Annotated in this window: 102 protein-coding genes (2 of these 102 only partly in view); 49 read left to right on the top strand and 53 right to left on the bottom strand. The window is 32.6% G+C overall.

Annotated features, from left to right (window positions below; genetic code table 11):
• From JJQ60_RS06645 to JJQ60_RS06600, 10 genes are all read left to right on the top strand, one after another.
• Positions 1 to 449, top strand: the 3' end of a protein-coding gene (locus tag JJQ60_RS06645; RefSeq protein ID WP_201917935.1) for a glycosyltransferase family 4 protein. Its footprint begins 664 nt before the window's first position; only the last 449 of its 1,113 coding nucleotides appear in the window; its start codon lies off the left edge, out of view; the stop codon is at positions 447 to 449.
• On the top strand, positions 446 to 1,042 hold the full coding sequence (locus JJQ60_RS22270; RefSeq protein WP_236669064.1) for a serine acetyltransferase: 597 nt from the start codon (positions 446 to 448) through the stop codon (positions 1,040 to 1,042). The genes JJQ60_RS06645 and JJQ60_RS22270 overlap by 4 nt, the downstream gene beginning before the upstream one ends.
• A gap of 109 nt (positions 1,043 to 1,151) precedes the next feature.
• Positions 1,152 to 2,522, top strand: a complete 1,371-nt coding sequence (locus JJQ60_RS06635) for an MBOAT family O-acyltransferase (protein ID WP_317193999.1) — start codon at positions 1,152 to 1,154, stop codon at positions 2,520 to 2,522.
• 6 nt (positions 2,523 to 2,528) lie between these two features.
• Positions 2,529 to 3,455: a hypothetical protein gene (locus JJQ60_RS06630; protein WP_201917930.1), complete on the top strand. Its 927-nt coding sequence runs from the start codon at positions 2,529 to 2,531 to the stop codon at positions 3,453 to 3,455.
• A gap of 22 nt (positions 3,456 to 3,477) precedes the next feature.
• Positions 3,478 to 5,208: an HAD-IIIC family phosphatase gene (locus JJQ60_RS06625; RefSeq protein ID WP_201917928.1), complete on the top strand. Its 1,731-nt coding sequence runs from the start codon at positions 3,478 to 3,480 to the stop codon at positions 5,206 to 5,208.
• Positions 5,205 to 5,441 carry an acyl carrier protein gene (locus JJQ60_RS06620; protein ID WP_201917926.1) on the top strand — a complete coding sequence of 79 codons (237 nt, stop codon included), beginning with the start codon at positions 5,205 to 5,207 and terminating at the stop codon, positions 5,439 to 5,441. Before JJQ60_RS06625 ends, JJQ60_RS06620 begins: the two co-directional genes overlap by 4 nt.
• Positions 5,442 to 5,577: 136 nt before the next feature.
• Positions 5,578 to 6,582 carry an EpsG family protein gene (locus JJQ60_RS06615; RefSeq protein WP_236669056.1) on the top strand — a complete coding sequence of 335 codons (1,005 nt, stop codon included), beginning with the start codon at positions 5,578 to 5,580 and terminating at the stop codon, positions 6,580 to 6,582.
• Positions 6,583 to 6,596: 14 nt separating this feature from the next.
• On the top strand, positions 6,597 to 7,484 hold the full coding sequence (locus JJQ60_RS06610) for a glycosyltransferase family 2 protein (RefSeq protein WP_201917921.1): 888 nt from the start codon (positions 6,597 to 6,599) through the stop codon (positions 7,482 to 7,484).
• A gap of 3 nt (positions 7,485 to 7,487) precedes the next feature.
• Positions 7,488 to 8,621, top strand: a complete 1,134-nt coding sequence (locus JJQ60_RS06605) for a glycosyltransferase family 1 protein (protein ID WP_201917919.1) — start codon at positions 7,488 to 7,490, stop codon at positions 8,619 to 8,621.
• A 2-nt stretch (positions 8,622 to 8,623) separates the two neighbouring features.
• Positions 8,624 to 10,003: a phenylacetate--CoA ligase family protein gene (locus JJQ60_RS06600; protein WP_236669055.1), complete on the top strand. Its 1,380-nt coding sequence runs from the start codon at positions 8,624 to 8,626 to the stop codon at positions 10,001 to 10,003.
• Between the two features lie 85 nt (positions 10,004 to 10,088).
• Here JJQ60_RS06600 and JJQ60_RS06595 read toward each other — a convergent pair whose 3' ends face one another.
• From JJQ60_RS06595 to JJQ60_RS06585, 3 genes are all read right to left on the bottom strand, one after another.
• Positions 10,089 to 11,018, bottom strand: coding sequence for a hypothetical protein (locus JJQ60_RS06595; RefSeq protein WP_201917917.1), 930 nt, complete (start codon positions 11,016 to 11,018; stop codon positions 10,089 to 10,091).
• 5 nt (positions 11,019 to 11,023) lie between these two features.
• Positions 11,024 to 12,460, bottom strand: a complete 1,437-nt coding sequence (locus tag JJQ60_RS06590; RefSeq protein ID WP_201917915.1) for an MBOAT family O-acyltransferase — start codon at positions 12,458 to 12,460, stop codon at positions 11,024 to 11,026.
• 243 nt (positions 12,461 to 12,703) lie between these two features.
• Positions 12,704 to 14,662: a right-handed parallel beta-helix repeat-containing protein gene (locus JJQ60_RS06585; RefSeq protein WP_201917913.1), complete on the bottom strand. Its 1,959-nt coding sequence runs from the start codon at positions 14,660 to 14,662 to the stop codon at positions 12,704 to 12,706.
• A gap of 313 nt (positions 14,663 to 14,975) precedes the next feature.
• Between JJQ60_RS06585 and JJQ60_RS06580 the strand changes: the two genes are divergently transcribed.
• Complete coding sequence (locus JJQ60_RS06580) at positions 14,976 to 16,127, top strand: glycosyltransferase family 4 protein (protein ID WP_201917911.1); 1,152 nt, start codon at positions 14,976 to 14,978, stop codon at positions 16,125 to 16,127.
• Positions 16,128 to 16,166: 39 nt separating this feature from the next.
• The gene (locus JJQ60_RS06575) at positions 16,167 to 16,790 is read left to right on the top strand and encodes a sugar transferase (RefSeq protein ID WP_201917909.1); all 624 of its coding nucleotides are present in this window, start codon (positions 16,167 to 16,169) and stop codon (positions 16,788 to 16,790) included.
• Positions 16,791 to 16,793: 3 nt separating this feature from the next.
• Here JJQ60_RS06575 and JJQ60_RS06570 read toward each other — a convergent pair whose 3' ends face one another.
• Entirely contained in the window at positions 16,794 to 18,485 is a 1,692-nt protein-coding gene (locus tag JJQ60_RS06570; protein WP_201917908.1) for a carbamoyltransferase family protein, read from the bottom strand.
• Between the two features lie 218 nt (positions 18,486 to 18,703).
• Here JJQ60_RS06570 and purN point away from each other — a divergent pair, with 218 nt between their 5' ends.
• The 5 genes from purN to JJQ60_RS06545 all read left to right on the top strand — a co-directional run bounded on the left by purN (position 18,704) and on the right by JJQ60_RS06545 (position 24,149).
• A complete protein-coding gene (gene purN / locus JJQ60_RS06565; RefSeq protein ID WP_201917906.1) occupies positions 18,704 to 19,297 on the top strand; it encodes a phosphoribosylglycinamide formyltransferase in 594 nt (197 codons plus the stop codon).
• 67 nt (positions 19,298 to 19,364) lie between these two features.
• The gene (locus tag JJQ60_RS06560) at positions 19,365 to 19,976 is read left to right on the top strand and encodes a sugar transferase (RefSeq protein WP_201917904.1); all 612 of its coding nucleotides are present in this window, start codon (positions 19,365 to 19,367) and stop codon (positions 19,974 to 19,976) included.
• A 70-nt stretch (positions 19,977 to 20,046) separates the two neighbouring features.
• Positions 20,047 to 21,279 carry a GNAT family N-acetyltransferase gene (locus JJQ60_RS06555; protein ID WP_201917902.1) on the top strand — a complete coding sequence of 411 codons (1,233 nt, stop codon included), beginning with the start codon at positions 20,047 to 20,049 and terminating at the stop codon, positions 21,277 to 21,279.
• 81 nt (positions 21,280 to 21,360) lie between these two features.
• A complete protein-coding gene (locus JJQ60_RS06550) occupies positions 21,361 to 23,109 on the top strand; it encodes a NeuD/PglB/VioB family sugar acetyltransferase (RefSeq protein WP_201917900.1) in 1,749 nt (582 codons plus the stop codon).
• Between the two features lie 2 nt (positions 23,110 to 23,111).
• The gene (locus tag JJQ60_RS06545) at positions 23,112 to 24,149 is read left to right on the top strand and encodes a GNAT family N-acetyltransferase (RefSeq protein ID WP_201917892.1); all 1,038 of its coding nucleotides are present in this window, start codon (positions 23,112 to 23,114) and stop codon (positions 24,147 to 24,149) included.
• Positions 24,150 to 24,154: 5 nt separating this feature from the next.
• On the opposite strand, the gene JJQ60_RS06540 is transcribed toward JJQ60_RS06545, so the two are convergent.
• Entirely contained in the window at positions 24,155 to 25,105 is a 951-nt protein-coding gene (locus JJQ60_RS06540) for a hypothetical protein (RefSeq protein WP_201917890.1), read from the bottom strand.
• 11 nt (positions 25,106 to 25,116) lie between these two features.
• Positions 25,117 to 26,568, bottom strand: a complete 1,452-nt coding sequence (locus tag JJQ60_RS06535) for an MBOAT family O-acyltransferase (RefSeq protein WP_201917888.1) — start codon at positions 26,566 to 26,568, stop codon at positions 25,117 to 25,119.
• Between the two features lie 702 nt (positions 26,569 to 27,270).
• Here JJQ60_RS06535 and JJQ60_RS06530 point away from each other — a divergent pair.
• From JJQ60_RS06530 to JJQ60_RS06515, 4 genes are all read left to right on the top strand, one after another.
• On the top strand, positions 27,271 to 28,404 hold the full coding sequence (locus JJQ60_RS06530) for a DegT/DnrJ/EryC1/StrS family aminotransferase (RefSeq protein WP_201917886.1): 1,134 nt from the start codon (positions 27,271 to 27,273) through the stop codon (positions 28,402 to 28,404).
• Positions 28,401 to 30,332, top strand: coding sequence for a polysaccharide biosynthesis protein (locus JJQ60_RS06525; protein WP_201917884.1), 1,932 nt, complete (start codon positions 28,401 to 28,403; stop codon positions 30,330 to 30,332). Before JJQ60_RS06530 ends, JJQ60_RS06525 begins: the two co-directional genes overlap by 4 nt.
• A gap of 246 nt (positions 30,333 to 30,578) precedes the next feature.
• Positions 30,579 to 31,370: a polysaccharide biosynthesis/export family protein gene (locus JJQ60_RS06520; RefSeq protein ID WP_201917883.1), complete on the top strand. Its 792-nt coding sequence runs from the start codon at positions 30,579 to 30,581 to the stop codon at positions 31,368 to 31,370.
• A gap of 5 nt (positions 31,371 to 31,375) precedes the next feature.
• A complete protein-coding gene (locus JJQ60_RS06515; protein WP_201917881.1) occupies positions 31,376 to 33,733 on the top strand; it encodes a GumC family protein in 2,358 nt (785 codons plus the stop codon).
• On the opposite strand, the gene JJQ60_RS06510 is transcribed toward JJQ60_RS06515, so the two are convergent.
• The 5 genes from JJQ60_RS06510 to JJQ60_RS06490 all read right to left on the bottom strand — a co-directional run bounded on the left by JJQ60_RS06510 (position 33,730) and on the right by JJQ60_RS06490 (position 37,568).
• Positions 33,730 to 34,467: a tyrosine-protein phosphatase gene (locus JJQ60_RS06510; protein WP_201917878.1), complete on the bottom strand. Its 738-nt coding sequence runs from the start codon at positions 34,465 to 34,467 to the stop codon at positions 33,730 to 33,732. The two genes, JJQ60_RS06515 and JJQ60_RS06510, sit on opposite strands and share 4 nt — an antisense overlap.
• A gap of 146 nt (positions 34,468 to 34,613) precedes the next feature.
• A complete protein-coding gene (locus tag JJQ60_RS06505) occupies positions 34,614 to 35,348 on the bottom strand; it encodes a head GIN domain-containing protein (protein ID WP_201917876.1) in 735 nt (244 codons plus the stop codon).
• Positions 35,349 to 35,387: 39 nt separating this feature from the next.
• Positions 35,388 to 36,482, bottom strand: coding sequence for a DUF4097 family beta strand repeat-containing protein (locus JJQ60_RS06500; RefSeq protein WP_201917874.1), 1,095 nt, complete (start codon positions 36,480 to 36,482; stop codon positions 35,388 to 35,390).
• Positions 36,463 to 37,023, bottom strand: coding sequence for a hypothetical protein (locus JJQ60_RS06495; protein ID WP_201917872.1), 561 nt, complete (start codon positions 37,021 to 37,023; stop codon positions 36,463 to 36,465). The genes JJQ60_RS06500 and JJQ60_RS06495 overlap by 20 nt, the downstream gene beginning before the upstream one ends.
• Positions 37,020 to 37,568 (bottom strand): RNA polymerase sigma factor, encoded by a 549-nt coding sequence (locus tag JJQ60_RS06490; RefSeq protein WP_201917870.1) that lies wholly within the window; start codon positions 37,566 to 37,568, stop codon positions 37,020 to 37,022. The genes JJQ60_RS06495 and JJQ60_RS06490 overlap by 4 nt, the downstream gene beginning before the upstream one ends.
• A gap of 221 nt (positions 37,569 to 37,789) precedes the next feature.
• On the opposite strand from JJQ60_RS06490, the gene lon reads away from it, so the two are divergent.
• On the top strand, positions 37,790 to 40,240 hold the full coding sequence (lon, locus tag JJQ60_RS06485; protein ID WP_201917868.1) for an endopeptidase La: 2,451 nt from the start codon (positions 37,790 to 37,792) through the stop codon (positions 40,238 to 40,240).
• Between the two features lie 54 nt (positions 40,241 to 40,294).
• Here lon and mreB read toward each other — a convergent pair whose 3' ends face one another.
• Positions 40,295 to 41,335, bottom strand: a complete 1,041-nt coding sequence (gene mreB, locus JJQ60_RS06480; RefSeq protein WP_201917866.1) for a rod shape-determining protein — start codon at positions 41,333 to 41,335, stop codon at positions 40,295 to 40,297.
• A 376-nt stretch (positions 41,336 to 41,711) separates the two neighbouring features.
• Here mreB and cmk point away from each other — a divergent pair, with 376 nt between their 5' ends.
• A complete protein-coding gene (cmk, locus tag JJQ60_RS06475) occupies positions 41,712 to 42,410 on the top strand; it encodes a (d)CMP kinase (protein ID WP_201917864.1) in 699 nt (232 codons plus the stop codon).
• Position 42,411: 1 nt separating this feature from the next.
• Here the strand turns inward: cmk and JJQ60_RS06470 are convergent, their stop codons facing one another.
• Together JJQ60_RS06470 and JJQ60_RS06465 are read right to left on the bottom strand one after the other, a co-directional pair.
• Entirely contained in the window at positions 42,412 to 42,777 is a 366-nt protein-coding gene (locus tag JJQ60_RS06470; RefSeq protein WP_201917862.1) for a hypothetical protein, read from the bottom strand.
• A 304-nt stretch (positions 42,778 to 43,081) separates the two neighbouring features.
• On the bottom strand, positions 43,082 to 43,459 hold the full coding sequence (locus tag JJQ60_RS06465) for a LysM peptidoglycan-binding domain-containing protein (RefSeq protein WP_201917860.1): 378 nt from the start codon (positions 43,457 to 43,459) through the stop codon (positions 43,082 to 43,084).
• Positions 43,460 to 43,608: 149 nt separating this feature from the next.
• Here JJQ60_RS06465 and JJQ60_RS06460 point away from each other — a divergent pair, with 149 nt between their 5' ends.
• Entirely contained in the window at positions 43,609 to 44,397 is a 789-nt protein-coding gene (locus tag JJQ60_RS06460) for a tRNA pseudouridine synthase A (RefSeq protein WP_201917858.1), read from the top strand.
• A gap of 5 nt (positions 44,398 to 44,402) precedes the next feature.
• Positions 44,403 to 45,041, top strand: a complete 639-nt coding sequence (locus JJQ60_RS06455) for an MOSC domain-containing protein (protein WP_201917856.1) — start codon at positions 44,403 to 44,405, stop codon at positions 45,039 to 45,041.
• 32 nt (positions 45,042 to 45,073) lie between these two features.
• Here the strand turns inward: JJQ60_RS06455 and JJQ60_RS06450 are convergent, their stop codons facing one another.
• From JJQ60_RS06450 to epsC, 8 genes are all read right to left on the bottom strand, one after another.
• Positions 45,074 to 46,105 carry a 2-dehydropantoate 2-reductase gene (locus JJQ60_RS06450; RefSeq protein ID WP_201917854.1) on the bottom strand — a complete coding sequence of 344 codons (1,032 nt, stop codon included), beginning with the start codon at positions 46,103 to 46,105 and terminating at the stop codon, positions 45,074 to 45,076.
• A gap of 6 nt (positions 46,106 to 46,111) precedes the next feature.
• Positions 46,112 to 48,229, bottom strand: a complete 2,118-nt coding sequence (gene recQ / locus JJQ60_RS06445) for a DNA helicase RecQ (protein ID WP_201917852.1) — start codon at positions 48,227 to 48,229, stop codon at positions 46,112 to 46,114.
• A gap of 158 nt (positions 48,230 to 48,387) precedes the next feature.
• Positions 48,388 to 49,140 carry an SGNH/GDSL hydrolase family protein gene (locus JJQ60_RS06440; protein ID WP_201917850.1) on the bottom strand — a complete coding sequence of 251 codons (753 nt, stop codon included), beginning with the start codon at positions 49,138 to 49,140 and terminating at the stop codon, positions 48,388 to 48,390.
• Positions 49,141 to 49,584: 444 nt separating this feature from the next.
• Positions 49,585 to 50,115, bottom strand: coding sequence for a hypothetical protein (locus tag JJQ60_RS06435; RefSeq protein ID WP_201917849.1), 531 nt, complete (start codon positions 50,113 to 50,115; stop codon positions 49,585 to 49,587).
• Between the two features lie 63 nt (positions 50,116 to 50,178).
• Entirely contained in the window at positions 50,179 to 50,556 is a 378-nt protein-coding gene (locus JJQ60_RS06430; protein ID WP_236669054.1) for an EthD family reductase, read from the bottom strand.
• A gap of 188 nt (positions 50,557 to 50,744) precedes the next feature.
• On the bottom strand, positions 50,745 to 51,104 hold the full coding sequence (locus tag JJQ60_RS06425; RefSeq protein ID WP_201917847.1) for a hypothetical protein: 360 nt from the start codon (positions 51,102 to 51,104) through the stop codon (positions 50,745 to 50,747).
• Between the two features lie 90 nt (positions 51,105 to 51,194).
• A complete protein-coding gene (gene cysM / locus JJQ60_RS06420; protein WP_201917845.1) occupies positions 51,195 to 52,079 on the bottom strand; it encodes a cysteine synthase CysM in 885 nt (294 codons plus the stop codon).
• Entirely contained in the window at positions 52,079 to 52,873 is a 795-nt protein-coding gene (gene epsC, locus JJQ60_RS06415) for a serine O-acetyltransferase EpsC (protein WP_394369535.1), read from the bottom strand. Before epsC ends, cysM begins: the two co-directional genes overlap by 1 nt.
• Positions 52,874 to 53,224: 351 nt before the next feature.
• On the opposite strand from epsC, the gene JJQ60_RS06410 reads away from it, so the two are divergent.
• The 3 genes from JJQ60_RS06410 (at position 53,225) to JJQ60_RS06400 (ending at position 55,606) form a co-directional block, all read left to right on the top strand.
• Positions 53,225 to 53,644, top strand: a complete 420-nt coding sequence (locus tag JJQ60_RS06410; RefSeq protein ID WP_201917843.1) for a CBS domain-containing protein — start codon at positions 53,225 to 53,227, stop codon at positions 53,642 to 53,644.
• Positions 53,645 to 53,822: 178 nt separating this feature from the next.
• Complete coding sequence (locus JJQ60_RS06405; protein WP_201917841.1) at positions 53,823 to 54,503, top strand: DUF2461 domain-containing protein; 681 nt, start codon at positions 53,823 to 53,825, stop codon at positions 54,501 to 54,503.
• 113 nt (positions 54,504 to 54,616) lie between these two features.
• Positions 54,617 to 55,606, top strand: coding sequence for a type I glyceraldehyde-3-phosphate dehydrogenase (locus tag JJQ60_RS06400; RefSeq protein ID WP_201917839.1), 990 nt, complete (start codon positions 54,617 to 54,619; stop codon positions 55,604 to 55,606).
• Positions 55,607 to 55,687: 81 nt separating this feature from the next.
• On the opposite strand, the gene JJQ60_RS06395 is transcribed toward JJQ60_RS06400, so the two are convergent.
• The 6 genes from JJQ60_RS06395 to JJQ60_RS06370 all read right to left on the bottom strand — a co-directional run bounded on the left by JJQ60_RS06395 (position 55,688) and on the right by JJQ60_RS06370 (position 60,416).
• Positions 55,688 to 56,437 (bottom strand): SDR family NAD(P)-dependent oxidoreductase, encoded by a 750-nt coding sequence (locus tag JJQ60_RS06395; RefSeq protein WP_201917837.1) that lies wholly within the window; start codon positions 56,435 to 56,437, stop codon positions 55,688 to 55,690.
• A 26-nt stretch (positions 56,438 to 56,463) separates the two neighbouring features.
• Positions 56,464 to 57,060 (bottom strand): FMN-dependent NADH-azoreductase, encoded by a 597-nt coding sequence (locus JJQ60_RS06390; protein ID WP_201917835.1) that lies wholly within the window; start codon positions 57,058 to 57,060, stop codon positions 56,464 to 56,466.
• A 50-nt stretch (positions 57,061 to 57,110) separates the two neighbouring features.
• Positions 57,111 to 57,692: a TetR/AcrR family transcriptional regulator gene (locus JJQ60_RS06385; RefSeq protein ID WP_201917833.1), complete on the bottom strand. Its 582-nt coding sequence runs from the start codon at positions 57,690 to 57,692 to the stop codon at positions 57,111 to 57,113.
• Positions 57,693 to 57,772: 80 nt separating this feature from the next.
• Positions 57,773 to 58,300, bottom strand: a complete 528-nt coding sequence (locus JJQ60_RS06380) for a GNAT family N-acetyltransferase (protein ID WP_201917831.1) — start codon at positions 58,298 to 58,300, stop codon at positions 57,773 to 57,775.
• Between the two features lie 15 nt (positions 58,301 to 58,315).
• Complete coding sequence (locus JJQ60_RS06375; RefSeq protein WP_201917829.1) at positions 58,316 to 59,065, bottom strand: C40 family peptidase; 750 nt, start codon at positions 59,063 to 59,065, stop codon at positions 58,316 to 58,318.
• A 172-nt stretch (positions 59,066 to 59,237) separates the two neighbouring features.
• Positions 59,238 to 60,416: an acetyl-CoA C-acyltransferase gene (locus JJQ60_RS06370; protein ID WP_201917827.1), complete on the bottom strand. Its 1,179-nt coding sequence runs from the start codon at positions 60,414 to 60,416 to the stop codon at positions 59,238 to 59,240.
• 143 nt (positions 60,417 to 60,559) lie between these two features.
• Between JJQ60_RS06370 and JJQ60_RS06365 the strand changes: the two genes are divergently transcribed.
• Positions 60,560 to 62,605 carry an HD family phosphohydrolase gene (locus JJQ60_RS06365; RefSeq protein ID WP_201917825.1) on the top strand — a complete coding sequence of 682 codons (2,046 nt, stop codon included), beginning with the start codon at positions 60,560 to 60,562 and terminating at the stop codon, positions 62,603 to 62,605.
• A gap of 93 nt (positions 62,606 to 62,698) precedes the next feature.
• Here the strand turns inward: JJQ60_RS06365 and JJQ60_RS06360 are convergent, their stop codons facing one another.
• From JJQ60_RS06360 to JJQ60_RS06345, 4 genes are all read right to left on the bottom strand, one after another.
• Complete coding sequence (locus JJQ60_RS06360) at positions 62,699 to 62,980, bottom strand: DUF3817 domain-containing protein (protein WP_201917823.1); 282 nt, start codon at positions 62,978 to 62,980, stop codon at positions 62,699 to 62,701.
• Positions 62,981 to 63,004: 24 nt separating this feature from the next.
• Positions 63,005 to 64,243 carry a mechanosensitive ion channel family protein gene (locus JJQ60_RS06355; RefSeq protein WP_201917821.1) on the bottom strand — a complete coding sequence of 413 codons (1,239 nt, stop codon included), beginning with the start codon at positions 64,241 to 64,243 and terminating at the stop codon, positions 63,005 to 63,007.
• Between the two features lie 161 nt (positions 64,244 to 64,404).
• The gene (locus tag JJQ60_RS06350; RefSeq protein WP_201917819.1) at positions 64,405 to 67,290 is read right to left on the bottom strand and encodes a TonB-dependent receptor; all 2,886 of its coding nucleotides are present in this window, start codon (positions 67,288 to 67,290) and stop codon (positions 64,405 to 64,407) included.
• Between the two features lie 161 nt (positions 67,291 to 67,451).
• On the bottom strand, positions 67,452 to 67,970 hold the full coding sequence (locus JJQ60_RS06345; protein WP_201917817.1) for a hypothetical protein: 519 nt from the start codon (positions 67,968 to 67,970) through the stop codon (positions 67,452 to 67,454).
• 221 nt (positions 67,971 to 68,191) lie between these two features.
• Here JJQ60_RS06345 and ychF point away from each other — a divergent pair, with 221 nt between their 5' ends.
• Both ychF and JJQ60_RS06335 read left to right on the top strand, forming a co-directional pair.
• A complete protein-coding gene (ychF, locus tag JJQ60_RS06340; protein ID WP_201917815.1) occupies positions 68,192 to 69,286 on the top strand; it encodes a redox-regulated ATPase YchF in 1,095 nt (364 codons plus the stop codon).
• A gap of 226 nt (positions 69,287 to 69,512) precedes the next feature.
• Positions 69,513 to 71,696: a tetratricopeptide repeat-containing hybrid sensor histidine kinase/response regulator gene (locus tag JJQ60_RS06335; protein ID WP_201917813.1), complete on the top strand. Its 2,184-nt coding sequence runs from the start codon at positions 69,513 to 69,515 to the stop codon at positions 71,694 to 71,696.
• Between the two features lie 11 nt (positions 71,697 to 71,707).
• On the opposite strand, the gene JJQ60_RS06330 is transcribed toward JJQ60_RS06335, so the two are convergent.
• Entirely contained in the window at positions 71,708 to 72,481 is a 774-nt protein-coding gene (locus tag JJQ60_RS06330; RefSeq protein ID WP_236669053.1) for an alpha/beta fold hydrolase, read from the bottom strand.
• A gap of 195 nt (positions 72,482 to 72,676) precedes the next feature.
• Here JJQ60_RS06330 and JJQ60_RS06325 point away from each other — a divergent pair, with 195 nt between their 5' ends.
• Positions 72,677 to 74,554 (top strand): M61 family metallopeptidase, encoded by a 1,878-nt coding sequence (locus JJQ60_RS06325; protein ID WP_201917811.1) that lies wholly within the window; start codon positions 72,677 to 72,679, stop codon positions 74,552 to 74,554.
• Positions 74,555 to 74,585: 31 nt separating this feature from the next.
• Here the strand turns inward: JJQ60_RS06325 and JJQ60_RS06320 are convergent, their stop codons facing one another.
• From JJQ60_RS06320 to JJQ60_RS06305, 4 genes are all read right to left on the bottom strand, one after another.
• The gene (locus JJQ60_RS06320) at positions 74,586 to 74,996 is read right to left on the bottom strand and encodes a Dabb family protein (RefSeq protein ID WP_201917809.1); all 411 of its coding nucleotides are present in this window, start codon (positions 74,994 to 74,996) and stop codon (positions 74,586 to 74,588) included.
• 46 nt (positions 74,997 to 75,042) lie between these two features.
• Positions 75,043 to 76,053 (bottom strand): NADPH-dependent aldehyde reductase Ahr, encoded by a 1,011-nt coding sequence (gene ahr / locus JJQ60_RS06315; RefSeq protein WP_201917807.1) that lies wholly within the window; start codon positions 76,051 to 76,053, stop codon positions 75,043 to 75,045.
• Between the two features lie 112 nt (positions 76,054 to 76,165).
• Positions 76,166 to 77,029, bottom strand: coding sequence for a hypothetical protein (locus JJQ60_RS06310; protein ID WP_201917805.1), 864 nt, complete (start codon positions 77,027 to 77,029; stop codon positions 76,166 to 76,168).
• Between the two features lie 169 nt (positions 77,030 to 77,198).
• A complete protein-coding gene (locus JJQ60_RS06305; protein ID WP_236669052.1) occupies positions 77,199 to 78,077 on the bottom strand; it encodes a hypothetical protein in 879 nt (292 codons plus the stop codon).
• Between the two features lie 207 nt (positions 78,078 to 78,284).
• Here JJQ60_RS06305 and JJQ60_RS06300 point away from each other — a divergent pair, with 207 nt between their 5' ends.
• Together JJQ60_RS06300 and JJQ60_RS06295 are read left to right on the top strand one after the other, a co-directional pair.
• Positions 78,285 to 80,144: a DNA topoisomerase IV subunit B gene (locus JJQ60_RS06300; RefSeq protein WP_201917803.1), complete on the top strand. Its 1,860-nt coding sequence runs from the start codon at positions 78,285 to 78,287 to the stop codon at positions 80,142 to 80,144.
• Between the two features lie 93 nt (positions 80,145 to 80,237).
• Positions 80,238 to 82,907 carry a DNA gyrase/topoisomerase IV subunit A gene (locus tag JJQ60_RS06295; protein WP_201917801.1) on the top strand — a complete coding sequence of 890 codons (2,670 nt, stop codon included), beginning with the start codon at positions 80,238 to 80,240 and terminating at the stop codon, positions 82,905 to 82,907.
• Positions 82,908 to 82,978: 71 nt separating this feature from the next.
• Here the strand turns inward: JJQ60_RS06295 and JJQ60_RS06290 are convergent, their stop codons facing one another.
• The 7 genes from JJQ60_RS06290 to JJQ60_RS06260 form a co-directional block, all read right to left on the bottom strand.
• Positions 82,979 to 83,557: a PhnA domain-containing protein gene (locus tag JJQ60_RS06290; RefSeq protein ID WP_201917799.1), complete on the bottom strand. Its 579-nt coding sequence runs from the start codon at positions 83,555 to 83,557 to the stop codon at positions 82,979 to 82,981.
• A 201-nt stretch (positions 83,558 to 83,758) separates the two neighbouring features.
• Positions 83,759 to 84,214, bottom strand: a complete 456-nt coding sequence (locus JJQ60_RS06285; protein ID WP_201917797.1) for a hypothetical protein — start codon at positions 84,212 to 84,214, stop codon at positions 83,759 to 83,761.
• Between the two features lie 282 nt (positions 84,215 to 84,496).
• Positions 84,497 to 85,918 carry an amidohydrolase family protein gene (locus JJQ60_RS06280; protein WP_201917795.1) on the bottom strand — a complete coding sequence of 474 codons (1,422 nt, stop codon included), beginning with the start codon at positions 85,916 to 85,918 and terminating at the stop codon, positions 84,497 to 84,499.
• Positions 85,919 to 85,989: 71 nt separating this feature from the next.
• Positions 85,990 to 87,114, bottom strand: coding sequence for a DmpA family aminopeptidase (locus JJQ60_RS06275; protein ID WP_201917793.1), 1,125 nt, complete (start codon positions 87,112 to 87,114; stop codon positions 85,990 to 85,992).
• Positions 87,115 to 87,164: 50 nt separating this feature from the next.
• Entirely contained in the window at positions 87,165 to 87,971 is an 807-nt protein-coding gene (locus tag JJQ60_RS06270; protein WP_201917791.1) for a TerC family protein, read from the bottom strand.
• A complete protein-coding gene (locus tag JJQ60_RS06265) occupies positions 87,971 to 88,345 on the bottom strand; it encodes a DNA topoisomerase IV (RefSeq protein ID WP_201917789.1) in 375 nt (124 codons plus the stop codon). Before JJQ60_RS06265 ends, JJQ60_RS06270 begins: the two co-directional genes overlap by 1 nt.
• Positions 88,346 to 88,415: 70 nt before the next feature.
• The gene (locus tag JJQ60_RS06260) at positions 88,416 to 88,904 is read right to left on the bottom strand and encodes a helix-turn-helix domain-containing protein (protein ID WP_201917787.1); all 489 of its coding nucleotides are present in this window, start codon (positions 88,902 to 88,904) and stop codon (positions 88,416 to 88,418) included.
• Positions 88,905 to 89,285: 381 nt separating this feature from the next.
• On the opposite strand from JJQ60_RS06260, the gene JJQ60_RS06255 reads away from it, so the two are divergent.
• The 5 genes from JJQ60_RS06255 to JJQ60_RS06235 all read left to right on the top strand — a co-directional run bounded on the left by JJQ60_RS06255 (position 89,286) and on the right by JJQ60_RS06235 (position 94,873).
• Positions 89,286 to 90,431, top strand: coding sequence for a M14 family zinc carboxypeptidase (locus JJQ60_RS06255; protein ID WP_201917785.1), 1,146 nt, complete (start codon positions 89,286 to 89,288; stop codon positions 90,429 to 90,431).
• An 86-nt stretch (positions 90,432 to 90,517) separates the two neighbouring features.
• Positions 90,518 to 90,997 (top strand): Lrp/AsnC family transcriptional regulator, encoded by a 480-nt coding sequence (locus JJQ60_RS06250; protein ID WP_201917783.1) that lies wholly within the window; start codon positions 90,518 to 90,520, stop codon positions 90,995 to 90,997.
• Between the two features lie 146 nt (positions 90,998 to 91,143).
• Positions 91,144 to 93,729 (top strand): phosphoenolpyruvate carboxylase, encoded by a 2,586-nt coding sequence (locus JJQ60_RS06245; protein ID WP_201917781.1) that lies wholly within the window; start codon positions 91,144 to 91,146, stop codon positions 93,727 to 93,729.
• A 153-nt stretch (positions 93,730 to 93,882) separates the two neighbouring features.
• A complete protein-coding gene (locus JJQ60_RS06240) occupies positions 93,883 to 94,395 on the top strand; it encodes a DinB family protein (protein ID WP_201917779.1) in 513 nt (170 codons plus the stop codon).
• 97 nt (positions 94,396 to 94,492) lie between these two features.
• Positions 94,493 to 94,873 carry a nuclear transport factor 2 family protein gene (locus tag JJQ60_RS06235; protein ID WP_201917777.1) on the top strand — a complete coding sequence of 127 codons (381 nt, stop codon included), beginning with the start codon at positions 94,493 to 94,495 and terminating at the stop codon, positions 94,871 to 94,873.
• Between the two features lie 29 nt (positions 94,874 to 94,902).
• Here JJQ60_RS06235 and JJQ60_RS06230 read toward each other — a convergent pair whose 3' ends face one another.
• The 5 genes from JJQ60_RS06230 to JJQ60_RS06210 form a co-directional block, all read right to left on the bottom strand.
• On the bottom strand, positions 94,903 to 95,784 hold the full coding sequence (locus JJQ60_RS06230; protein WP_201917775.1) for a hypothetical protein: 882 nt from the start codon (positions 95,782 to 95,784) through the stop codon (positions 94,903 to 94,905).
• Positions 95,785 to 95,862: 78 nt separating this feature from the next.
• Positions 95,863 to 96,501, bottom strand: coding sequence for an alpha/beta hydrolase (locus JJQ60_RS06225; protein ID WP_201917773.1), 639 nt, complete (start codon positions 96,499 to 96,501; stop codon positions 95,863 to 95,865).
• A 32-nt stretch (positions 96,502 to 96,533) separates the two neighbouring features.
• On the bottom strand, positions 96,534 to 97,385 hold the full coding sequence (locus JJQ60_RS06220; RefSeq protein ID WP_201917771.1) for an alpha/beta hydrolase family protein: 852 nt from the start codon (positions 97,383 to 97,385) through the stop codon (positions 96,534 to 96,536).
• 4 nt (positions 97,386 to 97,389) lie between these two features.
• Positions 97,390 to 98,187, bottom strand: a complete 798-nt coding sequence (locus JJQ60_RS06215; protein ID WP_201917769.1) for an alpha/beta hydrolase — start codon at positions 98,185 to 98,187, stop codon at positions 97,390 to 97,392.
• 17 nt (positions 98,188 to 98,204) lie between these two features.
• Positions 98,205 to 98,771, bottom strand: coding sequence for a TetR/AcrR family transcriptional regulator (locus JJQ60_RS06210; RefSeq protein WP_201917767.1), 567 nt, complete (start codon positions 98,769 to 98,771; stop codon positions 98,205 to 98,207).
• A gap of 88 nt (positions 98,772 to 98,859) precedes the next feature.
• On the opposite strand from JJQ60_RS06210, the gene JJQ60_RS06205 reads away from it, so the two are divergent.
• From JJQ60_RS06205 to JJQ60_RS06160, 10 genes are all read left to right on the top strand, one after another.
• Positions 98,860 to 99,285, top strand: a complete 426-nt coding sequence (locus JJQ60_RS06205) for a PaaI family thioesterase (protein ID WP_201917766.1) — start codon at positions 98,860 to 98,862, stop codon at positions 99,283 to 99,285.
• 1 nt (position 99,286) lies between these two features.
• A complete protein-coding gene (locus JJQ60_RS06200; protein ID WP_201917764.1) occupies positions 99,287 to 100,372 on the top strand; it encodes an isochorismate synthase in 1,086 nt (361 codons plus the stop codon).
• A gap of 55 nt (positions 100,373 to 100,427) precedes the next feature.
• Positions 100,428 to 102,152 (top strand): 2-succinyl-5-enolpyruvyl-6-hydroxy-3-cyclohexene-1-carboxylic-acid synthase, encoded by a 1,725-nt coding sequence (gene menD, locus JJQ60_RS06195; protein ID WP_201917762.1) that lies wholly within the window; start codon positions 100,428 to 100,430, stop codon positions 102,150 to 102,152.
• 102 nt (positions 102,153 to 102,254) lie between these two features.
• Positions 102,255 to 102,596 (top strand): DUF2853 family protein, encoded by a 342-nt coding sequence (locus tag JJQ60_RS06190; RefSeq protein WP_201917760.1) that lies wholly within the window; start codon positions 102,255 to 102,257, stop codon positions 102,594 to 102,596.
• A 198-nt stretch (positions 102,597 to 102,794) separates the two neighbouring features.
• A complete protein-coding gene (locus tag JJQ60_RS06185; protein WP_201918211.1) occupies positions 102,795 to 103,628 on the top strand; it encodes a CvfB family protein in 834 nt (277 codons plus the stop codon).
• 120 nt (positions 103,629 to 103,748) lie between these two features.
• Complete coding sequence (locus tag JJQ60_RS06180) at positions 103,749 to 104,708, top strand: ion transporter (protein ID WP_236669062.1); 960 nt, start codon at positions 103,749 to 103,751, stop codon at positions 104,706 to 104,708.
• 42 nt (positions 104,709 to 104,750) lie between these two features.
• Positions 104,751 to 105,200 (top strand): DMP19 family protein, encoded by a 450-nt coding sequence (locus tag JJQ60_RS06175; protein WP_201917756.1) that lies wholly within the window; start codon positions 104,751 to 104,753, stop codon positions 105,198 to 105,200.
• Between the two features lie 70 nt (positions 105,201 to 105,270).
• Positions 105,271 to 106,113, top strand: a complete 843-nt coding sequence (locus JJQ60_RS06170; RefSeq protein ID WP_201917754.1) for a 1,4-dihydroxy-2-naphthoyl-CoA synthase — start codon at positions 105,271 to 105,273, stop codon at positions 106,111 to 106,113.
• 56 nt (positions 106,114 to 106,169) lie between these two features.
• Complete coding sequence (locus JJQ60_RS06165; protein ID WP_201917752.1) at positions 106,170 to 106,931, top strand: hypothetical protein; 762 nt, start codon at positions 106,170 to 106,172, stop codon at positions 106,929 to 106,931.
• Positions 106,932 to 106,984: 53 nt separating this feature from the next.
• Positions 106,985 to 107,590, top strand: coding sequence for an SPOR domain-containing protein (locus JJQ60_RS06160; RefSeq protein WP_201917750.1), 606 nt, complete (start codon positions 106,985 to 106,987; stop codon positions 107,588 to 107,590).
• 3 nt (positions 107,591 to 107,593) lie between these two features.
• Here JJQ60_RS06160 and JJQ60_RS06155 read toward each other — a convergent pair whose 3' ends face one another.
• The 4 genes from JJQ60_RS06155 to uvrA all read right to left on the bottom strand — a co-directional run.
• Complete coding sequence (locus tag JJQ60_RS06155) at positions 107,594 to 110,008, bottom strand: alpha-ketoacid dehydrogenase subunit alpha/beta (protein WP_201917748.1); 2,415 nt, start codon at positions 110,006 to 110,008, stop codon at positions 107,594 to 107,596.
• 199 nt (positions 110,009 to 110,207) lie between these two features.
• Positions 110,208 to 113,036, bottom strand: a complete 2,829-nt coding sequence (locus tag JJQ60_RS06150; RefSeq protein ID WP_236669051.1) for a gluzincin family metallopeptidase — start codon at positions 113,034 to 113,036, stop codon at positions 110,208 to 110,210.
• A 153-nt stretch (positions 113,037 to 113,189) separates the two neighbouring features.
• Positions 113,190 to 113,879 carry an LOG family protein gene (locus JJQ60_RS06145; RefSeq protein ID WP_201917746.1) on the bottom strand — a complete coding sequence of 230 codons (690 nt, stop codon included), beginning with the start codon at positions 113,877 to 113,879 and terminating at the stop codon, positions 113,190 to 113,192.
• An 11-nt stretch (positions 113,880 to 113,890) separates the two neighbouring features.
• Positions 113,891 to 115,343, bottom strand: the 3' portion of a protein-coding gene (gene uvrA / locus JJQ60_RS06140) for an excinuclease ABC subunit UvrA (protein ID WP_201917744.1). Its footprint extends 1,388 nt past the window's final position; the window shows 1,453 of its 2,841 coding nt (coding positions 1,389–2,841); its start codon lies off the right edge, out of view; its stop codon occupies positions 113,891 to 113,893.

Raw genomic sequence — 115,343 nt, 5'->3', positions numbered from 1 at the left:
GGAAATTAGAAATTTATGGAGATGGAGAACAAGAAGATATTGATTTACTAAAACAAAAAATAGTGTCATTAAACCTGTCAGACTATGTAGAAATTAAAGGTTCTACGAATACGATAACAGAGAAAATGAGTTCTTATGGTCTCTATCTTATGACTTCGGCTGCAGAATGTTTTCCTATGGTACTTTTAGAAGCTCAATCTTGTGGTTTACCGATTGTTTCTTATGATTGCCCAACAGGACCAAGAAATATAGTAACACATAACCATGATGGGATTCTGGTAGAGATGGATAATCAAGATGCATTTGTAAAAGAATTGGTGGATATAACAGCAAATGAATCTCGTAGAATAGAGCTAGCAAAAAATGGTTTTGTGAACGCAAAAAAATATACCCTGGATGTAATAATGGACATTTGGGATAAAGAAATTATAAATAAAAAAGAAATATGATGAGGATATTTTATTTAATACATCAGTTACTATTTCTACCCCATATGCTTCTTTATATAAGTAGCAAAAATAAGAATCTTATAAGAGAAGATTTGTATTGCAAAGATGTGATACCAAATTCATCTTTTAAAGTTGCTTTTGATTTAACCAGGCGTTTGTCTCAAAGTAAATATTTTAGAACACTTTTCTACTTCAGAACGGCTGGTCTTTTTAGTAATATACTTAGAGTCTTTTATCCTCGCGATAATCGATTTACGATTGATATGCATACTAAAATTGATGGAGGAGTAATTCTTGCCCATCCCTATAGTTCAATAATTAATGCTAAACAAATTGGTAAAAATCTATATATTAATCAATTGGTTACTGTAGGAGAAAAAGAAGGGGACAAACCAACCATTGGCGATAATGTAAAATTATATACAAACTGCACAATAATAGGAGATATTACTATTGGTGATAATTGTATTATTGGTGCCGGTGCAGTAGTAACTAAAAGTATTCCTAAGAACTCTGTAGCGGTAGGTAATCCTGCCAAAGTGATTAAGACAATTGAAGTTGTCGAAAGGTCGCAAGAAAATGAAGTGCAATAGATTAGGTTTTAATAATTAATGAATATCAAATATGCTTTTTAATTCTATAGAGTTTTTCTTATTTCTTCCAATAGTATTTTGTCTGTATTGGTTTGTAATTAATAAAAATTTGAAGCTTCAAAATTTTTTATTGCTTACTGCAAGTTATGTGTTTTACGGATGGTGGGATTGGCGTTTTCTTTCATTAATTTTATTAAGTACCATAGTCGATTATTTTGTAGGGTTACAAATTCATAAAGAAGAAAACACAAAAAAAAGAAAAAGATGGTTATGGTTATCAATGGGCTTTAACCTTAGCTTATTAGGCTTTTTTAAATACTTTAATTTTTTCATTACCTCCTTTATTGACGCTTTTAATACCGTAGGGTATGAAATGGATTATTTTTCTTTAAGCATAATACTTCCGGTCGGAATATCATTTTATACATTTCAGACCATGTCGTATTCTTTAGATATTAGTAAGAGGCGATTAGAGCCTACTAAGGATTTTGTGGCTTTTGCTACATTTGTAGCCTTTTTTCCACAACTTGTTGCAGGACCTATAGAAAGAGCTTCAAACTTATTACCACAGTTTTTTAGTAAACGAAAATTTAACTACGAAACCGCCGTAGATGGTGGTCGACAGATGCTTTGGGGACTTTTTAAGAAAATTGTAATAGCCGATAACTGCGCTCCTTATGTGAATACCATTTTTGAAAACTATGGTGATCAGTCTAGCGGAACCTTAATTTTAGGAGTTGTCGTTTTCGCTTTTCAGATTTATGCAGATTTTAGTGGTTATACAGATATTGCAATCGGAGTGGCTAAACTATTTGGGTTTAATTTTAAACGTAACTTTAACTACCCTTACTTTTCAGTGAATATATCAGATTTCTGGAAAAGATGGCATATATCATTATCTAGTTGGCTTAATGATTATGTCTTTACGCCATTGGCTGTTGATTTAAGAAATTATAAGAAATATGGCATTTTTGCGGCCGTTTTTATTACTTTCTTACTCTCAGGGTTATGGCATGGTGCCGGATGGAATTTTATCGTTTGGGGTGGATTGCATGGGTTATTTTATATACCTGTGATTTTTTCTAAAAAGAGATTTACCGCAATCTCTACAAGTAAAGGAATAAAGAATACAAATTCGTTAAAAGATCTTCATAGAATGATTTTTACTTTTGGTATGGTATGTTTGACTTATATCTTTTTTAGAGCACAAAGTTTATCACATGCTATTGATTATATAACCACCATTTTTAAAGGCCTGTTTACTAGTAATGTGTTTGATATTGCGCTGCCTAATATTGTTCTTTTGGGGTTAATTCCTTTATTAATTTTATGCGAGTGGGTTCAGCGTAATGAAGAACATGGGTTATCGATCTCCAAAATCAATTTTCCGATAGCAAGAGGTTTAATATATACATTTCTATTTGCTTTAATTCTTTTGTTTGGGGCATCGCCAGCACCGTTTATTTATTTTCAATTTTAAGGAAGTATGAAAAAATTTCTTTTAAAAACCGCAATTTATTTTTCTACTTGTTTTATAATCACGAGTGTTATTCTTATTTATTTTGGTGGATATGTAGACTTTTTTTATACAAAATTTACAACTCCAAAAGCCAAATCCATGATTATTGGTGGATCAAGAAGTATGCAAGGGTTACAGCCTCAAATACTTGATAAGGAACTTGAAAACATAGGATTAGATCTGCCATTTTTTAATTATAGTTTTACCGTTTCTCAGGCTCCAATCGGATCGCATTACAATAAAAGCATCTTTAAGAAATTAGACCCTAATACAAAAAATGGAGTATTTATTATATCAATTACACCTTGGATGTTGGCGAACGAAATGCCAAAAGATGGAGGAGAAGAAATTTTTAGAGAAGCGGATCAGCCACCACATAATATGATCAATGTATCGATGAATCCTAATTATGAATATTTTCTTAAAAATCTCAGTTACTTTCATTTTAAAGGAATTTTCAGGCAAAATTCAAAAATGCATAAAGACGGTTGGTTAGAGCAACGATACTTTCCAGAAGATAACGCAACTTTTTTGAGCTGGAAAAAGACTCAAAAGGATATGCTTTTGCGATTTGTAGATGATTATCAAATATCTCAAAAACGCTTAAAAAGCTTAGAAGAGTTACTTATATCCCTTAAAAACCATGGGAAGGTTTTTATTGTAAGAACTCCAATTGATAATGACTTTTTAGAAATAGAAAACACATTTTTTACTGATTTTGATTTGTATATAGGGGATTTGTGTAAAAAATATGACGCAAACTATTTTAATTTTAATAACGGAACATCTAAAGAGAATTTTAAAACGTATGATGGTCATCATTTAGATAAAAACGGGAGTAAATATTTTAGTAAAATAGTATGCGATTCGATAAAATCGGTATTAAAATCATAAGCATTTAAGTGTAACAGTACATATGGAACCAATTTTAAGTTTTAGAGAACTACAGAAAGAGGCAAAAAAAGTAGATACGAATGCAAGAGAAATAAAAGTCGCGGTTTTAGGTAATCATACGACTACTTTTTTTTCTAAAGCGTTAAAAAATCAGCTTACGGTTGCGGGATTTGAAACGCAAATATATGAGTCAGATTATGATCAAATAGATATTACTATAATTGATGCACAATCTGGTCTTTATGAGTTTGATCCAGAGGTTATCGTTATTTTTGAATCAGCATTAAAACTTAAAGATAAGTTTTATGCCTTAGATGACAACCAAGGCAGAACTCAATTCTATAATGATGTTAATGATTCTGTTAAAAATAGAATATCGCTTATCAGAGCAAATAATTCTAAAGCAAAGATTATTTACTTTACGTATGAGTTATTAGATGACCATTTATATGGAAATTTATTCTCTAAAATACCACATAGTTTTTATAAGCAATTGTGGAAGATCAATAATAGCATATTAAATCTTTCCGAAGAAGAGCAGGGTTTCTATGTGTTTGAGATTAATAAATATCTTCAAGGTACATCTGGTTATAGAGATTGGCCGGCATATATTAATTCTGATCTGCATTATTCAATAGATACTTTTGCGGTATTAACCTATCATGTTACTCAGTTTGTAAAGGCACTAAAAGGTAATTTTAAAAAGTGCTTGATTTTGGATCTTGACAATACGACTTGGGGTGGTATTATTGGTGATGATGGTATCGAAAATATACAGGTGGGATCATTAGGCATTGGAAAAGCCTTTTCAAGGCTACAAAAATGGGCCAAAGAACTTAAAGAACGAGGTATAATTTTAGCCATTTGCTCTAAAAACACAGAAGAAGTAGCAAAAGAACCTTTTGAAAAGCATAGCGAAATGATTCTAAGGCTAAAAGATATATCTGTGTTTGTCGCGAACTGGAAGAATAAGGCTGATAATATACGATACATTCAGGAGGTTTTAAATATAGGTTTTGATTCTATGGTATTTATTGATGATAACCCCGCCGAACGGGATATTGTAAGACAGAGCCTTCCTGAAGTTACGGTTCCCGAATTACCAGAAGATCCAGCTTTGTATTTACCGTATTTAACAAGTTTAAATTTATTTGAAACGGCTTCATATTCTGATAATGATAAAGATCGAACAGTACAATATCAGCAAGAAGCAGAACGTAAAAAATTAATATCTTCTGTAACTAATATGGATGATTACCTAAAATCTTTAGAGATGGAGGGGGTGATAGAAAATTTTGAAGAAAAAGACGTTTCCAGAATAGCACAACTAACTCAAAGATCTAATCAGTTTAATCTTAGAACGCAGCGATATACAGAGAATGATATTAAAGAATTTATGACTTCAGAAAATCATTTAACGTACTCGGTAAAATTGAAAGATAAGTTTGGGGATTATGGATTAATTTCAGTAATCATCTTAGAAAAAAAAGAAGACAATTCATTTTTTGTAGATACCTGGATCATGAGTTGCAGAGTATTAAAACGCGGAGTAGAATATTATGCTATGAATAAAATTGTTGCTGATGTTGTTGATCGTGGAGCAGAAATCATTGTTGGTGAATATTTAGAAACGCCAAAAAATAAGTTAGTTTCTGATTTGCTTGAAAAATTATCTTTCGAATCAACCGGCGCAAAAAATATATATCAACTTAATCGTACAAATTATAAACCTTTTAATAATTACATATCATGAATGACGTTCATAACGAATTGACATCACTTTTTCGTGAAGTATTAGAAAATGATGACATTGTTCTCACCAACGAAACCACTGCAAATGATATAGATGAGTGGGATTCTATCAACCATATTTATTTAGTTGTAGAGATTGAAAAGCATTTTGGTATTAAATTTACCAGTGCTCAAATCCTTGAATGGAAAAATGTTGGAGAAATGTTAGACGCAATAAAAGAGAAAAAACAATAGAGTGCATTAAATTAGTAACCGCTAGTAATATCTAAAGTAATATATAGTGTTTGATTTCATACCCGTAATAAAGTATTTTGATGTGTATATTAATATATGCCTGGGTATAGTTGCGTTTACGTTATTACACACTTATATGTTATCATTACATGACCAGAAAAACGTTACATTCATCAACGGGATGGGTTATGTTCTCTTATTTTTTATTGTTGTTTATATGGGTTTCAGGCCGATTAGTTATCTATTTGGTGATATGGGGAACTATGACATACAATATAAGAATTATGCTAGCGGGGCACCTGCCAATACGGATAAGGATATAGCGTTCAATATCTTTATGAAATTTTGCTCCTCAGTGATGAGTGCAAAATTTTTCTTTGCTTCTTGTGCATTGATTTATATATATCCAATGTATAGAGTTTCTATTTCTTTTTTTAAAGAATATTGGTACTATAGTTTTTTACTACTTGTTATTTCATTTTCGTTTTGGACATATGGAGTTAATGGAATGAGAAACGGAATGGCAACCTCAATTTTTTTATTGGGACTATCATATCATAAAAGAGTACCAGTAATGGTCGCATTTATGGTATTAGCAACATTGGTGCACCAAACAGTAATGCTGCCTGCATTAGCCTATGCACTGGCGTATTTTTATAATAGACCTAAAACGTATATTATAGGATGGTTTATTGCGATTCCTTTGTCATTAGCACTTGGTGGATTTTGGGAATCACTGTTTGGTAGTCTTGGGTTTGCCGAGGAGCGTTTGGGCGGATATTTATCAGAGAATACCAGTGGTGAATCGTATGGGAAAACGGGGTTCCGATGGGATTTTTTAATCTATAGTGCAGGGGCAGTATATGCAGGGTGGTATTTTATTTTTAAGCGGAAGTATGAAGATGTTTTATACCATCAGTTATTTAATGTATATGTAATCTGTAATGCCTTTTGGATACTAGTAATTCGTGCTAATTTTTCTAATCGATTTGCATATTTATCTTGGTTTATGATGGCCCTTGTGATTATCTATCCATTTCTAAAGCAACAATTTTTTAAAAATCAACATGTAGCTATTGGTAGGGTAGTACTGGGGTATTTTGGATTTACCTACTTTATGTATTTGATTTATTATAGTTAACAAAATTATACAAAATGAAGACCTTAACTGTTTTTACACCAAGTTATAATCGGGCATATTGCTTAGGGAATTGTTATGATAGTCTGGTACGACAGACAAATAATGATTTTATATGGTTGATTATTGATGATGGCTCTTCTGATGATACTAAAAAAGTAGTTGAAGGATGGGTTGCAGAAGGTAAAATCCAGATACAGTATCATTATCAAAAAAATCAAGGGATGCATGGTGCACACAATACAGCCTATGATTTGATTGAAACCGAATTAAACGTTTGTATTGATTCTGATGATTATATGCCTGATGATGCAGTAGAAAAAATTATTTCTTTCTGGAAAACCAATGGATCAGATCAATATGCCGGAATGGTAGGACTTGATGCCGATGTGAACGGAAAGATAATAGGTACAAAAATTCCTGATACATTGAAAAAAACAACAATGTATGATTTATATAATATTCATCATGCTCAGGGTGATAAAAAGCTGGTTTATAGAACAGAAGTTGTGAAAAAATATCCCAAATATCCTCTTTTTGAAGGCGAAAGATTTGTACCCCTTGGGTACCTCTATCAATTAATTGATCAGGATTATCAACTTTTGACTTTAAACGAAGTATTATGTATTGTAGAGTATATGCCAGATGGTTCTAGTATGAATATGCTAAAACAATACAGAAGACATCCAAATGGATTCGCATTCTCGAGAAAAAATAGAATGCGTTTGGCAAAAACGTTTAAAGATAAATTTAAGAATGCAATTCATTATGTATCCAGCTCTATCTTTATTAAGAATGGGAAGTTTATTCAGGAATCTCCAAGGAAATTGATTACCATTATGGCTATTCCATTTGGGGTAGCATTGAATTTATACATACGATTAAAAACAAAAAATCAAGTCTAGTACATGATCAGAATTTTACAAGTTTTTACAATTATGGGACGTGGAGGGGCAGAATCAATGATCATGAACTACTATCGTAACCTTGATAGAGAAAAAGTTCAATTTGATTTTTTGGTACACCGCCAAGAAAAAGGCGCCTTTGATGAAGAAATCGAAAGTTTGGGAGGAGTGATCTATAGATTGTCTACAATTAATCCATTTTTTCCAGCAAACTATTATAAAGAATTAAGAGCCTTTTTTAAAGAGCATAACGAGTATACCGTTGTTCATTCTCACCTTAATACATTTACCAGTTTTGTACTCAAAATTGCTGAAGAATATAAAATTCCATATCGAATTGCCCATGCTCATACTGCAACAGAACAGATAAAACTTAAAGACTTATTACATCCTAAAAGTGCAAAAGAAGCCCTTAAAAAATCGGTTAAATTTAGACTTAAGAAACGCATTCATAATCATACTACACATTATTTTTCCTGTGGAGAAAAAGCAGGGAACTGGTTATTTGGAGCCGAGCAACCTTTTAAAATAATGAATAATGCCATTGACGCAGAAAAGTTTGCATACAATACAGAAATATCTGAAAAATATAAGAAAGAAAATAGTTTAGAGGATCAACTTGTTATTGGACATATCGGAAATTTTACAGATCCCAAAAACCATACATATTTACTTAAGGTTTTTCAAAAGACACTTCAGAAAAAAGAGGATTGTAGTTTAGTGCTTATTGGGGATGGACCATTACGTAAAACTATCGAAAATGAAGCTAAGCAGCTCGCTATCGATCATAAAGTACACTTTTTAGGTTTGAGAAGTGATATTCCTGGTCTTTGTCAAATGCTGGATATTTTTGTTTTTCCTTCATTATATGAAGGATTACCGGTTACCTTAATTGAAGCACAAGCCGCCGGACTTAAAATCTTTGCTTCAGATACCATAACAAATGAAGTACATATTACGGATGATATTTCTTTTCTTTCAATAGAAGATGCTCCTTCTGTATGGGCAGATAAAATTTTGGAAGCCCATAAGTATAAAAGAGCAAATAATTTTGATAAAATTAAAGAACATGGATACGATATTAAATCTGGTGTCAAGGCTTTTGAAGATTTTTATATATCACTAACTTCTAATTAAATATGGGAAATATTAAAGAACAAATTTATTCAAAGTCACCCCATTTTATCCAAAATTGGATAGTTTCTCTATATAACATCCTGGCCTACAGAAAAAGGTATTCTAAAAAGTATATTGGCTTTTTAAACCATTATAAAAAGAATAGTACATTATCTCTCGAGGAGTTAAAAAATGTTCAGAAAGAAAAGTATAAAAGATTTATTACTTATGTACAGGATAAATCATCATACTATAAAACCTCTCTTTCTGGTATAGAATCTCCAGATGATCTTACTAATATTACAAAACTACCTATAGTCGATAAGGAAGTTTTAAGACAAAATATAAAGGATGTATATACCATAAAAAAAAGCGAGGGAGGGGTTTCTAAAACTGGAGGGACTACCGGTAAGTCTCTTGAAGTAGTATTTACTTTCGATGATATTGAAGAACGATTTGCGATACTTGATAATTTTAGAAATAGCTTTGGATACAAATTAGGGAAAAAAACGGCCTGGTTTAGTGGTAAAAGCCTTCTGAGTAATCGTGATATTAAGAAAAACAGGTTTTGGAAAACGGACCACTTTTATAATGTACGATATTACTCAACATTTCATATTCATAATAAATACCTGGAGTATTACGTAAGGGATTTGATAAAGTATGCACCCGAGTATATGGTTGGTTTTCCTTCTACTATGTATGAAATTGCTAAGTATGGTATGGCGAATAATATTGATTTTCCTGCCGGAACCATAAAAGCTATATTTCCTACTGCCGAGACTATTACAGATGATATTCGTACTGTGCTTGAAGGCTATTTTAAGACCAACTTATATAATCAGTATGCTTCTTCGGAAGGGGCGCCTTTTATATTAGAATGTAAAAACAAGAAATTACACTTAGAACTACAAAGTGGTGTCTTTGAAGTTTTTGATGACAATTTTAACCCTTCTCAAAAAGGAAGATTGGTGATTACTTCTTTTAATACTCATGGCACACCACTTATACGATATGATATAGGGGATCAAATTGAATTAAGTGATGAAACCTGTACTTGTGGCAATAATAATCCATTAGTTAAAGAAATTTTAGGCCGAATATCTGATTACATTTATTCTGAAGAAATTGGTAAAATTAACTTAGGCAATATTTCTAATAGTCTTAAAGGTGTAAAGGGGATTGTAAAGTTCCAAATTCAACAAGATATCGTAGAGGAGATCGTTGTACTGATTGAAAAAGATGAAAAAGAATATACTGCTAAGTATGAAGAAATTTTTCTTAAGAATCTTAGGGATAGAGTTGGGCATAAAATGAAGATAATATTGAAATATGTTGATGAAATTCCTGTAGAGAAAAGTGGTAAGTTTAGAATCGTTAAGAACTCTTTAAAAGATGTTTAAGGGGAGTAATTGATAATAAAAATACTCCAAGTGACGTATTTTTAGAACAATACCGTTTATATCCTTAGATAATACTTCTTTTTAACTATTGCAATAACTTTTTGAGTTGCATATTCATTTTTTTAGAAAAGAATTCTGCACCTTTTTGATTGAGATGATCATTGTTATAAAAAAGAGATTTATCCTCACCGCCGTCAGAAAAATCCCAGTGTTGAATATTATGCTTTTCTGTTAAGTATTGGGCATCTTTCTTATTTTGATTTACATATTCTTTGATTAAATGCGGATAGATGTCAGTATACATTGGTAATGTAAATAGGATAGGAGTAATGTCCTTTTTTTTGAGTTGAGTTATAAAATCATCTAAATCTGCAAGGTTTTCTTCTCGTTCAATAGAGTTTTGTACTTCTCTATTAAAATAATTCGCTTTTTTCTTTATACCAGCGGGAGTAAAAGAATTTGCAACGCTTCCGTAATGCGGCATAAAACCTTTTATAACTTCTTCACTGTGGCTTCGTGTATCTTTAAACTGTTCAAGCAATTTATCTTTTACTATTGAGACCGCAATTCTAGGTGTATACCCTAACCAAAAATGTGATATATCATTCCAAAACTCGGTCTTGTCTTTATATTTAATATCATAATCATAATATAACCAAGTATCACGAATCCCCTGGCTCGAAAAATATAAAGAGTGCTGATCAAAGCTAATCAATACATATTTCAAGTTTTTTAAACTATCAATATGTTTCAATGTAATTCGTTTATCAAAATATAAGGATTGATTACCAGCGGCCATATTATAAGCCTCTAAATCAAACTGTCTTGGATCTACGCCATTATACGCATGAGAATTACCCAGAGCCAATATCTCTATAGTATTATAATTAGCCGATAAACCTGTGATTTTTTGTTTGTATTCAGTATTCATTGTTCTTAGGTATATCTCGAATACCAGTGTTACAACGGCTAACGGAATTATAAAAATCAGTAATGTTTTAAAAAATCGTTTCATTTTACTTAAAATTGAAAGTAAATAAATTCTTGTTGCTGTCCTCCAAACAAAAATATCACAGCAATAAGCAGGTAATAAAAAGCAAACCGAACCAATCGTGGCATTTTTGTATTTTCAAATTCTAAAGCATGTTCTTTATCTCGTTGCAACCATTCTATAATTACAAATACAATAATGAAAAATATAACTTGCACTGGAAAAAATTCGGGCATCTGAAATAGAGAAGCCGAAAAAATCTCAGATAAATACACAAAAGCATGTGTTATATTTTCTGCCCTAAAAAATACCCATGCTATTGTGGTAAGCGAAAATGTAATAAAGATCTGTAAGATCTCTTTTACATTGGCAAAAACTCTATTTTTTGCTACAATATCGGTGTTAACCCGGTTTTTATTTAATAACATCAGCGGCAGAAAATATAGGGCATTCAAAAATCCCCAAACAATAAATGTCCAGTTGGCACCATGCCAAAATCCACTTACAATAAATATAATAAATGTATTTCTGATTTTCATCCAGGTGCCTCCTCGACTACCTCCTAATGGGATATACAAGTAATCTCTAAACCATGTTGATAAAGAAATGTGCCATCTACGCCAAAACTCTGCAATATCTCTTGAGAAATATGGAAAAGCAAAATTTCGCATAAGGTTAAAACCAAATAATCTTGAGGTACCTATAGCGATATCTGAATATCCTGAAAAATCTCCATAAATCTGAAAAGCAAAGAATACGGCTCCTAATACCAGTGTGCTTCCCGAATAGTCAGCTGAACTATCAAATATGATATTTGCAAACTTAGCAGCATTATCTGCAATCACAATTTTTTTGAATAATCCCCATAATATTTGTCGAAGGCCATCAACAGCTTTATTGTATTCAAATTTTCTTTGGGTATAGAATTGTGGTAAGAGATTGGTAGCTCTCTCTATTGGTCCCGCAACTAACTGAGGGAAGAAACTCACAAAAGCAAAGAAAGCTACTACATCTTTGGTAGGTTCTAATTTCTTTTTATAAACATCAATCGTATAACTTAAAGTTTGAAACGTATAAAAACTTATCCCTACAGGTAAAATTATATGCAATCGTTCGGCAGATATACTTTGTCCAAAAAAGGTAAAGGCATCTATAAAACTTTCTAAGAAAAAATTGTAGTATTTAAAGAATCCCAAAAACCCAATATTTACCAAAATACTGCTGGTTAAGAGTAATTTTCTAGTACTTGTTTTTTCTGTTTTTGACAAGAAAACCCCAATCAAAAAATCTATTGTTGAACTAAAGATAATAAGGGATAGAAACCGCCAATCCCACCAGCCATAAAAAACATAACTAGCCAACAATATGAGAAAGTTTTGAGATCTTAGTTTTTTATGAACTACAAACCAGTATAGGATAAAAACTACCGGTAAGAATATTAAAAATTCTAAAGAATTAAATAACATTGTTAAGTGTTAAAATTTAAAGTAAAAAGAAGTGGGGGCTTTTAAATAAGTGCCAAATATACATTTTATTTATGTACAAAAATAAGTAGGAATGAAAATAGGGGTAAATTCCCCTAATATAATTAAGAGGAGGGGTTTCATGTAACTTTTGTTACCAGTATACAATAATGTGATCACAAAAAAAGGGATGCTTATGAGCATCCCTTTTTTAAATTATAATTAAATCGTTCGTACGATGATTTATTATCTCGATCCACAAGTGTTACCTGTATCAGCGCCGATTGCATTTGCATTTGTTGAATCATCTTTGATACATTCAAAAGATCCAGAAGGAACCGATATACTGTTTCCAGTTATCGATATTTCAGAATTTACTTCGCTTAAACGAACACCATGACTAGGAGATACAATATCGTTAGTTGCTAATGATATTTTAGAAGCATTGATTAATTGTAATCCTCCTTGAGAATCATTATTCTGGAAAGTAACACCATTAGTTTTTGAGAATACAGAACTTACAGGCGTACGGAACATATTATTATCTACCATTACATTAAAATTCTCTTCTCCAGCTCCTTGATTAAGCTCTACAAAGTATAGGTGATTACCTTGTACAGAGATATCATTCCCCATGATAGTTACATTATCAGCAGTAGTAAGCTGTGCAGAAACTCCTTTACTTGATGTTTTACTACTTGTGATTTTGTTTCCATTAATCGTCATATTCGTAGCATTCTTGATTTGGATACCACTAATACATTCGTTAATGATGTTATTGTTAATTTTTACATCATCGTTAAACGCTGCAATAGCTACACCATATCCAGAGAATGTATTACCCGATACCTCGTTATTAAATACCGTTGGACCTTCTCCTCCTGCTATCAATGCCGGTGACCCTGCAGATTGCTCTGATGCTGTAAAAGTATTGTTGATGATCTTGGTATTGTTTGTTGTCGAGTATACTACTTTACTCTCCATATTATTATTTTCAATCGTTACCGTTTCTCCAATCGAAACTGTAATCCCACCAATTCTACTACCACGCTCTGTATTATTTCTAATGATGATATCATATGCTCGTTCCCAATAAATAAGTTCATTAGTTACTTCATCTCTTCTTCTTAATGCTTCTATATTGATAGCATATCCTACCGTAGAACCGTCTGATAATTCTCTGTGACGTCCTGTATTAACAAATGTATTATTTTCTATAAGGATGTCATGTCCATCAGTGATCGATAAACTCATTCTTCTACTTTCTTCTACAAGACAGTTTTTAATTACAATATCACGAGATGCGATATAATGAGGTTCATATGTAAACCCAATTGAGTTGATATTCATAGATCCGGCAGACCCCATTCTCATGGTTACGCCATCAACAACCACATTACGTGCACCATGAAGCATTAATAAAAATTGCCCTTCTTCTGCGTCTGGTCTTGAATATACGTGCTGATCACGATCTCCCCATAGGTTACCTCCAATAATATTTACATTTTCTACATCTCTGGCAGCTAATAATACTCCAGACCCTCTATTGGTAGGAATTACTCTTAGGTTTGTATTTTCGGTCATTATTAATGTAAAATCTGAAGGTACATTAATAGCTTCAACACTTGGGTAAAAGTTTTGATTACTAGTTGTACTCGTTACTCTACTTACATCAAAAAAGGCATCTAATCTATTTATCTGAACCGTGTTTCCTTTTAATGTCTTAATAAATTCAAATGTATCTTCTAAGATTGCTACATTTTTTTGTGCTTGATCTTCGTTAGTTTGTCCTTCTACAAGATCCCAACGTACGGCATAAAATGTAAACTTAGGATCTTTAAGTTCTACTTCTCCTTCAATATCAAGTTTAGAACTTAATAATCTTCCATCGATTTTACCTCCGGCAAATATCAATTTACCATTAATGATATCACCACCAGCAAAATCAAATATTACATTAGCCGGTAAGGTTACTGTTTCACCATTAAGGTCTAAAAGACAGTCTATAACAACTGTTTCATTGGCGCTAACGCCAGCTAGGTCAAAACCACACGGTGTTGTAATTACATTTTCTGGAGTATCAGGTATAATAACTTCTGATCCATCTGTAATTTCTTGTGGAACTAAATCTCCAACGCTTTCGCTGCTACAGGAGAAAATAAAAACTGATAAAATAAAAAGTAAGGGAAAAATTAAATTTTTCATTTGGGGGAATTATTTTTTGGGTTATTTATGCATCATTTAACGTAGGGTTATCCGATAAATTGTGCAAAAAACACGTTGAAAGTGTTAAAAATGTGTTAAAAAAAAGTTAACTATCAGATATGTAGGGTTTTATACTTGTCAAAACAATCATTTTTCAAAACTTTCCTCTAAAAATACTATTTTATTTGTTCCCGATTAATAATAAATATTTAAACATAAAAAAGAAACTTAAAATTAAAGTTTTCAAACCTACACATATACCTATATTTGTACCCGTTTATAATTTGCGCTCAAATTTTACAATTCTGTTTACATGAAAAAGATCATACGGGTTACAACCGTACCCATATCACTAGGTGGATTATTACAGGGACAACTAAAATTTATGTCTCAACATTATGAGATTATTGGAGTTTCAAGCCGTGGAGGAGATATATTAGAATATGTTTCAGAAAAAGAAGAGGTGAAAGTTATCCCGGTTGAAATGACCCGTAAGATTACACCATTTCATGATTTGAGAGCATTGTACCAATTGTACAAAATCTTTAGAAAAGAAAAACCCGATATTGTACATAGTCATACACCTAAAGCCGGTACATTATCTATGATGGCGGCTAGATTGGCAGGTATTCCTCACAGATTACACACCATAGCGGGTTTACCACTTCTAGAGGCAAAGGGGATTAAGAGAGTGATTTTGGATACCGTAGAAAAAATTACGTACTCTTGCGCGACCATGATTTATCCTAATTCTTTTGTACTTAAGGATATTATTGTAGAAAATAAATATACCATAGAGAATAAACTGAAGGTAATTGCTAAAGGAAGCTCTAATGGTATAGATACGTCATATTTTGATCCAGCACTTTATTCGCCTGAAGATAATCTTGTTTTTAGAAAGCAATATGGTATTAAGGCATCCGATTTTGTTTTTACGTATGTAGGAAGATTGGTTACTGATAAAGGAGTTAATGAATTGATTAAAAGTTTTAAGCTAATCAATCAAGAGTATGATCATGTAAAATTATTGCTGGTAGGACCATATGAAAAAGATTTGGATCCCGTTTTACCCGAAACTGAAGCAGAAATCAATACGAATCCAAATATTATTGCAGCAGGATGGCAAAACGATGTTAGGCCTTTTTTTGCAATTTCTGATGCTTTAACTTTTCCCAGTTATAGAGAAGGGTTTCCTAATGTGGTTATGCAAGCAGGTTCAATGGGGTTACCTAGTATTGTAACCAATATTAATGGTTGTAATGAAATTGTAGAACATATGGTTAATGGTATCATTATTCCTGTAAAAGATCATATGGCATTGTATGAAAATATGAAGAGTTTCTTAGAGGATAAAGAATTATTTTCAAAGTTATCAGAGAAGACCAGAACTATGATCGTTGATAGATATGAACGGCGATATGTATGGAATTCTTTATTAGAAGAATACAAAACAATAACCAAATAAGTAACTTGAGACTGTTAAAATCAATCAAACTATAAAACCATGTATGCACTTTTTGTTAAACGAGTTCTTGATTTTAGTTTGGCATTGATTCTTTTGCTTATTTTATTTCCTATTTTCTTTATTATTACTATTTTCCTGGCTATTGCTAATAAAGGAAAACCATTTTTTGTTCAAAAACGTCCTGGTAAGCATGAAAAGATTTTTAGTATCGTTAAGTTTAAAACAATGAATGATCTTATCGATGAAAAGGGCGAATTATTACCGGACAAAGATAGACTAACCGCTGTTGGAAGTTTTGTTAGAAAAACATCTTTAGATGAGTTACCACAACTGTTTAATGTGATAAAAGGGGAGATGAGTTTTATTGGTCCAAGACCATTATTAATACGATACTTACCATATTATAAAGAAAATGAGAGAGCCAGACATTCAATACGCCCGGGAATTACTGGTTTAGCGCAGGTATCTGGTAGAAATCTTCTTAATTGGGATGACAGACTTGCTCTGGATGTAGAGTATGTAAACAACCTTTCTTTTGTATTGGATCTTAAAATTATTTTAAAAACAATTCAGAGTGTAATCACTTCAAAAGATGTTGTTGTTGACCCTCAATCAGTAATGATCAATTTGGATGATGCACGACCTCGTAGAGACCGTGCCTAAATCTTAATTTTTCATGATCACATAATTACCGATCACCAGTCCATCTAATCCTGTAGAAAAGAAACAGCGCACAGCATCTGTTGGTGATTCTACTACAGGTTCTCCTTGAATATTAAAACTTGTATTTAAAACAACAGGTACTCCTGTTTTATCCCCTAATTTTTTAATAACATTGTAGTATCTGGGATGAAGGTCTTTGCCTACAGTTTGTAATCGCGCACTTCCGTCTACATGAGTTACAGCAGGAATGATACTTTGTTTATCTTCAAGAACATTACACACTTTTAGCATAAAAGGAGCTTCGACTTCAAGATCAAAGAATTCATTTTTGGCTTCTACAATTGCTGAGGGAGCAAATGGCCTGTAGGCTTCTCTAAATTTTACTTCAGCATTGATTTTATCTTTCATATCTGGAAAAGCAGGATTTGCCAAAATGCTTCTGCTTCCAAGCGCCCTGGGGCCAATTTCCATGGTGCCTTGAAACCAACCTATGATATTGCCTTGTTCTAGTAATGTTGCAGCTTTTTCGCAAATATCTTCGTGATATTCATAGGATAATTTAGCACCTTTTAAAACTTTTTCAATTTCTTCGTTTGTATAGCTCGTTCCTACATAAGGATCCAGGTGGACAAAGTTTCTTGGTTTATTCAGAATCCCATTATAAAGATAATATGCAGCTCCTAAAGCGGTGCCATTATCTCCGGCCGCAGGCATCACATACACATCTTTAAATTTACTTTCTCTTACTATTCTTCCGTTCATTACACTATTAAGTGATACTCCACCAGAGATCACTAAATAATCAGCTTTAGTCTTATCGTGCAAAATATCGCAGATTTCAAGAACTTTGTCTTCTAAAACTCTTTGAAAAGCCGCGGCAACATCCATATGGTGTTTTTTGAAGTCTTCTCCATGTTTACGTGGCTCTCCAAAAATCTTAAAAAATTTAGGAGAACAACGTTTCCAGCTCATATTTTGGTAGTTAAAATAACTAAGATCAAAATGTAATTGTCCATTTTTATCGACTGTAATAATTTTTTCTACTTCATCTTTAAAAACACTTGGATCACCCATAGGAGCGAGTCCCATTGTTTTTCCCTCGTCATAGCTAGTCCTGAATCCACAAAATTGAGTGACTGCTTCATAAAAAGACCCTAATGAATGTGGGAAAAAGCTTTGGTTCAGGCATTTTACCTCATTTCCTTTTCCGTATCCTAACCAACTGGTGGCCCATTCTCCAGATCCATCAATTCCTAATAAAGCAGCTTCTTCATAAGGTGATACAAAAAATGATCCTGGGGCATGACTAAAGTGATGTGGAATCAAATGAACCTGAGGTCCTTCTTTTTTACTGTTCCAATGATATTTAAACCAATTCCAAAACCCTTTTTGTTTGTTATATGCATGTACAAACTCATGATTAATAAAGGGTTTGAAACTCTTTAAATTTTTAGCGCAATGAACTAATTTTTTACCTAAATTATGAGAAGGCTTAATAGAAATTGCAATATGATCAATATCATTATAGTTTAGTTTTGCAATTTTTAGACAGCGATCTATTGCCATTTGAGGAAAAACCCTTGTGTGTTTATCCCTGTTAAGACGTTCTTCTTCTATTGCTGCTATTAATTTACCATCAACAACTATACAAGCTGTAGAATCATGAAAGTAGTAGTTTAACCCTAATATTACCATTATTTGTTTATTTCCTGATCAATTATGTTATTGTTAAGTGTATTTTGATGTAATATAATACTGGGGGAGTGATTTTTACAATTCACTTTTTAAAGATGAATTTTAAAAGGCGTAAATATATACATAAAAGCCATAATTTTACGGTAATATTGCATTTTAATTTTTGATTAAAAAGGTAGTGTTAACTTTTGTATCTTAGTTTTAAAGCAGAAAAATAAATGGCTGATCTTAAAAAAATAAATTGGGCAATTTTGGTTTCAGGTTGGGGGAAAAGTGCACTTGATACATTAGAGGCTTATGAAAAAGGAACATTTAAAAAAAGTAATATTTCTGTTTTGATTTATGAGCAAGAACCATGCGGAGCGGCAGAAAAAGCACAAGAAATAGGTATAGAAACTATACGATTGATTAAAAAGGATTTTCCTAATTTAATTTCATACCAAAAAAAACTGATCGAAGAACTGAAAAAAAGAAATATTGATTATATCTTTATGCTCGCTTATAAGTACCTTATTAAAGATGAAATGTTAACTGCTTTCCCCAACAGAATACTTAATATTCATCCCTCGCTTTTCCCCAGTTTTTTAGGTACCCAAACGGCTATTCAGGATGCATTGGAGTATGGTGTTAAGATTACAGGAATTACAACTCATATTATTGATGATAAACTGGATGAAGGGATTATTCTTTGTCAAGAACCTATACGAATTAAAGAAGGTGATACTTTTGAAACATTGTATCCCAAATTTGGAAAGAAAGGGCAAAAAATAATTAGAAAAACAATTAAGAAAATAGAAAAAAATAATCTTTGAGTGATTTCGAAGATCAAGCACAATAAACCATATAAATTATAACCAAAATACCTGACCGGAATTTCTTATGTATAAACTGTTTTTAAAACGTTGCTTTGATTTTTTTGCAGCTTTGATCGGACTTATACTTTTATCCCCGATATTTATTATTGTCGTTATTGTTTTAGTATTTGCTAATCAAGGCAAGCCATTTTTCTTTCAGTCTCGACCAGGTAAAGGAGAGAAGTTGTTCAAGATTATTAAATTAAAAACAATGAATGACAAAAAAGATAAAGATGGAGAGTTGTTGCCCTATGAAGATAGAATTACAAGAACTGGAGCTTTTGTTAGAAAGTATTCTTTGGATGAAATCCCTCAATTATTTAATGTGCTAAAAGGCGATATGAGCGTTATTGGCCCTAGGCCTTTATTAGAGCAGTATTTACCTTTGTATAAAGATTGGCAAAGGCGTAGGCATGATGTTAAACCTGGTATTACGGGTTGGGCACAAGTAAATGGAAGAAATGCAATTAGTTGGAAACAGAAATTCGAATATGATACATGGTATGTAGATAATTTATCGTTTCTCTTAGATGTAAAAATAGTTTTTATGACTATAAAAAAGGTTGTTTTAAAAGAAGGAGTAAATAGTCAGGATAATCTTAATATGCCTGTATTTACTGGTGGAGATGATGAATAATTTAATATACAATAGTAACGCAATTAGTAACCCCAAAACATAGGTATATAGGAAAAAAATACTCAAGATTATGAATAATAATCCTTTTTGCTTACCGGTATTTACCGATAAGTGGATTAAACATTTTAATACATCGGGACAAGAAAAAAGATTTGACTTTATAGAAAATGTTTCTTTTGTAAAGAAATCCTTTTTGCCAGTCTATATTAATGTTGGTAAAAATCTTACTAAAGGGATATCGTATAAATTTTCTAATACAGGAAAAGATTTTAAGAAAAAAGTGTTCTTGCTTTATGACGTTCCAGATTATTTTGAGTTAGATACTACTCATAATTTTTCGTCATTAAAAACAATCGATATTCAACAATATCCTGGGTATTTGGTGGGTACATCTCAATATCCAGATATAACCGCCTTCAAGAAAAGTAGATTCGGAAAAAGTAGCCTTGCTAAGGTCAATAAGTATAAACGTAAGTTAGAATCTAGTTTTGATATTACATATACCCTATATTATGGAGATATATCAAGAGAAACCTATGATTTAGTCTTCGATAAATTCAAAGAGCTTCTAGAAAAAAGATTTTCAGAGATACATGTTCATAATAATAACCTCGATCCTGACGAATGGGAGTTTTATTATGATGTTATTTATGATATGATCCTGCAAAAAAAAGCTTCAATATATGTAATATATGATGGGGATAAACCTATTGCAGGTTCAATTAATTATCATTTTGATAAGGTTGCAATAGGAGCAATAATGGCGTATGATATAGATTATTCTAAGTTTTATTTAGGATTTACAATAATACATAAGCTTCTGGAATGGGCTATCGATAATGGACTTGAGATTTTTGATTTTTCGAAAGGTAAATTTGGGTATAAAACACAATGGAGTGATCAAGAATATTATTTCTCGTATCATATATTATATGATAGTAGTTCGTTGTTGGCTAATTTATTATCATCAATCATGTCGCTCTATTTTAGACTTAAAGTAAACTTAAGAGAAAGAAATATAGGCATGTTAAAAAACAAACTTTTGTTTTTCTTTAAAAAGAAGAAAAAGAGGGCAACTAAAGATTATAAAATAAGTGAGTTTGACGACACCATTGATAGTCAAAAATTTAGTAAAGTTTCTTTTGATGTAAAGACTCTGGAGTATTTGAAAAGAATAACATATGATTTCTTATATTCACGATCAGAGCATATACGGGATATTGAAATTTTTCAAGATTTGAATGATAAAAAAACATTTGTTATTCTTGGTAAATCAGCCAAACAGAAGGTTACTTTTGAATAAAATTATAAATAATGTAAAATTTGATGTTTTAAGAAATTATTTTATTTTACTTATTTCGAGTAGTAGTTATAAAAAAAATGAATGGATAAAATTCTAATTATTGGTGCGTCTGGTCATGCTAAAGTAGTAGCAGATACTATAGAGCTTAATGGCGTATATGAGATTTACGGTTTTGTCGATTCTTTTAAGACCAAAGGAGAAAAAGTTTTAGGTTATGAAGTTTTGGGTACGGAAGAAATAATACCAGATTTGTTTAAGAAGGGTATTACAAAATGTGTGATTGCCATTGGGGATAACTGGTTAAGAAGCTCGATGTATTATAAAATTAAAAAAATTGTTCCCGATTTTGAGTTTGTTTCTATCGTCCACCCTTCAGCTATTGTTAGTCAATATGCTTCAATAGGAAAAGGAACAGTTATATTAAATTCTAGTAAGATAAATGCAGATGCGAAGGTTGGGGATTTTTGCATTATTAATACAAATGCTAACTTGGGACATGATAGTGTTATGGAAAATTTTTCAAGTCTAGCACCTAGTGCTACGATAGGAGGGACGGTCGCAATAGGAGAGTTTTCTGCAATATCTATGGGGGCTACAGTAATTCAAAATTTATCAATTGGAAAACATACCGTTATTGGAGCTGGTGCTGTAGTGACCTATGATATCATTAGCCATTGTATAGCGTATGGAGTGCCAGCTAGAGTGATTAGAAAAAGAGAAATGGGAGAAAATTATTTTAATAGTACTACGTGTACAAATATTGATTTTGTAGGATACAGGATAGAAAATGAAGAAGATCTGGAGAAGTATAAAAAAATAGTTGATTCTTTAAATAATTCAAATCCTTTTTACAAAACAGAGTTGTTGGGGACTTCAGATATGAATATTCATCAGTTGTGCTATTTTGTGTTGAAAAAGGACGGTGTTCCGGTTGTAGTAATGCCTTTTTATGAAAGGGATATTTTGATCGATGGAGAAAAAACGCAGTATAAAGACGTAATATCGCCTTATGGATATAGTGGGCCTTTATATAATCAAAAAAAGGTTGGTGTAGAATTAATACAGCAGTTTTGGGAAAGAGTTGATCAATGGTACCTTGAAAAAAATATCGTAAGTGAATTCATTCGGTTTAGCCTTAATGAAAACTATCTAAAATACTCCGGAGAGTTGATTCCTAGTTTAAAAAATGTAAAAGGGGTAATTGTTGATGAAGAACAACAATGGAATAATTTTAAACCTAAGGTTAGAAATAATTATAGAAAAGCTGTCCAGGAAGAATTACAAATAGAAATTTTTGAAGCCCCAATATCATTAGAAGTAATTAAGGACTTTTATGATATTTACATACAAACGATGCAGCGTATCAATGCGCATGACCAGTACTTTTTTTATATAGATTATTTTACAAACTTCATTTCTGAAAACCCAGATAATGCAATAATTGCAATTGTGTATAAGGAATCGGTTCCTATTTCGACAGAATTAATATTAAAAGGAGAAAATACATTATATTCTTATTTAGGAGGAACACTTTCTGAGTACTTCTATACTAGACCAAATGATTTTCTGAAAATAGAAATGATGAAATGGGCAAGGGAAAACGGGTATAAGTATTATGTACTTGGCGGTGGTAGAGTAGATGGAGATGGATTGTATAAATATAAAAAATCATTTTTTCCAAGTGATGAAGATATTGTATACTATACCGGAAGAAAAATCGTGAATTCAGATATTTATAACGAGCTTAGTTTAAAAAGTAAAGTAAATGAATTGCTCGATGTAGACGATATTAGAAATGGTTATTTTCCACTATATAGACAAAATGAATAAATATGAGTTTGTCAGTCTTAAATATTGAGGTTATTGAAGAAAAGTTAGAATGGCAAAACCTATTAAACAGGGTAAAGTATTATGATTTTTATCATACTTATGATTATCATCAACTTTCTAAAGCAATAGATGAAAAGCCAATTCTAATAAAATACGAAGATAATGGTACTGTGATCGGATTACCTTTACTGTTAAGGAAGATTTTTGATACAGAGTATTATGATGTTACTTCGGTTTATGGCTATGCTGGTCCCTTGCATAATAATATAGATGCCTCGTTTGATAATTCTGATTTTATCAGTCAACTCAATCAATTTTTTTATGAGAAAAAAGTGGTTTCGGTATTCTCTAGATTAAATCCTTTTATAAAAAACCAAGAAGCAATTTTAGGAGAGTTAGGAGATTTGATAGAATTAGGTAAGGTTGTAAATATAGATTTGACTCAAGATGTAGATACGCAGAGAAGTGTCTTTTCTAAAACTACAAAGAGATATATTAATAAAGGTAGAAGGTTGTGTTCTATAAGGCACAGTAATTCAAAAGAAGATATATCAGCGTTCATTAAACTCTATTATGAAAATATGGATAGAGTTAATGCAAAAAAGAACTATTATTTTACCGAGGAGTATTTTGATTACTTCATAAACAGTGATGACTTTCAAACTGATGTGTTGTTAGCTACGTATAATGAAACTAATGAAATTATTTCTGCCGCAATGATGGTTAAAACTAATGATATTGTTCAATATCATATTTCTGGTACTCGAAATGATTATCTATACCTTACTCCGATTCGTATATTGATTGATGAAATGCGAATCAATGCGACTTCAAAAAAGTATAAGTATTTTAATCTGGGTGGTGGCCTGGGGGCATCTGAAGATTCTTTATTTAGATTTAAATCTTCATTTTCTAAAGATTACAAGGTTTTTAAGGTGTGGAAATATATTGTTAATCAAGAAATATATGATCAGCTAACAGAGCAATATGCAACTCTTGATAACGAAACAGATTTCTTTCCGCTATATAGAGCAAAATAGTAGGTCTATTTGTGGTTGATGTATTCTGAAATTAGTGAAGCAATAATATCTCTGCCATGATTATTCCAATGTTGATCATAAATTAGAGTATTCGGTTGATTGGAGCTTTGAAATGCTTCAGAAAAATCTATGAAATCAAAATTATTTTCTTTGAGGTAAACTATAAAATCAGGGCTTGCAATTTTTGAATCAAGAAGCAAAACAAAACGATCCTTGTCATATCCATATGTGGTAATCAGGCTTTTAAAGTTATCAATATACTTCTTGTTCTTATTGATATTTGTATTGCTGTTGTTTTGTGTTATATGCTTTGTGTTATTGCCTTTTATGCTGTTAATACTCTTTGTGATAAGTTGCTTTATTGGTGCGAATACTCCGATACTTTTACTATACACTAATAGTTTACTTTTTTTTAATGCTTTGTTCAAAGGTGATTCTAATGCAAGTCTGTCTCTAACAATGTTGTAAGAACCGCGAGTTAGATCATCAGAAAATTTTATGTATATAACTACATGGTCTATTACATCAAATTGTTCTTTGTATTTGTGGATGAGGTGTAATTGATCTGCCATATCATATCCAGCATAACCGTATTCATAAACCTCTGTTTCTGGTAATGCATTTTCTACTTTTTTTCCTATCGAATTAAAATAATCCTGATGAAAACCTTCAATAAAAGAATCTCCTACAATGGCAATCTCGATTTTATCTTTTGTCGGAGTAAACTCTCGATATGAATTAAATCCAGAACTATTGATTTTGTATTCAGAGAAATTCTGTTTTCGATTTCCTGTCACTGAAAACCCATGCTGATTCGGCTCCCATTTTTCTACACCATATTGATCTAAATAACGTGTAGGGTTATCTTTTCCCAAATGAAATATTCTTACCAAAATTTCTAATGCGATTATAAGAAGAAACCCATATACAATGCTTTTTTTAAGTAATTTTTTCATCATTTCAGGTTTTAAAATTGAAAGTAAATAAATGATCGGTCTATTTGATCATCATAAAATAAAAGTATCGCTAATAGAAGTATGGCATAAATTAAAAACCTAAAATATCGTGATTTAAAATCAAAAGGAACTCTTTCGTCTTTTCTAATACAATACTCGTACATCACAAATAGAATAATTATGATAAAATAGTCTATCATTCTATAGCCAGATGGGTGAGCGTATTTTAATACAATGTCGTTACTAAAAATTGCTTTCAAATATGCCCAGGCATGTGTTAAGGAAGAAGCTCTGAAAAAAATCCATGAAAATGTTACTAATATAAACGTAGTCAAGATTTGAAAGAGCTCTTTAAGTGAAGGGAGTATCGTTTTTTCTGCAATGGTTGAACTAAGGTATGTTCTGTTGTTATTGGTTAGCAAAAGTGGTAAAAACAGTAAAGCATGTATACCTCCCCATATAATAAAAGTCCAATTGGCACCATGCCAAAAACCACTGACTAAGAAAATAATAAATACATTTCTTATAGAAATCCATCGGTTTACTTTAGAACCACCAAGAGGAATATACAAGTAGTCTCGAAACCATCTAGATAGAGAAATATGCCATCTACGCCAAAACTCTGCAATATTTCTTGAAAAGTATGGAAATTTAAAGTTTGGACTCAATTCAATCCCAAACAATTTTGCCGTTCCAATTGCGATGTCAGAATAACCGCTGAAGTCTCCATAAATCTGAAAAGAAAAGAAGAAAACACCCATTATAAGAGTACTTGGTGAATATTGGCTATAATTGGCGAATATATCATCTACAAGCGGCGCAAGAGCATCTGCAATGACTAATTTTTTGAAGAAACCCCATAAAATAAGTTTGAGTCCTTCAACGGCTTGAAGATAGTTAAATGTTCTTTTGTTTAAAATTTGGGGGAGAAGGTTAGAGGCTCTTTCAATGGGGCCGGCAACCAATTGAGGGAAAAAGCTTACAAAGGTGGCGAAAGATATAAAATCTCGGGTTGGTGTAATCTTTTTATGATAGATGTCAAAAGAATATGACATGGTCTGAAATGTATAAAATGAAATCCCTACGGGTAATATAATCTTTAAAGTCCAGGTGCTATGTATGGTATATCCAAATATAGATGCTAGATCTATCCAAGAGTCTATAAAGAAATTAAAATATTTGAAGAACCCCAGAAGCCCTACGTTAAATAGAATACTAAGCCATAACCAGCTTTTTTTATTTCTTGCTGTTGAGCTGGAGTGTATACGTTGCCCTACAAAAAAATCAACAATAGTACTGGCTAGTATAAGAAACAGAAACCTCCAATCCCAGAAACCGTAGAAAAAATAACTGGCAATAAGTAAAAACCAGTTTTGAGTTTGTAATTTTTTATTAAAAACTGCCCAATAGATAAAAAATACAACCGGCAAAAATATGATATACTCTAAAGAATTAAATAACATCCTGCATAGTTTATTTATATTATTTTATGGAGTTGTTTTTTATATAAAAAGGTGTTGCGATAATATTTGAAGTGTGTAAATTTTATGTATTTAATTAAATAAATCAAGATTTATTATTATAATTTTTGATGGAGTATGGAGTTTTATGTCAAATGTATGGATAAACTGTGATATGAGAAGAGGGGGAAATACCCCTTTAAAAATAGGTGTTATCCTAGTTTGGTTTTAATAAAAAAGGAGTAATATTGTACTGTTAATTAATTTTTCTATATGATTAATTGTTTGAAGTATGGAGGTGTGTTTTCGGGGAATTTTTATGTTAAAGAGTGTTAATTTGAATTCGCTTGATCAGAATTAGTCATATTGTTTAGATTTTGTTAATCATAGAGGGTAAAGCCTTGTAGGTTAATATAATACTTTTCTTACGGGACTAACGTATTTTGATTATTTTTTTAAAGTAATATGAGTCATTAAACGTATTTTTAAGTATTCTATCTAAAAAGTAAAAAAATAAATAGAAAATTGATTTAACTGAGCTATTTTAGCCAAGGAAAATAAAATTTTAAGTAATTTCAAAAAAGGAAGTTTCTACCCCCTTCTTCCAGCGTTTTTTAGATTGTCATGAAAAAGTTTTTTGGTTATATATTATTGTTATATATATAACCGAATAGAGAATTATTGTTCATTATTAATGGGAAAATTATGAATGCAATTGATTCAAAAAGGATATGGCTTTCTTCACCGCATATGGGTGGAACAGAGCAAAAATTCGTAAAAGAAGCATTTGATACAAATTGGGTAGCCCCACTAGGGCCAAACGTTAATGGATTTGAAGAGGACATTGAAACCTATTTAAATAATGACGTTCATGTAGCAGCATTGAGTTCTGGTACAGCTTCATTACATCTTGGATTAAAGTTATTAGGGGTTACAACAGGAGATGAGGTGCTATGTCAAAGTATGACATTTGCGGCTTCAGCTAATCCTATTGTGTATTTAGGCGCAAAACCAGTTTTTATTGATAGCGAAAAGGAAACATGGAACATGTGTCCTGAGCAACTTGAGATAGCAATCAAAGATAGAATTGCTAAAGGTAAAAAACCAAAAGCGATAGTTGCAGTGCACTTATATGGTATGCCTTATCAAGTAGAAGCAATTCATCGTATTGCTTCAGAATATAGAATTCCTGTATTAGAAGATAGTGCAGAAGCCTTAGGGAGTTCATATCACGGAGTTAAGTGTGGGACTTTTGGGGATATTGCTATTCTTTCTTTTAATGGAAATAAAATTATTACGACTTCTGGTGGTGGTGCTCTCGTATCTAAACATCAGAAACATAAAGAAAAATCAATTTTTTTGGCAACTCAAGCCAGAGATGAAGCTCCTCATTACCAGCATTCCGAAATTGGATATAATTATAGAATGAGCAATATCACTGCGGGTATTGGTCGTGGTCAAATGGAAGTGCTTGATACTCATGTTGAGTATAGACGTAGAAATTTTGATTTTTATAAAAAACATTTAGGAGATTCTTCAGAAATAAAATTTTTAGAGGAGCCATCGGGTTATTATTCCAATAGATGGCTTACCTGTATTGAAACGAGCTCCTATAAACTACGAGAAGGAATAAGGCTGTTATTAGCAGAAGAAAATATTGAATCTAGACCACTATGGAAACCCATGCATCAACAAGCGGTATTTACGGATTGTGATGCGTACCTCAATGGGATCTCTGATGATCTATTTGATCGTGGACTTTGCTTACCAAGCGGGTCAAATCTTGAAGAAGATGATTTATATAGAATTGTATCAGTTATTAAAAATATATTGAGATGATTAAGAACTACCTAATAAATAATTCACATAAGCATGCATCTAAGTGGTTAGTATTATTGATAGATGTAGTGATCACTATTTTCAATTTCTTTTTAGCCTATATCATTAGATTTGGTATTACACTTAATTTTGATACCTCTAATTTGATATATCAAATTCCTGTTGTAGCGGCTTTGTCAGCTCTAAGTTTTCTTTTAATAGGCTCTTACAAAGGAGTGGTAAGACATACAGGAATGCGAGATGCGTATAACCTGTTCCTTGCGGTTACAGTTTTAATTGCGCTAACTGGGTTTTTAATGGTTTCTAGTAGGCTTTCATTAATGCCAGAGTTGTTAAACATTCCTGTTTCGATAATTTGTATACATTATATGTTAAATATTATTACGCTTACTACAAGTCGTTTAATATTTAAATATTGCTACTATTATGTAAAATCGAAAATAGGTGAGTCTTCAAGAATATTGATTTATGGAGCAGGGGATTCTGGATTAATTACACTGGCTGCAATTACTAATGATTCTAATAGATCTTCTTTGTCCGTCGTTGGTTTTATCGATGACAATTCTCAAAAAATTGGGAAGACGATAAATGGAATAAAAGTATACTCATCTAAAGCGGTAAATAATAATTTTCTGACTAAGAATAATATTAAAGAGATTATAGTTTCTATACCACATATAAGTAAAAAGAGATTATCTGAAATCTCTGATGATTTATTGAAACTACCTGTAAAAGTAAAAATAATACCAGCTGTTAATGATTGGATAGATGGTAAGTTAAAGGTTTCACAGATTAAAGAAATTGAAATCGAGGATTTACTGGATCGGGCTCCAATTAACATGGATAATCAAAATATCAAAAGAGAGCTCGATGATAAAGTAATCATGATTACTGGAGCAGCAGGTTCTATTGGTAGTGAGATCGTTAGACAAGCTTCGTATTATAATTACAAAAATTTAATCTTAGTTGATCAGGCAGAATCACCATTGTATGATTTGCAGCAAGAATTGTTGAGTAAAGGAATCACTAATTTTACTCCTATAGTAGCAGATATTCGTGATCATCAGCGTGTAGAAACTATTTTTGAGAAGTATAGACCTAATATGGTTTTTCATGCAGCGGCATACAAGCATGTTCCTTTAATGGAGGCTAATCCTTGCGAAGCTATAAAAATAAATGTTCTGGGTACACGAAAACTGGCTGATTTATCATCACAATTTGGTGTCGATAAATTTGTCTTCGTGTCTACCGATAAAGCGGTGAATCCAACCAATGTTATGGGGGCCACAAAGAGGGTTGCAGAAATGTATATCAAGTGTCTTCATAAAACAAGTAAGACTAAATTTATTACTACTAGATTTGGTAATGTTTTAGGCTCTAATGGATCTGTGATACCATTGTTCAAAAAACAAATAGCAAAAGGAGGACCATTAACGGTAACTCACAAGGATGTTACACGATTTTTTATGACAATTCCTGAAGCTTCACAACTGGTTATAGAGGCAGGTACAATGGGTAATGGAGGAGAGATTTTCATTTTTGACATGGGTGAATCTGTTAAAATATTTGACCTTGCAAAGAAAATGATAAGATTGTCAGATCTTAGATATCCAGAGGATATAGATATCAAAATCACAGGATTAAGACCAGGAGAGAAGCTATACGAAGAATTGTTAGCTGATACGGAAAATACGTTACCTACATACCACAAAAAAATTATGATCAGTAGATTTGATGATAATGATTGTGCAAATGTAAAGGATAAAATAGATGATTTATGTATTATGAATTTACTGAATCAGGATCATCAGATTGTTGGAAAATTAAAAGAAATTGTACCGGAATACATTTCTAATAATTCTACTTTCGAGAGTATTGATAAAATTAATAAGGATACTGTGCAAACTAAACAAGAAATTCTTGCTTAATTCTTTTTAAGGAATACGAGTAAGGTGTATTTTAGTTTTGTAAAAGTGTAAGGGATTTTTAGACTAATTATCGCTATCTATAAACAAACAGTGAAGTGTTTTTTTACATGTTCACTGTATCACTATTATGTTTAGTGTAAAAAAAAGGAATAAATAGAAACAGATAAGGCAAAATTCCATTGCTAAACTAAATAAAGTTATATTTTTGTGCATTATTCCTAAATTTACCTTTAAACTATTAATGATATGCGATATAGATTTTTGTTTTTACTTCTATTGCTAATTTCAGTTTTTTCCTGTAAGGTTCCTGGAGATGTAGTGTATTTTCAGGATTCAGAAAATTTGGAACAAATTGCTTCAACCAATTCTTTTACTCCTGTTTTTAAAGTAGATGATATTGTTAGTATATTAGTTTCTGCATCAGATATGGATGCGGCGCGACCTTTTAATCTTATGGGAGGATCATCTATCTCGGGTGGTGCAGAAAATGGAGGAAGTACTGGATCTGGCGGTGGCGGTTCTAGCGAACCTACGTATCTTATCGATGAAGAAGGGAATATCGATTTTCCTGTTTTAGGTAAATTAAAGATTTCTGGATTGACTCGTATTGAAGCAAAAGAAATGATTAAAGAAAAACTGAAAGTCTATATTAATGACCCCATTGTGAGTGTTAGGCTTCAAAATTTTAAAATCACAGTTTTAGGTGAAGTAAGTAGTCCGGGAGCATATACAATACCAAATGAACGGGTAACAATCATAGAAGCCCTGGGAATGGCTGGAGATTTAACAATCAAAGGAAAAAGGGCAAATGTGATGGTAATTAGAGAAAATGAAGGAGTGAACACATACCATAGAGTAGATCTTACGTCTAAAACCATTTTTGAGTCGCCAGTATATTACTTAGCTCAAAATGATGTTCTTTATGTTGAACCAAATAATGCGCAAATACGAACGTCTAAAGCGAATAGCAATACCCTAGCTATTATTTTAAGTTTGTTTGGTGTTGTCGTAACTACAATAGGATTGATCATAAGATAAAGTACATGATTACCAATAATAATAACACACCAGTTGTAAATAACGAATTTAAGGCAACATCAGGATTTGGGTTTAATCTAAGAGATCAAATTATAAAATATCTAAAAAAATGGTATTGGTTTGCTCTTAGCGTTACAATCTTTGTGGCGTTAGCTTACCTTAAAGTTAGATATACTATTCCACAGTATAATATCTCATCTACCATAATGATATCCCAAGATGATAACATTAGCGAATCCGAACTTGCAGCTTTTAAGGATTTAGGACTTGTAAATAACACGCAAAGTACTATATCTAATGAAGTTCAAATTATTAAATCAAGAACATTAATTACAAATGTTGTTAATAATTTGAAGCTTAATGTTCGATATTTCTCTGAAGGTAGAATATTAGAGATAGAAAATTATCCAAAATCTTTGGTAGAGATCAACTTTTTATCACATGATTCCATTGTCCATACCAAGTCTAGAGTATTTCATGTTAGAATAGACTCAAATACATCTTTTTCATTTCTTGATGAAAAAGGTAAATTATTAAGTGGCCATGCCTTTGGTAATACAGTAAATGATAAAAGTATTGGTGATATTGTAATTACACCAAGCATTGATGATATAGAATCAAGTATCGGAAAGATTATTAAAATTAAGATTACTCCGGTTAACTTAGTAACTGAAGCATACAGGAATAAGTTATTGATTTTGCCTCTTAAAAACTCGTCTACGGTTAAACTTTCTTTAAACGATCCAGTTAAAGAAAAAGCAAAAGATATCATTAATAATCTAGTCGAAGAATATAATAAGGCTACGATAGAAAATAAGAAACAAATATCGGCACGTACTGCTGATTTTATTAATGAACGATTGAATCTTATTTCTGGTGACTTATCCGAAGTTGATGATGAGGCGGCAGGCTACTTATCTCGTTACGGTTTAACAAGTGATATTAGTGCCCAAACGCAAAGAGTTGCAGATATCGATACAAGAAATGTTCAACAAATTGCGCAATTAAATACTCAGCTTAATTTAATAGAATCTATGCGTAGATTTGTATTGAGTCAGGATGGGAGATTTGATCTGGTTCCTGCAAATTTGGGGTTTGACGATGCTACAATTTCGACCACAGTATCTCGATATAATGGACTGATCCTGCAGCGTAAACGATTGTTAAAAACGTCAAGTGTGCAAAATCCAGTTGTTGTAAATATTGATCAGCAAATTGATGGCCTACGACAAGTTTTAATCGGAAGTTTAAATAGTTTAAAAAGCTCAATTAATATTCAATTAAATAGTCTTAGAACACAAGACAAATATTTTAGTGGTCAGTTGTATAGTGCTCCAATACGAGAAAAGGAAGTAAGAGTTATAGAAAGAGAACAAACAATTAAAGAACAACTTTATCTTTACTTGTTGCAAAAGAGAGAAGAGGCCCAGATAACGAGTCATGTTACACTATCTAATGCCAGAGTAATTGATAAAGCATCTACTTTGGGATCATATCCTATATCTCCAAACAGAAAAGTAATATATGCCGGGGCATTATTTCTTGGTTTACTTTTACCTTTTATGGTTATTTATTTATCTGATTTGTTTAATGTGAAGGTAAGTTCTAGAGAGGATTTGGAAAAAGTGCTTTCTATGCCAATTATTGGCTCTATACCTAAGGTTAAATCTAAGAAAAGAATTGTTATTTCTCAAAACGACAGATCTTCAATTGCTGAAGCATTTAGGATTTTAAGAACAAATCTTGGTTTCTTGATGGCCGGTACAAATAAAAGCATGGGGAAGGTTATTTTTGTTACCTCTACAATTTCTGGAGAGGGGAAAACATTAATTTCTTCTAATTTGGCCAAAATATTAGCAATTTCTGGTAATAAAGTTGTCTACTTAGGAACGGATTTAAGAGATCCTAAATTTCATAAGTTTTTAGATTTACCTAACGGAAAAGATACTAAGGGATTAACCAATTATATCATGAATGATGCGTTAACGCCAGAAGATGTAATCTATTCGGATAGAGATAAAGACTTATTCGACATTATTCCATCGGGTGCGATACCGCCAAATCCTGCAGAATTGTTAATGCAACCAAGAGTTGAAAAAATGTTTAAGTATTTAGAGAGTAAATATGATTACATAGTAGTAGATACGGCTCCAGTTAGTTTAGTGGCTGATACACTTTTGATTAGTCATTTTTCAGACCTAAGTATATACATAGTACGAGAAAATTATACAGATAAGAGAGTCTTACAAATGCCTGAAAATTTCTACAGAGACAAAAGATTGCCAAATGTAGCTGTATTACTTAATGCCGCTGGAAATCAAGCAGGGTATAATTATGGGTACGGTTACGGTAAAAAGAATTAAGAGAAAACACAGTTGTTTTTCATTAAAGAATTGATTTTCTTAGAAACGTTTGGATTAAAACCTTTTTCAAGTATTCCTAATTGGTGGTAATTATGGACATCTGTACCAGTAAAATCGATATAATTGTGTTCTATTGGCTTTTTAGCAAAAGCTTTTATATGATCTCCATAGTATCCTGTTAGCGATAATAAGTTCAACTGAAATAGAAACCCAGCTTCTTTTAGGTCATCAAACTTCTTTAAGTCATTGTTATAAAACATATAACGTTCAGGATGTGCTAAAATAGGAGTGTAACCAGCTAGTTTTATTTCAAATATGATTTCATTTAGATTAATAGGTACATTAAAAGTTGACATTTCTACCAGAATGTAATTTTTATGTAGCGGAATAATATCGTTTTCTTTTATTCTTTGATAGAATAAGTCGTCCATCATATATTCGGCACTAGCCTGTAACGTAATATTGTTTATTCCTAAAGTTGGAAGAATTATTTTTAATTGCTCTAACTTATCAAGTATGATTTGCGATGTATTGGGCCATATTTCTTGTATGACATGCGGAGTAGTAATTATTTTTTTTACACCAATCTTTTCAAACTGTTCTATGATATATGCAGATTGATATACCGTTTTAACCCCATCATCTATTCCGGGAAGTAAATGTGAATGAATATCAACATAATTTTCAGGAACAATCTCACTAAATGGAATTTCTTTCTTGTTTAAAAACAGCAATGCAATTATTGATTGGGGTGAATTAAATAATACCTTACTACAAAATCTAGTAAGTATTGTAAAAATAGCGATTAATATGCATAAAAAAAACTGTTTAGCAACCGAGAAGCGCTAAACAGTTTAATTATAATTTAATTCTATGACCGTTACTGTCTTGTAATATCTCCAGATCCTGATACTTTCTTGTCTTCTAGTTCAGGGTTTCCTTTGTATAATATATCTCCAGATCCGGTTATTCTAGCTTTAATAGATGATGTTGCGGTAACATGTATGTCTCCTGATCCTGTTACCGAAGCAACTACTTCTTTGGCTTTTAGTTGATACGCTTCAAGATCACCAGATCCCGTAACTTTACAATCAAAACTTTCTGAAGCTCCGCTTAAAGATAGATCTCCGCTTCCAGTTACATACCCTTCGGTAGATTGTGCTTCTACGTTAAGTTTTATGTCACCAGATCCAGATATTCCAGTCTTAAAATTTGTAGCTTTTATGGTGTCTGAACTATAAATATCACCAGACCCTGATAAGGTTACTTTGCTTATATCCTTAAACGGAACCGTTACCAAAAGTTTTTTACCTTTAGAAACTTTTAGGTAATACCCTTTCTTCACATAAATTTTTAAAACACCATCCTCTACTTCAGTAAGTACATATTCTATAAGGTTACTTTCGCCTTCAATTTTTATTTCTCCCTCTGTACCAGAAACTAATGATACATCCAGGCTTCCTTTTAACTTGATGACATCATAATCAGAAATGTTCCTGTTTTTTGTCGCCATTTCACCATTACCGCTTATTTTTTTCCCGTTTCCCCACCATTGCGCATGTAAAGAAGTTGTAATGCTCATTAGGATACTTAAAATTATTATTGCTGTTCTCATTTGATTGAATATTAGTGAATTAATGTTGTGTTTTCTTAATTAGTTTTGTCGTAACTTGATTCCTCCGTAACTTGAAGAAATAGTAACGGTTCCTCCGCTATCCGCTTTGCCGTGATAGCCTTGATAATCTTTTTTGGAGCTTTTTACGTATTTTTTCTGAACATTGATGCTTTCATCAACATTAATGCCTCCATATGATGTTTTAATATCGAAGTTAAAATTACAATCATTTTCATATCCTATTTCTACGCCCGTATAATTACTTTTAATAGTAACATTTTTAAAAGAAGATTGTAACGCTTGCACATCTATAGAACCGTATGAGGAAGTGATACTCAAGTCTTCAGAGATACTTCCAATCCTAATCCCTACATAGTCCGAATCCCCAAAAACCTTATCAGCATTCTCAATTGATAAACTACCATAGTCACAATTGTAGTTTAAGTGCTTCACCGATTTAAATTTTGATTTTGTGTAATCTGCATTTAGGTCAATTTCATCACCATTTCCAATTTCTAGATCAGAATAGTCAGCATTGATCTTACCGGTTTTCATATATTTTATAGAGCTATTATTAGTATAATCTATATTGATATAATTGTCGTTTGCCAATAGCTCTCCAACTATGATTTGACCATAGTCACAATTAATTTTTGCATTGCCTTCAATTTTATCCAAGGTTATATTACCATAGTCATTATTGAGGTCTACCTTGTTTGTAATAGGAACTTTTACCGTATAGTTAATTTTCATATTGAGACCATTGCTCCAGCCACTGGTCCATTTATCCCACCAAGAACTATTGTTTTTACTAAATGTAGTGGTAGCACTAACCATTTGAGAAGAGGCTTCAAATTCTACATCAATAGATTCTAGTTTTTTGATTACTTTTTCCTCGTTATTACCACTTACTTTGATACTAATTTCCATAACAATACGGTTTTCATTCCAAGAAGTGATATCTAAATTGCCATAATCATTACTGATTTTTAATAACGCATCTTTATTTACCGAGAATTCCTTTTTTAAGGTTTTTTCTTTGGTATATTTCCCCTTTAAATCGCCATGATTATTAGCAAGTCCTAGTAAGGGCAGAAATAAAAGTAGAAATATTTTATAGTATAGAGTTTTCATTTTTTGATAATTTATATTCATTAATTTCATTGATTTTTTGAAGCACTTCTTCTAATAGATTTGCACGCTTCTGAAAATTTTTGATCATAGCACTGATTACGCGTTTATCATTTTCGCTACGAACAAGGTCTTCTTTTAAAGTTTCGTAATCAGATTCTAGTTTTGCTATTTGCTTCATAGCATCTGTTACTAACTCTTTAGTTTCTTCTGAAGAAACTTTATTGATTTCTTCTAATTGTATTTGAATGGCCGAAGTGAAAAAACTTTGTGTCTCTTGCATTTGAGGAGAAACACTTGCTAGTTCAGCTTCTGTAGAAGTGTTTGACGGTAGCATTGTAAATGCTATTCCAAACAGAACTGCTATTGAAGCTGCAATAGCGAAAGCTTTATACCAATTTCGTTTTTTAGGTTGCAACGGTATTACTTTATTTTGTTGTTGCAATTTTTCTAAAAACCTTAGTTGATGATCAGCAGAAGGTTCATGTATGTCTAATTGATCTTGCATACGTTTAAATAATTGATCTACTTTATCCTCTTTCATACAAATTGTATTTTTTTTCGTAAGCTTTCTTTTGCGCGCGAAATAAGCGTACGACAATTAGAATATGATATATTCATTATTTGACAGATTTCTTCATAATCATACCCTTCTATAAAGTGTAGTGACAATGCAGTGCTATAGCTATCTTTTAGTTGATGTATTGTACTTAATATTGTATTTGCTTTTACATTATTTAAATCTTCTTCTGTAATTCCATCATCTTCTGAAAGGGAATACTCGACTATTTCTAATGAAACCTCACGATGTATATCATTCTTTCTTGATGCGGTTAAACTCGAATTGATAACTATTTTTTTTAACCAGGCCCCAAACATTTTATCTTCTGTTAGCATAGGCAATTTTGTAAAAGCGGTTAAAAAAGCCTCTTGCATTATATCTTCTGCCTCTGCCGAGTTTTTTAAAATCCTCAGGGCAGTATTATACATTGCTTTATAATAGCGATTATAAATTTCTAGCTGAGCATTTTGATCCTGCTTGCGGCATTTAGCTATTAATTGCTCTGTATTTAGTTGGGTTAGTGTCAAAAAAATAATTTTCTTTTACATAAAGATATAGATTGAATGGTTTTGTTACAGTTTTAAAATATTTTTTTTAAAGTTTATGGCATAACAATTGAAATATAAATACAGAAACCATAAAGAACTTGCTGTTTTAGTAGGTTATATAAGGTTTTTTATATAGCTTATATTAATTTAAAAAAGAATAGTTATTTGTTGTAGTGACAAAATGACTTTTAGATATACATATGACAAAAACCAAATTTACATCGCTTGACAGTTTGTCATTTCAGGAGATAGATCAAGATGCAGAATTGATTCCTTTGTTAACTCCAGAAGATGAAGAGGAAATTGCTAAAGAAGATTTACCAGAGATCTTGCCTATATTACCGTTGCGAAATACTGTTTTGTTTCCTGGTGTAGTTATTCCGATTACTGCGGGTAGAGATAAATCTATTAAGCTTCTTAACGAAGCTAATAATGGAACTAAAACTATTGGAGTAGTTTCTCAAAAAGAAGAAGGAGTAGAAAACCCAACATTAAAAGATATTAATAGAGTAGGTGTAGTGGCTCGTATTCTAAGGGTGTTAAAAATGCCTGACGGAAACACTACAGTAATTCTACAAGGAAAAAAACGATTTGAAATTAATGAAATCGTTGAAGAAAATCCATATATCAAAGCCAAAGTTAGTGAAGTACCTGAAGCAAGACCTGTTAAAGAAAACAAAGAGTTTGGAGCTATAATTGACTCGATTAAAGATCTTGCATTAGAAATTATTAAAGAAAGCCCAAATATTCCTTCAGAAGCATCATTTGCAATTAAGAATATCGAAAGCAATTCTTTTTTAATCAATTTTGTGTCCTCTAATCTTAATCTTCCTGTTGAAGAAAAACAAAAATTGTTAGAAATTAACGATTTAAAAGAAAGAGCATTAGCTACTCTTAAGTTCATGAATGTTGAGTTTCAGAAATTAGAACTCAAAAATGTTATTCAGAGTAAAGTGCAACACGATATGAGCCAGCAGCAACGCGAATATTTCTTGCATCAACAAATGAAAACTATTCAGGAAGAACTTGGTGGAGTATCTCATGAAGATGAGTTAGAAGAGATGCGCGTACGCAGTAAGGATAAAAAATGGGATGAAAAAATACAAAAGCATTTTGACAAAGAGTTGGCCAAAATGCAACGTATGAATCCACAAGTTGCTGAGTATTCTATACAACGCAATTACCTGGATTTATTCCTGGATTTACCATGGAACGAGTTTAGTACAGATAAGTTTGACCTAAAACGCGCTAAAAAGGTATTAGACAGAGATCATTATGGATTAGATGAAGTTAAACGACGTATCATAGAATACCTGGCTGTACTTAAGCTTCGTAATGATATGAAATCTCCAATTCTTTGTTTGTATGGCCCACCAGGTGTTGGTAAAACATCCTTGGGTAAATCTATAGCGGAAGCACTTGGTAGAGAATATGTAAGAATTTCATTAGGAGGACTAAGAGATGAAGCTGAAATAAGAGGTCATAGAAAAACATATATCGGTGCAATGCCGGGTAGGATTATACAAAGTCTTAAAAAAGCTGGCACTAGTAATCCGGTATTTGTTTTAGATGAAATTGATAAATTGTCTGTAGGTAATCAAGGAGATCCTTCTTCGGCCTTGTTAGAGGTTTTAGACCCTGAACAGAATTCAGAGTTTCATGATAATTTCCTCGAAATGGGATTCGATCTATCCAAGGTAATGTTTATTGCTACTTCTAATAGTTTAGGAACGATACAACCTGCATTAAGAGATCGTATGGAGATCATTAATGTAACAGGATATACTATTGAAGAGAAAGTAGAGATTGCAAAGCAACATCTTTTACCAAAACAGTTAGAAGAACATGGCTTAGATACTTCTCATTTAAAAATTGCGAAACCACAACTCGAAAAAATAGTAGAAGGTTATACTAGAGAATCTGGGGTGAGAGGTTTAGAAAAACAAATCGCCAAAATGGTTCGTTTTGCCGCTAAGAATATAGCGATGGAAGAGAAGTATAATATTAAAGTGACTAATGAAGACATTATTGAAGTATTAGGTGCTCCAAAATTAGAGCGTGATAAGTATGAAAATAATGAAGTTGCAGGTGTAGTTACAGGATTAGCGTGGACTAGCGTAGGAGGAGATATATTGTTTATAGAATCAATCTTGTCTAAAGGTAAAGGTAACCTTACCATTACCGGTAATCTAGGTAAAGTAATGAAAGAGTCTGCAACTATTGCAATGGAGTATATAAAAGCGAATGCAGATGAATTAGGTATTAATCCAGATATTTTTGGCAAATATAATGTGCATATTCATGTACCTGAAGGCGCTACGCCTAAAGATGGACCTAGCGCAGGGGTAACTATGCTTACGTCTTTAGTTTCTCTATTTACGCAGCGAAAAGTGAAGAAAAGCCTTGCCATGACTGGTGAAATTACACTAAGAGGTAAAGTACTTCCAGTTGGAGGGATAAAAGAAAAAATCCTTGCGGCCAAGAGAGCACATATAAAGGAGATTTTGCTTTGTGCAGATAATAAACGTGATATAGACGAAATTAAACCTGAATATCTAAAAGGTTTGAAATTTCATTACGTAAAAGATATGGGAGATGTTTTACAGTTAGCATTAACAAAGACTAAAGTCAAAAATGCCAAAAAACTTTAACTAAATAAAAAAGCAGAACGTTACGTTCTGCTTTTTTATTTAGTTTTTAAGAATTTATCTTCTCATCTTTTCGACCAAAACGACTGAATATTTATCAAGGTTTTTTAAGACAATATCACTACCTTTAACTACAGACTTTAAAGGTTTGTCTCCTAAATGAACAGGTAAATCTGTTGCTCTTGATAATCGCTCATCCAGCCCTCTTAGCATAGAACCACCACCTGTCAAATAGATCCCAGTGTTATAAATATCTGCCGAAATCTCGGGTGGGATTTCTGATAAGGTTTCCAGAATAGAATTTTCTATTTGCGCAATAGATTTATCTAAACTCTTTTCAACTTCTGTATAAGATAATGAGATTTGTTTTGGTTTTCCAGTAAGTAAATCTCTTCCTTCAACGGCCATATTCTTTGGCGGAACCTCTAAATAATCAACAGCAGCACCAATTTGAATCTTTATTCTTTCGGCCATATGTTCTCCAATATGAAGATTTCTAGATTCGCGGATATATTGTATTATGTCTTCGTTAAAAGTGTTTCCTGCTATTTTTACAGACTGTCCACTAATAATTTTTCCTAGAGAAATTACTGCAATTTCTGTTGTTCCACCACCAATATCAACGACCATATTACCTTTAGGTTCTAAGACATCGATACCTCCACCAATGGCAGCCGCGATTGGCTCATGGATAAGAAAAACGTTTTTAGCATTAAGACGTTTTGCGGATTCTTTTACTGCTCTCATTTCTACCTCGGTACTTCCGCAAGGGATAGAAATGATCATATTATATGATGTAGAAAAAACGGAAGCATTGATTGATGATAATTTTTTAATGAATGCTTTTAACATCTTTTCTGAAGCATCAAAATTAGAAATCACTCCATTCTTAAAAGGGTAAATGGTTTTAATATTCTTATTGATCTTACCTCTCATCATTCCAGCTTCGCGCCCTACAGCAATAATTTTTCCTGTAATTTGATTTATGGTAATGATAGAAGGATTGTTTATTGCAATTTTACCCTTGTGTGTAATAAGTGTATTTGATGTACCTAGATCTATTGCAATCTTATCTGTTAAAAAATCAAGGAAGCCCATAAGTTTGTGATTTGGTTAATGTATGTTGTAGATCTCGGGGGATCTGGTATTAAAAGTAACTTCTAGTCATGTAATAAACGTTTAAAGGTTTAATAACTTCGATAAAGTGTAATTATTGTGTATTTCTTGAAGTTTTTTACTTGTATACCTCTGTTTGATTTTATGTGTTTTGATTGTACTTAATTTGGTACGATACCTGGATACACTTTGTTTATTGAATCAAGACAAAAAAAACGGGGAAATTATAGGTTTTGAATGCGATATTAAAATTTGTTATAACTTTTTCGATTTAGGCTACCTTTTCATAGTAGTTTCATTTAATTTTGATTTTTGAAGAATATGAGTATACTTGTGTTCTGTAATAAAATTCTGAAATTTGAGCGATAAAAAGATAATTATAGCTATTGATGGTCATTCTTCAACTGGAAAAAGTACCGTAGCAAAACAATTGGCAAAGGCATTACAATACATTTATGTGGATACTGGAGCAATGTACAGAGCTGTTACATTATATGCTATGAGAAAAGGGTTTATTGGAGCAGATCATTTTGAGGAAGATAAGTTGGAAGAGGTATTACCAGAAATTAATATCCGATTTGAAGTAAATCCAAAGACTGGAATTGCAGAAGTTTTGCTTAACGGAGAGAATGTAGAACATGAAATTAGAACATTAGACGTTTCAAAACATGTAAGTAAAATAGCCGCAGTATCTCAAGTTCGTAAAAAATTGGTAGAACAACAACATCAAATGGGGGTAGAGAAAGGAATTGTAATGGATGGAAGAGATATTGGTACGGTTGTTTTTCCAAAAGCAGAACTAAAATTATTCATGACAGCGACAGCCAAGGATAGGGCAGAACGAAGGTTTTTGGAACTTAAGGTAAGGGATGAAAACATTACCTATGAAGATGTCTTAAAAAATGTCGTTAACAGAGATCATATAGATAGTACCAGAAAAGACTCTCCGCTTAGACAAGCTGGGGATGCTATCAAAATTGACAATTCAAATCTTACTTTGCAAGAGCAGTTTGAGCAAATTTTACAACTGGCTAAAACAGCCATAGCAAGAGCCTAACTTAATCTTTGGTTATCATATTTGCTCCTGAAAAATTTTTCATTTCAAAATCAAAATCAATAATCTCTTTAGACTGATAAAATCGAATCCTTTCTTTTGACCACTCAATGAGTTTGATATGCTCATTATTGTTTTTTAAAATTAAGATACGATTTAGTCGTAATAAGTCATCTCCAATTTGTTTGTGCCTTTGTATAGTAGTATCAGCGATTTCATAAAAAGGCTTTTCGATAAGTATTTGATACGATTTACCGTTATTCATTACAACTTGCTGCTTTGCCTCATAAATAATTGAGGTTTTTGATAAAGATTGTCCATAATGAGGGGCCGAAAAAAGTATAAAAACTATAAGTAGATATTTTTTCATACATCAGTAGATTATCAATTATTGCAACAAAATTACGGCAAAACCGTAATTATTTTATGTTTATTACAAAAATAATGCTTTTTTTCGATGAAATACACAATTTTGTTAAAAAATACTAGTATAAATTTGAATTAAAGATGATAAATATCTGGTAAACAATGTTTTTCGATAAGAATTAATCAAAGAGTTATGAGGAACATCTCAGGTAATTATTAATTCCAAAAGCTTTGAATTGTATACTGTGAAAATAAAAAAGACCACCTTCTAAAGTGATCTTTTTTATACGATAAGTAAAATTTATCTTTTATAGATTAGGGATGATTAATTCCTGATCAGGATGTATAACGTCTGGATTTTTAAGAATATTTGTATTTGCTTCAAAAATGGCTTTATATTTCATTGGATCACCATAATAATGTTTAGCAATTTTACTTAAGGATTCTCCACTTTTTACTGTATGTCTATGGTATACAGAAGTATCAGCTACTTTAATATCTGCAACAATATCAGAAGGAGATTCACCACCTATTTCTTTAATTTTATCCCAAAGTTGATTTTTTTCGTATTGAGTTTGTGCTGTCCCTTTTATTTTAAGTGTCCCGTTATCTTCAGATACATCACCATCTTGGATATTTAACTTTTGTCCTAAGTCAAGAACACCTTGATATTTAGCTTTTACCATAACTAAGTTGATTTTAAATTATTAAATTGATTTACTCAAATATAACAAATTACCACGTTGTTTTTATAAAATCTTTAGATTAATAATCATTAAATAATCGTTGAAATGCATAATTTATCTATATTCGGATAGGTTTTAATATTTTATCAATGTTTCGAAAGCGTTTCTACTATCTTATTCAATTACAATATTTAGGATTTAGATATCATGGTTGGCAAAAACAACCAAAGGTTAATACACTACAAAGAATGGTAGAGAGAACACTAAATTATGTTTTAAAACACAATGATTTTAAAATATTAGCGGCAGGAAGAACCGATGCAAAGGTATCTGCAAATCATGCGTATGTTGAACTATTTGTAGATCATAAACCTATTGATCTCGATGTTTTCTATCCTTTGTTCAATCAAAACTTACCACAAGATATAAGAGCGTTACATATCGAAGAGACTGATGAGCATTTTAACATCATACAGTCACCTAAAATCAAAGAGTATTTATATTTATTTTCATGTGGAGAAAAATTTCATCCCTTTTGTGCTCCTTTTATGTATAATATAATGGAGGAACTTGATATTGCTAAAATGCAAGAAGCAGCAAAGTTGTTTGAAGGAAAACACAATTTCAGATCGTATTGCCATAGGCCTTCAGAAAATACAAAACTGGAAGGTGAAATCCTTTATTGTGCAATCAAAAAAAATGATGTGTATACAGCCAATTTTTTTCCAGAAGATAGTTATCTTTTACAAGTGAAAGGCGAAGGGTTTAAAAGAAATCAAATACGCTTAATGATGGGGGCATTGGTCGATTTAGGAAAAGGAAAAATAGATTTAGATTTTATACAGCAAACTCTTGATCCCGATGCCGAAGAAATTGTATTAGAACATATAGTACCAGGATCTGGATTGATATTAAATTCGGTCGTACTTAAACCATAAATTGCATGAAAGTTGTTTCTACTAATATCGCTGAACCAAAAATTATTTCCTGGAGTGGTAAAGAGGTTAAAACGGGGATCTATAAATCCCCAGTGAACACCTCCATTTATTTAGATAAAGAAGATGTGAGTGGAGACCATGTAATTGATAAAAGGTATCATGGTGGAATAGATAAAGCGTGCTATCTATATGCCATTGACCATTACCCATATTGGAAAGAAAAATACCCAGATTTAGATTGGAATCACGGAATGTTTGGAGAGAATCTTACAGTAGCTGGGTTTGACGAACATACAATTAAAGTTGGTTCTATCTACAAACTAGGTGAAGCAATCGTTCAGATTTCACGTCCAAGGCAACCCTGTTATAAATTAGGCATTCGTTTTGGAAATCAAGGAATTATAAAGCAGTTTATTGATTCTTTGCTTTCAGGAGTATATGTTAGAGTTCTTAAATCTGGATTTGTAAGGGTTCATGATGAATTTATAATTGAGGAAGAGAATTTTGCTGGAATAACTATTGCTGAACTAAATACACTTATGTTTCATTTTGAAGAAGAAAAACATACTGAGTTACTGAACAAAGCTCTAAACGATCCTTTAGTATCGGATAGTGATAAGAAATACTTCAAAAAACAAAATTAACATCTAGTCTCAATATATCTTTACATATAAATCTAGTGATTTCGAATTTTGCTGAGAAGTTCTGAAGCCAGAATACCTTGGTTTTGTTCATTCGAATTTTCAATATTTTTAATCAGGGTTATGATATTATTGTTAGCAGGACAAGTAATGTTTAGATCTTTTGCAGTATTTACAATAGCTCCATTCAAATAATCGATTTCGGTTTTTTTACCCTGAGATAAATCCCACCACATAGAGGTTCTTACTGTAGGATCTATAGCCAGCATTTTGTTTGCAACCAAATTAAATAAAAAATTAGGTAGACGAAGCACAAAAGGTAAATACTTACCTGGTAATGCCGTTACCTTTGGTACAGAGATATCAAGTGCTTTGGTCACTAAAAGTAATTCTTTCATTAATTCGGCAATCACCAGGCGATAGTTTCTTTGCTGTAACATTGCTTTTACGGGGATGTTAGCCAATGCATTTACACTATTTCCTAAATTTAACTGCAGTTTTGCCCATAGTAATGCCTGCATTTCATCGGTTTGAGTAACGGGCATTATAGCGGTATTTAGTTGCTTTACTAAGCTTGTTAAAGCCTCTTCAGTTCCTGGAGATACTTCAATAGATAAGGCTCCTTCAGACCCGCGATGTAAATGCCCGGGTTTAATTTCGGCAACATTAAAAGGTACCATGACTCTAAGAATAGTGTTTTGCGGGTACTTTTGTTTCATAATTTGATCAGAACCCAATCCATTTTGACAACATAAGATAATGGTATCTGGACCAACTAACGGACTTATATCCTCACACGCTCTATCGACTCCTGTACATTTTACGGTTACCCATAAAAAATCAGTAAAGTTATTTTCGGTATTTTCAATTAAATCTTCGGGATCGAGAAAATCGAGATTCTTTACATACGCAGCATTGTCTAAATAATCGGTAAGCTTCAATCCATTACTGAGCTTTTTTTTGATGTGAGGGCGACACACTAATTTAGTATTATTCCCTAAAGAAGCAAGTACGCCTCCTAAAAAGCAGCCAATTAATCCGGCTCCAAAAACGATATGTGTTTGCATGAATAACTAAGTATTAGACGTTCCTTTTTTTAAAATAGCCAATGCCAGTTTAATAGTGTTGTAATCAATAGCTCCTTCAAAATATTCATAATATGGTTTTAAACCATCGGGATGATTAAGCTCTTCTTTTGCCTGTTGTATTGCTTTTATATCTTGTTTCTGTACAAACATATTAAGGTCGATATCTTCTCCTTCGTTATATAATTTCATAATATGTGAAAAAATAGTAGAAGCGGCTAACTTCCGCTGTATTGCAATTTCTTCAATTGATAACCCTTCTTTGTAGAGTGCCAATGTTTCTTTATGAGTGTTGCCTTTGTTTTGAGGTTTTTTCTTTGTCTTCTGAGCAGAATAATCAATTATGGTTTTGATAAACTGATATCCATAGTTTTGCATTTTTTGCTTACCAACACCACTAATTTGCAAAAACTCTTCATCTGTTGTAGGTTTATGCTGTTCCATCTCTTTTAAAGTAGCATCGTTAAAAATTTGATAAGCAGGTATACCGGCCTCTTTTGCCAATTTAAGTCTAAGCTCACGTAGATTGTCAAATAAAGTATTGGATTTTGTTTTCTTACTTTGCTCTACATGTGTTGCTTTTATTTTTTCAAATTCTTTTAGATGCGAAAGACTTACTTTTTCATTATTGAATAATACTTTTTTAGAGCGCTCTGTAAGCCTTAGCTTATTGTTTAGATGAAAAGCGATTTCTAAATAGCCTTGATTTATTAATTGAATAATATACTGCTGCCAATCTCTCCAAGAGATATCATTGCCAATACCATATGTTCTGAGTTGTTGATAGCCTTTATCATATACCGCTGCATTTTGAGCACCTCTTAGTACGTCGATAACAGTCCCTATGGGTTCTTGCTCTTTGATTCGAGTTACCGTTGATAATGCTTTTTGTGCAATGATGGTTCCATCAATGAAAGTTGGTGGATCTAAGCAAACATCACAATTTCCACAGTCTTTTTCAATTAACTCACCAAAATAACTTAGCAAAATTTTGCGCCGACAACTCAGGGATTCTGCATATTGCTTCATGCGATCCAGTTTTGCCAATTGCACTTCTTTATTGCCAGACATGTCTGCAAATTTTTGTAATTGCACTACATCTGCATAGCTATGAAATAATAGGGTGGAAGATGGTAAACCATCTCGGCCTGCACGCCCAATTTCCTGGTAATAACCTTCAATATTTTTGGGTAAATTATAGTGAATTACCCAACGTACATTAGATTTGTCAATTCCCATGCCAAAGGCAATCGTTGCACATACAATTTGTATAGAATCATTAATAAAATCTTCTTGCACCTTGGCTCTTTTTTCATGTACAACTCCAGCATGGTATGCCTCTGCATTATACCCCTGATTTCTTAATTTTTCGGCCAAGGTCTCTGTAGCTTTTCTGCTTAAACAATAAATGATTCCACTATCGTTTGGTTTATTGTCCAAGAAATTAAGAATCTGCTCTATTCTTTTATTTCCAGGCCTTACTTCTAAACTAAGATTTTTTCGATCAAACGAAGCCAAATGTTGTGTGGCATTAGAGATATTAAGTTGATCACAAATATCCTGTCGTGTTGCTTTATCTGCTGTCGCAGTTAAGGCTATTAATGGTGTATTTGGAAACTTATTCTTTAAGTATCCCAATTGAGTATATGCAGGTCTAAAATCATGACCCCAAGCCGATATACAATGCGCCTCGTCTACAGCAATTAAACTAACTTCAATTTGAGAAAGTATTGTGTCTAAAAAAGATAAACTCTCTGGAGCTACATATAGTAATTTGATTTGTTTATCAATAAGGTTTTGATAAATACTATGTTGTTCATTCTCGGTCTGACTACTATTTACAAACGCAGCTTTAATACCATTAGCTTGCAAACCATCTACTTGATCTTTCATCAAGGCAATTAGTGGTGAGATTACCAAAGTTATACCTGGCAGCAATAAGGCTGGGAGTTGATAACAAATTGATTTTCCACCTCCGGTGGGCATGATTACAAGGTTGTCGTTGCCCGCAAAAATGGAATCGATAATTTCTTGTTGCAGCGGGCGAAAACTGTCGTATCCAAAATACTCTTTTAACGTTGCTAAAATATGTGGTTGTTCTGGCATAAATACAAAGGAACAAAAATAGCATTGGAAAATAAACAAAGTGTGGTATTAAGACAAATTAGATTTTCTAAGGCTGAATCTGTTCACGGTTTAAGATTAGTAATGCCGAAAGTATACGAAATACCAGTTTCATTTTTTGAAACTGAGAAGTTATTAAATTATTGCTTTTCTATAAATTGTTCGATGGCACGGTAATATCTATCTGCAACTACTTTTGCACCAGTTTTGTTATAGTGTACAATATCAGCCATGAACTCATCATTCCATCTTTTAGCCATATTTACTGCCACTACTTTCGAAGTGTCTGTTGTTTGCATTTGAGCTACCTTTTTTATTTGACGGTTAAACAGATTAAATGCAAGAGTACTTTGAGGAGTCATAAAATCAGACCTTCCAGGAGCTATTTGTTCTATGAAAATAGTCACATTCTTATTGTGTTTTTGTAAAATGTTTATGATTCTATGAATATTTATAATTGCATTTTTTACACTAACACCTTTTAAGAGATCATTAGTACCTATTCCTAATAATACAACATCGGGGACACCGGCATCTTCTATAATTTGATGAATATTGGTTAATACATCTTCAGTTTTAAAACCACCAACTCCCGAATGATTTGTATCAAATTCTTTATCCATAAATTTAGGATTTGGAATTCCATCAATAAGAGGGCCGCTAAAATCAAAAGTCCAATTGTTAGCAACCAGATTTTTCCATAACTCATATCGATAACTTTCAAAAACTGGACTTGATCCTTGAACTCTGGAATCTCCCAAAGGCAATATTTTTATTCCCTCACCTATTATTTGGGTTGGTATAGGTTCTGGAACAGTATTGTTATCTTTAGAACAAGACAATAAGTTAATAGATATTAATAGAATAATTAATCTAAATATTTTAGTCTTCATTATATATTGTATTTAATGTCTTTATTAAGTAGAGACAACTTAGAATAATGTGACTTACTCTTTTTTATTATACGCTTTTTAGAAGAATACTCATTTAGGAAAAGTTAACTACCTCTACTTTTTTAATAGGTTTACTTTGTGTTATGATCCAAAAGAAAGTAGCTTCCAAAAGCAGAACTATTTCCAAGCTGTTAGATAAAAAGACTTATGGATGTGAGTAATGTGACAAAAAAATCGCACTGTAATTTTTGAAAAGTAAAGCGCAATTGTTTGTATTTTAGATAATATGTCTGAAGCTATTCTAACGATTCAGAACAATTAGTCATGATAATACTAATGTTTTGAACTTTGTAATCAGTTTCATTTTTTGAAACCAGGTAAGTTTTTTTGACTTACTTATAAGAGTAAAATAATGGGCACTGATAGAATAGCTAGATCTGCCAGCTATTTACCTTCTGTAACTTTATATTTTTTGAAAAGATATTTGTCTGGAATTTTGGATTCTTCAGTTTCGGGAGTAAATAAAGTGTTTGCAATCCACCATCTGTTTTCGAGAAAAACCAATTGGTAACTGTTTATTCCTCTTTTTTCATAGGTTCCAATTAGATTCTTACAGTAATAGCTCTGAAACACGGTTGCTATTCCATTAAATTCATTAACGGTTAATCCGATTGCGTATTCTTTAAAACCATCTCTGGAATAGAATGGACCAACCTTTCTAACAAATTCCTCTAGGTTCATTACTCTTACTTTTGATTTTCCTTCTTTGGTTTGAACTAGTGAAATTTTTTGAGCTGTTGGTAAAAACAAATTCCTATATTCTTCCCAGTTTCTATCTTCTCCAATATCTCCAGAAATTAACTCGATCATCTTACTCGTAATTCCGTCAATTGTTTTTAAGGAAAGTGTATCAATTTGGCAAATTGCTTTGAATTGAATTCCAATTAGAAATAATAGTACAACTATATTTTTCATATGATTAATCATGTTTTATTTGGCAAAAGGGTCTTGTGATGATACATTTTTAAATGTATAGCTTTATTCCACAATCTCACTGATTTGAACTATGGGTTGTGTATTGGTATAGTTCGGAATATCTCCAACAATTTTCTCTGCATTGGGGCCGAAAGCATTTTGATAAGCCGAAAGTGTATCGAAGTATAAATATCCGATGGCCAAATAGGGTATAGGTTCATTAGGTGTTCTGCCTGAAATTCCCTTGTCAATTTTGAATAGCTTTAAAGAGTCGCCTAATACGTTTGCAACCATTGGCATATGTGTATTGGAATAGTAGTCCATGTCAAATGTTTTTCCATCTCCGTTTGGATACAGAATCGTAACTTTAACCATTCCCGTTTTAATTTTTGCAGTATCGGTTGATTCCGCCTGTTGGCAACCACTAAGAAATACAATCATTCCAAGGGTTAGGAAGATACTTTTGATTTTCATTTTGTTGATATTTAATGATTTACAAAAAGTCTATGTTTTTTAAAGCTACTACTTTTTAATGGATCTTTTGGACTATGTATTTATTTTTTTATTCATTGTGCTAGTGTCATGAGAAAAGGTTGCCAGATCATTTTATCACTATTCTAGCTATATTTTTACTCATGCTCCGAAAGCTTTCTGTCTTCTTGAATTTCTCCAATATGGTAATAGGCTACAATTTGTTCAATCAAATCTTTTTTGAAATAATGCCATTCACTTACATCGAGTGTGAAATCCCCTTGAATCGCTTGATATCGAACACAGGCCTTAGTTTTTTCATATATTTCGTCGAGTAGATTAAAACGATATCCTAAAAATTTATCTTTATTATTTTGAACGAGGTTGATATAATTTTTTTTTCCATCAATTACTCCAAATGGGCTAGTATGTTTAAACTTTTCTGAGATTGGTAAATTCAAAAAATCACCTTCTTCCCATTTCTTAAACCATTGTTGTACTAAGTCTTTTGAATTCATTGTTAGGTTATTTTCAATTCGACTTTAATGAATTACATAAAGATAGTAATTCCAATACAGGAACAAGTATGAAAAGAAAAGAACAAAAAATTATTCAAATAAGTCAGAACTTAAATATCGATCACCACGATCACAAATGATTACAACCAAAACGCCACTTTCAAGAGTTTCGGCCAATTTTAAGGCTGCTGTTACTGCACCACCGCTGCTCATTCCAGAAAAAACCCCTTCTTCTTTAGCTAATTTTTTTGCCATTGTGGTTGCCTCCTCCTGACTTACTTCAATGACTTGATCAACCTTATCCGGATTAAAAATTTTTGGTAAGTATTCTTTGGGCCATTTACGAATTCCGGGGATTCTGGATTCATCTGTTGGTTGCACCCCAACAATTTGGATATCGCTAGATTGCTCTTTGAGATATGTTGATGTGCCCATAATCGTTCCAGTGGTACCCATTGAAGATACAAAATGAGTTATTTTACCATTGGTATCTCTCCATATTTCCGGTCCCGTTGTTTTATAATGTGCTTTCCAGTTGTCATTATTTGTAAACTGGTTGAGCATTACATATCCTTCCTTTTTCACCTTAGCTTCAGCATAGTCTCGAGCTCCTTCGATACCAATATCTTCAGAAGTGAGTGTAACCTTTGCGCCATAGGCACGCATGGTTTGTACCCGTTCTTTAGTAGAGTTTTCTGGCATTACCAGCTCAATGTCCAACTTAAAAATCCCGGCAATCATAGCTAAAGCTATTCCTGTATTACCACTTGTGGCTTCAATAAGTTTAGATTGCTGAGTAATATCGCCACGATCTAATGCAGATTTAATCATGTTATGTGCTGCACGATCTTTTACACTTCCTCCGGGGTTATGGCCTTCAAGTTTGAAGTATAATGTAATGTTAGGATTATCAATTAAAGAAGAAGCCTTAACTAGAGGCGTATTTCCAATAAGGTCTAAAATGCTATGTGACATTAAACAACTTTTTTAATCTTAATTTCTGCAGTGTTAGAAATAATTGAATTTTCTGGGACTGAAGAAGTAATCCATGCATTTCCTCCTATAGTACTATTAGCGCCAATAATTGTACTACCGCCCAGTATAGTAGCATTAGCATAAATGGTAACATTATCTTCTACAGTTGGATGACGTTTTACATTTCGAAGTTTTCTATCCACGTACAACCCTCCAAGTGTGACTCCCTGGTATATTTTGACATTATTCTTAATAATTACGGTTTCGCCAATAACAATTCCAGTTGCATGATCTATAAAGAATGAATCTCCTATTTCTGCTCCAGGATTAATATCTGTTCCTGTTAATCGATGAGAATATTCTGTCATTAATCTAGGTACCATTGGTAATCCGAACTTCAGTAGTTCATGACTTAGTCTATATATGGCAATAGCATAAAAACCTGGGTATGCCATATACACTTCTTCTATAGAATTTGCCGCAGGATCACTTTTCATAAATGCTTGTGCATCCAGATTTAACTTTTCCAGTATACCGGGTAATTTTTCTAGGTAGGATTGCCATAGTTTACTACACGGTTTTTCGGTTTCCCAACAAGCAAGATTAATGAGTTCTTCAAAAGTAACTTCAAGAAGATCTATATTTTTGGCAACTTCAGTATCTGTATCAAATAAAGTATAGAAAAGTAAGTTGGTAAAATATTCGGTTCTTTCTTTCAGCTTCAGCTTTAGATTTGGATTCTTTTTTTGCTCTTTGATTTTAGCAATAATTTCGTCTCGTTCTTTGCTCATCATTGTTTTTTTGAAAACTCTAGTAAATATATAGAATAAAGAATATATATGTCTTAATAAGTTATAAATCCTTGCATTTTTAAAATAATTATAACAACTGGTGCTTTAAAATTAGATTTATTCATAATTTTTAGTTGGATTTTGAATTGTTTTACTCTATAATCTTATTATTGCTATAATTCTCTACAGATAACTATCAGTATCGAAATACTCCTAATTGTTAGATTATAATTAAAAACTCTAAGCATATAATTAGGTTTATATAAATATTTATTTGAGTCATATACACTGATATTTGTCATGATAATTATATGATTTTGATTCTATCTTGTTACAGAATTTAAATTTAGTAGGATGAAAAAAAGAACACCGGTTTCCAAAATTATGACCTCTGATGTAATAACATTAAATCAAACTAACGGTTTGGAAACAGCAGAAATGCTTTTTAAACAAAATAAGATACGTCATATTCCAGTGGTAAATGGCAATACGATAATTGGGATGTTAAGTTATACTGATTTATTGCGGATAAGTTTTGCGGATGCCGTAAATGAAAGTGAGCAAGATATTGATACTGTAGTTTATGGTATGTTTACAATTGAGCAGGTTATGGCAAAAAACCTGGTCAGCGTGACTTCTTCAACTACAATTAAGGAAGTTGCCGAGATTTTGTCTAAAAAAGAATTTCATGCATTACCTGTGGTAGATGATGGTAAGCTAAAAGGTATCGTAACGACAACCGATTTAATAAACTATTTGTTGGGCCAATTTTAACAATTTAGAGATTCATAGGTTTTAAAACTAGAAAAGGAAGTGTTTTACTTCCTTTTTTTATTGTTAATATTACTTTACGAAGAAGATCACATATCAAGAACTAAGGTATAGCACAAATTTTAGTTAAACTTCTTATCACAAGAGAGTTTTTAGTATTTTTAGAATTAAAGTAAATTTTATGAGTACCATACCAAAATCAGCATTTGAATTCTTAAAAGATTTAAAAAAGAATAATCATCGGGATTGGATGACCGAAAACAAGAAACAATATCAAGCTAATGAAAAAGAGTTGAAAGTATTTTATGCTGCGGTGGCAGAACGATTAAACGAAAAAGATGAGATCGAAAAAACTAAAGTTTTTAGAATTAATCGTGATGTAAGATTTAGCAAGGATAAAACACCGTATAATGTTCATCGAAGTGTGAGTTTTAGTAGGGCAGGAGCACATCGCAGAGGTGGGTATTACTTAAGATTAGAGCCAGGAAATTCTCTTATGGCTGGAGGTTTTTTTAGTCCAGAGCCGGCTGATTTGTTACGAATTAGAAAAGAATTTGAAATGGATGATCAGGAAATTAGAGAGATACTGGCAGATACTGATTTCAAGAAAGCGTTTGGAGGATTCAATACAGGAAATCAGGTTAAAACTGCACCTAAGGGGTTTAGCAAAGATCATCCAGCTATAGATTTGATTAAGAATAAATCTTTTTTTGTTCAACATAGTTTTACAGATAAAGAGGTTTTGGCTTCTGATTTTCTGGATAAGGTAGTTTATCATTATGAGTTGTTACGACCTTATTTTGATTATATGAGTGATGTATTGACGACCGATTTAAACGGTGTGTCATTATTGGATGATTAAATCGTTAATTTTGAATCTATAGGTAATTAAGACCTCTTTTTTACGACCTTATAACTGGAATATTATTTAAATATTCTTGCAGATTTATTACCAACAAAAATGATAATTAAACTATGAAGAGAATAGCAATAAATGGATTCGGAAGAATTGGACGTGCTGCACTAAAAGTAATCATGGAAGAACCAGATTTACAAGTAGTAGCCGTAAATGATCTAATGTCAATAGACAATGCAAAATATTTACTAAAATACGATAGTGTTTACGGAATTTATGACAAAGATGTTGATATCCGTGACGGGCATTTGCAGGTTGGTGGACAAAAGATATTGTATCTTAATCAAAGAGATCCTGAACAATTACCCTGGAAGGAAAATAATATAGATATTGTAATTGAAAGTACAGGTTTTTTTACGAATAGGGAAGATGCAGAAAAGCATATACATGCAGGAGCTACCAATGTAGTGATATCAGGTCCTACCAAAAGCAAAGATACCCCTACTGTTGTACATGGCGTAAATACAAGTGAAGGAAAGACTGCTATTTTTTCATGTGCTAGTTGTACTACTAATAATATTAGTCCAGTTGTGGAGATTTTAGGACGTACAATAGGGATCAAAAAAGCAATTTTAAATACGATTCATGCCTATACAGCCTCTCAAACATTAGTAGATGCACCTTCTAAAAAAAATCCAAGGATGGGTAGAGCAGGAGCAGTTAACCTAACTCCGACATCTACCGGTGCCGCTATTGCAACAACAAAAGCTTTACCGCAGTATGAAGGAAAGTTTGATGGAGTAGCAGTTAGAACTCCTGTTCCGGTTGGATCCATAAGTGATGTTACTTTTGTAGCTGAAAGAAATACAACTGCAGAAGAAATTAATGAAATATTGCAGAAAGAAGCTAAAACAGACCGATATCTTAAAGTGTTAGATGTTACATATGAGCCTATAGTATCGTCAGATATTCAACAGAGTCCTTATGCAGCTATAGTAGATGCTTCTATGACCAGAGTAGTAGACGGGGATCTCGTAAAGCTAATGATATGGTATGATAACGAATGGGGATTTACTAATCAAATGATCAGACAGATATTGGAGTTGTAAATCATTCGTGATTTATAATAAAAAAGGTGGATCTTGTTAAATTGATCCACCTTTTTTATTATTAGTATTTACAATACTAAATTAGATCTGACTTAATCCGCCATCTACCTCTAATTCTACACCATTAATGTAAGAGGCATCATCCGAGGCAAGAAATAAAGCAGATTTTGCTACTTCTTCTGGTGTACCAAAACGACCAAGGGGTACTTGTTGTGCAAATCCTTTACCCATTTCATCTACCACATCTTGTGGTAATCCCATTTTATCATAAATAGGTGTAGCAATTGGTCCTGGGGCTATAGAGTTTACTCTTATTTTTCTGGGCTTAACTTCTGCAGTCAATACTCTTTGATACGCTCGCAATGCTCCTTTTGTAGCGGAGTAGACACCCAAACCATCAAAACCACGTTGGGTAACAACTGAATTGGTAAACAAAATTGTTCCTTCATCATTTATATGAGGTAAAGCTTCTTTTACGGCAAGGATAGGTCCTTTTACATTAATATTAAAGACAGTATCATAATGGTCCTCAGTAATCTCGTGAGTGGGAGTCGGAGGCGCTACACCGGCATTAAGAAATAGAATGTCAATCTTCCCGTATTTGTTTGCCGCTTCCTGAATTAATTTTTTATTATCTTCTGCGTTAGCAACATCAGCCTTTACACTAATAAAATCTCCTTCTAACTCGTTTGCAACTTGATCTAAAGCTTCCTGACGTCTTCCTGACAGTACGACTTTTGCACCTTCTTGTAAGTAAAGTTTTGCTGTTGCTAATCCTATTCCGCTATTTGCTCCTGTAATAACAGCTACTTTGTTTTCTAACTTTTTCATTGTTTTTAGTATTATTGTTTTTGTATTTATTTAATTATTAATTCGTTAATTTCTTCTTTAGCATCTGATAGGATTTTTTCTGCATTTACCATGACCTGATCTGAATTGATAAATTCGATGTCGGTGATACCAACAAAGTTTAAAAAAGTGGTCATGTATCCAGAAACGTAGTCCACTTCTGTGCCTAGTTTGGTACCACCTGTGGTAATAATTACATATGCCTTTTTTCCTTTTAGTAAACCTTCAGGGCCATTTTCAGTGTATTTGAAACTGATGCCCGCTCGTGCAATTAAATCTATATAAGCCTTTAAGCCAGCAGTAACTCCAAAATTGTACATGGGTACGGCAAATAAATAGGTGTCTGCATCCGCAAATTCGGTTGCTAGTGTATTGGATGCTGTTATGGCTTCTCTTTGGATTTCTGTTTGTTGATTTACAGGTGTGAAGTAGGCCGTAACACTGTCTTCATTTCCAAGTTTTATTAAATCATCATAGTACACATCTCTTGATACCGTAGTATGGTTTCCTAAGTTTTCTATTTTTTCTTGCAAAACATCGGCTAGTTGTCTACTAATCGAACTGTTTTTTCTCGGACTGCTATCTATTCTTAATAGTTTTTTCATTGTTTTTATGTTTTATTTGAAACGATCATTTCAAATTAAGTTAAAAAAAATTAGTGAAGTGCTTTTAGCACCGTGTTTATAATATTTCTTAGTTCTTCTTCATTATTATTTAAAATTCCGGTCATTCGCAATCCCTGTATAGAGGAATACAAGTAAAGTGCATATTCGTTTGCCGTTTGATTTTGATTGAAAACCTTTTCCATCTGACCGTTATGAACCACATCTTCCAACATTGCAAGAGTTTGTTCCTGATTTTGCTCCATAAAGGATTTAATAATTGGTTCTTGATTTACCATTTCGGATTTGCAATTCACAATCAGACATCCTTTTCTATCGTTATCGTTAAGAATATCATTAAGATACATTTCAAAAATCGCTTTAATAGTATCAGAGGAGTTATGAGAATGCATTAATTCTTTTCCCATTTGATCTTTTCCGCTGGATTGATAAAAGGAAAGTACTTCCATGAACATTCCCAACTTACTACCAAAAGAGTTATAAATACTGGATCGATTTAACGAAGTGGCATCAACTAAATCTTGCATAGAAGTCCCATTATATCCTTTTTTATGGAATACTTCAGTAGCTTTTTGCAAAACTTGATTTCTATTAAATGTTTCTGTTTTTGGCATTTTAAATGAAATGAACGTTTCAAAATTAAATAAAAAAAAGGATCACTAAAGTTATAAAAATCATAAAATTTTTGAAGAATTTATAATAAGCGCTTCATCATGACATCGGTTTGAATCTCTGTACCTAGCGTAAATTGATGCTTATCAAAGATTTTAAATCCGTTTCGTTCATAGAATCGAATAGCCCCAGGATTTTGATCCCAAACGCCTAGCCAAATAAAATCAACATTTTTTTCTTTACCAATAAGAAGAGATTGGTTGAAGAGTACTTGCCCTATTTTTTTGCCCTGGTGTTTTTTAACTACATAAATACGCTCTATTTCTAGAGTACTACCCTCTACGGGTTCTGTTTGCGCACCTTGAGAGTTTAGTTTTATATATCCAACAATTTCGCTTTCTAACATGGCAAAAAAGAACTGAGAATTAGGGTTTTGTAACTCCTTATTTATTTGCTCCAAAGTGAATTTTTCTTGAAGATAGCTTTGAATATTAGCTTCTGAATTTGCAGGAGGGCCAAAGGCATCATAAAAAGTTTGTCGGCCAATCTCCAACAGTTTTTGACTGTCTTTAGGTTGTACTTCTACTATTTTTATATCTTGATATGCCATGCTATACCAATTAGATCAAATGATTCTCTTGATAACTCTAAGGTTATGGGTATGGGTTCGTTTTTCTGTATTATAAATCCCTGTATGATCTATTCGATCTATACGAACTTTGCCATGCGCATGGATAATATAATTGTCTTTCATCATAATACCAACATGGATTATGGCACCTTCTTCGTTATCAAAAAATGCAAGATCTCCAGGTTCGCTTTCTTCAATAAAACTGAGTGGTTCTCCCTGAGTAGCCTGCTGTGATGCATCTCGCAAAAGTTTGTATCCGTTTAATCGATACACCATTTGGGTAAAACCGCTACAATCTATACCAAAATTTGTTTTTCCTCCCCATAAATATGGAGTGTTTAGGTACATAAACGCAGTTTCTATTAAATGTTCTTTTGGTTGTTTTTGGACAATTTTATGCCCTTCATATGTATGTTGTAAGAAATCTAAAGCTCCTAATGATACTCCTAATGGTACAGGCATTAATTCATTTTCATCACAACCAATAAATTCGACCAGATCTCCAGATAAGCATGGATCTAATTGGTCAAATTTTTTATACTCATCCAAGGTAATTTCTATGTATTGCTTATTATCTATCCAGCCTTCATATTGATCAAAAGCCAATCTAATTTTACTCCATTTTTTACGCTTTTCGAGTACTTTAAAATGCTCTCCATACAGCACTTGGGTAACCATTTCACTTGGATCGCGAGGTTCAAAACGTAATGGAACGATACTAAGATTACAAATGCCGTATTGCATTATAGTGATTAAATTGTTAGTAAATTATAGTTTGTGAATAGAAGTGTTCTTGAATAGCATTGCAAATAATGAAGCTTTAGATGATTTTATTCTTAAAACCCGTTCTAGTCACAAAAGTTGTAACCGATGGTTTTATATTATCTAAAGCTTCACCTATACTATTTGACTTAGATTAAGCACGTTCAATTACCATAGCCGAGGCACCCCCTCCACCATTACAAATAGCTGCTGCACCTATTTTTGCATTATTTTGTTCTAACACATTAATTAAAGTAATCAAAATACGTACTCCTGAACATCCAAGAGGATGCCCTAAAGAAACTGCACCACCATTAACATTGGTGTTTTTATCGTTAAGCCCTAGAATTTTCAAGTTTGCCAATCCAACAACAGAGAAGGCTTCATTAAATTCAAAGAAATCAACATCGTCTAATGAAATACCTGCTTTTTCTATTGCTTTTGGTAAGGCTTTTGCAGGAGCAGTTGTAAACCATTTAGGTTCATGGGCGGCATCAGCATAACTTCTTATTTTTACTAATGGTTTTAAGCCAAGTTCTGCTGCTTTTTCTGCACTCATCACAACAACAGCACCGGCTCCATCATTAATTGTAGATGCGTTTGCAGCTGTTACGGTACCTTCTTTGGTAAATGCTGGACGTAATGCAGGAATTTTTTCTATCTTCACGTTTTTGTACTCTTCATCTTCAGTGACCATAATAGGTTCACCACGGCGTTGAGGTACAGCAACAGGGACAACTTCATTATCAAATTTGCCTTCAGCCCATGCTTTTGCAGATCTTTCATAGGATTGAATAGCAAATGCGTCTTGATCTTCTCTACTAAACTCGTATTTATCTGCACATTGATCAGCGCAAACTCCCATAGCATGTCCATCGTAAACATCGACTAATCCATCTCTTTGCATACCATCCTCCAGAGTTTGAGGGCCAAATTTATGTCCAGCTCTCAGTCGTACATAATGAGGAATTAAACTCATGCTTTCCATACCTCCGGCAACGATTATATCTGCATCACCTAAGGCAATAGCTTGCGCAGCATGCATAACGGCTTTCATACCACTAGCACAAACTTTATTTACCGTAGTACACGGAACAGTATCACTAATCCCAGCGGCTAATGCAGCTTGTCTGGCAGGAGCCTGCCCATTACCAGCTTGCACTACATTACCCATAAACACTTCTTGAACTAATGATGGATCCAGGTTTATTTTATCTAATGCGCCTTTAATTGCAGTGGCACCTAATTGAGTTGCAGGAACAGTTGATAAACTTCCTAAAAAACTACCAATAGGTGTACGCGCTGCAGATACAATTACTACTTCTTTACTCATTATATGTAATTTAAATTGTGTGTATTGTTTTGTGCGAATTTAAGGATTTTTAAAGGATAAACATAAGTAATTTGCAAACAGTGCTCTCAATATTTTACTGACGTATTTTTTAGTACTTTTGATTAATTTATAGAATATTGCTTGTGAAAAGATTTTTAAATAAATTATATAAAAGGCAGTCCTTTATTTACAGGATTTTTCTTTTTGTATGTACTACCACCTTAATTGTTTATTTATTTCCTAAGGGAGGGATATTTAAATATGAATTTACTAAAGGAAAACCATGGCAGTATGAAAACTTATATGCTCCGTTTGATTTTGCTATAGCAAAGACAGAAGACGATATAGAGGCAGAGAAAAAACGGATACAGGATAATATTATTCCATATTTTGAATATGATACCATTGTGGCTAATACTGCCAAAGATTCATACGATGCAGCTTTTGCCAGTTATTTGACTGTTTTGCATCAAAGTGGATCGCGGGATCAAGCCAAACTTTTTGGTAGAATTTTATTAAATGATATTTACAGATACGGGGTTTTACAAGAAACGTATTCGTATAGAAGTAAAAGACAGATTTTTTTAAGTAAAGGAAATAAAGCAGAGGCTATTACCTATGGCCAAATTTTGACTCCTAATGCTTTAACTAATCTTATTAATGCAAGAATAGATAAAAGTGAATATACCAAGTTCAAAAGCGGTTTTGTTGCTTTATTTTTTGATTTGATAAAACCTAATGTAAGATTAAACAATAAACTAACCGAAAGTACTTTAGAAAATGAGTTGGCAAAGGTTTTAACAACCAGAGGGGGGGTGTCGAGAGGAAGCCGTATCATAGCCAAAGGCGAGGTGGTAGAAGGAGATAAGCTTCAGATTTTAAGTTCTTTAAAAGCAGAATACGAATCCCAGGTTTGGAGTGATAAAAATTTCTACTGGATTGTACTTGGATATTGTCTTTTAGTCTCTTTGGCACTTATGATGCTTTTGCTCTTTATAAGAAAGTACAGAGCCGATATTTATGAAAACAATACTCAAGTAACATTTATATTTTTTAATATCCTTTTTATGGTGTTGGTCACCACATTGGTTGTAAAATATAGATCAAATTATATTTATGTTGTTCCACTATGTATTCTTCCTCTAGTGTTGAAGGCGTTTTTTGATTCCAGGTTAGGTTTGTTTACTCATGTAATTACTGTTTTGATATTAGGTTTTGTTGTTCCTAATAGCTATGAATATACTTTTTTACAGATCATTGCAGGGATTGTAACGATACTAACTACTTCTGAATCGTTTAAACGTGCTAATTTATTTATCTCGGTTGGGCAAATTACATTGGTTTATATTGTGGCATACATATCTTTTCATATAATACATGAAGGAAGCATAAGTAATATTGATTGGACCACAGTAGTATTGTTTGTAATAAGTGGATTTGCTACGTTGATTGTGCATCCTTTGATTTATGCCTATGAAAAGATTTTTGGATTAATTTCGGATGTATCTTTATTAGAGTTGAGTGATACAAATTCAGTATTATTAAAAGAATTATCGAATAAGGCTCCCGGAACATTCCATCATTCGCTTAATGTGGCAAATATTGCCGAAGCTGCTGCAAATGAAATAGGAGCGAACGCAATGCTTGTTAGAGTTGGAGCTCTCTACCACGATATTGGTAAAATGGTTAACCCTACGTATTTTACAGAAAACCAATCCGCATCGGGTAATGCGCATGATGTATTATCCCCAAAAGAAAGTGCCAGAATTATTGTTAATCATGTAATACGAGGCGTAGAGATAGCAAAGAAATATAAATTGCCCGATAGGGTTATTGATTTTATTAGGACTCACCATGGAACAAGTACTGTATATTATTTTTATGCTAAAGAAAGAGAAAGTAATGAAAATGTAAATATAGAGGACTTTCAGTATCCCGGTCCTAAACCATTTTCGAAAGAAACGGCTATATTAATGATGAGTGATAGTGTAGAGGCAGCTTCTAAGAGTTTAAAAAACCCTACGAGTAGTTTAATTGATTCTTTCGTAGAAAAAATAGTTAATAAGCAAATGGAAGATGGGCAGTTTTTAAATTCAAATATTACTTTTAAAGAAATACAACAAATTAAAAAAGTGTTTAAACGTAAATTAACTAATATTTATCACCTTAGAATAGAATATCCTGAATAGTTTTAAAGTATTGAACAATGTAGTTTATGAATTTAAGTAAATACATACGCGTTTTCTAATGTGCAGTAACAATTATGATCTATTAAAAATCACTTAAGAATTTACACTCAGGTATTTCCTATCCATCCAAAAAGTACCAAACGGAATAATTGAACATAATAGAACAATGGCCAAAGTTTTAGTGTTCCATTGTTTTTCTGGTTTTACAAGAATAGCAAATACAATATAAATCAGAAATAAGAAACCATGTGCCATACCGATTACCTTATTAGGTTCAGGAGATTCGAACATATATTTAAGGGGCATGGTAACAAAAAGAATAAGCAAGTATGAAATGCCTTCTAAATAACTAATTAATCTAAAACTTGTAATCATAAACTTCTTTTTAATTCAAACAATTTATTTTTTAATGGAATAATCTAATTCATACACTTCTAAATTAAAGTAGGGAATTGCGGATAGCAAATGATCAAAAATATCTGCCATTATTTTTTCATAATTCTTCCATACTTTATCATTGCTAAATGCATATATTTCTAATGGTATTCCTTGAGCGGTTGGGGCAAGTTGACGACTCATAATCGTCATTTCTTTATTGATATAAGGGTGATTTTCGAGATATGAAGCGACATAAACCCTAAAAACTCCCATATTCGTTAAGTTTCTTCCGTTAATCAGGATATCTTTATCAATTTTATGTTCTGTATTATAGGTGTTTATTTCATTATCAATCTTTTGTAAATAACTACGGATAAGTTCTATTTTTTGAAGGTTTTGTATGTCTTCTCGTGATAGAAATGAAATGCTTGATGTTTTTATTAATAATGATCTTTTAATTCTTCTTCCTCCAGAGTCCATCATACCTCTCCAGTTTCTAAAAGATTCAGATGTAAGATGATACGTGGGTATGGTTGTAATGGTTTTGTCAAAATTCTGAACCTTTACAGAAGATAGATTAATTTCGACGACATCGCCATCGGCTCCATATTTTTCCATAGTAATCCAATCACCGATCCTTACAGTATCATTTACAGAAACTTGTATACTCGCAACAAAACCTAGAATAGTATCTTTAAAAATCAAAAGTAGAATTGCGGACATGGCTCCCAATGCCGTAAAGAATGTCCATATTGATTTTCCTGTTAATAATGAAAAGATTAAAATAACTCCAATAGACCACACAAATATCATAAATACCTGGATATAACTATCTATAGGCTTATCTTTAAATGAATTTAAAGATTTTAAGAAATCTCTTAATGTTCTTAGAATACTTCTTACAATCCAAATCACCAATACGATAACCATAATATCGAATAACACTTCTAAATATTTTTCGGCAGTTGGAAATGCTTTAAACAACATTGGTACGATCCAGATGGTCAACGAAAGAGGAATAATGTGGGCTAAATAATCAAAAGTTTTATTCTTAACCAGATAATCATCAAAAGTGTTTTTTGATTTTGAAGCATACTTTTTAAATATAGCCAGGATTACCTTTTTGGTAATGAAATGTATAATCCATAATGAAACCATTAATAGGCTAATTCCTATCAAAAGGTTTAAATACTCTGCAACATGTTCTGAGAATCCTTTAGATACAAATAGTTTATAAAAATATCGGGTTAATTCTTTCATCTGTATTTGACTATATTTTTTGACAAAATTAGCACTCTAGCCTTAGATTAAGCAAATAAAACAAAAGATTTATTTACCTTTTAAATTAGTGCAAAAAAAATGCTATGTTTATTGCAATAAACATAGCATTTTTGATTAAGAGATATAACTCTAATATACTATTAAAACTTATAGTTTAATGATAAGTTAAATAGAGTTCCTAATTGGCTAAAATGATAACCATCATATGACATTTGAGAATACCTACCGTTAAATGTTATTAAGTTAAATGCCGTTTTCTCGGCAGCAGCATTATTAAGTACAGCTTCTCCGGTTGGAGTAAGTGCTTTAAACTCCCATTCTGGTAACACATTAAAAATATTATTGATATTAGCAGCTATGGTGATATTATCTGTAGCATTAAAGTTTATTCCCAAATCTGTAACTACCTTGGTCATAAACTCAACACCTAGGTCTGATCCACCATCACTATCCGCAGCATTACCACCAACAAGGCCCTCTAGATCTTGTAATCCTTGATTTCTAAACTTAGTAGGACCGAATAAAGTGTTGTTTAGCGAAAAACTAAACTTACCAATATCGTAATTAGCACCTAGTATTGCTTTAAATTCTGGTCTAGAGGTAAAGAATAATGCCTCTTGAGTATCATTTACAACAGATTGACCTGCTTGCGATACAAGTGCAGGATTCTTCACATCTCCATCTCTTTCATTTTCGATTGTATAGTTACCAGATAAGCTCAAACCAAGTTTTCCAGTACCAATTTCTATATTTTTATAGTTTGCCACAATATCGATACCAGAAGTTCTTGTATCAATAGCATTAACAAAGAAACTTACATCGGATAAGTCATTATCTTGTAAAACTTGATCTAACGGAGTACCTCCTGTTGCAGAAGCTCCAATTTCTGTACTTAAAACGATCCTATCATCAACCTGAATGTTATAGTAATCTACCGTAAAGTTGATGTTTTGATTAATTTTTGCTCCAATACCAACGGTTATATTAGTAGATTCTTCAGCATCTAAACGAGGAATATCTAATAATCTCGCTTGAGGAGAAACATTGTTGATTAATCCTCCAACTTGGATCCCTTGACCAGGAACGAAAGAAAATTGAGCACGCTGTGTATATATTTGATGTAGTGTTGGTGCTCTAAACCCTGTTGAAGCAGATGCTCTAAGTGTAAGTTTGTCTTGTAAGAATTTATATCTTGAACTTAGTTTCCATACAAAAGCTTCTCCAAAGTCGCTATAATCTTCTACACGGATAGTTCCATTTACTAAGAAATCCGGAGTAATATCTGCAGATATATCAAAATATCCACCATAATTGTATCGGTTAAACTTTCCTGAGTTTTCTGGTCGGTTTCCTGCAAAAGAATCGGCACCACCCCCATCATAAGAAGCGAGATCTCCCTCTATAATTTCAAAAACTTCGGTTCTAAACTCAGCTCCAAAACCAATACTAACTTGATCGCTAATTAATTTAGCAACATCAATATTACCAACACTGTGTCTAAATTTTGTTCCTCCGGGGTCAAAAGAAACCGGACTGTTTTCTCTATACAGTTCTACAGGTACAAATTCTTCTCCTACATCTGGAACACCATTTCCGTTTACGTCATCAAAACTTGGTGCAAAAACAGAATTACGGTTGTGTGAGTCATTTACAGTATAGTCTTGAGAGTTACCTCCTGTGGTATAACTAAGATCATATTTCCATCCATTCTTTTGAGTTTTAAATCCTATTGTTGCATTGTAATCATTTAAATCTCCTTCAAAAGTTGGTACATATCCATCATATCCATTACCATTAAATGTGTTTCCATTGTTATCTGTAAACGTAACACCGGTGGTTAATGGGTTAGAACCTGGGAAGAAATTACCTAAATATTGAAAATCTTGAATATCTCTCCAATACGGTGTTCTATAATTAGCAAAACTATTTACTTTCTTATATACATAGGCACCATTCATATAAATTTCAGTATTCTCATTGATGTCATATCCACCATTTACCAAAAACTTTGCTGCAGCCGTTTCCGGAGCACCATTAATATTTCCTGCATCGGGACGTCTGGCTAAAAAACCTTGAATATCTTGCAGCCTTTCCCCAACTCTTGTTCCTCCAAAATCGGCAAACTCCCCTTCTGCATCAACATCTCCAGGACGATTTGCAAGGTTTACTTTAGAAAAATCAACAGTATAATTAAAGAATCCTTTATTTTCTCCAATTGTAGCACCATTATTAAGACTAATACCAATAGTTTCTCCATCACCTTCAGAAGTAATTCCTGTTCTAAGTGTTACAGAACCTTCACTTGGATTGTCTTTAAGAATAATATTCATTACACCTGCGATAGCATCAGATCCGTATTGTGCAGAAGCACCATCTCTTAAGATCTCTACTCTTTTGATTGCATCTGTTGGTATTGCAGAGATATCAGATCCTGTTTCACCACGACCAGGAGAAGTTTGCGTATATAATAAAGAACTCAAGTTTTTACGTTTACCATTGATTAGAACTAATGTTCTACTTGGTCCCATGTTTCTAATTTCATAGGGATCTAATAACGATGTTGCATCATTTACAGGTGTTTGCACTGTGTTAAACGATGGAATTTTATACTGTAGTGCTTTATCAAAAGTAATTTGACCCGTAGAGGCCAACTCTTTAGCGGGTAAAACATCAACAGGAAGAGAGGATGTAGTATTACTTCTTGGTAATGCTCTGGATCCTACTAATATAATTTCTTCCAGTTGAGCTCCACTGGATAGAGTTACATTAATTGTTGTTTGCCCTTGCACCAGGACCTCTTTAGAATTAAAACCAACATAACTATAAACCAGCGTGTTTTCTGAAGTTGCTTCGATGCTGTATTTACCATCAAAGTCGGTAGTGGTTCCTTCATTGGTTCCTTTGATAATGATGTTTACACCAGGTAGCGGTGACCCATCAGAGTCGGATACAAGACCCGTAACTGTTTGTTGCGAGAAGCAAAAACTAGTTGTTAATACGAATAAAATAAGCGTGATTTTTTTCATAAAATTGTGTATATTTAAGATGATTGCTGCCTTAAATATATCTAAAAGCACGCTGTTTTAACAACCTCTTTTAATTTTTTTTAATTTAATTAACAAAAAAAGCCGAGAATATTTCCCGACTTTTTACTTGTATTTATCTTCTAAACTGTGATGAATAGTAATTAATTGGATTTATAAATCGTGGTGATTATTTTATCAGAATTGGCATCATATTTTTCTAAGATAAAATTCTGATCTTTATCAAAATATCCTAAACAATTATCTTTTTCGCCCATATTAACATTATAGTAACCGCTACTTAGTTTTCTTACTTTAGAAACTTTGTTTCCCGATTTATCTATAAAAGTCATGCGATATCCTTTACCATCAGAGATCTTACTATAAGTCCCTATGTCGGAAGACGAATGAGATTGTTGTACTTTTACTTCCTCATCTTCATAGATGGCTGTTTGGTTCGTCTTGTCTTCATCACCTGGATTTAGCTTTATTTTGCTTTTTTTAGTAACGACCTCCTGTTTTTTGATGATTTTTTCTTCACCATTTGGGCCTTTTATCCGGGTGATTTTAGTTATGGTTTCTTTTGACGAATTTTCTTTTGGTTTAGATTCATCTGATTGCGCAGAAACTATAGCTGCACAACTCATAAATACTGTTGTAGTTAGAATTTTTAAAGTTCTCATTTGCTTATTTGTTGTTGGTTAAAATTACAAAAAAATGTAAAAATCTCATAAAAACCTTGTCGTTACAGTCTTTTCGGGTACATTAAAAATGATAATTAGCATGATATTTTAAAATATATATTCTTGTGATCATGCACTTGTATACTTCGTATTATTACCATTATCTTTGCACTCTTAAAATTGATTTCAATTTTAAATAACACAGATTTTATATTTTTATTATGAAAGCAGGAATTGTTGGATTGCCTAATGTTGGAAAATCAACATTGTTTAATTGTTTATCTAATGCAAAAGCGCAAAGTGCAAACTTTCCTTTTTGTACTATTGAACCCAATATAGGAGTGGTTAATGTGCCAGATCCCAGGTTAGAAAAACTGGAAGAGTTAGTAGAACCTGAGCGTGTAATTCCGGCTACTGTGGAAATAGTTGATATTGCTGGATTAGTAAAAGGCGCCAGTAAAGGAGAAGGGCTAGGAAACCAGTTTTTAGGTAATATTCGCGAAACAGATGCTATTATACATGTTCTGAGATGTTTTGATAACGATAATATTGTTCACGTTGATGGTTCTATAGATCCTATCAGAGATAAAGAGACTATAGATATAGAATTACAATTAAAAGACCTGGAAAGCGTTGAGAAAAAACTGGATAAAGTAAAACGGGCTGCTAAGACTGGCAATAAAGAAGCTCAGAAAGAAGAGGCTATCTTATTACAACTCAAAGATGGTTTAGAAGCAGGTACGTCCATTAGAGCTATAGATATTTCTGAAGATGATCGTGATGCCTATGTAAAACCATTACAATTTATTACAGACAAGCCGGTGCTTTATGTTTGCAATGTTGATGAAGGGGCTGCTGTTAACGGAAATGAATATGTAGATAAAGTGAAAGAAACTGTTGCTTCTGAAAAAGCTGAAGTAATTGTACTTGCAGTTGGAACTGAAGCAGATATTACAGAACTTGATGATTATGAAGAAAGACAACTATTCTTGCAAGATATGGGATTAGAAGAACCAGGTGCATCTGTTTTAATTCGGTCAGCATATAAACTCTTAAATCAGCAAACATATTTTACTGCAGGAGTTAAAGAAGTGAGAGCATGGACTGTAACTATAGGTGCTACTGCACCTCAAGCGGCAGGAGTAATTCATACCGATTTTGAGAAAGGGTTTATAAGGGCAGAAGTTATCAAATATGATGATTTTGTAAAATATGGTAGCGAAGCCAAAGCTAGAGAAGCTGGAAAATTAGGTGTTGAAGGAAAGTCTTATGTAGTGAATGATGGAGATGTAATGCATTTCCTATTTAATGTATAAATAACATTTATCTAATATTAAAAACCTTCTTGTTATCAAACAAGAAGGTTTTTTTGTGTCTTTTAAATAACAAAGATTATATAGCAAATAAGATATCAATACAATTATAAATACCTTTTTTAATAATATTTTTAGTAAATTAACAATCTTATAGTAAGTGCTTACTTACTTAGAGGGGGGTAAAATATCTATAAAAGATATCGTTTCAAAAACTTTATTCGGAAGCTTGAGGATAATTATATTATTATATAGTATTGTATTCATAGGATTGAATACTTCTAAAAATGGTCAACCAACACAGATAACCAATGATAGTGTTGATGTATTGATCAAGAAAAGTATTGAGTTATACTATGATTATAAAATTAAAGAATCGCTAGATTCTGCAATTAAGGTGGTTGATTATGCTCATGAACTAGATAATATTAATTTTAAGTATAGAGCCCACTACATTATTGCTAGTAATTTTGAAGTGATTGAAGATTTTAAAAATGCAAAAAATCACTATCAGGAAGCATTAAAATTTGCAAAAGAAAATAAAGACTCAGTATTCATTATAAGAAGTCTTAATGGCTTAGGTAATGTGCATATTGAACTAGACAAAGATATCACGAATAGTGTTTCATACTATAATAAAGCCCTGGACCTGGCTAAAAGAGCTAAAATAAAAAAAGAACAATTTGGTCCAGTTTTAAATTTGGCATGGGCGTATATAGATCATAATAAATTTGACACGGCTTTTCCTTACCTTATAGAAGCTATGGACTTGGCAGATGATTGGGGAGGTTTATATGCAAGCAATGATGTTAAATATTTACTAGGCAGGTACTATGCAGGAAAAGGCAATTTTGTAAAAGCTAACGCATTATTTAATGAAGTAATTAAAGCTACCGAAGAAAAACAAGCACTTACAATTCTTACAGATACTTATAAAGCAAAATCAGATCTTTTTGAAGAGATTGGCGAGACAGATTCTGCCTTGTTTAGCATAAAAAAGTTCCTGTTTTATAAAGATAAATTTTTTGATGAAGAGAAGCTGAAACAAGTAGAAATTGCTAAAGTAAATTTTAGTATTGATGAATACCAGAGAGAATTAGAATCTATTCAGAAAGAAAAACAATACTTGGCAAAGATTGCAAGAAACAATATTGCAATTACTTTTACATCCATTGGTTTGATATTATTACTTGTGGTGATATTTTTCTTTTATAGAGGGTATAGATCAAAGAAAAAACTCAACAAAGTACTTAAAGAAAAAAATGAAGAATTACTGGAGGCAAAAACAGAAGCAGAAAAACTTACAAGCGTAAAATCTCAGTTTATTTCTACAGTAAGTCATGAACTGAGAACGCCTTTATATGGTGTAGTTGGTATTACAACGTTGCTAATGGAAGATAGTGATATTACTACAAAGCATAAAAAGTTACTTAATTCATTAAAATTTTCAGGAGATTATCTTTTAGACTTAATAAATAAGGTGCTAAAAATAAGTAAAATAGAATCCGATAATGAAAAGTTGACAAAAACCCCGACTAATCTTTTACAGCTTTCACAAAATTTATTACATTCTTTTGATTATCAGGCAAAAAACAAGAATAATGAACTGGTTTTAGAGGTGCAAAAGGAGCTCCCAGAAATATTACTTGTTGACTCATTAAAACTATCTGAAGTATTAATTAATCTTATAGGTAACTCTTCTAAGTTTACTGAAAATGGAAAAATACATCTTAGAATTAAAATAAATTCAATAGAAGATGATGAAATACAAGTTAGGTTTGAAGTCGAAGATAATGGTTTAGGAATTCCAGAAGATAAAAAAGAATTCGTGTTTGAAAAGTTTTCCCAGATTGGTAGAGAGTTTAATAAGTTAGAAGGTACGGGATTAGGGTTGTCGATTGTAAAAAATCTTCTCGAAATGATGGATAGTAAGATCTATCTAGACAGTAAGGAAGGACGAGGAACTAAATTCTATTTTGATCTTAAATTAGAAATCATTGATGAAAAAGAGGACACAAAAATAAAGCTCAATGGTCAAGATGAAACAAATGTTTACAGGAAAATATTAGTAGCAGAAGACAACAAAATAAATCAAATTGTGACCAAAAACCTTTTGGATTTAATCGGATATGAATGCACAATCGTTGAAAATGGATTTAATGCCTTGCAAATGGTGAAAAAGGAAAGCTTTGATCTAATATTGATGGATCTTAATATGCCATATCTTAATGGTACAGAAGCAACGAAACGTATTCGCGAATTTGATAAAACTACACCAATTGTGGCACTTACCGCTTCAGAATTAACCGAAGTTCAAGAAGAATGTATGGCTATAGGAATGAATGATATTATCAATAAGCCTCTAAACAAAAATGATCTTAGAAATATAATTCTAAAAAACCTGGTGAAATAATTGCTGCTAATTTATTTTTTAGGTAAATCATTGATAAATGAAACGGTATTTTGAAGTACTGCTTCTGAGCTTTCTTTATGAGGTGTATGACCTATTCCTGGAATTACTAAAGGGATAGAATTTCCAGAAGTGTTTTCAACAATAGAAGTTACCTGTTTGATGGTGCCAAATTCATCTTTTTCTCCCTGAATAATTAATGAAGGACATGTAATCATTGGTAAGTATTTTTCTATATTCCAGGATTGATAGGAGTCAGAAAGCCAAGTTTCTGTCCACATTCTAAATACATCATCGGTTTTATCTCCATGATATTTAGATAACTTCTCTTTTAAGTTTGTGTTTTTATACGCAATTACGGCTTCTTTTATTCCAGAAATTGTTTCTTTTTCTACAAAAACATGAGCCCCTTCAGTAATAATACCTGTTATTTTTTTCGGAAATAATGCGGCAGTTAACAAAGCAATACTACCTCCATCACTATGTCCAAATAATACAACATCTGTTAATTGCAATTGATCAATTATTTTTGCTAATATTTCGGCTTCTTTAGTAAGATAATCATTCTCTCTTTTTGATGTAGTAAAAGGAGCAGATTTTCCATACCCTAGACGATCATACGAAAGAGTATTGCATTGTGTTTTTAGTGCTATTCTTTCGGGAAAATTTCTCCATAGTGCAATGCAACCCAAAGAATCATGCAAAAAAATAATAGTTTTTTTTTCTTTTGATAATACACTATAATCTATGGATAAGTGTATTTGCTGATTGTCTAATATTAAATCCAAAAAATAATGTTTTTGTTATAAAAAAACTTAAAATTAAGCTAAAGTCAATGCAATTGTATATTTTGCATCATTAAAGCTGTAATACTAATACTTTTTTTTAGTCTTACAAGAGTATGGATCAATCAAATTAGTTAGAAATACATTAAAGTCTATACTAAACAGCGCTCCTTAAATGGATTATAATAAAATAAATAAATGAAAAACACATTAATCAAAATCTCTGTTGGATTGTTATTAATCAGTTGTGGTACACCAAACGCATCAAAAGACATAGCAACCAATTCACCTATTGTAACTGCCATAGATTTAACTCAAACAACCGATGACAAAGTTCCGGTAACTATTGATCCAGGACGTTTTACTCAAGATACAGTTAAATATTATCTTCCAAGAGTTGTTCAAGGAACATATGCAGTGAGTGATTTTGGAAAGTTTGTTGATGATTTTAAAGCTTTCGATTATGCAGGTAATGAGATGAATATCGAAAAACTGGACACTAATACATGGTTAATTGCAAATGCCAAACAGTTAGATAAAATAAGATATAAAGTCAATGATACCTATGACATTGAAAACAAGGACGGTGAGACACCATTTTCTCCTTCTGGTACAAATATAGAGCCCGAAAACTATGTACTAAATTTACATGGTTTTATAGGATATTTTGATGTGCTTAAAAATAACCAGTATGCCCTAAATGTTAAGGCCCCAACAACTATGAAAAGAACCTCGGCATTACAGAATACCGGTTCTGAGACTAGTAAGGATGGATCTGTTACAACAGATAAATATTTTGCTTCAAGATATTTCGAAATTACAGATAATCCTATGATGTATGGTAATCTCGATGTGGAAGAGTTTCAGGTTGGTGATATCAAAATAGTTTTAAGTGTTTACTCTCCAAACAAAGTGCATACAGCAGCCAAGATAAAGGAAACTGTATTTAAAATGATGAAGGGTCAAAAAGCATATATGGGAGATATTAATAGCACTCCCAGGTATGATATTTATTTGTATTTGGCTTCGGGAACTGAAGATTCTCCATCCGGATTTGGAGCATTAGAGCATCACACATCTACTGTTGTAGTATTACCCGAACAAATCCCTGAAGATCGATTGGCGTCAGCAATGATTGATGTGGTGTCGCATGAATTTTTTCATATCGTAACACCACTTAGTGTACATTCTGAAGATGTACATTATTTTGATTACAATACTCCAACTTTTTCTAAACATTTATGGATGTATGAGGGTGTAACAGAATATTTTGCAACACTTTTTCAAGTAAATCAAGGGTTAATTGAAGAAGACGAGTTCTATCAAAAAATAATGAGTAAAATTCTAAATGCAGGTGGATATGATGACACTATGAGTTTTACAACAATGAGTGAAAATATATTAGATGAACCTTATGCTTCAAATTACGTTAATGTATATGAAAAAGGTGCTTTAATAGGTATGTGTATAGATATTCTGATGCGTGAAGAAAGTAATGGAAATCGTGGTATTTTATCTCTAATGAAAGAATTATCATTGAAATATGGTAAGAATAAACCCTTTGAAGATGATAAAATTATAGAAGAGATTACTAAAATGACATATCCAACTGTTGGAAAATTTATCCAAACTCATGTAGTTGGAAAAACGCCTATCAATTATGATGAGTTTTTTAATAAGGTTGGTATTGTAACTAAATCTGAAAAAATACAAACAAATTATATCCAAAATGCCGGAGAATTGATTGTAGCTGGAGATCAAGATAAAGGTACCATCTTTTTTACTGATTTGGTTTTAGAAAATAGTTTCTGGAAAGAAAATGGAGTATTACCAAATGATAATATTGTAGAGATAAATGGAACTAAACTTAATGTGCAAAATGCTAATCAGGTGCTCGGCGCCACTTTTCAGTGGCAAGAAGGTGATGATATTGAAGTTAAATTAGATAGAGCAGGAGAAGAGGTAGTGATCAAAACCAAAGTTGTTAAATCATATACTAAAGGAAAAAAACTTACTTCAAAAGATGATTCTTCTAAGAGTCAATTAGACTTAAGAACGGCTTGGTTAAAAGGATAAGAATTTATTGAGTATATGATTCTGTATGAAACTAAAAGCTTACAGAATCATATACTACTATTTTGTTCCAAAGATTTTTATTTTCTTCGACAAACTTTTTGTGAATAGGATCTACTTGATAGTTATCATGTGCTTCTTTAGATTTAAAAGTTAATACTACACAATACGTATAAGAATCATCAACTATTGGTCTTGTTGCTGTATCGGCAGGGATTCCGATATGACTAGAAGTTATAAATTGACATTCTTTAAATAATGTAGAAACGCCATCTTCAAAAGTCTTTCTATCCATTAAATTGTCGGGGTTATTAAGCCAAAAGAGAACAGTGTGCACAAAATCTCCCTTTATCGTTCTCGAATTAAGTACTTCTTTATTGGCTGTTGTTTGTGCAATTGAAGCAAAACCAATAAAAAAAAGCAAGGTTGATATTATAAATTTCATATGTGTTTTATTTCGATAAATTCAACTTAAAGATACTAAAATGTAACTATGTAATTTTCAAAACAATTCTATATCGCGCTTTTCCATTTTTTAAATGAGTGAATGCGTCATTTACTTTTTCCAGGGGAAATTCTTCAGTAATAGGATAAATTTCATGACGGATACAAAATTCAAGCATTTTACGAGTCAAAGCCGGGCTGCCTAGTGGGCTTCCTGACAAGGATTTATCTCCACCAATTAAACTAAAAGCTGGAATCTCCATAGGTTCTAATACAGCTCCAACATTATGTAGCCTACCTTTTGGGGCTAATATCTTTAGATATCCTGGCCAATCTAAAGTAACATTAGTTGTATTGAGTATGAAACCTAATGTACCATTGATTTCTTGCATTTCAGAAAGATCTCGAGAGTTTACAACACGATGCGCCCCCATTTTTAAGATTTCTTCTTTTTTTGTTGGGTTGGAGCTAAAAGCTGTTACTTCGCAGCCCCATTTGTTTAAAAATTTTACAGCCATATGCCCTAATCCGCCAATACCAATCACACCAACTTTATCGGTGGGTTTTACGCCAGAAGATAAAATTGGATTGAAAACCGTAATTCCTCCACAGAGTAAAGGGCCGGCTTTACTCATGTCAATTCCTGAAGGAAGAGGGGTGGCCCATGACCAATGACTTCGAACATAGTCCGCAAAACCACCATGACGCCCAACAATAGTTTCTTCTTTTGTGGCGCATAAGTTATGACTTCCTCCCATACATTGATCACAATGCATACATGACTCAGAAAACCAGCCGAGTCCGACGAGATCACCAATTTTCATGTTTTTCACACTTGTTCCAATTGCTATGACTTCACCTACAATCTCATGACCAGGAACAAGTGGGTATTGAGCATTGCCCCAGTCGTTATTGAGCATGCTTAAATCAGAATGACATATTCCGCAGTAATGAACTTTTATATCTACTTGTTCTTCACCTAGATCGGGTAATTGATATTGAAATGGCTCAAATTGGGCTCCAGGTTCTTTTGCTGCATAGGCGTGTATTGTTCTCATAATTCTCTTGTTTCTTTACTACCATGAAATTACAAAAAAAATAAGGTATAGAGCATCTATATGTTTACCCATAAGACGTAGTGGGAAATGGTACTTTATTTCAGAAAAATTTTTATTGGTACGAGGGTACTAAACCTCTTAATCCCATATCAACAATATTCTCTCCCGCGTTTGGCTCTACATCCCATTTGCCATTTCCGTTTGCATCTATCCATTCAAAACTTTTGTTGATAGATAACGATAGTGTTACCATAATATCATTTGTTTCTTGACCAGTAATCACTAAGTTAGAGTCAAAGTTCCCTGTCACGACACAAGAGCCTTGAGGTATTGGAGAAGTAGCAAATAATGGATTTGGAACCGTTGTAGCACCTTCCGGAGCTTGTCCTGTTAGTACACCAGTTACGGTTTCAAACCCCCAATATCCTTGAGGTTTATTTTCATTTACCGTTACCTGTTCGTTTTTCACGGTATATTGAGTGATATAATTATTGAATCCAACAAAACTGGCAACCGTTCCCGTAAAAGGAATGTCATTGAAATAAAACTCAACATCATAATTTTGATACGAAAGCGAAAGGCGAACCCACTCATACGAACCAGGAGTGATATTTTTTAACGGAATTTCTATAAAAATATCACCAGGGGCAACTACATTTGATTTTTCAAAATCTATAGCATTTTCCCCGCCAGCAGTAGTCTCTGCTGCTTGATATAGTACTGCACCATTTCCTAACAACGTATTTGAATTTTGTGCAAACTCCAGATAATGAGCAGAAATTGAATTAAAAATTGGATTTTGAGCAGCATTACCCGCCGGAATTTCTGCAGGAGAGCCATTATTCCCCAAACGAACTTGGTCGCTATCAACAACAAGTTTTACGATTAACTTAGGGGATACAGTAGTAGTTTCATCATCGTCGCTACAAGAAAATAAGATAAGAGTAGCTAAAAGACTTAAGAACAAATTTCTCATTATTTGGTAAAATTTTAGGGCTTTAATATGATTCCGAATATAGGAATAAAATCGAATATAACTCTTTTTGATTGCATATCAGGAAATAGTATTCGGTCTTACACTTCTATATCAATAGTAGGATAGGAGCTATTAATGTAATACTCTAAATTATACCAATCGTGTATTTTTATCTTACCTGGATATGTATATGATCATCGTGTCGAACTGCTCTGCAACCATGATAGCGTATTTTAGGGTTCACTAATTTCATTCTTTTCTTGAGATGCGGTTCTATAAATAACTTTTCTAATTTTTTATTCTTTAAGATGCTTTTTATTAATGTTTTGGTTCCTTTTTTAGAGAAAATTAATTCTGTGTTTATCCTGCCAAAAGTCAAGTACTTTGGATAATCATATTGAAAATAACCATTGTTTAGGCATGTATCGATTTGATTATATTCATTTGATTTAGGGGCTTCAAACACACCATAACCACTTATTGATTTTTGTTTATACGTTAGTTCTCCACTTTTTGTTTCATAAATCAAACTAATGTCGATTTTCTTTCCATCATTATGACTGAGGTGTGGAAGAAGAGGAAATTTATTTATAAACGGAAAATTGGCATCTAAATAATGTATTTTAATACCAGATCCATTCAATTCTTTTTCTGTTTGTAATAGAAGTTCATTTAGTTGTGGGCTAACATAATTTCTATTCAATAAAACGGTCATATAATTTGTTGGTCCTATCAGATCGGTGTGTTTTACTTGCTCTCGTCCAAAAATAGGGGCGATGAATGGAATAATTAGGAATGTTGAAAACAGGTACAGCCCAATAAAAATGATAAAAGGTTTAAATGTAGAATTCCATCTCCATCTTTTAGTTATAATAAGACTTATTAAATAAATAATTCCACCGATTTGAGAAATTATAGCCAGAAAAATAAACAAGAGAATTTTTGACGTTATTTTCAGTATAATTTTTAACAATGGGTTTTGGTTTTTTTCTCTAATTCTTTTGAACTTATCTAGTTTTTGAAAATAGGTAAAAAGCCTTTTCTTCATTCATATTTAATTAAAGCTAATTACTCTATACAATGTAAAAATACAGATATTTCCATTTGCAGATGGTTTTAGATCAAATAATGCGTAAAACCTTGCATACCAAATAATCAACAAAATCCGTTATAGATTTGTTAATTACTTTGTAGAGGGGCTGTTTTAATTTTGTAAGTGAAACCTTATATTAGCAGGCATTCTACCCAAAATTTTATGAGCAAGGAAACCAAATATACCGAAGATAATATACGATCCCTCGACTGGAAAGAGCATATCCGTATGCGGCCGGGAATGTATATTGGTAAGTTAGGCGATGGATCATCTGCAGATGACGGGATCTATATATTATTGAAGGAAGTACTCGACAACTCAATTGATGAGTATGTTATGGGTGCTGGCAAAACGATAGAAATATCTATACAAGGAGATAAAGTTATCGTAAGAGACTACGGACGTGGGATTCCACTAGGTAAGGTAGTAGATGTGGTTTCAAAAATGAATACCGGAGGTAAATATGATTCTCGTGCCTTCAAAAAATCTGTAGGTTTAAATGGAGTTGGTACTAAAGCGGTAAATGCATTGTCAACTTATTTTAGAGTAGAGTCTACTAGAGACGGTAAATCAGCCTCGGCAGAGTTCGAAAAAGGAAACCTTACTAACAAGGATAGTTTAGAAGAGACCTCTCGTAGACGAGGTACTAAAGTTACCTTTGTACCCGATGATTCAATTTTTAAGCATTACAAATACCGGACTGAGTATGTAGCCAAAATGCTTAAAAATTATGTATATCTAAACCCAGGGTTGACCATAATTTTTAATGGAGAGAAGTATTTTTCAGAAAATGGATTGAAAGATTTACTTTCTGATAATATCAATCAAGAAGATAGGTTGTACGATATTATTCACTTAAAAGGTGATGATATAGAAGTAGCTATAACACATAGTAAAACACAATACAGTGAAGAATACCATTCTTTTGTAAATGGACAGCATACCACTCAAGGAGGTACCCATCAAGCAGCGTTTCGAGAAGCATTAGTAAAAACGATTAGAGAGTTTTATGGTAAAAACTATGAAGCTAGTGATATTCGTAAATCTATAGTGTCTGCGATTAGTATCAAGGTCATGGAGCCAGTTTTTGAGAGTCAGACCAAAACAAAATTGGGATCAACCGATATGGGAGGCGGTCTACCCACGGTAAGGACGTATATTAATGACTTTGTAAAGAAATATCTTGATAATTTTTTACACAAAAACCAAGATACAGCAGAAAACTTACAACGTAAAATATTACAAGCCGAACGTGAGCGAAAGGATCTATCTGGAATTCGTAAACTTGCTAAAGAACGAGCTAAAAAAGCAAATTTACATAATAAAAAGCTTAGAGATTGCCGTGTCCATCTTACCGACAGTAAAAAAGACCGTAATTTAGAAAGCACATTGTTTATTACAGAGGGTGACTCTGCAAGTGGATCAATTACCAAATCTCGTGACGTAAATACACAAGCCGTATTTAGCTTACGCGGAAAACCGCTGAATAGCTATAATATGAGTAAAAAGATTGTATATGAAAATGAAGAATTCAATCTCTTACAAGCAGCTTTAAATATCGAAGAATCATTAGAAGATTTAAGATATAATAATATCGTAATAGCAACCGATGCCGATGTCGACGGAATGCACATTAGATTGTTATTAATTACATTCTTTTTGCAATTTTTTCCAGAAGTCATTAAAGAAGGTCATTTGTATATTTTGCAAACCCCATTATTTAGGGTGAGAAACAAAAAAGAAACCATTTATTGCTATTCTGAACAAGAAAGAAGAGATGCTATAGCTAAATTATCTGGTAAACCTGAGATAACACGATTTAAAGGATTAGGAGAAATTTCACCAGACGAGTTTGTACATTTTATTGGAGAGGATATACGATTGGATCCGGTAATGCTCGATAAAGAAAAGTCTATTGAAGAACTATTGTCGTTCTACATGGGAAAAAACACACCACAACGACAAGAATTTATTATTGATAATCTAAAAGTAGAATTGGATACCGTAGAGGAAGAAATATAAGGAATACGATTTATGAATTACGAGTTAAGAATTAATTTAAATTAAGCTAATCTTGATACTCTGTAACTTTTAAAATAGCCCCAGCAATTATTTATGGATTTGGAAAACGAAAACGAAGAATTACATCACGAATCAACACCCGAAGATCACAATCCACAAGAAGTTATCACTAAGGTAACAGGAATGTATAAAGATTGGTTTCTGGATTATGCATCATACGTAATCCTGGAACGAGCGGTACCAGCAATAGAGGATGGTTTAAAACCAGTGCAGCGTCGTATTCTTCATTCAATGAAGGATCTTGATGATGGTCGATATAATAAAGTGGCTAATATTGTGGGGCATACCATGCAGTATCACCCACATGGTGATGCCAGTATTTCTGATGCGATGGTACAAATAGGTCAGAAAGACCTGTTAATCGATATGCAGGGTAACTGGGGTAACATTCTTACTGGGGATAGAGCAGCAGCTTCACGTTACATCGAAGCTCGTTTATCTAAATTTGCACTTGATGTTGTTTATAACCCAAAGGTTACTGATTGGCAATTATCTTATGATGGAAGAAAAAAGGAGCCTATCAATCTTCCGGTAAAGTTTCCATTATTATTAGCTCAAGGAGCAGAAGGTATTGCGGTAGGACTGAGTACTAAAATACTTCCGCATAACTTTATTGAACTTATAAATGCCTCTATAAAACATTTACAAGGCAAACGTTTTACTATTTTACCTGATTTTCCAACTTCAGGAATTGCTGATTTTACGAACTACAACGATGGTAATCGAGGAGGTAAGGTGAGAGTACGTGCTAAAATCTCGCAGCTTGATAAAAATACATTGGTTATTACAGAGATTCCTTTTTCGACCACCACAACATCGTTAATAGATTCAATTCTTAAGGCCAATGATAAAGGGAAAATCAAGGTCAAGAAAATAGAAGATAATACAGCAGCAGAAGTTGAAATATTGGTACATCTTCCTTCAGGGATTTCACCGGATAAGACAATTGATGCATTATATGCATTTACCAATTGTGAAGTTTCTATTTCTCCGTTAGGGTGTGTTATTGAAGAAAATAAGCCAAATTTTATTGGTGTTTCAGAAATGCTACGTCGTTCTACAGATAATACAGTAGAACTATTAAAAAAAGAACTTGAAATTCAGTTAGACGAGTTACAAGAACAGTGGCATTTTGCATCTTTAGAAAGAATATTTATCGAAAACCGTATCTATCGAGATATTGAAGAAGTTGAAACCTGGGAAGGAGTTATAGAAGCTATCGATAAAGGTCTTAAGCCACATATAAAGCACTTAAAACGTGCAGTAACAGAAGAAGATATCGTTCGATTGACCGAAATACGAATTAAACGAATCTCTAAGTTCGATATAGATAAAGCGCAACAAAAGATAGAAGCGCTTGAGGCTGATATAGCACAAGTAAAACATAATTTAGAACATCTTATCGAGTTTGCAATCGATTATTTTAAACGATTAAAAACCACTTACGGCAAAGATAAAGAGCGCAAAACAGAAATTAAGATATTTGATGATATTGAAGCTACAAAAGTAGTTATTCGCAATACTAAACTTTATGTGAACCGAGAAGAAGGATTTATAGGTACATCATTGCGAAGAGATGAATATGTAACTGATTGTTCAGATATCGATGATATTATTTGTTTTACACAAGAAGGTAAAATGATGATCACTAAAGTGGGGTCTAAAACCTTTATTGGAAAGAATATCATGCATGTAGCTGTATTTAAAAAGAAAGATAAGCGCACCATCTATAACATGATTTATCAAGATGGTAGAGGAGGAGCTTCTTATGTTAAAAGGTTTGCGGTTACAGGGGTTACCCGTGATAAAGAATATGATCTTACGCAAGGTAAGAAAAGTTCTAAAGTGACTTATTTCTCTGCTAATCCAAACGGTGAGGCCGAAGTAATTACAATTTTCTTACGTCAGGCCGGAAGTATTAAGAAACTTAAATTTGACCTTGATTTTGCTGATTTAATGATCAAAGGAAGAGGAGTAAAAGGAAATATTGTTACCAAGTATAACATAAAGAGAATTGAGCTAAAAGAACAAGGTATTTCTACATTAAAACCGCGTAAAATTTGGTTTGATGATACTGTACAACGCCTTAATGTGGATGGTCGAGGTGAATTATTAGGAGAATTTAGAGGAGAAGATAGGTTGCTTGTGATTACTCAAAATGGAATTGCAAAAACAATCATTCCTGAAATGACTTTACATTTTAATTCGGATATGATTGTTTTGGAAAAGTGGAAACCTAAAAAACCAATATCAGCAATTTATTGGGATGGAGAGAAAGAGCGTTATTATGTGAAGCGTTTTCTTATCGAAAATTCTGAACGAGAAGAATCATTTATTTCTGATAGTCCAAAGTCATTTTTAGAAGTCGTTTCAACAGATTATAAGCCTATAGCTGAGGTTATTTTTAATAAACTTCGAGGAAAAGATCAACGACCCAATGAAGAAATAAACCTGGAAGAGTTTATTGCCATTAAAGGAGCTAAAGCACAAGGAAATCAACTAACTACTCATAAAGTAAAGCAAATTAATTTGCTGGATCCGTTACCATATGAAGAACCAGAGCCACTACCCGCCGAGGAGATAGAGGTTGTAGAAGAAGAAAATGTGCCGGCGCAACCTGTTAAAAAAGTAGAAGATATTACTCCAGAAACTCCTAATGATGATCCAGAAACAGGAGAAGGCGAACAGGCAAGTTTATTTTAGAATATAAACTTATGATATAAAAAAACCTGTGAACAGTAGTCCACAGGTTTTTTGTTGGTCACTAATAATTCTTATGACTTTTTTACAAATTTTGTTAGAATTACGATATGTTGGCCATTAACCCGCCCTTCAATATGTTCTGGATTGTCATGAACCAATGATATGTTACGTACCGCGGTGCCTCGTTTAGCTGTAAAATTAGCTCCTTTTACGTCTAAATCTTTGATTAAAACTACCGCATCTCCAGCTTTTAGTTGTACGCCATTAGAATCCATGTGTTTTATAGCGTCACTATCCTCTTCACCATCGCCATCTGCTTTAGCCCATGCTAGTGTTTCATCATCAAGATATAACATATCTAGTAAATCCTGCGGCCATCCTTCGTTTTTTAAGCGATTAAGCATTCTCCAAGCTATTACCTGTACTGCAGGCACTTCACTCCACATACTTTCATTAAGACAACGCCAGTGATTTGGATCCATAAGCGATAGATCTTCGATCTGTTCTAAGCAGATTTGAGAGATAAGAATATGTGATTCTAATCCCGAATTTGGCGATTTTGGTACTGCATATATTCTTAGATCTTCTGTAGTACCAGATAATTCACATTTGGACTCACTACGCTTATAAAGCTCTTTTTCAATATTCATTATAACAAGCTTAAGTTATGTTTTGCAAAAATGCATCAAAAAATTATTAATGAATCCCTTTTTGTATATACTTTTTAATTTTTAATAGAATTTTGCTTGCAGTTTATCTTTAAATGAACAATCCCCGGAACCAATGGAGCCGGGGATTGTTTTATGCCAGTATATCTATTGATTTATTATGGCAAAATATGTTTTTAAATATTAAAAACCAGCATACTGAACGGCATCCTCAAGAGTCTTCGCAAAATCATCGTAATTGTTCAATGCTTGTATGCTTAAGTAATTGACCATAGGGTAATTACCACTTCTATATACTTTATTAAAATCTTCAATTCTGAAATTTAAGAGTTTAGCTTCCATTACATCTCTCTTCCAATTCTTTTCTTGTTTCCTCTTCATAGATCCACTTTTAATAAGTTTATCATACTCTACAAGTTTAGAAGTCAGTTCTTTACTTCTTTGAATCATTTCTTCATATTTCTGTATGGAATATTTAACATCATATGTGGGAGACATATTTACTGATGTTGAATATTGAATTTCTTTTTCTTCTGTTAGATTTGATTCGGTAATTGGTGTAGAAAATTGATCTTCTTGTTGAGCGTACATTCCTGTAATAACAAGGAATAATACAGCGAATACATTGTTTTTTCTCATAGTTAGCGAGTTTTGTGCGAAAACAGAAACTGTTTCTTTGAATATTGAATCCAAATTAATAGCGAATTTTCACAACTTAATTATTTTGGGTTTAATTACATAGTTGTTATTCGTTAAAACGCTTTTTTTTAAGATAAAGTGTGTGGTGTTAATAAGTATTTTTGAAAAAAACAGATTTTCTAAAAATTGATTGTATTAAATGATTGGTATTTAGGTTTTTATGATTTGTATTGAATTTGTGGTTTGTAAAGCTTTACGGATTAAAATTTTGTTAAAAACCTCTTAATTTAGCCCTATTTTTCCTTTCACAGACTCAAATAATTTTCTTGAATCAAAGCCAACACCATCTTTGAATACAATCTCCATTTTTCTGATATTTTTAATATCCTTTTCCAGATTACCATTGATTAATACTAGATCTGCAGTTTTCCCTGGTTCTATAGTACCTGTTGTCTTATTTTGATTTAGAAAAGTGGCACCATTAAGTGTACATATTTTGATAGCTTCAGGTAGACTAAATCCAGCCTCAACCAAAATTTCTATTGTGCGTTGATTTGCATATCCAGCTACGGTTCTTCCTGCTCCTGTAGGATCTGTTCCGGCCACTAATAGTCCTCCTTCTTCAGAAAAGCGTTTAACCCATTTCATGTTCTTATGAAATCTAACTGTGGTTGTAGAATCTTTATTGATGTTTCTTTGATAAGTTTTTTTAATTCTTTCCAGTACATGGGGGGCTAAGGCCTCTTGCCCACCACCAGGAACCATCTCATGATTTGTATAGGGTTCAAAAACCACTGGTGTCGTAGTAATTACAGTATTATTTTGAATTAATTTTTTGATTAACGCACCTACTTTTTCATCTTTTTCAGGAGTTACTGTAATTGCTTTTCGTGCTTCAAAAGGATCGCACATATCAGGTTCCTTGTTTTCCATAAAATCACTTGAAACCATAAATCCATGCTCAAGATTATCAATGCCAATATCAGAGGCTTCTTCATAAGTAACAGAGCATAGGTGACCAGTTACTTTTAGGCCTCGTTTATGAGCTTCTTCTACACATATTTTTAAGTCTTTTCTTGTAATGTGATTATATACTTTGAAAGAAGTTACTCCTTTATCAGCCCAATAGTTTACTAACTTGGCTACTTCACTAGTGCCATCAATAAACCCTAATTCAGGAATTTGGTATCCTTCTCGTTCTATAAAAGGTCCAGTAATATGCATTTTTGGCCCTGTCATTTTACCTTCAGAAATCCATTTTTTTACATTTAAATCGGTTTGTGGTTGAATGCTACCGGCCGTTCTCATCATAGTAACACCTCCGGCTAAGTATAGTCTTGGAAACGTAAAAGTCATTTGTCCAACACTAAACCAATTTTCAAAGGGTTGTGGATAAAACATATGTTCATGTAACATGACCAAACCAGGAATTACTGTTTTTCCGGTACCATCAATGACTTTAGCATTTGAAGGAACCTTGATTGATGAAGAATCACCAATACTTTGAATTTTATTCGTATCAATTATTACGGTTTGATTGTTTTTAATAGCACCGCCTGTACCATCTATTAATGTAATATTTTTAATTACAATAACACTATCTTTTACTGCAACAAATGTTTTTACTTGATCAGTAAACTGCTGAGAATATGTGTTGAAAATATGTAAAACGAATGCTAGAAGAAATAATGTGTATTTTTTCATGTGTATAAAAGTTATATCCAGAATATTGAATATAAATTAAATCAATAACATCATTTCTGAGCTATGATAATTTATTTCTTCAATTTATTGAATTTTTTCATAGCGTCAATGATGGTGTTTGTTGGTATTGATGGTACTGTATGCCCTTCATGACCAGTCATTGTTTCGGCGGTAAATAAAGAATTTATGATTGCTTCTTCTGTGGCTTCAATAGTTGCTTGAAATAGAGGGGTAACCTCTTCATTTCTTAGTACTTTCAATGCATTAAAAGAAGATTCGCTTTTATTGGGTACTAAGTTTTCTTTTGCTGTTGACATGGCAATTACAAAATCTCCACTACCATTAGACGCAATTCCACCAGTTTTTGCTAACCCTAACATGGCTCTTTTTGCAATTCGTTCTAAATTTCTTGAATCTAACGGAGCATCAGTAATAACAACCATCATGCATGAGCCATCCGCACTATATTGACTGTATTTAGAGAGTCTATCTAATTCTTTGTCAATAGGAACACCATTTATCTCGAGTACACCTCCAAAATTAGTTTGAACAAGGACACCTAATGTAAAGCCGCCTACAGATTTTGGTAACACCCTTGAGGCAGTTCCAATACCACCTTTATATTCAAAACAAACAGTACCTGTACCGGCACCAACATTCCCTTCCTGCACAATTCCGGGCGATGCATTTTGAAGAGCTTCTAAAACATGTTTTTGATGTACATGTCTTCCTCGAATATCATTTAACCAACCATCATTGGTTTCTCCAACAACAGAGTTTACCGATTTCACCTCTTTATTTTCGGGATTTTCCAACGTATAACTGATAAGAGCCTCAGTAGCAGCGGCTACACTAAGAGTATTTGTTAGTATGACAGGAGTTTCAATATTACCTAATTCTTTAACTTGGCTATATCCGGCCAATTTTCCATAACCATTACCAATATATATAGCAGCGGGAACTTTATTTTGATAAATATTATCTTCATGAGGAATTATTGCCGTTACCCCAGTTCTAATATTATCTCCCTCAATTAAAGTGGTATGTCCAACTTTAACTCCTTTAACATCGGTAATAGCATTATTTTTTCCTGGTTCTAGGACTCCAATTTCTATTCCATAATCTCGTGCTCTCTTTTGTTGGGCCAACATACTTGAAGAAATTAAAACCATAAACAAAACTCTAAATTTATTCATTATTTACTTGTTATACGTATTAAGTATCAAAACGAGGTATACTATGTGTATTATGCACGTTTGGTATTGGTTTTTTGCTTTTTACGAAGTTTAAAGTTTAAAAACTCAACAAGTAAAGAGAATGCAATAGTAAAGTATAGGTAGCCTTTAGGAATTGTACCTACTTCACTATCAAATATTTGTAAGTGTGCTAAATGTGCAGCTTCAGCGATTAGCATAAATCCAATAAGGATTAAAAATGAAAGTCCAAGAATTTGAACAGATGGATGTTTGTTAACAAAACGCCCTACCGGTGTTGCAAATATCATCATAATTAATACAGAAACAACAACCGCTATAACCATTATTAATAATGCATCGTTAGGATCATCACTTAACCCATTTGTCATCCCGACAGCCGTAAGTATAGAATCAAATGAGAAAACCACATTAATCAATGTAATTTGTACAATTGCATTTGATAAAGATGAGGAGCTTTTTTCTTGTATTTCTTTTTCTTCTTCTCCTTTTTCTTCAACTTTTTCATGTATTTCGTGTACACTTTTGTACAACAAGAAAATTCCTCCACCAAATAAGATTAAAGCTTGACCACTAATACCAGCTTCTATCCATGGCAAGTTAATGTGCCAGAAAGGAGCTTCCATGGCAACCAATAATGAGATACCAAACAATAGAATGATTCGCATCACCATTGCAAGTATTAAACCAATATTGGTAGCTTTTTTCTGTTGTTGTTCTGGAAGTTTACTTGATGCCAACGAAATAAAGATGATATTATCAATCCCAAGTACGATTTCTAAAAAAGTAAGTGTTAATAAAGCGACCCAGGCGTCAGCCGATGCGAAAATTTCAAACATTATTTTATTTTTTTTGCGGTTCCACGTTGTTTTTTTGCTGCACCTACCAATCCATATTCGAATGTGTACGTGTTCTTGTCTGTAGTTAAGATCTTCATATGTATTGCTTTTTCTTCAGTCATATTCTTTGGATGCAATTTTTGTACAATATATTCGCAATCATTAATCCAACGAATACTAGCAGTATCTACACGCTCTCTAAAAAAATCAATTTCTATAGAATCGGTTCTCACAAAAGTCGTTTTAGCCAATTCACCATCAAGAAAGGTTTCAAATTCAAATGTTCCTGTATGAAAATTTACACAGTCCCGGTTCTGTTGATAACAACCAGTTTGAAGTAGAGGTAGGAGAAATAGTAAAGCAATTCGCTTCATATAAAAATTTAAACTTAAAACGAAAATAATTCTATTTCCAGAAAATTTACAATAAGGAGAGAAAAAGTTGTTAAGATTTTTTCATTTGATAACTATTAAAACTACCATCGGCATAAAAAATTACAATACGATCTATTTCGTTGTCATCTGAAATTGATCCAGAGATTTTTTGTAAAGGAGGAGGCGGGGTACTCTCTGGTTTTATATTTTCATTCTCCTGAACAGGTTGAGAAAATAAATCTTTCTCAGGTTCTAAAATGGAAGAGGAAGATTGTTGTACAGAAACAGGAGTTTCAATTTTGGAAACCGCAGCAGGTTCTGTAATACTTTCTGATTTAGGAAATGTTCCCTTTCCGTATAATAACCATTGTATATCTACATCTGTATATGCCTCTGTAATTTTCATTACAAAATCTAAGCTGGGTTTATTTCTTCCACTTAAAATATGAGAAATAGAAGAACGTCCTACACCCATATAGTCAGCAAAAGAAGAAGCCGATACTGCGTAGTAATCCATTATTTTTTGGATTCTTTTTCCAAAATCCTTGTTGTTTACCATTGTAAACCTGTTTTAACTGTTTAACACGTTACAAAGGTAAACAAATTAAGTAAAACATCATGTTTACAATTGTAACACCAGCGGTAATTGATGTTAATAATTACTTAAGGTAAATAACTTTAAATATCTGATTAATAAAGTTTTAATAATTAAATTTAAGATACTCATAATAATTTGTGAATACTTATGATACATTTGGAAACTATATAACAAATACTGTTTACTTTGTTAAACAAATGAATATATTCACATTGTTTACAATTGTAACTAAAGGGTATTTACAATTGTAAATGAGGGATCGGTTTACATCTGTAAATTAAAGCTGGTTTGTTATGATACTTTAATAAACTATAGTAATTTCGTGGTCATTATAGACAACACATGGATATTAAGACACTACAAAATCTGTTTACTCAGTATAAAGAATCTTCCTTATTTGGACGGTATATTAATCTAGATCATATCACCCCTCTTTTAGATTTTTTATCTTCTAAAATTGATATTAAAGAACTTGGAACTTCAGAGAATAATGTTCCTATACATGTAATAAAAATTGGTCATGGACCAAAGAAGCTTTTGTTTTGGTCTCAAATGCATGGTAATGAAAGTACGACGACTAAAGCCGTGTTTGATCTTTTAAATTTCTTGATTGATTCGCAAAATATACTTGCCAAAGAAATTTTAGAACAATGTACCTTACATATTGTTCCGATTCTTAGTCCAGATGGCGCCAAGTTATATACAAGACATAATTATAATAATATTGATCTTAATAGAGATGCACAAAACAGAACGCAGAAGGAAAGTATTGTTTTAAACAACCTTATTAATACCATACAACCGGATTTTGCATTTAATCTTCATGGGCAACGAACTATTTTTAGTGCAGGAGATACGAATCATCCTGCCACGGTATCGTTTTTATCTCCAGCTGGCGATAAAGAATGCTCTATTACTCCAAGTCGTAAGATCGCAATGGAGATCATTGCTGAAATGAATACAATGCTTCAGAAAATGATTCCTAACCAGGTAGGGCGTTATGATGATGGTTTTAATATTAATTGTGTTGGTGATACATTATCGCATCAAGGAATTCCAACAATTTTGTTTGAAGCCGGACATTATCCAGAAGATTATGATCGAGAGGTTACAAGAGAGTATATATTTTATTCATTAATTGCTGCGATTCAATATATAGCTAGAATTACAATCAAAGGAGACAAGTATGATGGTTATTTTTTAATTCCTGAAAACTCAAAATGCTTCTATGATATTATTATACGAGATGTCATTTTGGAAGGAAAAAATGTCGATATAGCCATTCAATATACCGAAAAATTGGTCGAAAATAATGTGAAATTCGTACCGAAAGTTGTTAAAATTGAAAATTTGCGAAAATTTTACGGACATCGGGAAATTATCGGCAAAAAAAGAGTAATTTCTTCCGAAAACGTTGGAAATATGATAGTTCCCGAGACTGAGTTGTTAAAATTTCGGTTAAATTCTGAATTATTCTCAATAGAATAGGTAAAAAGATGAAATAAAATGTGTGAAAACTTTATTTTTCTGTTATTTTTGCAATGTAAATAATCGGGAAAATAATACGAATTACTATGGCAAAATTTAAATTAGACGAAGTTGATCACCAAATTTTGGATATGTTGATTGAAAATACTCGTACACCATTTACGGATATTGCAAAGAAACTATTAATTTCTGCAGGTACCGTTCATGTACGTGTTAAAAAAATGGAAGAAGCTGGAATTATAGAAGGTTCTTCTTTAACATTAGATTACAGAAAATTAGGGTATTCTTTTATTGCATATGTTGGGATCTATCTTCAAAACACTTCTCAAACAAAATTTGTTTTACAAAGAATTAATGAAATACCTTTTGTAACTGTAGCTCATATTACTACTGGAAAATTTAATATTTTCTGTAAAGTTAGAGCCAAGGATACAAACCATGCTAAGGATATCATCTTTATGTTGGATGATATCGATGGAGTGTATCGTACCGAAACTATGATTTCATTAGAAGAGAGTATTAATGATAAGAAACGCTTAATGCATTCTATTTTCCAGGAAATGTAAAGGGCATTTATCTGATATAATATCAAATAGCCCTTTAGGAATAACTCTTAGAGGGCTTTTTTGTTGTTAAGTAATCTATTCGATTATAACCTATATAGATTTTTAACGACCTTTTATTAACCACTAACTAGTATTACCACCACAAAATGGCTAGAAAACCAAAAATCGAACGTTTTAACGAAAATGTACTGGCAAAATACCAGATATACAATAGTATATTAATCACTTTGCCTTTTGATACCGTTACCAAAACAGGAGTTTTATTACCTCTTTTTAAAGAAGTATGTGAAAAAGGGTATGAGGAGCACAAAAACCCAACAGAAATTGTAGAGAACTTCTTTACCTTATACCAGGATAACCCATCAGAGAAAGAACGTCATGATCTTTTGTTTAGGTTTATTCAATATATAGAGCGTCAAGTTGTATTATTTGATGCAATCGAAGATGCCGCCTTTCCTGTTGTAAATAATATGGATGGTCGAGGTACATTAAGAAGTATTAAAGAAGAAGCACAAGCAAAGGGACAACTAGATGAGCTTAAAGAGTATTTAAGACGTTTTAAGATTCGTCCTACGCTAACAGCGCATCCCACTCAGTTTTATCCCGGTACAGTGTTGGGGATTATTCATGATTTGGATGATGCAATACGAAATAATGATTTGTCCGAAATCAAAAAATTATTAGCGCAACTCGGTAAAACAGCTTTTTTCAAAAAAGAAAAACCAACTCCATATGATGAAGCGGTTAGCTTAATTTGGTATTTAGAAAATGTATTTTACCATTCTGCTAGTAAGATTTATAATTATGTACAACAAAATATTTTTGAAGGCGAAGATCTTGATAATGACTTAATCAATTTAGGATTTTGGCCTGGAGGAGATAGGGATGGAAATCCTTTTGTAACTACCGAAACCACTTTAAAAGTTGCTAAGAGACTGCGTAAAACAATCTTAATCAACTATTATCGTGATATACGAGAATTAAAGCGTAGAATAACTTTTGGTAATCTGCAGGATAAAATTACTGTTCTTGAAAATGCATTATACGATAATTTCTATTACGCAAAAACTGCTGAGCCTTTATCGGTAGAGACATTAATGAATGGTTTGTTAGAGATCAAAGAAGAATTAATCTCAGAACATCAGTCTTTATTTCTTGAAGAGTTACAAGACTTAATTAATAAAGTAAAGATTTTTGGGTTCCACTTTGGTACTTTAGATATTCGACAAGATTCTAGAGTGCACCATAAAGTATTGACCGAAATTGTAAATAAAACTATTGAGCTAGATTTAGGGATTTTTCCGGATAACTATATGTCATTGTCTGAAGAAGAGCAAATCAATGTGCTTTCTAATGTAAGTGGAAAATTGGATCCTTCAATTTTTGAAGAAGATATGGCTAGAGCTACTTTAGAATCCATTTATGCTATAAAAACTATTCAGCTTAAAAATGGCGAACGAGCTGCGAACCGCTACATTATTAGTAATAATGGGAATGAACTTAATGTAATGGAAACTTTTGCCATGATTAGGCTTTGTGATTGGGAGCTTCCTTCTGTAGATGTCATTCCTTTATTTGAAACGGTTCCAGACCTAAAGGTTGCTCATCAGGTGATGGAATCTTTGTATAGCAATCCTGTATACATGGAGCATCTGAAACGCCGCGGAATGAAACAAACTATTATGCTAGGGTTTTCTGACGGTACAAAAGACGGTGGATACCTGATGGCAAATTGGGGAATTTTTAAAGCGAAAGAAGAATTAACTGAAGTTTCTAGAAAATATGATGTAAAAGTAGTCTTCTTTGATGGTAGAGGAGGACCTCCAGCCAGAGGAGGAGGTAACACCAATCAGTTTTATGCATCACTTGGACCAACTGTCGAGGATGAAGAAATACAGTTAACGGTTCAAGGGCAGACTATTAGCTCTAATTTTGGAACCTTGGATTCTTGTCAATATAATCTTGAACAATTGCTGGGAGCAGGTGTCGAAAATGAATTGACAAATAATGAGAGTAATCTTTTTTCTGTAGAGAATAAAGAAACCATGCAAGAGCTTGCAGATATAAGTTATCAGACCTATGTAGATTTTAAAAATCACCCGAAGTTTCTTCCGTATTTAGAGCATATGAGTACGTTGAAATACTACGGAAAAGCCAATATTGGTAGTCGTCCGTCTAAACGAAGTAAAAGCGCTACTCTGGATTTTGGAGATTTACGTGCTATACCTTTTGTAGGAAGTTGGAGTCAGTTAAAACAAAATGTACCTGGTTTTTATGGAGTAGGTACTGCTCTTAAAGTATTTGAAGATCGTGGAGAGTTTGATAAAGTAACTTCGTTATATAAAGATTCTGCTTTCTTTAGAGCATTGATAGGCAATAGTATGATGAGCCTTACGAAGTCGTTTTTTGAACTCACTTCATATATGAAGGAAAATAAAGAATATGGCGCTTTTTGGGATGTTATTCATAATGAATATCTCTTAACTAAGAGGTTGTTATTTAAACTTACAGGGTATTCAGAATTAATGCAAAATGAGCCAGCTGGTAAAGCATCTATTGATATTAGAGAGAATATTGTTTTACCATTACTAACGATACAACAATATGCATTGAAAAAAATACAGGAGTTGAATCAATCTCAAAAAACTGATCCTAAAGATTTAGAGATTTATGAGAAAATGGTCACTCGTTCTTTATTCGGGAATATAAATGCCAGTCGTAATTCGGCTTAATATATAAAGTACTGTTAAGAAGTTTATCTAATGAGGTAGGAATTATTACATTTCTACCTCATTTAATTTTATAAAACAATTTTTCAAGTATAAGAATGAAGAATTGTATTTATTTTCATACTGGTTCAGGCTAAAAACTATAAAACATTAACTATGTTATCTCAAGTAAAAGAAGAAGAATTCAATTCGTATTATAGTACATATATCTCTAAGGCAGAGCATGCTGATATTGCTGAAGGTTTAGGGGTTGAAAGAAAGGAGTTTGTAACTTTTGTAGAATCTATTCCTGAAGAAAAGTGGTCCTATGCCTATGCAGAAAATAAATGGACAATAGCTGAAGTATTACAACATATTATTGATACAGAACGTATTTTTGCATATCGGGCATTACGCTTTGCTCGTCAAGACAAAACACCTTTAGCAGGTTTTGAACAAGATGATTATGTGCCCAACTCTAATGCTAATCAGTATAGCAAACATGAGCTAATATCTGATTTTATAGGCGCACGTAATAATTCGATTGCGTTATTTAAGAGTTTTACCGATGATATGTTATTGCATATTGGAGAAGCTAGTGGTAGTCCTATGAGTGCAAGAGCAGCAGGGTATATATTGCAAGGACATCAAAAGCATCATCTTCAGGTTATTAAGGAGCGATATCTATAGTGTTTTTAAGTTCTTTGTTTTTGTCAAGAGTGTTAATTGCATCGTCAGGAGTGTTAGCTGAGATGTCAGAAGAAGAGTATAGTTAAAAAATAATAGAATGACTAAAGAAGAAGTAGCAAGAAATTATCTTTTATATCTCGAAAAAGGAGAAATAGATAAAATAATTGATCTTTTTGCTGCAGATGGGATTGTCGTATCTCCTTTATACGGAACAAAATCTGCAAAAGATTTTTATGAAGTCTTGTCTACAGGTACAAACACTTCTAAATTACAATTGGATGGCTTGTTTTTTGAAAAAGACTCCAATCGCGTCTCATTACTTTTTGATTATCACTGGGAGCTTAAGCATGGTGAAATAGTGGATTTTAAAGTGGTTGATATTATTGAGCTTACTACTGAAAATAAGATCAAAAAACTAACCATACTGTATGATACAGTAAGAAGTAGGGCTGCCTTAAACAATTTAAATCTAAAGTAAAAAGACTGAAGTTCAACAAGTAAGTAGGGTTAAATATTTTCTTTTCGCTTCTTACTTTCTTTTAATGTGCTAGACAAATACGCTGTAAAATTGAAAGTGTTGTTATTATCACCTCCAATGGTTTGACCTACCCATGTTTCTAAGTGCCCCATTTTGTTAACCTTATGGATTGCTCTAGGAAAATTACTGTCTATTTTAGTATCAAAAGCATCAACTACAAAAATATTGATATTAAGATCACGAGCCACTTCTTTATCAATCTCTGATGCTGCTTCAATATTTATTTCATAAAAATTTAAGGTTTTTGGATGCCCATGTACCTCGGCTAATAACATTAAACCTTCGGCTACTCTTGGCGCGCCTGTCTTTCCAATTTTATAGGTTTCTATAATAGACTGTGTTTTAAATATTCTGTTTGGGCTTAGTTCTCGTTTCGCAAAAACTTGACCGCTATTTACATCTAGTACAATATATAATTGATGTTCAAGGCCTTCTAGAGCTGTATCTTCACCTAGCAACTGTATCTCTTTTTGTATCTGGTTTTCGTCAAAAACAATGATATAACTATTTTTATGAAGTTCTTTTACTCCTTCCTTAGATTTAGGTCCGCCTTTTTCTTCGATTACAAAATCCCATTCTCTTTTATCAATTACCCTTAAGTTAGTAGTACCAGCCCTGTCTCTTCCTAATACTTCACCGGTTAATCGATCGATATAATCGTCACCATATTTGTTTACCTGAGAAAATGTAAGGTGTTTTTGGTCAAATTTTGAATAAAAAATGTCGCTGATGTGATTTATGTATATACTAATTATTCCATCTTTATTATTATGAAAAGAGTAGAGGTTTGTGGTAGAATTTAGGAATAGCATGCATGCCAATAGTGATATTTTACAATATAAAATATTCATAAGAGATTGTAATAAAAGGGTAAATTACTTTTTTTGTTCTCTTAAATTTAAGAAAAAAATCAATACCAAACTCAAATCCTACAGTATGGCTTTTATGGATTCTAGATTTAATTCATGACCACCAGGATGTGTTTTAAATTGGATCTGAGGTAAAATTTGTTTCACCCTTTCTTTCTCGGCTTCAACTTTTTCGATTTCAAAATATGGGTCTTCAGCTCCAACAATATGTGTGATTTTTGTGGTGTGTGTTAGAAAATCAAAGTCTTCTTTATGTAATTCTTTCGGAAAGCCGCCAGATATCATTATATACGCATTACACTTAATTTTTCGACTAGCGATCCAACGACTGGCTATACTTACTCCTTGAGAATATCCCAAAACGATAAAGTTTGTTTGTTTCAGGATTTTTTCATTTTCTACTATAGCATCAACGTATCTTAGTACGTTTTCAGTTTCGGCTGTTGTATTTTCTTTGGTGAGCCAACTAGAACCAACTCTCCTGTAATCCTCGCCTTTGTAATATTTTGAAGGGGCTTGCGGAGCAATGAAATAATTTTCTTCTTTATTCATATTCTCAAATAATCGAATAAAATATCGGCTTAGATATCCAATACCATGAAAAACTAGCCATACATTTTTTGTTTTATCGGTTAATTGATTTAAAGTAGAGTAGGAGTTGGTGGTTTGGTAGGATACCTTTTTTTCTTCAGAATTCATGTGTGCTCGCTATAATTTTATTGATAGTGTATTTAGTTAAGATCAAACCATTGATTAACTAGTGGCCACAAGGTATCTTGATTTTTCTTTCTAAAAAAATCAAAGTGACCAATAGTTTTTAAGTTGTACTCTGATGGCTTAAGATGTTTTCTGTTTACATCGGCATTGCAGTACACTCTTTCGCCTAAAATGTCTACCGATTTTTTTGGAGCGAACAAATCATCTTCAATACTAACTAACAGCATTGGTGCTTTAATTTCTTGGTAATAGGTTATTGATCTACTTTCGGTAAAATGTAACATAGAATCAGGATGCAATAAATACGTAGTCCAGTCCTTTGCAGCTCTTGTGGTTAAAGGTCTTCCTAATCCAAACCAACTAGAAGGATAATATCCTAAAACACTGGTAGTAATCGGAACAAAAAACTTAAAATTTAAATAGATGAGCAGCTGCATTTTTAATGTAAAATGTTTGTAAAAACCAAACTGTGAAGCAATAGTAAGGTATTTGTCATAATACTGATATCCATCGCTAAAGCCAATGCTGTTTCCACCAAAACTATGACCAATCAAATATTGCTGGTTGTTGGGGTACTCTTCTTTTGCGTGTTTTGAGACAGCTTTAAAATCTGAAGCCCAGGAGAAAAAACCATGTGCCTTAAGAGATTGAATACTTTTTGACATAGAGTTCCCAATACCTCGATAATCAAAAGTAAAAACATTACACCCCTTATTTGTTAAGTATTCAGCTAAACTGAAATAAAATTTTTGCGGAACAGCTACCGCTGGAGCAAATACGATTGTTTTGTTATTAGGTTTCAGCGGAGTGAATTCATGAACCGAAATAGGATATCCATCAAAGGATTTAACAGTGTATGATTCCATTTTTTTATTGTATTTGTGTTTTTATCTGAGCGTCAAAGAAGGATATGATCTTATTGAAATATTGATCACGATGAGGAGATTTTGGTATTTGCGCATGTTTTGCATTAGAAAAGATGTGAACATCTGATGGTATAGGTATAGCCTTACTGAAAAGATCTCCAGCATCATTTTTTATATATTCATCATTGTCGAGGTAGATGAAAAGGATATTTTTAAGGCTATGAGCTCCTTTGATTCTATCGATCATACGAATCTCTTTTTTAAGCCCGGGATTTAGAAATCCCATAAGTTTTAAAACGTTATTTGCTAACGGAAATTTCACCCAAAATTCTTCAAGAGTGTTTGCTGCGCTTTCTACAATAGCAAATTCGTAGTTATGATCCTCTGCAAATGCTATTGTTGCCCATTGCCCTCCAAGGGATATTCCTAAATACCCTAACGGAACATCAGGAAACACTTCTTTGGCTACTTTTCCAGCTGAAATAATATCTTTGTGATAAAAGAAATTTCCAGTTTCGCTTTCTCCAAATCCATTGATATCAAAAACCAAAACATTATAACCGTTATCTCTAAGGATATCAGTATATCCATTTTTTAAGTAATATCCTTTGGCATCCTTACCCATGGGGTGTCCTAAAACAATAGTAGCTTTAGTAACATCTAGTTTAGAGCTTGCATATAGCCCTTTTAGTAATGCTCCAGAATTACTATGAAAAGATATGGCAGTCCAATCATTTTGTGAAGCTAAAGGCAGCGGATTTTTCCATTCGACCATGAATCTTCCAAAAAATGGCTTCTTCATGAGTTTATAATATAATTTCATATTTTAAGTAATATTATTTTTTCCATTCTGGCGATAGCATTATTCAAGTACTTAGGGTCTTCATAGATTTGCGTTAATAAAATGCCACCTTCAATATCCTGTACCATTTGCTCTGCCAATATTATTGATTCTTCAGAAGAGTAATTAGTCTCTAATAATTGCTGCAAACCAGTTATAAAATCACTGAAAAAAGATTGTATTTCTTTTTTGTATGTCGGATTAAGATGGATAGTTTCAAGTGCTGTATTTGCCATAATGCACCCACCATCAGCTATCCTAAATATCTTATTCATAAGTTGTTTCATACTTTCGACTTTTTCTGGAAGAGATAAGGAGGTACTGGCAATGATTTTAAACAGGTTGTGTTTAAAGTAACTATAAACGGTTGAAAGTACCTCCTCTATTAATTCTTCTTTATTATTAAAATAGTAATAGAAATGTGATTTCTGAATACCGCAAGTTTTAGCTAACTCGCTCATACTACTTTTAGAAACACCTTTTTTTCTAAGTACCGGAATTACCTTTTTTAAGACTTCTTCTTTAGAGGTTTTGATTTTAGGCATATTTTATTGAACGTTCGTTAAAATAATAAATATAGTTAGAATTTTTAAAAGCCATTGTTTATTTTTACTTAAAATTTTAAAAACACAAATGCATCTTAACAAAAAAGAAATATTAGAACAATGCGCAAAAATGTGCCCCAACACACTTTTAGAAACATTAGAGATATCTTTTTCTGAAGTAGGAGAAGACTATTTGATAGCCAAAATGCCGGTAACTCCAAAAGTACACCAACCGGATGGGGTGTTGCATGGCGGTGCTATGGTAGCTTTGGCAGAGAGTGTGGGGAGTGCGGCTTCTTATATCTTCTTGAATTCGAAGGATTTTTTTATTAGAGGAATAGAAATTTCGGCAAATCATGTTAAGAGTGTTAAAGAGGGATATGTGTTTGCCAAAGCAGAAGCTATACATAGAGGAAGAACTACGCAACTTTGGAGCATAAAAATCCGAGATGAAGAAGAGAACCTGATCTCAGTCATTAAATTAACGACCATTTCACTTCCAAAAAACAAGTAGTATGAACGTAGAAGATGTTTATGCTAACATTCAAGAACAGTTAGATCAAGAATTGCCTTTTGTTGTGTATAAAAAAGCTGCCAAAAACCAATTACAGTGTTTTCTTCAGCAAAACGACTTATGGTATGAATTGGATGATGATTTCAAATCCGGTTTTATTTTTGCTCCATTTGATAACGCTAAAAAAGATGTGCTAATTCCTTTAGATAAAAGTGTACACTATAGCGTTGATATTACGCCTGGCTCAATTCAAAAAGTAAATGTCTTTGTAGATGTAGAGGAGGATGCTTTGGATAAACAGGAAACAAAAGAAAGACATAGACTACTGGTTAATAAAGCAATTCAAAATATTAAACAAGGTAGTATAAAAAAAGTAGTTCTATCTCGAAAAGAAGAAGTCAAAAGCCCTGAAGCAAATCCTTTGTTTATTTTTAAAAGGTTGGTAGAAAAATATCCAAAAGCTTTTGTGTATTTGTGGTATCACCCGAAAGTAGGTATGTGGTTAGGGGCAACACCCGAAACATTATTAGATGTCCAAAATGATCAGTTCTCTACCATGGCGTTGGCAGGAACGCAAGCATATCAATCTAATGGAGATGCAACTTGGGATGATAAAGAAATTGAAGAACAAGAAATTGTGACAGAATTTATAGTAAAAGCATTGTCACCTATTTCTAGTAATATTATTTCATCAAAAACCTATACCCACAGGGCAGGAACATTATTACATTTACGCACAGATATCAAAGGAGATTTAAACTCAGAGGTATCAGAGATAGAAAATGTAATCAAAGTATTACACCCCACGCCTGCAGTTTGTGGATTGCCTAAAGACGAGGCGAAATCTTTTATCTTGAGGAATGAAGGGTATGATAGAAAATTTTATACTGGATTTTTAGGGGAACTAAATATACAGAGCGATAAAAAAACAACATCCAATTTATTTGTCAATCTTCGTTGTATGGAAATAGAGGATCAAAACATAAGTCTTTATATAGGCGGCGGTATCACTAAAGATTCAGATCCAGACAAAGAATGGGAAGAAACTGTAAGGAAAACTGCAACCATGAAAAACGTTTTGTTTTAATTTACATTCAAAAGATTGGGGTAAATTATTCCGATATTGTAATTTAGCTCTCTGAATGAAAAAACGTTTATATTCCAAAATTCCCTTAGCACAAACTATAGTTGCTTTATGCGAAGCAAAAGGGATTCATCATATAGTTATATCACCAGGATCTCGTAATGCTCCTCTTACCATTGGATTTAGTGAGCATCCCGAGATGAAATGTTATAGCATTGTCGATGAGCGATGTGCAGCATTTTTTGCTCTGGGGATTGCACAGCAGATTCAAAAACCAGTAGCACTTGTATGTACCTCTGGTAGTGCTCTTTTAAATTATTATCCTGCAATTTCTGAAGCATTTTATAGCGATATTCCATTAGTGGTGCTTAGCGCGGATCGCCCTATTGAAAGAATTGATATTGGTGATGGGCAAACTATACGTCAAAAAAATGTATTTGAAAATCATATTTTATATTCTGCAAATTTGTATTCTGAGGTTGTAGCCGAAACCAAGGTTAAGGATATTAAAATAAGACAGAAACAACGAGAAGCACAAAAACATAATGAGAGAGAAATTAATCTGGCACTTAATAGGGCTATAGAAAAAAAAGGCCCCGTTCATATTAATGTACCTTTTTATGAGCCTTTGTATGATAAAGTTGATCAGCCAACTGTTTTTCCTAAAAATATACCTATAGAGGATCCCCAGTATATTATTTCTGATGATTTACATTCTAAAATGATTAAAGAGTGGAATCAAGCAACTCGTAAAATGGTACTTGTCGGAGTTAACTCTCCAGAGAAAATTGATCAACAATGGATAGATTATTTTGCAAACGATCCTTCGGTTTTAGTGCTTACTGAGACAACATCTAATATACATCATTCATCCCATATTAATTGTATTGATCAATTAATTACATCGCTTACTAAAGAAGAGTTTGAAAATTTGCAACCAGATATTCTTTTAACAATTGGAGGTATGGTGATTTCAAAAAGAATCAAGGCGTTTTTAAGAGAATATCAACCAAAATCCCACTGGCATGTAGATGAAAAAAAAGCCTTTGATACTTATTTTTGCCTTACAGAACATATTAGACTAGATGTAAATTCTTTTTTTTCAGATTTCTTGCCTAAAACAAATACGATACAAGGCAACTATAAATCCACATGGGTTGCCGTGAGAGATCATAGAAGAATGCGGCATGCTGAATTTCTTAAACAATCTTCTTTTACAGATTTGACTGTGTTTGAAGCGATATTCGATAATATACCAGAGGATCAGATGATACAATTAAGTAATAGTTCAACCGTTCGGTATGCGCAACTATTTTCATTACACCCTTCTTTTAAGGTTTTTTGTAATAGAGGTACAAGTGGTATTGATGGTAGCACATCCACTGCTATTGGAGCAGCATTAGCATCTGGTACGCCTACAACTCTTATCACAGGTGACCTTAGCTTTTTTTATGACAGTAATGGATTATGGAATGCTTACATACCATCAAATTTCAAAATTATTTTGATTAATAATGGAGGAGGAGGAATTTTTAGAATCCTACCCGGTAAAGAAGAAAGTGATAACTTTAGTCAGTTTTTTGAAACTATTCATAACCTTTCGGCCGAGCATTTATGCAAAATGTACGGTATAGAGTATAATAAGGCTATTACTTTAGAAGAAGTAAATAATGGGATTCAGCAGATGTATATTCATAACGATTCTTCGCAATTACTAGAGATTTTTACACCGAGAAAAGAAAATGATAGTACTTTAATCGATTATTTCAGGTGTTTTGTCTAAATTGTTGGGTGTAAAACAATTTTTCAACTTAAAATTCCATTATAAATACTCTATATTTGAGAAACAAATGAGATTAACTTAAACCTAAAACATTATCATCTTATGAGTAAAAGAGACGAATTAATAGCAAAATATGCTTCTGATATTAAAGATAAAATTGGTCAAACACCTGATATGGATCTTTTAACCAAAGTTACTATCGGATGTGGGCCTTCAATTTATAATGCTGATGCTGCTACAGTGTCGGGGAGTGACCAAAAAGAATTAGATACGGTAAAGAAAAACTTCTTAATGAAGAAACTTGGTCTTTCTGATGGACCTAAATTAGACGAAGCAATTGCGTCTGTAATTGAAAAGTATGGTAAATCAAACCGTAATAAGTATAGAGCTGTTGTTTATTATCTTTTAACAAAGCATTTCGGTAAAGAGTCTGTTTATAAATAGAATAAGATATCAACATTTTAAAAAGGCATTCATAATGAATGCCTTTTTTGCTTAAAATCAAGTGAACTACTTCGGGGCAAGCTCGTGAGGCATCGGTTGGAAAATAATTTTGATTTTGAGGAATGCCTCGTAGCATTTAAATCTCGATTATCGAGTAAAGAGAAGATTAAAAAAGTATCTTTGCGCAAAAAGTTAAAAATGCTTGCATTAGGAGTACATAATACATTGGAAATTTTAAGAGATAGAGAGCCTGGAATTTTTCTTGGTGATCAAGATGGAAACGAAGTATTGCTTCCTAATAAATACGTTCCCGAAGAGTTTGAGATTGGAGATCAAATCAAGGTATTTGTGTATTTGGATAGCTCAGAGCGTATTGTGGCAACTACATTAGAACCCTACGCCACCGTTAATTCATTTGCATATTTAAAATGTACAAGTGTTTCAGAAATTGGAGCTTTTTTAGATTGGGGATTAGAAAAAGATCTTTTCGTGCCGTTTAAGGAACAGGCTTCAAAAATGCGTGTTGGTAGCTGGTATCTTGTGTATGTGTATCTTGATGAAGATACTAATAGACTAGTCGCTTCAAGTAAAACAAATGCTTTTTTAGATAATACATTGGTTCTATTGTCTCCTTATGAAGAAGTAGATCTTATTGCATCACATCCGTCTCCTCAAGGTTGGAATATGATTGTTAATCAAAAGCATTTAGGATTAGTGTACTCTGATGAAATTTTTCAAAAAATTACATCAGGAGATCAGCTCAAAGGGTTTGTTAAAAAAGTACGTCCGGATGGAAAAATAGATCTAACACTACAACGACACGGTTTTAGAGGGATAGAGCCAAATGCTGAACAAATTCTTAAAGAGTTAAAAGCTAGTGGAGGATTTATTGATCTTAATGATAAGTCTGACCCTGAAGATATCAAAGAAGTATTTCAGTTAAGTAAAAAAAGCTTTAAGAAAGCTATAGGTACATTGTATAAGGCAAGAAAAATTACTATCGAAAAAGATGGGATCCGACTTGTAGAATAAAAGGTGGGTTGAAATGGGTATTTGGGATTATAGATATAGAGGAAAATTCTCAATATAAATATTTTATTAAATTTATATTCTCAAACTAAATAATTTCAACAACTTAACCTTTTATTTTTGATGGTAACATTATGTAAAAAAATTGCTGAAGCTAAATGGTTTCAAAACTTCATTATTTCAGTAATTATACTCGCAGGAGTTTTAGTAGGAATACAAACTTATGGAGAAGAAGTAGCACAATGGACTACGATTATTGATGCAATAGATTGGATAATATTAATCATTTTTACTCTTGAAGTAATTATTAAAATTACTGCCGAAGGTAACCAACCACAAAATTATTTTAAAGACGCCTGGAATTTATTTGATTTTTTTATTGTAGCAGCATGTTTTGCCGGTCCTTTTATTGGTGATAATGCCGAGTTTCTACCTGTTTTACGATTAATACGTATACTTCGGGTATTTAAACTGGTTACTGCGCTACCAGAACTGCAACTCATTGTAGGAGCACTTTTACGAAGCATTCCATCTATGGCATATATTAGTTTGTTACTAGGGCTGTTGTTTTATATCTATGGAGCCATGGCCGTTTTTATGTTTGGAGCTAACGATCCTATCCATTTTGAAAATTTACAAATAGGGATTTTATCTTTGTTTAGAGTAATTACCCTTGAAGATTGGACAGATGTAATGTATATCAATATGTATGGATGTGATAATTATGGGTATGGCGGTAATGAAGCTTTATGCACAAATCCCTCTGGATCTCCAATAATAGCATCTTTGTTTTTTGTTTCTTTTGTTTTAATAGGAACCATGATTGTACTCAATTTATTTATAGGGGTTATTATGAATGGAATGGATGAAATGAAGGCAGAAACAGAAATTAAAGCGAAAGTAGAAAGAAAAGCAAAAGATGATGGTACAGATTTAAAAAATGAAATGCATTTACTTATTGATAAGGTAGATTCTTTAAAAGAAGAGCTAAGCTTGTTGTCACATCTTTATGAAAATGAGAGGAACGGAAAACCAGTGCTGCAGGAAGTGTATAAGTATAAACAGGTTAATGGCGAGCCTTGATAAAGACGTTTTGTGTGATTTTTTATAATTGCAATTTAGCAGATGAATAGGAAAATAAAGTATTCAATCACTGATTTAAAAAAATGGGATGATGAAAAAGTGATTGCTATGATTTCTGAAAAAGCTGAGGAATTACAACTTGGGTTGTTTGGAGAAAATCTTAGTATTGCAAGTGAGGCAATGGTAGAGTTTAATGCTGTATGGAATTTACAGGAGTGTGTAAACCAAGATGGATTTGATTTTTTCTTTCTTTCATATGGAATAGATTATGGCAAAATTGCTGTTAAAGGATTTGAAAGAATTGGTGCAGGTGAGTATAAAAAAGTAACTCAGGTAGCTATGGAGGATTATAAAAATGTAGACTATACCAATATAACCGAGCCACATGGTGAAATTTGTTTAGTAAGTTCTGATTTTTATGATTTGACAGGTTTGGAGTTTTTTTTGATTAAGTACATCCGCAAAAATTATGAAGAATTTGTAATTAAATAAATCAATATAATTCTTCTAGCTTTTTATTACACTATATTGTAGTATTTTTGAGGATATAAAAAAATAAATAATGAGTTCAGTACACTGGAAAACAGCAAAAGAATACGAAGATATAACCTATAAAAAATCAAACGGGGTTGCTAGAATAGCATTTAACCGGCCAGATGTTCGAAATGCTTTTAGACCGAACACCACTAGCGAACTATACGATGCTTTTTATGATGCTCAAGAAGATGCCTCAATTGGTGTTGTGTTGCTTTCTGCAGAAGGGCCTTCTTCAAAAGATGGCGTATATAGTTTTTGCAGTGGTGGTGATCAAAAAGCAAGAGGCCATCAAGGCTATGTAGGTAAAGATGGAATGCATCGATTAAATATTTTAGAAGTTCAACGACTTATACGATTTATGCCAAAGGTTGTGATTGCTGTTGTACCAGGTTGGGCAGTAGGAGGAGGACATAGCTTACATGTGGTTTGTGATCTTACACTGGCGAGCAAAGAACATGCCATATTTAAACAAACAGATGCCGATGTGACTAGTTTTGATGGGGGATACGGTTCAGCATATTTAGCAAAAATGGTAGGACAAAAGAAGGCACGTGAGATTTTCTTTTTAGGAAGGAATTATTCTGCTCAGGATGCTTATGAAATGGGTATGGTCAATGCTGTGATTCCTCATGATGACCTTGAAGAAACTGCTTATGAATGGGCTCAAGAAATTCTTGAAAAATCTCCAACATCCATTAAAATGTTGAAATTTGCAATGAACCTTACTGATGATGGTATGGTTGGTCAGCAAGTTTTTGCAGGAGAAGCGACACGATTAGCGTATATGACCGAAGAAGCAAAAGAAGGAAGAAATGCTTTTCTTGAAAAACGAAAACCAGATTTTAAAAATGTTAAATGGATTCCGTAAATTTATAAATCCCCTTTACGTTATCATGTAAAAGGGGATTTTTTATTATATACAATATGGACAAAAAAGAAGAGGAATTATTATCCATGCATTATCAGATGGAAAAGACTGACATCAAACAACAAAGGTTGGAGGATCGTCTTATGTCTATTTCAGAAGATTTAAGGAAAAGTAAAAATATTAGAAATTTATATTTCTTTTTCATAATTGTACTAATACTGCTAATTGCTATTGGTGGTTTTTACTGGACTCAAGATAATGGGGTCGATCAATATTCTGATGATACCAAAAAAATTGAGCACCTCCAATTACTTAACGATTCTTTACAGAAAGAAGTTTCTAAGCTTAAATCTAGTTTTTTGATGGGCAAAAATGAAATGACCGGAGTTGAAGATTCAACAAGTTTGTCAAAAGATTCAATAGCGGGGAAGTTAAAACTTGATAAACGATATTGTTATATTAAAAGGGCTTTTAAAAGCAATGATGTGATTTTTGTTGAAGTTGATTTTATAGAATATTATTACGGTAAAAGGGCTGTAAAAAAGGCTAAAGAATTTGGTGATGCCGAGTATGATTTGGACAAAAATGGGGATACATTGTATTTTCTCTATAAAAATTATTATATTAACAATCAGAATCCTAGTACTAGGATTTTAGAAATTGACGATAGAGCACAGGTGAGGGTTGAGAGTATCAATCAAATTTCTAAAGGTTTTCCATTAAAGGCATTCCAAAAAATTATTACTAATAAACCCGTTTTGATTTTGGAAACTAATAATGGTGTTGTATATAAAATAACCCAACAGAAACTCCCTTAAGGCAAGTGATGATTATGTCTTTAGAATAACTAAAAATCCCTAATACCCCAAAAATGAAAGTTATTAAAGATGAAGATCTTTTATCTTTACATTATCAGATAGAAAAAGCCGAAATAAAACAAAAAAAGCTCGAAGATCTTTTGGATGTTGAATCGGATAAACTCAAAAAAAGTAAAAAATCGAATAGGTTATTCGGATCGTTTTCATTGGTTCTTTTTTTGTTGGCAATTTTTCTTGTGGCAAATTCTTTCCATTTTAGTAAAACATCCGGAAAAAACTACGAAAGCGAAGAACTTTCTCTAATCTTAGAAGAATTTGATGCGGCAAAGGCTGAACTTGAAAAGTTAAAAGAAGAAAATAACAATTACAAAGATATTCAGGGATTGTATTTGTATCGAAATCTTATTAATAAAGATACTATATATTCTGTTCAGGTTAAGGCTTTTAATGATAACAAAATAGCCACAATTTCTAATAAGTTTACCAATGTATTAGTTTATAACAATGCTTCTATTTATAAACTAAGTTTAGGGGTTTTTGAAACCTTAAAAGAAGCACAAGAGTTCAGAAAAGTCTTAATGCAATCTGGATTTGATAAAAAGATCTTTGTGATATCTTATAAAGATGGTAAACGTATACGAATAGAAGACTTTTACTAGTGATTATCTCAACTTTGGAAAATCAGTGGGGTTAGCCTCATTCATAATCTCATATACCTTTTCAAAAATATCTTCTACAGATGGTTTGCTAAAATAGTCGCCGTCAGTACCAAAAGCGGGTCTATGTGGTTGTGCACTTAAGGTTTGAGGTTTACTATCTAAATACTGATATATATTTTGTTCATCAATAAGTTTATGAAGCATATAACCCGTTGCACCACCTGGTACATCTTCATCGATAATTAATACTCGATTAGTTTTTGCAACACTTTTAGCAATGTCGTGATTTAAATCAAAAGGAATTAATGATTGAGCATCTATTACTTCTGCATTGATTCCTGTTGATAATAATTCTTTGGCTGCTTGTTCAACTAATCTTAATGTTGATCCATATGAAACAAGAGTAATATCTGTTCCTTCTTTTACAGTTTCTACAACTCCTATTGGTGTTCTAATCTCAGAAAGGTTAGAAGGCATTTTTTCTTTTAGTCGATATCCATTAAGACATTCTACTACCAATGCGGGTTCGTCACTTTCTAATAGGGTGTTGTAAAAACCTGCTGCCTTGGTCATATTTCGCGGAACAAGAATATGTATACCTCTTAACAAATGAACTAATCCGCCCATTTGCGAGCCAGAATGCCAAATACCTTCTAATCGGTGACCTCTTGTTCTAATAATTAAAGGTGCTTTTTGTTTGGCAAATGTTCTATAGCGTAATGTGGCAAGATCATCACTCAGGCCTTGTACGCAATATAAAATATAATCTAAATACTGAATTTCGGCAATGGGTCTTAGTCCTCTCATTGCCATACCAATTCCTTGTCCGATTATAGTCGCTTCTCTAATTCCAGCATCAGATATTCTGATTTCTCCAAATTTTTCTTGCAATCCTTCAAGTCCTTGATTTACATCTCCAATTTTACCGCTATCCTCACCAAAAATCAAGGCTTCTGGAACTCTGTTGAATATGTATTCAAAATTATCTCTAATTATAACTCTTCCATCCACCAATTCTGCATCATTACTATATTGGGCAGGGACTTCTTCTATGTTGATAGCTTTTGTTTCAAACTCACTGTATAAATGATCGCTATACTTTGGTTGTATGCGATTTTGATAGCTATCAACCCATTGTTGAAGTGCAGTTTTTTCAACAAAATTTTCTTTTGTAAGATAACGTAGTGTTTTTCTTGTTGCTTCAAGTATATCTTTACGTATAGGCTCTTCCTTAGCGGCAAGAGTATTTAGAAGAGGAGAAATGAAATTTTTGTTTTCACTCTTTGCTTCTACAGATTTTAATACTTTTAAAGCTTCATTTTGCTCAGCTTTTATTTCTGATATATAAGCATTCCAAGCATCTGTTTTTCCTTTTCGAACCTCTTTTTTAGAAGTTTTTTCTATATCTAATAGTTCTTCTGCTGTAGCGATATTGTGGTCAATAATCCACTCTTTAAATTTCTTAATACAATCGTGCTCTCTTTCCCAGTTTAATCGCTCTTCGCTTTTATATCTTTCGTGAGAACCAGATGTAGAATGACCTTGTGGTTGTGTTAATTCTTTAACGTGAATAATCACTGGGATGTGTTTTTCTCTTGCTAATTCTTCAGCAGTTTCATATGCATCCATTAGAGCTGGGTAATCCCAACCTTTAACTTTCAGAATTTCATAACCTTCGTGATTTTCGTCACGTCTAAATCCTTCTAGTACTAATGAAATATCTTCTTTGGTAGTTTGGTGTTTTGCATGAACAGAAATTCCATACTCATCATCCCAAACACTAATCACCATAGGTACTTGTAATACACCTCCGGCATTTATGGTTTCCCAAAATAAGCCTTCGCTAGTACTTGCGTTTCCGATAGTACCCCAGGCTACTTCATTTCCTTTAATGGAAAAATTATTCTGTTCTGGTAAAACTTTTTCGTTACGATATACTTTAGAAGCTTGAGCTAATCCTAATAACCTAGGCATTTGACCTGCAGTAGGAGAGATATCAGAACTAGAATTTTTTTGTTGTGTAAGGTTTTTCCAGCTACCATCTTCATTCAAGCTATGCGTAGCAAAATGGCCTCCCATTTGTCTTCCGGCTGCAAAAGGTTCTCTTTTTATGTCGGTATGTGCGTATAGTCCAGCAAAGAATTGTTCAATTGTATATTGATCGATGGCCATCATAAATGTTTGATCACGATAATAACCTGATCTAAAATCTCCATTTCTGAAAACTCTTGCCATCGCAAGTTGTGGTAATTCTTTACCACCACCAAAAATTCCAAATTTTGATTTACCTGTAAGTACTTCACGTCTACCTAGTAAACTACACTCTCTACTTACTAGTGCGATTTTATAATCTCTAAGTATTTGATTTCTATATTCTTCGAAAGAAATATTAGATGTAGTAACAGTTTCAGGTTGCATACGAACGACGTTTTTAGGTTCGCAAATTTAATCAAAATACTAACCATTTGCAAGTATAGAACTCTTAAAGTTTTTGAATATAATTTACTTAAAACGCTATTTTGTTGATGAATTATCTATTTAATCGATTATTTTAAGGATTGATTAACAAATATTCAAAATTTTCACATTTTTAAGATATGTGTATTTTTATATACGATTAGTACCACTCTCTAGTGAAGAGTTTGATTAATGTTTCTGGACTTAATGTTATGATAAAACGAATTTGCTGGTCATAATTGGGTTGAGATATTTCCCATCCTTTATTGGATACAATGGGGAAAAATACTTCAAAATAATCGGCCACCAAGCTAAGTCTAATTCCGCTGTCGAAAACAAATTTTGGAGAAACACCTTTGTTTTTCACTAAACCTACATCTCCATAGGCATAAATCCAATTCCAGATATTTGTATTGGCGTTAAAGGTAGTAAGCCATTGATTAGAAAATGGGTACTCTAATTGAGATTTAAAACCACCTTCTGCTAAAATAATCTGCTGGCTAACCAAGCCTGTATCTTCACTACGACCTAGATAGTTATAATCAAATAAATAATCGGTGGGTCTGTCTAATGCAAAACTGAAAAAATCACCATCTTTTTCGGTATCATTAAAAAGAAATGTTCCTGCAAACAACCTAAGGTTTACCTGGCGATTGTTTAAAAACAGTTTTCTGTAGTTGATCGTAGTAGATAACTTTCCAAAATTCTTGGCTAGTTGATAATCTATAGTATATCCCAGAAAATTTATAAGATTAAAATCAGAGTATTGATACCGGGCATTAAATACATTGTAATCAGGTGTTACTACAGGGTTTTCTTCGTTTCTTTCTCTAAATACGTTTATATTACGAATGGATAATCGTTGTTTTTTATTAGATCTTAGGTCTTTTGGTCTAAAATAAAAATTAACAGAAGAAGATAATCGTCTAAACAATAAATCAGGCGCATAACTAAACATGCTTCCGTTGATTCCATATCGAATTTGATAAAGTCCGTCTTCAGCAATTTGTTTACGAAGGAAAAAAGAAGCAGAACCAAGTAATTTATTAGACTTTAATCCATAAGCAGGGGATATGTTATATTCAAAATTTCTTTTTAAAATTGTTTTGTTATAAAATTTTGAAGCGATAGTAAAACCATCATAAACATTAAACTCAAACTCTGGAATAAAAAATATCTGACCATACCTTGGGTCTTCTACATCTTGTAAAACTCTAAATTGTAGAGGCTTGTTAAAAATCCATTTAAAATTTCTGTAATTATCGCGCCGGTTTATTTCAGGGATTTTTTGATCATAATCTAATACAAGTTTACTGATGTCATCATTAGCTATGGTTACCGTTTTGGTTCCCGAAATATTAGAAACCCATGTTTTAGAGATAACATCCTTTTTACGTAGCCCATATAATGAAATAGGCATTGTGTTACTCCTTTTATTTTTTATAGTTACCTCTAAAGAGTCTTTTCTTTTCTTGACTGATTTTATTTTAAAATCTAACTTTTTATTCGTGTTTACATAATCTTCAAAAAACCAATCAATATTTTTGGGCGATAATGAAGTAAGAATTTTTCTATATTCTTTAGATGAAGTTGGTTTTAATACATTTTGGGTATAAAAATCTTTAATACTTTGGTCAATAATATTATCATCTTCAAGGTAATCCTCTAAATATTTGAATCCAACTCCTGCTTTATATGCATTTGCAATATTTTTATTGAATTTAACTAATTCGTCTTGTGGTAAGGATAAGGGTTGATCCAGAAATAATCTTGCCATATTCTTGTAGCCTAAGAAGTATTGGTCATTAAATTTTAGATCTGCAGCATGAAACCATCTCACTCCAATTACTTTACTTAATTTACCGATGATTTTCATTTCTGGATAGAATTGCTCGGTGTATGACATCATTAGATAGATATGTAATGCATCTCTAATCCAGGTATCATATCTGGGATTGATAAGTAATGTGTTTTCTAAGTAATTTTCGGTAATGGCTTTTAATTGCTTTATCTCATATTGAAATCCATCTGGGAAGGGCCTTAAAATATCTGGTAACTGATTCAAGCCATATACAGGATTATTTTTATAGTCACTTTCTGAAACCAGGATCTTATTAAAGGGATAGGGGCCTAATTTTTTTTGTAAAAAATTAATGATTCTGTTAGTGGCTACAGATTTCATTTCGGGCATGAGATCATTATCATCTATATTACTAATAAATTCTAGATCCCCAGCCGGAAAGCCATAAAAAGTACTAGTTCTTTCTATATAGAGCTTTACTTCATTTCTATTGCTACCTTGTATACTGATTGTTTTGTTAAGTTTATCATCAGATAGGGTGCTGCTTTCTCTTTCTAGTTCGCTGACTATTTCGTATTCTTCCGGAATTTTAATATTTATTTGGTAATCAGCTAACGGTGTATATAAATCATCTAAATTTTTATGACTGTATGCGTTCCATTTAGTATCGTAGACTGCAGGAACTATATGCCAATATTTTAGACTAAAATTTCCATTAGCATGATATCCATAACGTGTAAATTTACTGCTCGGAATTTTTACTTTGTATTTTAAAAGAAAAGTATGGCTTTCTCCTGGTAATAATGGTTTAGAGCACTCTATCCACATAATATCCGAAACCCCATTATGCCGCCCCCATTTTAAGGGTTTTGATGCAGTATTGGTAATAGTTTGGATTATGGTTTTTCCGCGTTCATGATCTTTGGCAAAATAAAATCGTTTTAAAAAATCTTCAGAAAATCTTTTGCCCAATTCTGTTGTCTTACTAGAAAAACTATTGGCCCAGTCTAGAAACAATACTTTGTTTAGTGTATCACTTGATGTGTTTGTATATACTATTTCTTGCTCAATAGAGAGTTCTCTTTTTTCCGGATCAAGATTAGCATTAATCATGACGCTATTTTGTGCTGTTGCTACAGACAAAATAAAAAAAGCTAATATAATATGAGATGTTTGTGTGATACTCAATTTTTATATGCGATTAGCGGGCATTATGTATGTTAAATAATGTACTCAATAATTATTATCTCTTTGAAATATATAAACAAAAAATGAATAATAGCTTTTGCATGAATTCAAATTAAAGTCTATACTAAATAACTGAACTAATTGTTGGTTGTTTCAGAAATTTGGACTTAAATTATACTCACCATAGAATTTATCTAAAATTTTAAGCACTTCATTTGGTGTGTCTACGACATGTATAAGATCAAGATCTCCTGGGCTAATATTACCAAATTTTTCTAGTAATGTACTTTTTACCCAATCAATAAGTCCTCCCCAAAACTCAGTACTTACAAGTATTATAGGAAATTTGGCGATTTTTTTAGTTTGTATTAATGTCATCGCTTCGAACAACTCATCCAAAGTTCCGAAACCTCCTGGCATTACGACAAATCCTTGAGAGTATTTTACGAACATTACTTTTCTTACAAAGAAATAATCAAAATCCAAGCTTTTGTCGCTATCAATATATGGATTGTCATGTTGCTCAAATGGTAATTCTATATTTAGTCCAACAGAGGTTCCTCCTCCAAGATGAGCCCCTTTATTTCCTGCTTCCATAATACCAGGACCACCTCCAGTGATAACTCCGTATCCATGACCCACAATTTCTTTGGCTACGTCAACTGCTAATTGATAATATTTATCGTCAGTTTTTGTACGAGCTGATCCAAATATAGATACACAAGGACCGATTTTGCTCATTTTTTCAAAACCATTAACAAATTCTCCCATGATCTTGAAGATTGCCCATGAATCATTTGTTTTTATTTCGTTCCAACCTTTGTGGTGTTGTTCTTTTCTCATGAATAGTATTTTTAATTTAAAACCTCAAGCTCTTTTTTTAGAAACTTTGCGGTATAACTCTTTTTGTTTTTTATAATTTGTTCTGGAGTACCTTTGGCTACAATTTCGCCTCCATTTTTTCCTCCTTCATATCCTATATCAATAATATAATCTGCCATTTTGATCACGTCTAGATTGTGTTCGATGATTAAAACGGTATTTCCTTTGTCAACTAAAGTATTTAAAACCTCCATTAATACTCGAATATCTTCAAAATGAAGCCCGGTTGTAGGTTCATCTAAAATATAGAAGGTGTTACCTGTATCTCTTTTGGATAATTCTGTAGCCAATTTTATTCGTTGGGCCTCACCTCCAGACAGTGTTGTTGATTGTTGCCCAAGTGTAATATAGCCTAATCCAACATTTTGGATAGTTTTAAGTTTTCGGGAGATTTTTGGAATATGTTCAAAGAACATGCACGCTTCATTAATGGTCATCTCTAAAACATCAGAGATTGATTTTCCTTTATACCTTATTTCTAAGGTTTCTCTATTAAAACGTTTTCCCTGACAGGTTTCGCATTCTACATAAACATCTGGAAGAAAATTCATTTCTATAACGCGTAATCCACCGCCTTTGCATGTTTCACAGCGTCCACCAGCTACATTAAAACTGAAACGACCAGGTTTATAGCCTCTAATCATAGCTTCTGGTGTTTTGGCGAATAAACTTCGTATTTCTGAAAATACACCAGTGTATGTAGCAGGATTTGATCGTGGTGTACGACCAATAGGAGATTGATTGATATCGATTACTTTGTCTGAATGCTCAAGACCCTTAATGCTTTTATAGGGCATTGGCTTTTTTACACCATTAAAATAATGAGCATTTAGAATGGGGTAGAGGGTTTCATTGATTAATGTTGATTTTCCACTACCAGAAACTCCTGTTACGGCAATCATTTTTCCTAAAGGAAGATCAATCGATACATTTTTTAGGTTATTTCCTGTTGCTCCTTTTAACGAAATTGTTTTCCCGTTTCCTTTTCTACGCTTTTCAGGAACTGCAATTTGTTTTTTTCCACTTAAGTAATCTGCGGTAAGTGTATTGTGCTGTTGCAACTCAATAGGAGTTCCTTCACTTATAATTTCACCACCGTGTTTTCCGGCTAAGGGACCAATATCGATAACATGATCTGCTCGCTCTATCATATCTTTATCATGTTCCACTACGATAACTGAATTACCAATATCACGCAATTGAACTAAAGAGTTAATTAGTTTTTCGTTATCTCTTTGATGCAAGCCAATACTGGGTTCGTCAAGTATATATAATACACCAACCAACTGCGAACCTATTTGCGTAGCTAGTCGTATGCGTTGAGCTTCGCCTCCAGACAATGATTTACTGCTTCGATTCAGGGATAGATAAGTTAATCCAACATCAACCAAAAATTGTAAACGAGCATTAATTTCTTTTAAAATC

This window comes from Aquimarina mytili, assembly GCF_016735115.1.
GTDB classification, from domain to species: domain Bacteria; phylum Bacteroidota; class Bacteroidia; order Flavobacteriales; family Flavobacteriaceae; genus Aquimarina; species Aquimarina mytili.
Note: the sequence above shows the minus strand (reverse complement) of the source record. Positions and strands in the feature narration are given on the sequence as shown.

Excerpts from the sequence above, each read along its gene's own strand:
- JJQ60_RS22270 (WP_236669064.1), top strand. The coding sequence starts at position 446 with ATGATGAGGATATTTTATTTAATACATCAGTTACTATTTCTACCCCAT.
- JJQ60_RS06630 (WP_201917930.1), top strand. The coding sequence starts at position 2,529 with ATGAAAAAATTTCTTTTAAAAACCGCAATTTATTTTTCTACTTGTTTT.
- JJQ60_RS06625 (WP_201917928.1), top strand. The coding sequence starts at position 3,478 with ATGGAACCAATTTTAAGTTTTAGAGAACTACAGAAAGAGGCAAAAAAA.
- JJQ60_RS06620 (WP_201917926.1), top strand. The coding sequence starts at position 5,205 with ATGAATGACGTTCATAACGAATTGACATCACTTTTTCGTGAAGTATTA.
- JJQ60_RS06615 (WP_236669056.1), top strand. The coding sequence starts at position 5,578 with ATGTTATCATTACATGACCAGAAAAACGTTACATTCATCAACGGGATG.
- JJQ60_RS06610 (WP_201917921.1), top strand. The coding sequence starts at position 6,597 with ATGAAGACCTTAACTGTTTTTACACCAAGTTATAATCGGGCATATTGC.
- JJQ60_RS06605 (WP_201917919.1), top strand. The coding sequence starts at position 7,488 with ATGATCAGAATTTTACAAGTTTTTACAATTATGGGACGTGGAGGGGCA.
- JJQ60_RS06600 (WP_236669055.1), top strand. The coding sequence starts at position 8,624 with ATGGGAAATATTAAAGAACAAATTTATTCAAAGTCACCCCATTTTATC.
- JJQ60_RS06595 (WP_201917917.1), bottom strand. The coding sequence starts at position 11,018 with ATGAAACGATTTTTTAAAACATTACTGATTTTTATAATTCCGTTAGCC.
- JJQ60_RS06590 (WP_201917915.1), bottom strand. The coding sequence starts at position 12,460 with ATGTTATTTAATTCTTTAGAATTTTTAATATTCTTACCGGTAGTTTTT.
- JJQ60_RS06585 (WP_201917913.1), bottom strand. The coding sequence starts at position 14,662 with ATGAAAAATTTAATTTTTCCCTTACTTTTTATTTTATCAGTTTTTATT.
- JJQ60_RS06580 (WP_201917911.1), top strand. The coding sequence starts at position 14,976 with ATGAAAAAGATCATACGGGTTACAACCGTACCCATATCACTAGGTGGA.
- JJQ60_RS06575 (WP_201917909.1), top strand. The coding sequence starts at position 16,167 with ATGTATGCACTTTTTGTTAAACGAGTTCTTGATTTTAGTTTGGCATTG.
- JJQ60_RS06570 (WP_201917908.1), bottom strand. The coding sequence starts at position 18,485 with ATGGTAATATTAGGGTTAAACTACTACTTTCATGATTCTACAGCTTGT.
- purN (WP_201917906.1), top strand. The coding sequence starts at position 18,704 with ATGGCTGATCTTAAAAAAATAAATTGGGCAATTTTGGTTTCAGGTTGG.
- JJQ60_RS06560 (WP_201917904.1), top strand. The coding sequence starts at position 19,365 with ATGTATAAACTGTTTTTAAAACGTTGCTTTGATTTTTTTGCAGCTTTG.
- JJQ60_RS06555 (WP_201917902.1), top strand. The coding sequence starts at position 20,047 with ATGAATAATAATCCTTTTTGCTTACCGGTATTTACCGATAAGTGGATT.
- JJQ60_RS06550 (WP_201917900.1), top strand. The coding sequence starts at position 21,361 with ATGGATAAAATTCTAATTATTGGTGCGTCTGGTCATGCTAAAGTAGTA.
- JJQ60_RS06545 (WP_201917892.1), top strand. The coding sequence starts at position 23,112 with ATGAGTTTGTCAGTCTTAAATATTGAGGTTATTGAAGAAAAGTTAGAA.
- JJQ60_RS06540 (WP_201917890.1), bottom strand. The coding sequence starts at position 25,105 with ATGAAAAAATTACTTAAAAAAAGCATTGTATATGGGTTTCTTCTTATA.
- JJQ60_RS06535 (WP_201917888.1), bottom strand. The coding sequence starts at position 26,568 with ATGTTATTTAATTCTTTAGAGTATATCATATTTTTGCCGGTTGTATTT.
- JJQ60_RS06530 (WP_201917886.1), top strand. The coding sequence starts at position 27,271 with ATGAATGCAATTGATTCAAAAAGGATATGGCTTTCTTCACCGCATATG.
- JJQ60_RS06525 (WP_201917884.1), top strand. The coding sequence starts at position 28,401 with ATGATTAAGAACTACCTAATAAATAATTCACATAAGCATGCATCTAAG.
- JJQ60_RS06520 (WP_201917883.1), top strand. The coding sequence starts at position 30,579 with ATGCGATATAGATTTTTGTTTTTACTTCTATTGCTAATTTCAGTTTTT.
- JJQ60_RS06515 (WP_201917881.1), top strand. The coding sequence starts at position 31,376 with ATGATTACCAATAATAATAACACACCAGTTGTAAATAACGAATTTAAG.
- JJQ60_RS06505 (WP_201917876.1), bottom strand. The coding sequence starts at position 35,348 with ATGAGAACAGCAATAATAATTTTAAGTATCCTAATGAGCATTACAACT.
- JJQ60_RS06500 (WP_201917874.1), bottom strand. The coding sequence starts at position 36,482 with ATGAAAACTCTATACTATAAAATATTTCTACTTTTATTTCTGCCCTTA.
- JJQ60_RS06495 (WP_201917872.1), bottom strand. The coding sequence starts at position 37,023 with ATGAAAGAGGATAAAGTAGATCAATTATTTAAACGTATGCAAGATCAA.
- lon (WP_201917868.1), top strand. The coding sequence starts at position 37,790 with ATGACAAAAACCAAATTTACATCGCTTGACAGTTTGTCATTTCAGGAG.
- mreB (WP_201917866.1), bottom strand. The coding sequence starts at position 41,335 with ATGGGCTTCCTTGATTTTTTAACAGATAAGATTGCAATAGATCTAGGT.
- JJQ60_RS06470 (WP_201917862.1), bottom strand. The coding sequence starts at position 42,777 with ATGAAAAAATATCTACTTATAGTTTTTATACTTTTTTCGGCCCCTCAT.
- JJQ60_RS06465 (WP_201917860.1), bottom strand. The coding sequence starts at position 43,459 with ATGGTAAAAGCTAAATATCAAGGTGTTCTTGACTTAGGACAAAAGTTA.
- JJQ60_RS06460 (WP_201917858.1), top strand. The coding sequence starts at position 43,609 with ATGTTTCGAAAGCGTTTCTACTATCTTATTCAATTACAATATTTAGGA.
- JJQ60_RS06455 (WP_201917856.1), top strand. The coding sequence starts at position 44,403 with ATGAAAGTTGTTTCTACTAATATCGCTGAACCAAAAATTATTTCCTGG.
- JJQ60_RS06450 (WP_201917854.1), bottom strand. The coding sequence starts at position 46,105 with ATGCAAACACATATCGTTTTTGGAGCCGGATTAATTGGCTGCTTTTTA.
- recQ (WP_201917852.1), bottom strand. The coding sequence starts at position 48,229 with ATGCCAGAACAACCACATATTTTAGCAACGTTAAAAGAGTATTTTGGA.
- JJQ60_RS06440 (WP_201917850.1), bottom strand. The coding sequence starts at position 49,140 with ATGAAGACTAAAATATTTAGATTAATTATTCTATTAATATCTATTAAC.
- JJQ60_RS06435 (WP_201917849.1), bottom strand. The coding sequence starts at position 50,115 with ATGAAAAATATAGTTGTACTATTATTTCTAATTGGAATTCAATTCAAA.
- JJQ60_RS06430 (WP_236669054.1), bottom strand. The coding sequence starts at position 50,556 with ATGATTGTATTTCTTAGTGGTTGCCAACAGGCGGAATCAACCGATACT.
- JJQ60_RS06425 (WP_201917847.1), bottom strand. The coding sequence starts at position 51,104 with ATGAATTCAAAAGACTTAGTACAACAATGGTTTAAGAAATGGGAAGAA.
- cysM (WP_201917845.1), bottom strand. The coding sequence starts at position 52,079 with ATGTCACATAGCATTTTAGACCTTATTGGAAATACGCCTCTAGTTAAG.
- epsC (WP_394369535.1), bottom strand. The coding sequence starts at position 52,873 with ATGATGAGCAAAGAACGAGACGAAATTATTGCTAAAATCAAAGAGCAA.
- JJQ60_RS06410 (WP_201917843.1), top strand. The coding sequence starts at position 53,225 with ATGAAAAAAAGAACACCGGTTTCCAAAATTATGACCTCTGATGTAATA.
- JJQ60_RS06405 (WP_201917841.1), top strand. The coding sequence starts at position 53,823 with ATGAGTACCATACCAAAATCAGCATTTGAATTCTTAAAAGATTTAAAA.
- JJQ60_RS06400 (WP_201917839.1), top strand. The coding sequence starts at position 54,617 with ATGAAGAGAATAGCAATAAATGGATTCGGAAGAATTGGACGTGCTGCA.
- JJQ60_RS06395 (WP_201917837.1), bottom strand. The coding sequence starts at position 56,437 with ATGAAAAAGTTAGAAAACAAAGTAGCTGTTATTACAGGAGCAAATAGC.
- JJQ60_RS06390 (WP_201917835.1), bottom strand. The coding sequence starts at position 57,060 with ATGAAAAAACTATTAAGAATAGATAGCAGTCCGAGAAAAAACAGTTCG.
- JJQ60_RS06385 (WP_201917833.1), bottom strand. The coding sequence starts at position 57,692 with ATGCCAAAAACAGAAACATTTAATAGAAATCAAGTTTTGCAAAAAGCT.
- JJQ60_RS06380 (WP_201917831.1), bottom strand. The coding sequence starts at position 58,300 with ATGGCATATCAAGATATAAAAATAGTAGAAGTACAACCTAAAGACAGT.
- JJQ60_RS06375 (WP_201917829.1), bottom strand. The coding sequence starts at position 59,065 with ATGCAATACGGCATTTGTAATCTTAGTATCGTTCCATTACGTTTTGAA.
- JJQ60_RS06370 (WP_201917827.1), bottom strand. The coding sequence starts at position 60,416 with ATGAGTAAAGAAGTAGTAATTGTATCTGCAGCGCGTACACCTATTGGT.
- JJQ60_RS06360 (WP_201917823.1), bottom strand. The coding sequence starts at position 62,980 with ATGATTACAAGTTTTAGATTAATTAGTTATTTAGAAGGCATTTCATAC.
- JJQ60_RS06355 (WP_201917821.1), bottom strand. The coding sequence starts at position 64,243 with ATGAAAGAATTAACCCGATATTTTTATAAACTATTTGTATCTAAAGGA.
- JJQ60_RS06350 (WP_201917819.1), bottom strand. The coding sequence starts at position 67,290 with ATGAAAAAAATCACGCTTATTTTATTCGTATTAACAACTAGTTTTTGC.
- JJQ60_RS06345 (WP_201917817.1), bottom strand. The coding sequence starts at position 67,970 with ATGAGAACTTTAAAAATTCTAACTACAACAGTATTTATGAGTTGTGCA.
- ychF (WP_201917815.1), top strand. The coding sequence starts at position 68,192 with ATGAAAGCAGGAATTGTTGGATTGCCTAATGTTGGAAAATCAACATTG.
- JJQ60_RS06325 (WP_201917811.1), top strand. The coding sequence starts at position 72,677 with ATGAAAAACACATTAATCAAAATCTCTGTTGGATTGTTATTAATCAGT.
- JJQ60_RS06320 (WP_201917809.1), bottom strand. The coding sequence starts at position 74,996 with ATGAAATTTATAATATCAACCTTGCTTTTTTTTATTGGTTTTGCTTCA.
- ahr (WP_201917807.1), bottom strand. The coding sequence starts at position 76,053 with ATGAGAACAATACACGCCTATGCAGCAAAAGAACCTGGAGCCCAATTT.
- JJQ60_RS06310 (WP_201917805.1), bottom strand. The coding sequence starts at position 77,029 with ATGAGAAATTTGTTCTTAAGTCTTTTAGCTACTCTTATCTTATTTTCT.
- JJQ60_RS06305 (WP_236669052.1), bottom strand. The coding sequence starts at position 78,077 with ATGAAGAAAAGGCTTTTTACCTATTTTCAAAAACTAGATAAGTTCAAA.
- JJQ60_RS06300 (WP_201917803.1), top strand. The coding sequence starts at position 78,285 with ATGAGCAAGGAAACCAAATATACCGAAGATAATATACGATCCCTCGAC.
- JJQ60_RS06295 (WP_201917801.1), top strand. The coding sequence starts at position 80,238 with ATGGATTTGGAAAACGAAAACGAAGAATTACATCACGAATCAACACCC.
- JJQ60_RS06290 (WP_201917799.1), bottom strand. The coding sequence starts at position 83,557 with ATGAATATTGAAAAAGAGCTTTATAAGCGTAGTGAGTCCAAATGTGAA.
- JJQ60_RS06285 (WP_201917797.1), bottom strand. The coding sequence starts at position 84,214 with ATGAGAAAAAACAATGTATTCGCTGTATTATTCCTTGTTATTACAGGA.
- JJQ60_RS06280 (WP_201917795.1), bottom strand. The coding sequence starts at position 85,918 with ATGAAAAAATACACATTATTTCTTCTAGCATTCGTTTTACATATTTTC.
- JJQ60_RS06275 (WP_201917793.1), bottom strand. The coding sequence starts at position 87,114 with ATGAATAAATTTAGAGTTTTGTTTATGGTTTTAATTTCTTCAAGTATG.
- JJQ60_RS06270 (WP_201917791.1), bottom strand. The coding sequence starts at position 87,971 with ATGTTTGAAATTTTCGCATCGGCTGACGCCTGGGTCGCTTTATTAACA.
- JJQ60_RS06265 (WP_201917789.1), bottom strand. The coding sequence starts at position 88,345 with ATGAAGCGAATTGCTTTACTATTTCTCCTACCTCTACTTCAAACTGGT.
- JJQ60_RS06260 (WP_201917787.1), bottom strand. The coding sequence starts at position 88,904 with ATGGTAAACAACAAGGATTTTGGAAAAAGAATCCAAAAAATAATGGAT.
- JJQ60_RS06255 (WP_201917785.1), top strand. The coding sequence starts at position 89,286 with ATGGATATTAAGACACTACAAAATCTGTTTACTCAGTATAAAGAATCT.
- JJQ60_RS06250 (WP_201917783.1), top strand. The coding sequence starts at position 90,518 with ATGGCAAAATTTAAATTAGACGAAGTTGATCACCAAATTTTGGATATG.
- JJQ60_RS06245 (WP_201917781.1), top strand. The coding sequence starts at position 91,144 with ATGGCTAGAAAACCAAAAATCGAACGTTTTAACGAAAATGTACTGGCA.
- JJQ60_RS06240 (WP_201917779.1), top strand. The coding sequence starts at position 93,883 with ATGTTATCTCAAGTAAAAGAAGAAGAATTCAATTCGTATTATAGTACA.
- JJQ60_RS06235 (WP_201917777.1), top strand. The coding sequence starts at position 94,493 with ATGACTAAAGAAGAAGTAGCAAGAAATTATCTTTTATATCTCGAAAAA.
- JJQ60_RS06230 (WP_201917775.1), bottom strand. The coding sequence starts at position 95,784 with ATGAATATTTTATATTGTAAAATATCACTATTGGCATGCATGCTATTC.
- JJQ60_RS06225 (WP_201917773.1), bottom strand. The coding sequence starts at position 96,501 with ATGAATTCTGAAGAAAAAAAGGTATCCTACCAAACCACCAACTCCTAC.
- JJQ60_RS06220 (WP_201917771.1), bottom strand. The coding sequence starts at position 97,385 with ATGGAATCATACACTGTTAAATCCTTTGATGGATATCCTATTTCGGTT.
- JJQ60_RS06215 (WP_201917769.1), bottom strand. The coding sequence starts at position 98,187 with ATGAAGAAGCCATTTTTTGGAAGATTCATGGTCGAATGGAAAAATCCG.
- JJQ60_RS06210 (WP_201917767.1), bottom strand. The coding sequence starts at position 98,771 with ATGCCTAAAATCAAAACCTCTAAAGAAGAAGTCTTAAAAAAGGTAATT.
- JJQ60_RS06205 (WP_201917766.1), top strand. The coding sequence starts at position 98,860 with ATGCATCTTAACAAAAAAGAAATATTAGAACAATGCGCAAAAATGTGC.
- JJQ60_RS06200 (WP_201917764.1), top strand. The coding sequence starts at position 99,287 with ATGAACGTAGAAGATGTTTATGCTAACATTCAAGAACAGTTAGATCAA.
- menD (WP_201917762.1), top strand. The coding sequence starts at position 100,428 with ATGAAAAAACGTTTATATTCCAAAATTCCCTTAGCACAAACTATAGTT.
- JJQ60_RS06190 (WP_201917760.1), top strand. The coding sequence starts at position 102,255 with ATGAGTAAAAGAGACGAATTAATAGCAAAATATGCTTCTGATATTAAA.
- JJQ60_RS06185 (WP_201918211.1), top strand. The coding sequence starts at position 102,795 with ATGCTTGCATTAGGAGTACATAATACATTGGAAATTTTAAGAGATAGA.
- JJQ60_RS06180 (WP_236669062.1), top strand. The coding sequence starts at position 103,749 with ATGGTAACATTATGTAAAAAAATTGCTGAAGCTAAATGGTTTCAAAAC.
- JJQ60_RS06175 (WP_201917756.1), top strand. The coding sequence starts at position 104,751 with ATGAATAGGAAAATAAAGTATTCAATCACTGATTTAAAAAAATGGGAT.
- JJQ60_RS06170 (WP_201917754.1), top strand. The coding sequence starts at position 105,271 with ATGAGTTCAGTACACTGGAAAACAGCAAAAGAATACGAAGATATAACC.
- JJQ60_RS06165 (WP_201917752.1), top strand. The coding sequence starts at position 106,170 with ATGGACAAAAAAGAAGAGGAATTATTATCCATGCATTATCAGATGGAA.
- JJQ60_RS06160 (WP_201917750.1), top strand. The coding sequence starts at position 106,985 with ATGAAAGTTATTAAAGATGAAGATCTTTTATCTTTACATTATCAGATA.
- JJQ60_RS06155 (WP_201917748.1), bottom strand. The coding sequence starts at position 110,008 with ATGCAACCTGAAACTGTTACTACATCTAATATTTCTTTCGAAGAATAT.
- JJQ60_RS06145 (WP_201917746.1), bottom strand. The coding sequence starts at position 113,879 with ATGAGAAAAGAACAACACCACAAAGGTTGGAACGAAATAAAAACAAAT.